This window comes from Aquabacterium sp. TM01, from assembly GCF_057808345.1.
In genome coordinates, this window is the sequence record NZ_AP046529.1 from 337,742 (window position 1) to 453,084 (window position 115,343).

General features: G+C 65.8%; 85 protein-coding genes and 1 pseudogene (2 of these 86 running past the window's edge). 48 read left to right on the forward strand and 38 right to left on the reverse strand.

What is annotated here, in order from left to right:
• Nucleotides 1-1,154: the 3' portion of a lytic transglycosylase domain-containing protein gene (locus AC3WW4_RS01725; RefSeq protein ID WP_488826669.1), read on the forward strand. Its footprint begins 1,114 nt before the window's first position; only the last 1,154 of its 2,268 coding nucleotides appear in the window; its start codon lies off the left edge, out of view; its stop codon occupies nucleotides 1,152-1,154.
• A gap of 310 nt (nucleotides 1,155-1,464) precedes the next feature.
• Here AC3WW4_RS01725 and AC3WW4_RS01730 read toward each other — a convergent pair.
• The 3 genes and pseudogenes from AC3WW4_RS01730 to AC3WW4_RS01740 all read right to left on the reverse strand — a co-directional run.
• Nucleotides 1,465-1,851: pseudogene (locus tag AC3WW4_RS01730) on the reverse strand (barstar family protein); the annotation flags it as partial.
• Nucleotides 1,852-1,947: 96 nt separating this feature from the next.
• Nucleotides 1,948-2,298 (reverse strand): guanyl-specific ribonuclease, encoded by a 351-nt coding sequence (locus AC3WW4_RS01735; protein WP_488829676.1) that lies wholly within the window; start codon nucleotides 2,296-2,298, stop codon nucleotides 1,948-1,950.
• 259 nt (nucleotides 2,299-2,557) lie between these two features.
• Complete coding sequence (locus tag AC3WW4_RS01740; RefSeq protein ID WP_488826670.1) at nucleotides 2,558-4,852, reverse strand: NADP-dependent malic enzyme; 2,295 nt, start codon at nucleotides 4,850-4,852, stop codon at nucleotides 2,558-2,560.
• A gap of 289 nt (nucleotides 4,853-5,141) precedes the next feature.
• Between AC3WW4_RS01740 and AC3WW4_RS01745 the strand changes: the two genes are divergently transcribed.
• The 5 genes from AC3WW4_RS01745 (at nucleotide 5,142) to AC3WW4_RS01765 (ending at nucleotide 10,746) form a co-directional block, all read left to right on the forward strand.
• Entirely contained in the window at nucleotides 5,142-7,352 is a 2,211-nt protein-coding gene (locus AC3WW4_RS01745; protein WP_488826671.1) for an autotransporter outer membrane beta-barrel domain-containing protein, read from the forward strand.
• 70 nt (nucleotides 7,353-7,422) lie between these two features.
• Nucleotides 7,423-8,553 (forward strand): hypothetical protein, encoded by a 1,131-nt coding sequence (locus tag AC3WW4_RS01750; RefSeq protein ID WP_488826672.1) that lies wholly within the window; start codon nucleotides 7,423-7,425, stop codon nucleotides 8,551-8,553.
• A gap of 52 nt (nucleotides 8,554-8,605) precedes the next feature.
• Nucleotides 8,606-9,610 (forward strand): thiamine-phosphate kinase, encoded by a 1,005-nt coding sequence (thiL, locus tag AC3WW4_RS01755; RefSeq protein WP_488829677.1) that lies wholly within the window; start codon nucleotides 8,606-8,608, stop codon nucleotides 9,608-9,610.
• A complete protein-coding gene (locus tag AC3WW4_RS01760; RefSeq protein WP_488826673.1) occupies nucleotides 9,607-10,182 on the forward strand; it encodes a phosphatidylglycerophosphatase A family protein in 576 nt (191 codons plus the stop codon). Before thiL ends, AC3WW4_RS01760 begins: the two co-directional genes overlap by 4 nt.
• Nucleotides 10,183-10,248: 66 nt before the next feature.
• The gene (locus AC3WW4_RS01765; protein ID WP_488826674.1) at nucleotides 10,249-10,746 is read left to right on the forward strand and encodes a CinA family protein; all 498 of its coding nucleotides are present in this window, start codon (nucleotides 10,249-10,251) and stop codon (nucleotides 10,744-10,746) included.
• A gap of 85 nt (nucleotides 10,747-10,831) precedes the next feature.
• On the opposite strand, the gene AC3WW4_RS01770 is transcribed toward AC3WW4_RS01765, so the two are convergent.
• A complete protein-coding gene (locus AC3WW4_RS01770; protein ID WP_488826675.1) occupies nucleotides 10,832-11,194 on the reverse strand; it encodes a phage holin family protein in 363 nt (120 codons plus the stop codon).
• 74 nt (nucleotides 11,195-11,268) lie between these two features.
• Between AC3WW4_RS01770 and AC3WW4_RS01775 the strand changes: the two genes are divergently transcribed.
• The gene (locus AC3WW4_RS01775) at nucleotides 11,269-11,589 is read left to right on the forward strand and encodes a hypothetical protein (RefSeq protein ID WP_488826676.1); all 321 of its coding nucleotides are present in this window, start codon (nucleotides 11,269-11,271) and stop codon (nucleotides 11,587-11,589) included.
• Between the two features lie 66 nt (nucleotides 11,590-11,655).
• Here AC3WW4_RS01775 and AC3WW4_RS01780 read toward each other — a convergent pair whose 3' ends face one another.
• Complete coding sequence (locus tag AC3WW4_RS01780) at nucleotides 11,656-12,900, reverse strand: MFS transporter (RefSeq protein ID WP_488826677.1); 1,245 nt, start codon at nucleotides 12,898-12,900, stop codon at nucleotides 11,656-11,658.
• Between the two features lie 89 nt (nucleotides 12,901-12,989).
• Nucleotides 12,990-13,205 (reverse strand): cold-shock protein, encoded by a 216-nt coding sequence (locus AC3WW4_RS01785; protein ID WP_488826678.1) that lies wholly within the window; start codon nucleotides 13,203-13,205, stop codon nucleotides 12,990-12,992.
• 490 nt (nucleotides 13,206-13,695) lie between these two features.
• Here AC3WW4_RS01785 and infA point away from each other — a divergent pair, with 490 nt between their 5' ends.
• A complete protein-coding gene (gene infA / locus AC3WW4_RS01790; protein WP_290731057.1) occupies nucleotides 13,696-13,950 on the forward strand; it encodes a translation initiation factor IF-1 in 255 nt (84 codons plus the stop codon).
• Between the two features lie 135 nt (nucleotides 13,951-14,085).
• Here the strand turns inward: infA and AC3WW4_RS01795 are convergent, their stop codons facing one another.
• Entirely contained in the window at nucleotides 14,086-14,703 is a 618-nt protein-coding gene (locus tag AC3WW4_RS01795) for a ParA family protein (protein ID WP_488826679.1), read from the reverse strand.
• A 97-nt stretch (nucleotides 14,704-14,800) separates the two neighbouring features.
• On the opposite strand from AC3WW4_RS01795, the gene AC3WW4_RS01800 reads away from it, so the two are divergent.
• Nucleotides 14,801-15,184, forward strand: a complete 384-nt coding sequence (locus AC3WW4_RS01800) for a thioredoxin family protein (RefSeq protein ID WP_488826680.1) — start codon at nucleotides 14,801-14,803, stop codon at nucleotides 15,182-15,184.
• 85 nt (nucleotides 15,185-15,269) lie between these two features.
• Here the strand turns inward: AC3WW4_RS01800 and AC3WW4_RS01805 are convergent, their stop codons facing one another.
• The 5 genes from AC3WW4_RS01805 to AC3WW4_RS01825 all read right to left on the reverse strand — a co-directional run bounded on the left by AC3WW4_RS01805 (nucleotide 15,270) and on the right by AC3WW4_RS01825 (nucleotide 23,835).
• Complete coding sequence (locus AC3WW4_RS01805; RefSeq protein ID WP_488826681.1) at nucleotides 15,270-16,616, reverse strand: condensation domain-containing protein; 1,347 nt, start codon at nucleotides 16,614-16,616, stop codon at nucleotides 15,270-15,272.
• A 154-nt stretch (nucleotides 16,617-16,770) separates the two neighbouring features.
• Nucleotides 16,771-17,865 carry a DNA polymerase III subunit delta gene (holA, locus tag AC3WW4_RS01810; RefSeq protein ID WP_488826682.1) on the reverse strand — a complete coding sequence of 365 codons (1,095 nt, stop codon included), beginning with the start codon at nucleotides 17,863-17,865 and terminating at the stop codon, nucleotides 16,771-16,773.
• A gap of 15 nt (nucleotides 17,866-17,880) precedes the next feature.
• Complete coding sequence (locus tag AC3WW4_RS01815) at nucleotides 17,881-18,501, reverse strand: LPS-assembly lipoprotein LptE (RefSeq protein WP_488826683.1); 621 nt, start codon at nucleotides 18,499-18,501, stop codon at nucleotides 17,881-17,883.
• A gap of 2 nt (nucleotides 18,502-18,503) precedes the next feature.
• Entirely contained in the window at nucleotides 18,504-21,221 is a 2,718-nt protein-coding gene (gene leuS, locus AC3WW4_RS01820) for a leucine--tRNA ligase (RefSeq protein WP_488826684.1), read from the reverse strand.
• Nucleotides 21,222-21,282: 61 nt separating this feature from the next.
• Nucleotides 21,283-23,835: an ankyrin repeat domain-containing protein gene (locus tag AC3WW4_RS01825; RefSeq protein ID WP_488826685.1), complete on the reverse strand. Its 2,553-nt coding sequence runs from the start codon at nucleotides 23,833-23,835 to the stop codon at nucleotides 21,283-21,285.
• A gap of 400 nt (nucleotides 23,836-24,235) precedes the next feature.
• Between AC3WW4_RS01825 and AC3WW4_RS01830 the strand changes: the two genes are divergently transcribed.
• Nucleotides 24,236-24,925, forward strand: coding sequence for a DUF502 domain-containing protein (locus AC3WW4_RS01830; protein WP_488826686.1), 690 nt, complete (start codon nucleotides 24,236-24,238; stop codon nucleotides 24,923-24,925).
• A 6-nt stretch (nucleotides 24,926-24,931) separates the two neighbouring features.
• Here AC3WW4_RS01830 and gstA read toward each other — a convergent pair whose 3' ends face one another.
• Both gstA and AC3WW4_RS01840 read right to left on the reverse strand, forming a co-directional pair.
• Nucleotides 24,932-25,537 carry a glutathione transferase GstA gene (gene gstA, locus AC3WW4_RS01835; RefSeq protein ID WP_488826687.1) on the reverse strand — a complete coding sequence of 202 codons (606 nt, stop codon included), beginning with the start codon at nucleotides 25,535-25,537 and terminating at the stop codon, nucleotides 24,932-24,934.
• A 123-nt stretch (nucleotides 25,538-25,660) separates the two neighbouring features.
• Nucleotides 25,661-25,963 carry a hypothetical protein gene (locus AC3WW4_RS01840; protein WP_488826688.1) on the reverse strand — a complete coding sequence of 101 codons (303 nt, stop codon included), beginning with the start codon at nucleotides 25,961-25,963 and terminating at the stop codon, nucleotides 25,661-25,663.
• Between the two features lie 186 nt (nucleotides 25,964-26,149).
• On the opposite strand from AC3WW4_RS01840, the gene AC3WW4_RS01845 reads away from it, so the two are divergent.
• Nucleotides 26,150-26,638, forward strand: a complete 489-nt coding sequence (locus AC3WW4_RS01845) for a LapA family protein (protein WP_488826689.1) — start codon at nucleotides 26,150-26,152, stop codon at nucleotides 26,636-26,638.
• 54 nt (nucleotides 26,639-26,692) lie between these two features.
• On the opposite strand, the gene AC3WW4_RS01850 is transcribed toward AC3WW4_RS01845, so the two are convergent.
• The 5 genes from AC3WW4_RS01850 to AC3WW4_RS01870 all read right to left on the reverse strand — a co-directional run bounded on the left by AC3WW4_RS01850 (nucleotide 26,693) and on the right by AC3WW4_RS01870 (nucleotide 32,642).
• Entirely contained in the window at nucleotides 26,693-28,795 is a 2,103-nt protein-coding gene (locus tag AC3WW4_RS01850) for a peptidase domain-containing ABC transporter (protein WP_488826690.1), read from the reverse strand.
• Nucleotides 28,796-28,832: 37 nt separating this feature from the next.
• On the reverse strand, nucleotides 28,833-30,083 hold the full coding sequence (locus tag AC3WW4_RS01855; RefSeq protein ID WP_488826691.1) for an HlyD family secretion protein: 1,251 nt from the start codon (nucleotides 30,081-30,083) through the stop codon (nucleotides 28,833-28,835).
• Nucleotides 30,080-31,516: a TolC family protein gene (locus AC3WW4_RS01860; protein WP_488826693.1), complete on the reverse strand. Its 1,437-nt coding sequence runs from the start codon at nucleotides 31,514-31,516 to the stop codon at nucleotides 30,080-30,082. Before AC3WW4_RS01860 ends, AC3WW4_RS01855 begins: the two co-directional genes overlap by 4 nt.
• A 157-nt stretch (nucleotides 31,517-31,673) precedes the next feature.
• Nucleotides 31,674-31,898, reverse strand: a complete 225-nt coding sequence (locus tag AC3WW4_RS01865; protein ID WP_488826694.1) for a hypothetical protein — start codon at nucleotides 31,896-31,898, stop codon at nucleotides 31,674-31,676.
• Nucleotides 31,899-32,102: 204 nt separating this feature from the next.
• Nucleotides 32,103-32,642: a MarR family winged helix-turn-helix transcriptional regulator gene (locus tag AC3WW4_RS01870; protein ID WP_488826695.1), complete on the reverse strand. Its 540-nt coding sequence runs from the start codon at nucleotides 32,640-32,642 to the stop codon at nucleotides 32,103-32,105.
• 135 nt (nucleotides 32,643-32,777) lie between these two features.
• Between AC3WW4_RS01870 and badH the strand changes: the two genes are divergently transcribed.
• From badH to AC3WW4_RS01960, 18 genes are all read left to right on the forward strand, one after another.
• Nucleotides 32,778-33,545, forward strand: a complete 768-nt coding sequence (badH, locus tag AC3WW4_RS01875; RefSeq protein ID WP_488826696.1) for a 2-hydroxycyclohexanecarboxyl-CoA dehydrogenase — start codon at nucleotides 32,778-32,780, stop codon at nucleotides 33,543-33,545.
• Nucleotides 33,546-33,588: 43 nt separating this feature from the next.
• Entirely contained in the window at nucleotides 33,589-34,377 is a 789-nt protein-coding gene (badI, locus tag AC3WW4_RS01880; protein WP_488826697.1) for a 2-ketocyclohexanecarboxyl-CoA hydrolase, read from the forward strand.
• A 37-nt stretch (nucleotides 34,378-34,414) separates the two neighbouring features.
• Entirely contained in the window at nucleotides 34,415-35,572 is a 1,158-nt protein-coding gene (gene aliB, locus AC3WW4_RS01885) for a cyclohexanecarboxyl-CoA dehydrogenase (RefSeq protein WP_488826698.1), read from the forward strand.
• Between the two features lie 65 nt (nucleotides 35,573-35,637).
• A complete protein-coding gene (gene aliA, locus AC3WW4_RS01890) occupies nucleotides 35,638-37,311 on the forward strand; it encodes a cyclohexanecarboxylate-CoA ligase (RefSeq protein WP_488826699.1) in 1,674 nt (557 codons plus the stop codon).
• 7 nt (nucleotides 37,312-37,318) lie between these two features.
• Entirely contained in the window at nucleotides 37,319-38,101 is a 783-nt protein-coding gene (locus AC3WW4_RS01895) for an enoyl-CoA hydratase (protein WP_488826700.1), read from the forward strand.
• An 18-nt stretch (nucleotides 38,102-38,119) separates the two neighbouring features.
• Nucleotides 38,120-39,313 (forward strand): acyl-CoA dehydrogenase, encoded by a 1,194-nt coding sequence (locus AC3WW4_RS01900; protein ID WP_488826701.1) that lies wholly within the window; start codon nucleotides 38,120-38,122, stop codon nucleotides 39,311-39,313.
• Nucleotides 39,314-39,339: 26 nt separating this feature from the next.
• Nucleotides 39,340-40,089, forward strand: a complete 750-nt coding sequence (locus AC3WW4_RS01905; protein ID WP_488826702.1) for an electron transfer flavoprotein subunit beta/FixA family protein — start codon at nucleotides 39,340-39,342, stop codon at nucleotides 40,087-40,089.
• Between the two features lie 23 nt (nucleotides 40,090-40,112).
• Nucleotides 40,113-41,045, forward strand: coding sequence for an electron transfer flavoprotein subunit alpha/FixB family protein (locus AC3WW4_RS01910; RefSeq protein ID WP_488826703.1), 933 nt, complete (start codon nucleotides 40,113-40,115; stop codon nucleotides 41,043-41,045).
• A gap of 108 nt (nucleotides 41,046-41,153) precedes the next feature.
• Nucleotides 41,154-42,005 (forward strand): branched-chain amino acid ABC transporter permease, encoded by an 852-nt coding sequence (locus AC3WW4_RS01915; RefSeq protein ID WP_488826704.1) that lies wholly within the window; start codon nucleotides 41,154-41,156, stop codon nucleotides 42,003-42,005.
• 23 nt (nucleotides 42,006-42,028) lie between these two features.
• Nucleotides 42,029-43,009, forward strand: a complete 981-nt coding sequence (locus AC3WW4_RS01920) for a branched-chain amino acid ABC transporter permease (protein WP_488826705.1) — start codon at nucleotides 42,029-42,031, stop codon at nucleotides 43,007-43,009.
• Nucleotides 43,010-43,027: 18 nt separating this feature from the next.
• Entirely contained in the window at nucleotides 43,028-43,747 is a 720-nt protein-coding gene (locus tag AC3WW4_RS01925) for an ABC transporter ATP-binding protein (RefSeq protein ID WP_488826706.1), read from the forward strand.
• Complete coding sequence (locus AC3WW4_RS01930; protein ID WP_488826707.1) at nucleotides 43,744-44,448, forward strand: ABC transporter ATP-binding protein; 705 nt, start codon at nucleotides 43,744-43,746, stop codon at nucleotides 44,446-44,448. Before AC3WW4_RS01925 ends, AC3WW4_RS01930 begins: the two co-directional genes overlap by 4 nt.
• A 72-nt stretch (nucleotides 44,449-44,520) precedes the next feature.
• On the forward strand, nucleotides 44,521-45,702 hold the full coding sequence (locus tag AC3WW4_RS01935) for an ABC transporter substrate-binding protein (protein ID WP_306566742.1): 1,182 nt from the start codon (nucleotides 44,521-44,523) through the stop codon (nucleotides 45,700-45,702).
• 610 nt (nucleotides 45,703-46,312) lie between these two features.
• Entirely contained in the window at nucleotides 46,313-47,836 is a 1,524-nt protein-coding gene (locus tag AC3WW4_RS01940) for a TolC family protein (RefSeq protein WP_488826708.1), read from the forward strand.
• Nucleotides 47,830-48,645 (forward strand): efflux RND transporter periplasmic adaptor subunit, encoded by an 816-nt coding sequence (locus tag AC3WW4_RS01945; RefSeq protein WP_488826709.1) that lies wholly within the window; start codon nucleotides 47,830-47,832, stop codon nucleotides 48,643-48,645. Before AC3WW4_RS01940 ends, AC3WW4_RS01945 begins: the two co-directional genes overlap by 7 nt.
• A 25-nt stretch (nucleotides 48,646-48,670) precedes the next feature.
• The gene (locus AC3WW4_RS01950; protein WP_488826710.1) at nucleotides 48,671-55,453 is read left to right on the forward strand and encodes an Ig-like domain-containing protein; all 6,783 of its coding nucleotides are present in this window, start codon (nucleotides 48,671-48,673) and stop codon (nucleotides 55,451-55,453) included.
• A complete protein-coding gene (locus AC3WW4_RS01955) occupies nucleotides 55,450-56,799 on the forward strand; it encodes an efflux RND transporter periplasmic adaptor subunit (RefSeq protein WP_488826711.1) in 1,350 nt (449 codons plus the stop codon). Before AC3WW4_RS01950 ends, AC3WW4_RS01955 begins: the two co-directional genes overlap by 4 nt.
• Nucleotides 56,799-58,910 (forward strand): secretion protein HylD, encoded by a 2,112-nt coding sequence (locus tag AC3WW4_RS01960; protein ID WP_488826712.1) that lies wholly within the window; start codon nucleotides 56,799-56,801, stop codon nucleotides 58,908-58,910. The genes AC3WW4_RS01955 and AC3WW4_RS01960 overlap by 1 nt, the downstream gene beginning before the upstream one ends.
• Nucleotides 58,911-58,956: 46 nt before the next feature.
• Here the strand turns inward: AC3WW4_RS01960 and glpK are convergent, their stop codons facing one another.
• Both glpK and AC3WW4_RS01970 read right to left on the reverse strand, forming a co-directional pair.
• On the reverse strand, nucleotides 58,957-60,483 hold the full coding sequence (glpK, locus tag AC3WW4_RS01965) for a glycerol kinase GlpK (protein WP_488826713.1): 1,527 nt from the start codon (nucleotides 60,481-60,483) through the stop codon (nucleotides 58,957-58,959).
• Between the two features lie 2 nt (nucleotides 60,484-60,485).
• Nucleotides 60,486-61,268: a DeoR/GlpR family DNA-binding transcription regulator gene (locus AC3WW4_RS01970; protein WP_488826714.1), complete on the reverse strand. Its 783-nt coding sequence runs from the start codon at nucleotides 61,266-61,268 to the stop codon at nucleotides 60,486-60,488.
• Nucleotides 61,269-61,452: 184 nt separating this feature from the next.
• On the opposite strand from AC3WW4_RS01970, the gene AC3WW4_RS01975 reads away from it, so the two are divergent.
• Both AC3WW4_RS01975 and glpD read left to right on the forward strand, forming a co-directional pair.
• Complete coding sequence (locus tag AC3WW4_RS01975) at nucleotides 61,453-62,640, forward strand: type IV pilus assembly protein FimV (protein WP_488826715.1); 1,188 nt, start codon at nucleotides 61,453-61,455, stop codon at nucleotides 62,638-62,640.
• Nucleotides 62,641-62,645: 5 nt separating this feature from the next.
• Nucleotides 62,646-64,259 (forward strand): glycerol-3-phosphate dehydrogenase, encoded by a 1,614-nt coding sequence (gene glpD / locus AC3WW4_RS01980; RefSeq protein ID WP_488826716.1) that lies wholly within the window; start codon nucleotides 62,646-62,648, stop codon nucleotides 64,257-64,259.
• A gap of 25 nt (nucleotides 64,260-64,284) precedes the next feature.
• Here glpD and AC3WW4_RS01985 read toward each other — a convergent pair whose 3' ends face one another.
• Nucleotides 64,285-65,247: a PaaI family thioesterase gene (locus AC3WW4_RS01985; RefSeq protein ID WP_488826717.1), complete on the reverse strand. Its 963-nt coding sequence runs from the start codon at nucleotides 65,245-65,247 to the stop codon at nucleotides 64,285-64,287.
• 124 nt (nucleotides 65,248-65,371) lie between these two features.
• Between AC3WW4_RS01985 and AC3WW4_RS01990 the strand changes: the two genes are divergently transcribed.
• Both AC3WW4_RS01990 and AC3WW4_RS01995 read left to right on the forward strand, forming a co-directional pair.
• Nucleotides 65,372-66,262 (forward strand): ChbG/HpnK family deacetylase, encoded by an 891-nt coding sequence (locus AC3WW4_RS01990; RefSeq protein ID WP_488826718.1) that lies wholly within the window; start codon nucleotides 65,372-65,374, stop codon nucleotides 66,260-66,262.
• Nucleotides 66,253-67,842, forward strand: coding sequence for an ArnT family glycosyltransferase (locus AC3WW4_RS01995; RefSeq protein WP_488826719.1), 1,590 nt, complete (start codon nucleotides 66,253-66,255; stop codon nucleotides 67,840-67,842). The genes AC3WW4_RS01990 and AC3WW4_RS01995 overlap by 10 nt, the downstream gene beginning before the upstream one ends.
• On the opposite strand, the gene AC3WW4_RS02000 is transcribed toward AC3WW4_RS01995, so the two are convergent.
• The 6 genes from AC3WW4_RS02000 to AC3WW4_RS02025 form a co-directional block, all read right to left on the reverse strand.
• Nucleotides 67,759-68,133 (reverse strand): GtrA family protein, encoded by a 375-nt coding sequence (locus AC3WW4_RS02000; RefSeq protein WP_488826720.1) that lies wholly within the window; start codon nucleotides 68,131-68,133, stop codon nucleotides 67,759-67,761. The genes AC3WW4_RS01995 and AC3WW4_RS02000 overlap by 84 nt on opposite strands.
• Nucleotides 68,130-69,107 (reverse strand): glycosyltransferase family 2 protein, encoded by a 978-nt coding sequence (locus AC3WW4_RS02005; protein WP_488826721.1) that lies wholly within the window; start codon nucleotides 69,105-69,107, stop codon nucleotides 68,130-68,132. Before AC3WW4_RS02005 ends, AC3WW4_RS02000 begins: the two co-directional genes overlap by 4 nt.
• Nucleotides 69,108-69,195: 88 nt before the next feature.
• Nucleotides 69,196-69,720 (reverse strand): PIN domain-containing protein, encoded by a 525-nt coding sequence (locus tag AC3WW4_RS02010; protein WP_488826722.1) that lies wholly within the window; start codon nucleotides 69,718-69,720, stop codon nucleotides 69,196-69,198.
• The gene (gene mnmA, locus AC3WW4_RS02015; protein ID WP_488826723.1) at nucleotides 69,717-70,850 is read right to left on the reverse strand and encodes a tRNA 2-thiouridine(34) synthase MnmA; all 1,134 of its coding nucleotides are present in this window, start codon (nucleotides 70,848-70,850) and stop codon (nucleotides 69,717-69,719) included. The genes AC3WW4_RS02010 and mnmA overlap by 4 nt, the downstream gene beginning before the upstream one ends.
• Before the next feature lie 18 nt (nucleotides 70,851-70,868).
• Complete coding sequence (locus AC3WW4_RS02020) at nucleotides 70,869-71,423, reverse strand: NUDIX hydrolase (RefSeq protein ID WP_488826724.1); 555 nt, start codon at nucleotides 71,421-71,423, stop codon at nucleotides 70,869-70,871.
• Between the two features lie 56 nt (nucleotides 71,424-71,479).
• Nucleotides 71,480-72,145: a TetR/AcrR family transcriptional regulator gene (locus tag AC3WW4_RS02025; protein ID WP_488826725.1), complete on the reverse strand. Its 666-nt coding sequence runs from the start codon at nucleotides 72,143-72,145 to the stop codon at nucleotides 71,480-71,482.
• Between the two features lie 325 nt (nucleotides 72,146-72,470).
• On the opposite strand from AC3WW4_RS02025, the gene AC3WW4_RS02030 reads away from it, so the two are divergent.
• The 9 genes from AC3WW4_RS02030 (at nucleotide 72,471) to AC3WW4_RS02070 (ending at nucleotide 91,647) form a co-directional block, all read left to right on the forward strand.
• The gene (locus tag AC3WW4_RS02030; protein ID WP_488826726.1) at nucleotides 72,471-74,612 is read left to right on the forward strand and encodes a sensor domain-containing protein; all 2,142 of its coding nucleotides are present in this window, start codon (nucleotides 72,471-72,473) and stop codon (nucleotides 74,610-74,612) included.
• On the forward strand, nucleotides 74,609-76,162 hold the full coding sequence (locus AC3WW4_RS02035; protein WP_488826727.1) for a methyl-accepting chemotaxis protein: 1,554 nt from the start codon (nucleotides 74,609-74,611) through the stop codon (nucleotides 76,160-76,162). Before AC3WW4_RS02030 ends, AC3WW4_RS02035 begins: the two co-directional genes overlap by 4 nt.
• Before the next feature lie 215 nt (nucleotides 76,163-76,377).
• Nucleotides 76,378-77,493 carry a Re/Si-specific NAD(P)(+) transhydrogenase subunit alpha gene (locus tag AC3WW4_RS02040; RefSeq protein WP_488826728.1) on the forward strand — a complete coding sequence of 372 codons (1,116 nt, stop codon included), beginning with the start codon at nucleotides 76,378-76,380 and terminating at the stop codon, nucleotides 77,491-77,493.
• A 35-nt stretch (nucleotides 77,494-77,528) separates the two neighbouring features.
• Complete coding sequence (gene panD, locus AC3WW4_RS02045) at nucleotides 77,529-77,894, forward strand: aspartate 1-decarboxylase (RefSeq protein WP_488826729.1); 366 nt, start codon at nucleotides 77,529-77,531, stop codon at nucleotides 77,892-77,894.
• 24 nt (nucleotides 77,895-77,918) lie between these two features.
• Nucleotides 77,919-78,224, forward strand: a complete 306-nt coding sequence (locus AC3WW4_RS02050) for an NAD(P) transhydrogenase subunit alpha part 2 (protein ID WP_488826730.1) — start codon at nucleotides 77,919-77,921, stop codon at nucleotides 78,222-78,224.
• A complete protein-coding gene (locus AC3WW4_RS02055) occupies nucleotides 78,225-79,682 on the forward strand; it encodes an NAD(P)(+) transhydrogenase (Re/Si-specific) subunit beta (RefSeq protein ID WP_488826731.1) in 1,458 nt (485 codons plus the stop codon). It begins immediately after the preceding gene.
• Nucleotides 79,683-80,016: 334 nt separating this feature from the next.
• On the forward strand, nucleotides 80,017-81,678 hold the full coding sequence (locus tag AC3WW4_RS02060) for a ShlB/FhaC/HecB family hemolysin secretion/activation protein (protein WP_488826732.1): 1,662 nt from the start codon (nucleotides 80,017-80,019) through the stop codon (nucleotides 81,676-81,678).
• A 39-nt stretch (nucleotides 81,679-81,717) separates the two neighbouring features.
• Nucleotides 81,718-90,951: a hemagglutinin repeat-containing protein gene (locus AC3WW4_RS02065; RefSeq protein ID WP_488826733.1), complete on the forward strand. Its 9,234-nt coding sequence runs from the start codon at nucleotides 81,718-81,720 to the stop codon at nucleotides 90,949-90,951.
• A gap of 192 nt (nucleotides 90,952-91,143) precedes the next feature.
• A complete protein-coding gene (locus tag AC3WW4_RS02070) occupies nucleotides 91,144-91,647 on the forward strand; it encodes a hypothetical protein (protein WP_488826734.1) in 504 nt (167 codons plus the stop codon).
• A 33-nt stretch (nucleotides 91,648-91,680) separates the two neighbouring features.
• Here AC3WW4_RS02070 and AC3WW4_RS02075 read toward each other — a convergent pair whose 3' ends face one another.
• The 7 genes from AC3WW4_RS02075 to AC3WW4_RS02105 form a co-directional block, all read right to left on the reverse strand.
• The gene (locus tag AC3WW4_RS02075) at nucleotides 91,681-92,796 is read right to left on the reverse strand and encodes a GGDEF domain-containing protein (RefSeq protein WP_488826735.1); all 1,116 of its coding nucleotides are present in this window, start codon (nucleotides 92,794-92,796) and stop codon (nucleotides 91,681-91,683) included.
• Nucleotides 92,793-93,941 carry a GGDEF domain-containing protein gene (locus AC3WW4_RS02080; protein ID WP_488826736.1) on the reverse strand — a complete coding sequence of 383 codons (1,149 nt, stop codon included), beginning with the start codon at nucleotides 93,939-93,941 and terminating at the stop codon, nucleotides 92,793-92,795. Before AC3WW4_RS02080 ends, AC3WW4_RS02075 begins: the two co-directional genes overlap by 4 nt.
• Nucleotides 93,942-94,027: 86 nt before the next feature.
• The gene (locus AC3WW4_RS02085; RefSeq protein ID WP_488826737.1) at nucleotides 94,028-94,927 is read right to left on the reverse strand and encodes a beta-keto acid cleavage family enzyme; all 900 of its coding nucleotides are present in this window, start codon (nucleotides 94,925-94,927) and stop codon (nucleotides 94,028-94,030) included.
• On the reverse strand, nucleotides 94,927-96,903 hold the full coding sequence (locus AC3WW4_RS02090; RefSeq protein WP_488826738.1) for an acetyl/propionyl/methylcrotonyl-CoA carboxylase subunit alpha: 1,977 nt from the start codon (nucleotides 96,901-96,903) through the stop codon (nucleotides 94,927-94,929). Before AC3WW4_RS02090 ends, AC3WW4_RS02085 begins: the two co-directional genes overlap by 1 nt.
• A 12-nt stretch (nucleotides 96,904-96,915) precedes the next feature.
• Nucleotides 96,916-97,755, reverse strand: a complete 840-nt coding sequence (locus AC3WW4_RS02095; protein ID WP_488826739.1) for an enoyl-CoA hydratase/isomerase family protein — start codon at nucleotides 97,753-97,755, stop codon at nucleotides 96,916-96,918.
• Nucleotides 97,756-97,810: 55 nt separating this feature from the next.
• Nucleotides 97,811-98,965: an acyl-CoA dehydrogenase family protein gene (locus AC3WW4_RS02100; protein ID WP_488826740.1), complete on the reverse strand. Its 1,155-nt coding sequence runs from the start codon at nucleotides 98,963-98,965 to the stop codon at nucleotides 97,811-97,813.
• 54 nt (nucleotides 98,966-99,019) lie between these two features.
• On the reverse strand, nucleotides 99,020-100,633 hold the full coding sequence (locus AC3WW4_RS02105) for an acyl-CoA carboxylase subunit beta (RefSeq protein ID WP_488826741.1): 1,614 nt from the start codon (nucleotides 100,631-100,633) through the stop codon (nucleotides 99,020-99,022).
• Between the two features lie 217 nt (nucleotides 100,634-100,850).
• Between AC3WW4_RS02105 and AC3WW4_RS02110 the strand changes: the two genes are divergently transcribed.
• Nucleotides 100,851-101,348, forward strand: coding sequence for a MerR family transcriptional regulator (locus tag AC3WW4_RS02110; RefSeq protein WP_488826742.1), 498 nt, complete (start codon nucleotides 100,851-100,853; stop codon nucleotides 101,346-101,348).
• 19 nt (nucleotides 101,349-101,367) lie between these two features.
• Here AC3WW4_RS02110 and AC3WW4_RS02115 read toward each other — a convergent pair whose 3' ends face one another.
• A complete protein-coding gene (locus AC3WW4_RS02115) occupies nucleotides 101,368-102,384 on the reverse strand; it encodes a GGDEF domain-containing protein (RefSeq protein WP_488826743.1) in 1,017 nt (338 codons plus the stop codon).
• An 84-nt stretch (nucleotides 102,385-102,468) separates the two neighbouring features.
• Entirely contained in the window at nucleotides 102,469-102,810 is a 342-nt protein-coding gene (locus AC3WW4_RS02120) for a zinc ribbon domain-containing protein YjdM (RefSeq protein ID WP_488826744.1), read from the reverse strand.
• 80 nt (nucleotides 102,811-102,890) lie between these two features.
• Here AC3WW4_RS02120 and AC3WW4_RS02125 point away from each other — a divergent pair, with 80 nt between their 5' ends.
• From AC3WW4_RS02125 to AC3WW4_RS02145, 5 genes are all read left to right on the forward strand, one after another.
• Complete coding sequence (locus AC3WW4_RS02125; protein WP_488826746.1) at nucleotides 102,891-104,165, forward strand: DEAD/DEAH box helicase; 1,275 nt, start codon at nucleotides 102,891-102,893, stop codon at nucleotides 104,163-104,165.
• Nucleotides 104,166-104,230: 65 nt separating this feature from the next.
• The gene (locus tag AC3WW4_RS02130) at nucleotides 104,231-106,066 is read left to right on the forward strand and encodes a sensor histidine kinase (protein WP_488826747.1); all 1,836 of its coding nucleotides are present in this window, start codon (nucleotides 104,231-104,233) and stop codon (nucleotides 106,064-106,066) included.
• Nucleotides 106,039-106,740, forward strand: coding sequence for a response regulator transcription factor (locus AC3WW4_RS02135; protein WP_488826748.1), 702 nt, complete (start codon nucleotides 106,039-106,041; stop codon nucleotides 106,738-106,740). Before AC3WW4_RS02130 ends, AC3WW4_RS02135 begins: the two co-directional genes overlap by 28 nt.
• 194 nt (nucleotides 106,741-106,934) lie before the next feature.
• Nucleotides 106,935-108,653 carry a ShlB/FhaC/HecB family hemolysin secretion/activation protein gene (locus AC3WW4_RS02140; protein ID WP_488826749.1) on the forward strand — a complete coding sequence of 573 codons (1,719 nt, stop codon included), beginning with the start codon at nucleotides 106,935-106,937 and terminating at the stop codon, nucleotides 108,651-108,653.
• Nucleotides 108,654-108,674: 21 nt separating this feature from the next.
• The gene (locus AC3WW4_RS02145) at nucleotides 108,675-114,851 is read left to right on the forward strand and encodes a YDG domain-containing protein (RefSeq protein WP_488826750.1); all 6,177 of its coding nucleotides are present in this window, start codon (nucleotides 108,675-108,677) and stop codon (nucleotides 114,849-114,851) included.
• Between the two features lie 54 nt (nucleotides 114,852-114,905).
• Here AC3WW4_RS02145 and AC3WW4_RS02150 read toward each other — a convergent pair whose 3' ends face one another.
• On the reverse strand, nucleotides 114,906-115,343 hold the 3' portion of the coding sequence (locus AC3WW4_RS02150; protein ID WP_488826751.1) for a VIT1/CCC1 transporter family protein. Its footprint extends 252 nt past the window's final position; the window shows 438 of its 690 coding nt (coding positions 253-690); the start codon falls outside the window, past its right edge; its stop codon occupies nucleotides 114,906-114,908.

The following is a 115,343-nucleotide window of genomic DNA, read 5'->3' on the forward strand; positions in this document are numbered from 1 at the left end:
GCATCGCGGCAGGGGCTGGCGAGCTCTCTCCCGGAGCGTCTGCCTGGTCGGACGAGACCTTGGGCTGGATGGTGCGCAGCGCCATCCGCGCCGCCACCGCGGGCGAGTCCTCACGCTGGGTCCTCGTCGAGCAAGCTGTGTCGGCCATGCCCCCCGAGCAGCGTCGCGACCCCGCCTGGTTGTACTGGCAGGCGCGGGCGTTGCAAGCCCGGGCCGTGTCATCGGCGCCGCAAGCGAGCGCCTTGCGTCAGCAGGCGCGTGAGTTGCTGATCCAGGTGGCCGACCCGCTGACCTTCTACGGCCAGCTGGCCGCCGAAGCGCTGCAGGGGCGGCCGCCGGCAGCGCCGCTGGCTCCGGCGCCACTCAGCGAGGCCGAGCTGGCGCGCGCCGAGGCGGAGCCGGGCATCGACCGTGCCTTGCGCCTGCTGGCGCTGGGTTGGCGCTCGGACGCCGTGCGGGAGTGGAACTTCACCCTGGCCCGCACCAAGCCGGGCGGCCTGAGCGACCGCGAGTTGCTGGCTGTGGCCGAGGTGGCCTGCCGCCGAGAAATCTGGGACCGCTGCATCAACACCAGCGAGCGCACCCGCCAGGTGGTGCACCTGGCTCAGCGCTACCCCACGCCCTTCCATGACGAGGTGCTGGCCGCCGCGGCCGAAGTGGGGTTGGACCCGGCCTACATGTACGGCCTGATCCGCCAGGAGTCCCGATTCATCGTCGCGGCCCGCTCGTCGGTGGGGGCCTCGGGCCTGATGCAGGTGATGCCGGCCACGGCCGCCTGGACAGCCCGCAAGCTCGACATCCCCTACAGCCCGGAGTTGCTCACCGAGCGCACGACCAACCTGCGCATCGGTGCGGGTTACCTCAAGCTGGTGCTGGACGATTTCCAGGGCACGCAGGCCATGGCCGCTGCTGCCTACAACGCCGGGCCCAGCCGGCCGCGCCGTTGGCGCGAGGGCAGCACGGTCGAGGCCGCGGCCTGGGCCGAGAACGTGCCGTTTGCCGAAACCCGCGACTACGTCAAGAAGGTGCTGGCCAACGCCACCGTCTACGCCCATGTGCTGAACGGGCAGCCGCTGTCCCTCAAGCGGCGCCTGGGCGAGACCATCGGCCCTCGGGTGGCCTCGGCGCCGGGAATGTCGCCAGATCTGCCCTGATCGGCCGCGTCGGCGGCTGAGCTGCCCAAAGCAAAGGGCCCCATCCGTGAGGAGGGGCCCTTTGTCATGAGAGCGTGCCGCTGGCGCGAGACCTGTTGGCCACCGTCTTGGCGGTGACCCGCTTACCCGTTCGTGATCAGGCCGCGCTCAACAGAGCGGCGGTGTCGAACACGCTGCTCATCGGCGGCAGGTTCATCACGATGGTCGGCGTGGCGTTCTTGGAGACCTTCACGGGCTTCACGTTGGGGTCGTTTTGCGCCACGTCGGCCTTGTCCCAGTTGCTGGCCGATTCCTTGCCGGAGACGGCCATGGAATAGAACACGCGGAAGGGGATCTTGCGCTCGCTCCAGAAGTCGGCGGCGTCACGGAAGGCGTCGAGCAGCTGTTCACGGGTTTCGCGATCGCAAGCCGTGTCGCCGGGGATGAGTTCGAGCACGACGACGAAGCCGGGCTGCGGGCCCGACTTGTGGACGAGGTCGGTCATGCAGTCGTACAGGGCGTCCAGGTTCTTGCCAAAGTGATCCGGGAACAGGAAGTCGCGAGCAATGATGTCCAGCACGTCCTGTTTGTCCTGAGCGGCGCTCAGGTTGGTGTACAGAAAGTGATGGCCAACCGCGTGGGCTGCCTGTTGCAGTTCTTCCGGGCGAAAGGCGCGGATGGCTTGAACGATGTTGGGTCGAACGGATTGCAACAACATGATCGCTTGGGGCCTTCAGCGCCAGGAGCAAGGCTCAAGGGGCCGGGAGGCAAAGTTGAGGGTCAAAGAAAAAAGAGCGGAGGGTGACCGGGTGGGTCAGTGCCGGGGGTCGATGCGTTGGAAGCTGTTGTAGTGATCCCCGGTATAGAAACAAGTTTCAGGTTGACGCATTTCTTTACCACCACAGACGATGCGCCGCGCGCCGCGGTCGCGTGCACCTGGGGTGGGCACGGTGTATTCACGGTAGTGGCCGCGCGGCTGGCGGGGCAGATGGCGTTCGCGGTTGCCGAACACCGCGCCGTCCTTGGCGTAGCGAAAGGGGCCGCCAGCCAGAATGCGTTGGTGTACAGCTTGCGCTTGAACCGGCAGGCTCGACAAGGGCACCACCGCTTCAACGGCGATCGCGTCGGTTGGGGCGGAGCGTCGCGCCTGGGCCTCCAGGGGCATCCAGTGGGCGGCGACACCCAGTACCAGTCCAGCCAGGAAAGCCGCAGACCGCGATGTCAGCCGGGCGGGGCCTGACAGCCGGGTCGTGAAGGGTTTTGCACTCAGCACAACAGCTCTACGTGAAAGACCCCATGCTATCGAAAACCCCCCAAAAGCTCAAGGCCCCGGGCCCCTGAAAAGCGGGCAACCGGGGCCTTTTGACGGGGGGTTGACAGCCTGTGCTATAAGCCCAAGCTGTTTTTCACGTCATGGCGCGGGCTCAGCGCGTGGCGTTGGCGTCGGCCACCGTCATGGCGGTCATGTTGACGATGCGGCGCACGGTGGCCGACGGCGTGAGGATGCACACCGGCTTGGCCGCACCCAGCAAGACCGGGCCCAACGCGATGTTGTTACCGGCTGCAACCTTGAGCAGGTTGTAGGCGATGTTGGCCGCGTCCACGTTCGGGCACACCAGCAGGTTGGCCTCCCCGCTCAGGGTGCTGCGTGGCATCAGCTTTTGGCGATAGTCCTCGTCCAGTGCCGTGTCGCCGTGCATCTCGCCGTCGATCTCCAGCCAGGGGGCCTGCTGCTGGATCAGCGCCAGGGCCTGGCGCATCTTCACCGCCGAGGGCTCGTTGCTCGAGCCGAAGTTCGAGTGCGACAGCAACGCCGCCTTCGGACGCTGGCCGAAACGCATCATCTCCTCGGCCGCCATCACCGTGATCTCGGCCAGTTGCTCGGCCGTGGGGTCGTAGTTGATGTGCGTGTCCAGGATGTTGACGGTGCGGCCCGGCAGGATCAGGCCGGTCATCGCCGCGTAGGTCTTGACGCCCTCGCGCTTGCCGATCACCTGGTCGATGTAGTACAGGTGCATGCTGGTCTGGCCCCAGGTGCCGCAGATCAGGCCATCGACCTCACCCTTGTGCAGCAGCATCGAGCTGATCAGCGTCAGGCGGCGGCGCATCTCGATCTTGGCCATCTGCGCGGTCACGCCCTTGCGCTCGGTCAGGCGGTGGTAGGTCTGCCAGTACTCGCGGTAGCGCGGGTCGTTCTCGACGCTGACGGCGTCGTAGTCCACGCCGGCCTTCATGCGCAGGCCGAACTGCTCAATGCGCTGGGCAATGATCTCGGGGCGCCCGACCAGGGTCGGTCGGGCAATGTTCTCGTCCACCACAATCTGGGCGGCGCGCAGCACGCCTTCGTTCTCGCCCTCGGCATAGGCAATGCGCTTGGCCTTGGCGCGCTTGGCCACGCTGAAGATCGGCTTCATGATGGTGCCCGAGGCGTAGACGAAGCTCTGCAGCTTTTCGCCATAGGCCACGAAGTCGGTCACCGGGCGCGAGGCCACGCCGGATTCCGCGGCAGCCTTGGCCACGGCCGGCGCGATCTTCATCATCAGGCGCGGATCGAAAGGCTTCGGAATCAGGTATTCCGGACCGAAGCTCAGCGACTCGCCCGAGTAGGCCGCCGCCACCACGTCGCTCTGCTCGGCGCGCGCCAGCTCGGCGATGGCCCGCACCGCGGCAATTTCCATCTCATCGGTGATGGTCGTCGCGCCCGAGTCCAGGGCGCCGCGGAAGATGTAGGGGAAGCACAGGACGTTGTTGACCTGGTTGGGGTAGTCCGAGCGCCCAGTGGCCATGATGGCGTCATCGCGCACGGCCTTCACGTCTTCGGGGGTGATTTCCGGATTCGGGTTGGCCAGGGCAAAGATGATCGGGTTGGGGGCCATCTTGGCCACCATGTCCTGCTTGAGCACGCCGCCAGCGGACAGGCCCAGGAAGATGTCGGCACCCTCGATCACCTCGGAGAGCTTGCGCAGATCGGTCTTCTGGGCGAAGAAGGCCTTGTCCTCGTCCATCAACTCGGTGCGGCCTTCGTAGACCACGCCTGCCAGGTCGGTGACCCAGATGTTTTCACGCGGGAAGCCCAGCTTGACCAGCAGGCCCAGGCAGGCCAGCGCAGCGGCGCCTGCGCCCGAGGCGACCAGTTTGACCTGTTTGATGTCCTTGCCGGCCACCTGCAGGCCATTGAGCATGGCGGCGCCCACGACGATGGCAGTGCCATGTTGGTCGTCGTGGAAGACCGGGATCTTCATGCGTTCGCGCAGCTTGCGCTCGATGTAGAAGCAGTCCGGCGCCTTGATGTCTTCGAGGTTGATACCGCCGAAGGTGGGCTCCAGCGAGGCGATGATCTCGACCAGCTTTTCCGGGTCCTTCTCGTCGATTTCGATGTCGAACACATCGATGTCGGAGAACTTCTTGAACAGGACGGCCTTGCCTTCCATCACCGGCTTGGCGGCCAGCGGACCGATGTCGCCCAGACCCAGCACGGCGGTGCCGTTGGTGATCACCGCGACCAGGTTGCCGCGTGAGGTGTACTTGAAGGCCGTCGCCGGGTTCTCGACGATTTCTTCGCAGGGCGCTGCGACGCCGGGCGAGTAGGCCAGCGCCAGGTCGCGCTGGTTGGTGAGTTGCTTGGTGGCGCTGATGGCGAGTTTGCCGGGGGTAGGGAACTCGTGGTACTCCAGCGCTGCCTTTTTGAGTTCAGCGCGTTTTTGCTCAGGGGTCGTCATGTTTTGGTTCACCTTGAAAGGCCGGCGGATGTGTCGGCAGTCTCACATTTTAGGAACATCCCGAGGATGTGGTGTGGAGCTGGGGTAGACAAGTGGCGGCTTATCAGAGGCGGAGGGCGCTGCACATCCCCCCTAAGAGGTGTCGAGTGCGTGAGAAGGTGCATGTAAACCTATGTAAAGGTGGGTGTATAAATTGAAACATTAGCTCGCACTGGGGGATTCGGACGATCCGTTTGAGCCTTGGCCGGGTATTCAGCGCCGAAGGGCGCCTTATTAGGGAGAGAAGTTGATGACAAGCATGAGCGTTTGGGCGCGCAGTCGCACCGCCCTGTCGATGGCGGCCTTGTTGGCCTTGGCCGCCTGTGGTGGTGGCGGTGGTGGTTCCAGCAGCAGTGGCGGCGGCGCGCCGTCCACGGTGTCTGTGGCGGGTGTGGCGTCCAAGGGCTTGCTGCGCAATGCGGTGGTGACGGCCTACGCGGTGATCAATGGCGCCAAGGGCGCTGCCCTGGGCAGCACCACGACCGATGCCAACGGTCGCTACACCCTGACGGGTCTGCTTTCTGGCGCTTTGGTGCTGCTGGAAGTGACGCCCAAAGCAGATGGTTCGACCACGATGCTCGATGAAGCAACGGATGTGGTCGTGACCCTGCCGGGTAACAGTGATTTCAAATTGCGCACGGCCGTCAAACTTGAAGGATCTGAAACCAGTGCGCAGATCACGCCTTTCACCCATATGGCGGTGGCGTTGGCCGAGCGCAATGGTGGTTTGATCCCTGACGTGGTGGCAGCGTCCAATAACACCGTGGCGACCTTTGCCGGCATGCCGATTCTGACCGCAGCGCCATCGTTTGTCCAAGATGGGGGCGAGACCGTGGCCGCTAATGCTGCTGCGGTGACGCTGGCGGCAGTGTCGGAGCTGGCCAAGTCTGGCGTGGGTTCGTGTACAGGCACTGGGGCCAATCCGACCCCTGCAGCGGTTTTGACCAGTGTGTCGTGCGTGACCGCCTATTTGGCGAGCCAAGGCACGTCGTCCCAGGGCGTGACCGATTCACTCAATACGGCATTGACGGCCGCCAAGGCGGATGCATCAACGACGGTCAACACTGCGGCGATTTTGCCTGTTGCGCTGGTCACCTACGTTGCGACGGGCACGCAAACGGCCATCCAGGAAGCCAAAGCCTTGATCAGCAGCGTACGTGCCACTGCAACAGCCCTGTCGAATCAAGGCGATGCCACCTCGCTGGCGAGTCGCATCAAGGCGATCGAAGACGCCAGCTATGGCGTTGCCGAGCCTTTGGACGGTGGGACGATGTCGGTGCTGACGGCCATCTCCGAAGCCATCACGGCTTACCAAGACGGAGCAACTGCTGCGTTTCCACTCAACGTTGGTGCGGGGTATGACAACGGCTACGGGCAACTGGCCTCTGGTTGTAAGTACTTCACCGACGCCACTTTTGCGACGCCTGCAGGGGGGCGCACGATCCACCTTGGCTGTCGCGTGCTTCAACGCGTGGGGTACGCCCAAATTTCCCAAGTTTGGCAGCCGTTCGCGGTTTATCACCGCATCGGCCTGACCGAGGGTGTGAACGGCCAATTCACCATCAAGTCGATCCTGGCACGCGCCCCGATCGTTGCCGCACCGGCAACCCCGCCCGAATACGGTACGGAAACCCCGTTGAGCGGCGCCAAGGTCTTGGCGGTCAATTCTGGGGCTGCGCTGTCGGTGACGGGTGACCTTGCCCCCGGCTATGAGTTCATCTATGGCGGCTCGGGTGACGAGGTCGTGGCCCTGGGAACACATCAGCAGGTGTCGATTGCGCTGAGCGAAACGACTGGCGCGACGTCTACGCTTTACAACCTCAATGGCGATGTCAGGGTTTACAACAACACCAACATTCAGTCGCGCATCAGCCTCGCCCAGGGCAGCTACATTGAGGAAGCGCTTGTTGTTGGGCCGACTCAGCCGATCAAGGTCAACCTGATTCTGGAGGCGCAGCTCGAGAGCGGCTACAAGATTGGCGGCACTTTGGTGTTGACGAATTTTGATCAGGCGACAGCCCGGCCAAAAAATGGCACGCTGACTGGCTACCTGACCGACATGGGGGGTATCGCCAAGCTGTTTGATGGCAACCTTACTCTCGTCATGCCGACCGTTACGGGTCTGGACTGGGATGCGACGCTGATTGGCTCTTTGGTGACCACCGGCACCAACACGCTGACGATCAACCTCACGGCCAAGCAATCGGCCACGGTCGCAGGTGATTTCACTGTGGCAGGGCGCTATACACAGGGAAGCAACACCTTCTTGGTGAACTTGGTGCGTAGCGATATGACACCAGCCAACGATCGTTTGTCCTTGGAAACCCCAAATGGGATTGGTTTCGTGGTCACTCCCACAGACACCTCGGTGGACGTCAAGAAGGGCGCAACGCTGCTGGGCGTCTACGACAGGGCTTCGAGTCGTCTGGTGTACAACGACCAGACGTATGAGCAGTTCTGATTCCGCTTGGATCTGAAACGCTTGCCCCCCTCACGGGGGGCTTTTTTTTGGCTTTTTCTTTCATCCCGTCATGGCGAGATTTCAAGTTGCTTTTCCAGTGCTGATGGCCTGCGCGTCGCTGTGGGGTGCTGCGGCGCTCGCGCAGGATGCATCCCCACTCGCAGGTTGGGGCGCCTATGCCGATGCCTCGGCGGAGGCCTGGTCCAACGGCACGCCCGTGCTGGATCTGGATGGCCGATGGGCCAAGGGCTATGAGCGACGCGAGGGTGAGCAACGCGCTTACGTGACTGCGCGTGCCGAGGCCGGTGTGCAGCTGCCTTGGGGACGACAAGCGGATGGGAGCGCCTGGCGTGTGGGCGCTGTGGCGCGCGTCGATGGCAGTGCCCGTCTGTCAGGCCAGGGTGCGCAAGCTTTGTATCACTATCAGAGCCACACCGACCCCGATGCGCCGGTGACCTTGGATGCCAGCTCCGACATCTTGTATTGGACCGGTCAAGGGGTGGCGGTTCATGCTCCCTTGATGGACTGGGGCGGTTTCAAGCTGGACGTCTCGTTCGACCAACTGGGCTTGCAGCGCCTGCGTTCCTTACGCAGTGCCGGGCAGGTGACTTACAACGCGAACGATACGTACAGCTACGCTGGCACCCTGCGAGACGATCACTCCAAGACCCATGCACTGTTCACGAAGCCGCCAAAGGCGGAGGGCGTGGGTCAGGCCTTGTCTGTCGGATTGGCGTGGGACAAGGCCGCTAACGATGCCGGGATGTCGCCCTGGGTACCCGATCGGGTGAGCCTGCGGGTTGATGACCTGTGGTCGCGCCTGCGATGGCATGGCATCAATGGCGATGACGCCGTCCTGCGCAGCGAGGTGGCCAATCTGGGTGACGCACGCATCACAGGGCGGTACACCCTTCGCACCCTGGTCGAGCGGATTCCTGTGTCCACCCAGGTGCGGGCGGAGTGGCTGCGGCCGGAAGGGCTGTGGTCCGTGAGGGTCAAGAACCGCGTCGGGCTTTGGCAAGGTTGGCTGGGGTGGCAGAGTCCCGGCGCGCTTGGCTGGCGTGTGGCCGTGGAGCCGTTCGCCGGTGCCTTGCAACTCGGGGTCGATTGGAAAGGGCTGAGTGCTTCCGTCGTGACCGACCGACTGGACAACGGTGCACACGCCCGTGGCGGGCAGTTGTCGTGGGCAGGGTCTTTCTGACCGCCTGAAGCCTGACGGCGGGGCTGTCTTCCCCGACAATGCACCCATGAGCCTGGGTGAATTTGATCTGATCGAAACCTTCTTCTGGCGCCGACCGGGCCAGGGCCCGCACCGCGCGGTGGTGGGCAATGGCGACGACTGCGCGGTGATCGCACCGGCGCCGGGGATGCAACTGGCCGTGTCCACCGACACGCTGGTCGAGGGGCGCCACTTTCTGTCCACGGTCAGCCCGGCCCGCCTGGGTCACAAGGCGCTGGCCGTCAACCTGTCCGATCTGGCCGCCTGTGGCGCCGCGCCGCTGGCCTTCACGCTGGCCCTGACCTTGCCCCGCGTGGACGAGGCCTGGTTGAAAGGTTTCGCCAAAGGCCTGCTGGACCTGGCCGACGAACACGACTGCGAGCTGATCGGTGGCGACACCACGGCCGGTCCCTTGGCCATCGGCATCACCGTGATGGGCGAGGTGCCCGCCGGTCAGGCCTTGCTGCGCAGTGGCGCCCAGGTGGGCGACGACCTGTGGGTGAGTGGCTTTCCGGGCGAGGCGCGTCTGGCGCTGGAGGCCTTTCGCGGCAGCCTGCATCCGGGTTTGGGCACCGACGCGTTCGAGGCCACCCGCCTAGCCATGGAGCGCCCCGATCCGCGCGTGGCGCTGGGCGTGGGCCTGCGCGGCCTGGCCACCTCGGCCATCGACGTGTCTGACGGGCTGTTGGGCGACCTGGGCCATGTGCTGCGGCGCAGCCGGGTGGGCGCTTCGCTGTGTCTGGATGACTTGCCCGTCAGCCCCTGGCTGGCCACGCGGTCGCCCGATGAACGGCTGAATTGCATCCTCGCCGGCGGCGACGACTACGAACTGCTCTTCACCGCCCCGCACGGGCAGCGTGAACGCGTGGCGCAACTGGGCGCCGAGCTGGGCCTGGTGCTCAGTCGCATGGGTCAGATCGACGCCGAGCCGGGCTTGCGCCTGTGGCGCGGTCCCCTTGAGGCTGGTGGCGACCGTGCCACGCGCCAGGCCGTGCCCAACCGCTGGAGCTCGTTCGACCACTTCAAGGGGGGCGCATGAGCATGAGCGAGGCACCGCGTCGGCCCACGGTGGGCATCTTGCTCAGCCGTCCGGCTCACTTCATCGCGCTGGGCGCCGGCAGCGGACTCAGCCCCATCGCGCCCGGTACGGTCGGCACGCTGTGGGCCTGGCTCAGCTTTGTCGCCCTGCAGATGGCACTGAGCGGCCTGCCGCACGCCGACCTGATCTGGGCCGTCATCCTGCTGATCGGCTGGCCGCTGGGTTGCTGGGCCTGCACGCGTACCGCGCAGCACTTGCGCATCAGCGATCCGGGTGCCATCGTGTGGGACGAGATCTGGGCCTTCTGGCTGATGCTGTGGCTGATCGGCCCGGTGGGCTGGCTGGGCCAGCTGGGGGCGTTCGTGGCCTTCCGGTTTTTCGATGCGGCCAAGCCCGGGCCGGTAGCCTGGGCCGATGCCTTGTTCAAGGCCGTGCCGGGCCAGCCCATTGGTTGGCGTCAGGGCCTGGGCATCATGTTCGACGACTTGGTGGCGGCCGCTTGCGCCTTGCTCGTGCTCGCCCTGGGCGTGGCGGTGCGAGACCGTGGGGTGTTGGCGACCCTGTTCGCGTGACGCGAGGTGGGTGTGCGGTGATGTGTGCTGTGGTGAGCGGCCGGTGGGCCTGGAAAGGATGCAGCGATGAGCGAGAGCTTGAACGTGTCGAGTGAGGTGCTGGCCCTGGCTGAGCGCCTGAAGGCCCACCACTGGCGACTGGCCACGGCCGAGTCCTGCACTGGTGGTCTGATCGCCGCGAGCTGTACTGCACTGAGCGGCTCCAGCGACTGGTTCGAGCGCGGCTTCGTGACCTACAGCAACGAGGCCAAGACCGAGATGCTGGGGGTGGACGCGGCCTTGATCGCCCAGCATGGCGCGGTCAGCGAGGCGGTGGCGCGGGCGATGGCCGAGGGGGCCTTGGCGCACTCGCGTGCCGACATTGCGGTGGCGGTGACCGGGGTGGCCGGTCCCACAGGGGGTTCGGCCGAGAAGCCGGTGGGCACGGTGTGGCTGGCCTGGGCGTTGCGCCGGGGCATCGTGCACACCGAGTTGCTGCACCTGCCGGGCGACCGCGCGGCGGTGCGTGCCGCGACCGTGGCGCATGCCCTGGCCGGGGTGCGCCTGCGGGCCACGCCCCTCTGAGCACGGCGCTGACGCGCCGTGCGGATGCCCCTGGGCCGGGTGGATGCCACGGTGACGGTGCCGCCAAGCCCCGAGGCGGCAAGCGTCAACCCAGCGGCGGACGCCCCAACATGCGCTGCAGTGCCGTGTCGATGACCAGGCCGAACAGACTGTAGAGGACGGAGCCCAGCAGGGCCTGCCAGAACCCGGTCACGTGAAAGCCGTCCAGCAGGCCGGAGGCCATCTGGAAGGTCAGCGCGTTGATCACGAACAGGAACAGGCCCAGCGTCAGCAGCGTGACGGGCAGGGTCAGCAGGATCAGCAGCGGGCGCACAAAGGCGTTGAGCAAGCCGATGACCAGGGCGGCCCACATGGCCGCGCCGAAGCTGTCGACCTGCACGCCCAGATCCCACTGCGTGAGCAGTACGAGGGCGCAGGCCAGCAGGAGCCAGCGAATCAGGAGTGTCATGTTGACAAGCATAGCCCAGCTGCCTGGACTATATTGAGGCGCGCCCATTTCGGCGCGGAGAAGGCGAGGGTGAGATGTCAGGGGAACAGGTTCTGGCCGTGCTGGTGGCGCTCGTGTGCGCCTTGATGTTGGGGCGTTTGCTTCTGCCGGTGTCGCGTCGTACCCATCTGGATCAGACTCTGCGGCGACAGTGGGTGCTCACTTCTGCTGCGATGAGGCGCCTGTTCCGAGGGCGGGCAGCGCGCCAGGCCGAAGCTGCACAGGCCGAGCAGGCCCGTCAGGCCACGGCGGCGGCGATTGAGCGAGCGCGACGCGCCAGCCGGGCGGCCGAGGTCGTGCGCGAGGGCAATGTCTACAAGCCTGAGGCGTTTCAAAAGCCTCGCAAGCCGCATTGAGTTTGGCGGTCACCCGTGCCCAGATGGGGCCGCCCTGGGTGGTGCGGTCCCGCCGAGCCGCTCGGCTCAGGCTCGTGCGGCGACGCGCTGACCCACGATGGCCGCGGAGGCCACGCCTAGGGCCAGCGTGAGTGCGGCGCCCGCGAACACGGCAGCGGGCATGCGGTGGTCCATCATCAGGCCAAAAGCCGGGGCGGCCAAGGCCAGGCCGGTGTCCAGGCCCGCGTAGACCGTGCCGTAGACGCGGCCCGTGGCGCCGGGCGGCGCGGCGCGCTTGATCAGCATGTCGCGCGAAGGGTTGGCCAGGCCCGTGCCGAAACCGGCCAGCACCACGCTGAGCGCCGCCAGCCAAGGCGGCAACTGCCCCGAGGCACTCAGCAGCAGCATGCACACCGACACCCCGATGGACACGCCGATGGTGCGCTCCAGCCGGGCCACGCGGTTGACCAGGAAGCCGCCGATGAACATGCCCACGGCACCGCACAGCATGTAGCCGGTCACGACGAAGGCTGTCGTGGTGTCTTTGAGACCGTACATCAGGTTGAGTGCGGGGCTGGCAAAGCTCTGGATGGCGCCCAGGGCGGCGGCGGTCCACAGGAAGAAGGAGAAACACAGCCACACGGCCGGCAGTTTCAGGAAGGCCAGCGCGTGCTCGGCCGAGCCGCTGGCCGCCTGCGCCTGCACTTGGGCGCGGTGGGTGGCATGGTGGTCGTCCAGGTCCGCACGGCGCCACAGCATCAGCGCCAGCACGCTCGCACCCAGCAAGGCGGCGCACAGCGCGGCGATGCGCCAGTTGCCCGTCAGCGTGGTCAGCCCGATCAGGAAGACCGGCGCCAGGCCCCAGCCCAGGTTGCCGCTGAGCCCGTGCGCCGAGAAAGCATGCCCCAGGCGCGGGGTGGACACGCGGCGGTTGAGGATGGTGAAGTTGGCCGGGTGCATGGGCGCGTTGCCCAACCCGGCCAGCGCGGCGGCCAGCATCAGGCCCGCGTAGCCCTGCGCGGTGGCGGTGGCCAGCGAGGCCGCCACGTAGCAGACCATCGCGCCGTACAGCACCGGGCGGGCGCCGTGGCGATCGACCACGAAACCGGCCAGGGCCTGTCCCACCCCGGAGATCACGAAGAACACCGTCAGCAGCAGGCCGAGCTCTGCATAGCTGAAGCCGAACTCCCGGATGAACACCGGGAACAGCGGCGGCAGCAGCATGTGGTGGAAGTGGGAGGTGCAGTGACCCAGGCCGATCAGGCCGATGGTGCGGATGTCCTGGCGGGCCGAATGGGGGGCGTGCTCAGGGGAGGTGGCAAAGGACGACATCCGGGGACTGTGCCACACGGACAAAACACGGACGAAAAAAAACGCGGCCGAAGCCGCGTTTGTCCGAGCGTGAAACTCAGCCGACTGGATTACAGCGGGCGGATGTTCGACGCTTGCAGGCCCTTCTGGCCTTGGGTGATGTCGAATTCAACGCGTTGGTTTTCTTGCAGGGTCTTGAAGCCCGAAGAACGGATTTCGCTGAAGTGGGCGAACAGGTCATTGCCGCCGTTGTCTTGAGCGATGAAGCCGAAGCCCTTGCCTTCGTTGAACCACTTGACGGTGCCGGTTTGGTTGGTGGTGGACATGGAATTTCCTTAATTAACAAGTGATGGATAAACGCCCACAGCCACATGCTGGGACGTTGCAGAGACACGCAAGAAGATCACTTGGGTGGAAATTCGAACCAACCTGCCGGGAGGCAGGGGACAAACAACAGACCTCAGTAACGACGGTCTTGGTATACCTACAAAGACGAAAGATACACGGTTTTGAGCGTCGTGTCTTTTTTATTTTCAAGGCCGCACAGAAACGTGGTGAGCAGGCCGCCGTGGCATCGTTCACACGTCTGATGGACAGGCGTGGTATTATGGTCAGTTGCCTATTCGGCTACAAGGTCTTGCCATGACAGGCCTTGCGCAGTGACTGCGATCGGATGGCAGAGCTTTCAACACCCAGGACGCAGCGCCCCAGAGCGCGACCGATCATGGTCTTTGTCCCGGGCAGGCGCCCCACCTGTGCCCCCTGTGTGTACGGGCGGCCGCCACATCACCGTCAAGACCTATTGGAGATCGGCCCATGGCCAAGGAAGAACTGATTGAAATGAACGGCGTCGTGAACGAAGTCCTGCCGGACTCGCGTTTCCGCGTCACGCTCGAAAACGGGCACCAGCTGATTGCCTACACCTCCGGCAAGATGAAGAAGCACCACATCCGCATCCTGGCGGGTGACAAGGTGTCGCTGGAGCTGTCGCCTTACGACCTGACCAAGGGTCGCATCACCTTCCGTCACATCGAGCGCACCGGCTACACGCCGCCTCCCCGCCGCCACTGATGTGCCTGACCGGGGTCGCGCGCCGCTGCCGACTCCGGATGCGAACCTGGTTCGCGCCCCGTTGACTGCCTTGAGATGGCCCGGATCCTCGTTGGAGGCGCCGGGCTTTGGTGCGTCCGTGTGGCTCGCGCCCGCTCAGCGGGCCAGCCAGTCGAGGATAGGGCGCCACTGCGCCAGATCCCTATCGACTTTGTGCGGCGGCACGTCCCACAGGCTCAGGCCGTGCGCGGCCAGATGGGTGTAGTTCTGCGTGTCGCGCAGCTGCGCCAGCCACGGGATGTCGAGTGAGCGCAGAAAGGTCTGCAGGTGCTCGGCCGCCTTGGTGTGGTCCTTGACGCGGTTGGCCACCACGCCCAGTTTCACCTTCTCGGAGCGCTTGTGCCGGTGCAGCTCGCTCAGGAAGTCCTGCGTGGCGTAGATGTCGAACACGCTGGCCTGCAGTGGCACGATGATGTGGTCGGCCAGCTTCATGACCGCTTGCAGGCGTTTGCCGTGCAGGCCCGCCGGGGTGTCGAGCACGACGTGGGTGGTGCCCTTCGGGGGGCGCACGATGTCGTCGCGGTCCAGGTCCCAGCTCTGGATGGCCGGCAGCGTGTCGGGGCGTAGCTGCAGCCACAGGCGCGATGACTGCTGGCGATCGATGTCGCCCAGCATGACGCTGTGCCCCTGGCGGGCGAAGTAGCCCGCGATGTTGCTCGACAGCGTGGACTTGCCGACGCCGCCCTTGGGGTTGGCCACCACGATCACCGGCATGGTTGGGGCTCCTGGGTCCGGGGTTGAAGGGGTTCGATTATGGCGGCGGATGCCCGTCAGAGTGTGACAGCGCCGGGTTTGAGACAATCGGGCCACCATGCTTGATTCGCCCTCCCTCGATATCGTCTGTCTGTGCGCCGACTGGTGCGGCACCTGCCGTGAGTACGCGCAGGTGTTCGAGGCCTTGCAGCAGGCGCTGCCGGCCCACCGTTACCGCTGGATCGACATCGAGGACGAGGCCGACGCGCTGGGTGACATCGACATCGAGACCTTTCCGACGCTGCTGGTGGCCCAGGCCGGGCGGGTGCTGTTTGCCGGCCCGGTGCTGCCGCGCCTGGGCGATGCGCAGCGCTTGGTCGAGGTGCAGACCGAGGTGGTGCAGCGCCAGGCCTGGCCTGCGCTCGGCAGTCTGGGCTTGCCGGCGGATCAGCAGGCGGCCTACACGCAACTGGCGCAGGCGTTGCACGCGGCGCGCGGCTGACGGCCATCCCCGCTGCGGCGGGAGGGGGCGGGCGCGCAAAGCCGGGGGGGCCGAGAGGGCGTGGGCGTTGTCGTCACGCGGAAGTTCAAGCGGGTGCGTTTGATGCCTGCACGCTGGCGAACTGCTGGTCGAGCCGGGTGAGAAAGTCCACCACGGCGTCGTCGTCCACCTCGTCGCACTGGCGGATGATGGTGAGGAACTGCCGGCCGTTGAGGCTGAGCACGCCCAGCAGCAGCGCGGTGCTGACGGTGGCCGGCCACAGCGCTTGCAAGCGCACGCCGGCGTCTTTCGGGTTGATGAATTCGGCGCTGCCCAGGTTGCTGAGGTGGCAGCTGAGCGCCGGCAGGGTGCCGCGCGCCTTGCTGGCCGCAATCAGCTGGCGGTAGCGTGTGCGCCCGATGAAGGGCAACCATTCGTAGAGCGTCAGGGGCAGGGCGTGGTCGCGCCGCTCGTAGCGGGCGAGGTGCTGCTGGATCTGGCGTTCGATGTCGGCGATCTGGGCGGCCAGGGTGGGCTGGTGGTGCGCCCTCACCGTGAAGGACGAGACGTAGTTGCCAAAGGTGGGGGCTTGGCCCTCGGGGTAGTAGCGGCGCAGGTCGACCGAGATGCGCAAGGCGGCCACGGCCTGGGCGTTGCCCGTGTGTGGCGCCAGGAAGGTGTTGGCGACCAGCGCCGTCATCAGCGTGTTCTGTGTGCTGTTGTGGGCGCGGGCGAACTGCTTCATGGCGTCGGCCGGGCAGGGCAGCTCGTGGTAACGGATGGCCGAGGTGGTGAAGCGCGGGCTGCGGTGCGCAGCCAGGGTGATGACCTGCTGGCCCCGGGCCGCGCGGGCATCGGCCCGGCTTTGGCGCCAGCCCCGCCTGATGGCAGCGGGCCATTGCCACAGGTGCGCGGGCGTGACGGCGGCGTGCATGGAGGGCGAGTCCAATGGGCTGGCGGCGATGGCCTGGCCGTTGAGGCGGCCCAGGATGGCGCACAGCAGCTGGACCATGGAGCGGCCGTCGCCCACGATGTGGTGCACCACGAAAAGCAGGCCGGGTTGGCTGGGGTGGGGCAGGAAGCGGGCGCGCCAGGGCAGGCCGCGCTCCAGCGACAGGGGCTCGTTCAGGCGGGCGCTGTGCCAGGCCTGCAGCGCATCGCGGTCGTCGAGGTTCACGCCGGGTTCGACGCGGTAGGCGTCGTCGAACAGCTGGTCCACCACGCGGTCGTCGGGCAGGATGCGCATGCGGTCCCGCCAGGGGCCGGGCTCGATCACGCTGCGCAGCCGGGGAAAGGCGGTGGTGAGTTCGCGCAAGGTCTGGCGCACCTGGGCTTCGTCGACGGGGCCGCTCAGGCGCAGCACATAGGGCTGGTTGATGGGGCCGAGGTGGCCCTCACCGGCCCAGTACAGGTGCTCGGATCGGTTCAGAGGGATCAGGTCGGGGGAGCGCACGGGACAGCAGGCTTCGCGAGGGACGGTGTGCCGACTGTAGGAGGGCGATGCGCGCTGCTGGCTGGGGGCTTACCAGTGAGGCGGCCCCCGATCTGCGGGGGACGGGTGGGCGATGCGAGGCCGGACGGTTGGCCCGGGCAGTGGCCTGTGAGGCTCAGCGGCGGGCGGGCGTTGGCGCTCGGCCCGCAGCCTGACCTTGGGCGGTCTGGGCCAGCTCCAGCGCCAGGCGGCGCAGGGCTTCCCAGCCGTCTTCCGGCCACTGGGGGTGGCGCAGGCCTTTGACGATGCCGTCGACCGTGCTCGCGTGGGCCACCAAGCGCGCCAGGGCGGCCGCGCGGGTCTGGGGCAGGATGCGCTCGAACAGGCGCTCGCGCGGGCCCCAGACGCGCTGCTCGCGCAGCACCATGGGCAGGGGCTTGCCGCCGTCCAGCGCGGTGCGGGCGCGGTAGAGCGCGAGGATGTCTTCGGCCAGGGCCCAGTGCACCAGCACGGCGGCCTCGCCTTCGGCCTGCAGGCCGTCGATCATGCGCAGGGTGCGCTCGATCTGGCCGGACAGCACGGCCTCGCTGAGCTTGAAGACATTGAAGCGGGCCACATCGACCACGGCCTCTTCGATCTGCTCAATGGTGAGCGTGCCGGGGGGGTGCAGCAGGCCGAGCTTGACGATTTCCTGGTGGGCGGCGAGCAGGTTGCCTTCGACCCGGTCGGCAAAGAAGGCCAGGGTGCGCTGGCCGGCTTCGCCGGGTTCGACCTGCTGGCCCTGGGCCGACAGGCGCTGGGCGATCCACAGCGGCAGCTGGGCGCGCTCGATCGGGTCGCAGCGCAGCGTCAGCCCCGCACCATCGAGTGCGGTGAACCAGGCGCTGTTGAGCTGGGTCTTGTCCAGACGGGGCAGGGTGACGAGGGTGAGCAGACCGTCGTTGCCCTGGGCGGCTTCGCAGTACTGCTGCAGGGCCTGCGAGCCCTCTTTGCCCGGTTTGCCCGAGGGGATGCGGATCTCGATGATCTGCTTGTCGCCGAACAGGGACATCTCGCTGGCCGCACCCAGCAGGCCCGACCAGTCGAAGTGCGCGCCGCTGACGGTGTGCACCTGGCGCTCGGTGAAGCCGGCGGCCCGGGCGGCAGCGCGCAGGGCGTCGCCCGCTTCCTGCGCCAGCAGCGGTTCGTCGCCGTAGAGGGTGTAGATGGGCTTGAGCGCACTGGCCCCCTTGCTCAGGTGGGCCGAGAGCTGGTCGAGGCGCAGTTGCATGGGGCGGGCCGGCGCTCAGCGCACCGGCTGGGACGCGGCGTGGCCGGCGGGCACCGGCGCCGAAGCCGCGGTGGTGGCTTGCGGGGCGCTGCTGAGCTGCTCGGGGCGGATGGCCGCGAGGCGGCGCAGCACCTGGTTGACGATGTCGGTCTGCATGCCCCGTTGCAGGGCGGCGGCCTCGTCTTGCTTGGCCAGCGCGTCGCGCTCGTTGTAGCTCAGGTCGCGCGCCAGGTCGACCGGGGTGGGGCCGAGCAGCTCGGAGCCATCCCCGCGCAGGATGCGAAAGCTCACGCCGGTGCGCACGCTCATGTTGCGCACCTGGCCGTAGGCGGTCTTGGTCACGACGACGAGGTCTCGGCTGTCGCGCAGGGCCTCAAACACGAGGTGGCTGGTGGGCACCTGGCTGGTGCCGGCCGCCTGGGTGGCCTGCAAGGTGGAGTCGACCACGTCGACGCCGCTGGCCTCCAGCGCCCGGGCCAGCTCGGTGGCCAGCGGGGAGGTGCTGGCAAAGCCGGTGAGCTGGATGGTGCGGAAAGCCATGAGCTTGGGGCCTCGGCGCAGCTGGAAGCCGCAGCCTCCGAGCGTGGCCAGGGCCAGCGTGGCGCTCAGGCCGGTGAGGAGGTGGCGGCGCTGCATGCTCACACCACCACGTTGACGAGGCGGCCGGGCACGACCACGACCTTCTTGGGCGCCTTGCCTTCGGAGAACTTGATGAACTCCGCATGGGCCAGGGCGGTGGCCTCGATGGCGGCCTTGTCGGCGCTGGGGCTGACCTTGATCGAGCCACGCAGCTTGCCGTTGACCTGCAGCATCAGCTCGATCTCGTCCTGCACCAGGGCACTGTCGTCCACCTTCGGCCAGGCCGCGTCGAGCAGGTCGCCCAGCTGGCTGACGTAGCCCAGCTCGGCCCACAACGTGTGGGCCAGGTGCGGCGTGGCGGGGTAGAGCGTGCGCAGCAGGATGCCGAAGCCTTCGATCAGGGCAATCTGGCCGTCGGCGCTGTCGGTGCCCTTGAAGCCTTCGAGCGCGTTGAGCAGCTTCATCGCGCCCGAGACCACGGTGTTGTACTGCATGCGCTGGTAGTCGTAGTCCACCTGCTTGAGCACGGTGTGCACTTCCAGGCGCAGCGCCTTGGCGTCCTTGCCGAAGGCCACGTCGGCCAGCGAGGCGGCGCCTTGCGTGAGCGCGGTGGTGTCGGCCTTGGGCAGGGCGCTCAGCTTCATGCCGAAGTTCCAGACGCGGCGCAGGAAGCGGAAGCTGCCTTCCACGGCGGCGTCGTTCCACTCCAGCGTCAGCTCGGGCGGTGCGGTGAACATGGTGTACAGGCGGGCGGTGTCGGCGCCGTACTTCTCGATCAGCTCTTGCGGGTCGATGCCGTTGTTCTTCGACTTGGACATGGTGCCCACGCCTTCGTAGTCGATGGCGGTGCCCACGGGCAGCTTGCCGTCGGCGCTGTCGGCTTCATGGATGAGGCGCGCGCCGATGACCTTGCCGGTCTCATCGAGCACATGCTCGACGTCGTGCGGCCAGAAGTAGTCCTTGCCGCCCTTGGCGGTGCGGCGCGAGTAGATGTGGTTGAGCACCATGCCCTGGGTGAGCAGCTTCTTGAAGGGCTCGTCGGCCTTGACCAGGCCCAGGTCGCGCATGACCTTGGTCCAAAAGCGCGCGTACAGCAGGTGCAGGATGGCGTGCTCGATGCCACCGATGTACTGGTCCATCGGCATCCAGTAGTCGGTGCGGCCGTCCACCATGGCGCCGTGGTTGTCGGCGCAGGTGTAGCGCAGGAAGTACCAGCTCGAGTCCACGAAGGTGTCCATCGTGTCGGTTTCGCGCTGGGCGGGTTTGCCGCACTTCGGGCAGCCCACATTCAGGAAGTCGGGGCGCGACTTGAGCGGGTTGCCGCTGCCGTCGGGCACCACGTCTTCGGGCAGGACCACGGGCAGGTCCTTCTCGGGCACGGGCACAGGGCCGCAGTCGGCGCAGTGGATGATGGGGATGGGTGTGCCCCAGTAGCGCTGGCGGCTGATGCCCCAGTCGCGCAGGCGCCAGGTGGTCTTCTTCTCACCCACGCCCTGGGCGATCAGCAGCTCGGCGACCTTGGCGACGGCGTCCTTGTGAGCCAGGCCGTCGAGCACGCCGGAGTTCACGCACACGCCTTGCTGCTTGTCGCCGTACCAGTCGGCCCAGGCGTCCAGGCTGAAGGTCTTGCCTTCGGCTTGGATCACCTGTTTGATCTCGATGCCGTACTTCTGGGCGAAGGCGAAGTCGCGCTCGTCGTGGGCGGGCACGCCCATCACGGCGCCGTCGCCATAGGACATCAGCACGTAGTTGCCGATCCAGACCTCGACCTGCGCACCGGTGAGCGGGTGGGTGACGAACAGGCCGGTGGGCTGGCCCTTCTTTTCTTGCGTGGCGAGTTCGGCTTCGGTGGTGCCACCGCTTTGGCATTCGGCAATGAAGGCCTGCAGTTCGGGCTTGAGCGCGGCGGCGTGGGCGGCCAGCGGGTGCTCCGGTGCCACGGCGCAGAAGGTCACGCCCATGATGGTGTCGGCGCGGGTGGTGAAGACCCACAGCTGACCGTTGTTGATCAGGCTGCCGTCTGCCGCCTTGATGCCGTGGCTGAACGCAAAGCGCACGCCCTCGGACTTGCCGATCCAGTTTTCCTGCATCAGGCGCACGCGCTCGGGCCAGCCGGACAGGTAGTTCTTGTCTTCGGGGTTGGCGACGGCGCCCAGCAGTTCGTCGGCGTAGTTCGTGATGTTCAGGTAGTAACCGGGGATCTCGCGCTTTTCGACCAGCGCGCCCGAGCGCCAGCCGCGGCCGTCGATCACCTGCTCGTTGGCCAGCACGGTCTGGTCGACCGGGTCCCAGTTGACGGTCTGGGTGCGGCGCTCACAGATGCCGGCTTCCAGCATCTTGATGAACAGCCACTGGTTCCACTTGTAGTACTCGGGCTGGCAGGTGGCGATTTCGCGCGACCAGTCGATCGCCAGGCCCATCGCCTTCATCTGCTTTTTCATGTAAGCGATGTTGTCGTAGGTCCAGGCGGCGGGCGGCACCTTGTTCTTCAGGGCGGCGTTTTCGGCGGGCAGGCCGAAGGCGTCCCAGCCCATGGGCATCAGCACGTTGTAGCCGTTCATGCGCAGGTAACGGGTCAACATGTCGTTGATCGTGTAGTTGCGCACGTGGCCCATGTGCAGCTTGCCCGAGGGGTAGGGCAGCATGGAGCAGGCGTAGAACGACTTCTTGTCCGGGTTTTCGGTGACGCGGTAGGCGTCGTTCGCTTCCCAGTGCTGTTGGGCACGGGCTTCGACGGCACGCGGGTCGTAGGTCTGGTTGTCGGTGGGTGCGCTCATGGGACGGCTGGGGTCGGGACAATCTGAGGATTATAGGAAGCCGGGGCCGCACCGCCTTGGCTTATTCATAGCGCTCGTAGCGGCCGCGGGGGCGGCCAGCGGAATCCACCAGGGCATCGTCCTCCAGTCTCAGACGCAAGTCGGGGACGGTTCCGTTCAGAACCGCGGTGTCGAGTTCAATCACAATCTTGTTGGGCAAGTGCCCTTGTGCGTCAGGGGTAAGCGGTAGCAGTGTCCAACGCAGGCCATGTTGATGGGCCACGCCCACGGCCACGCCTTCCAGTTGACCGATCGGGACAGACGTGTTCGCAAAGGTGCTCCAACCTTGCTCGTCTTTGGGGCTGAGCGCGCCGAAGAGGTTGGCTTGGCGCCCCGCGATCAAGACAGCCGGCCCCCGGAGGATGCGGCCATCCTTGAAGGCGCGTATTTGTACACCTGCGACTTCTGGCGCATAGGTAGCCTTGAGAACGCGAATGAGGGGCGCGGGTAAGGTGTCTTGGCTCTTCAGCACGATGTCTTCGCCGTCCACGTGCCAGTCACCCTCGATGAACTCGTCGATGGGACCATAGTTCGTGGCGCGTCCGTACCGTCCGTTGGCCTTCAGCGTCAGATCAGAGGCCATCTCACGCACGCCTGCCAGGCTGTAACGACCGGACACCCGCTTGGCGAGGGCATTCTCGGCCGCTGTGAGCTTGCGTGGATGTTGGGCGGGGCATCGGGTTGCGGGCAGATCGGCAAAGCCTGACAGTTCGCGCCAGCGAGCGGAACGCGCGCAGTCGAGGTGCCAGGCCAGGGTTTGCCCATCGGGCAGGCGGGTCTGGGCTGTCAAGCCGTGGGGCCGCAACTGCCTCAGGGCTTCTGGGTTGCGTTCGGCGATGGCGTGCTGGGCCAGCGTGCCCAGATCAGCTACTTGGGGCGGCTGGCCCGACAGGGCCAGTGACAGGGTATCCGGGCGGTGGCGTGAGATCAGCGCTTGCCACAATGTCGGTGGCAGCGTGCGTTGGGCTGGATCCACCTGCCATAGGCGCGCCAGCAGTGCTTGTGCGCGCTGGTGGCGTGTGCCCATGAGGGGACGGCTGTCGGTCGCCGACCAGGCGAGCAGCAAGCGGTGACTGAGCGGGCCCGCCTTGGCGCAAGCTCGTGTGGACAGGCCAAGGGCGAACAAGCGGTCTGCGAATTCGGGGCTCTCGCGGATCAGGCGATTGAGCTGCTCGAAGGTGGTCGGGCAACTTTGTGCGGGGGATTGGCCGCTCAACTCGGCCACGCGCTCGACGAGGTCGAGCCGGCCGGTCGCCATTGCTTCGGCGATGGCATCTTGTGGCCAGGGGGCGCCGCCTGTATGTAAAGCTTGCAGTGCCTCGATGTCACCGCTTGCGATGGCAGCCTGCATGTAGTGAGGTGACAGCGTGGCGCCTTGGACCCCGGCGTTCAGCAAGGCGTCGATGAGAGGGCGACGGCTCTCAGTGGCTCCCAGGGGTGTCTTGAAGGCGTTGTCCAACAGGTCATGAGCCTCGATGCGTAGGGCCTTGCGCGTCGCTTCAGAGGGATTGGCGAGCAGCAAGGGCAGGAGCTCGGCGGCTTCTTTGAGAGCCAGCCCCAAGGGGCTGTCACCATCACCTAGGCCGTTGAGGATGGTAGTGGTGGGCTCGCCTCCATGGGTCATCAGCAAGCGGATCATGGCCTGATCACGACGCTTCGTAGCGACGAGGAGGCCCTCGCCGATGGGCGCGCCCCAGTCCAGCAGTTGGCGGGCGAGAGGTACGTCGCCACGCTGCGCTGCGATGGCCAACACGGTGGTCTGATCTTGACTCTCATACTCGACCATGCCGTACGCTCCCAATCGGTTGCCTCCACGCAAGCCTCTTTGCAACCAGTTCATGTTCGGCTGCAGCAGACTGCGCGCCAGATCCGGGTGATCACCAAGAATCGCGGCCATGGCGGCGTCGAGGCGCACGTCGAACGGCGGGTGTGATTGAGGGGCGTAGCGTGGCAGATGCGCCATCAGCGTGCGCAGCGCTTTCGTGTCACCCAGGTACGCTGCGGTTGCGGTGGGCAGCACACCGTTTTCAACGTTCATCAGATCGTTGACCGATGGCTTGTGCTGCGCCAACAGGTGCTTGAGCCAGACATCCCCCGATGTCAGGGCGATGACGTCGGTCCAGTTGCGGATGTGGGGCTCAGGGCTGCCCGCGCTCCGCAACTGCGCGACGATCTGGGTGCGCTCATCACGGGTCAATACCTCCGGCAGACCATCCATGCGCATGAAAAATTCATGGTCGAGCAGAAAGTCTAGGGGCGTGCGGTTGAAACGTCTTTCGGCTTGTCGGGGATCAGCCTTGTTTTTCAGCAGCATCTCGACCATGGCGGGAGATCCATACACAATGGCCAGGTGCAAGGCCGGTTGTTGTGATTGGTAAGTGATGTCGTTCGGGCGAGCACCTTGCTTCAGAGCTGCTTTGAGCATGCTCAAGCGGGCGGGCACCGTCTGTCTGTGGGCGGTGAAGATGCGTTGGCGCTCTTCGGTCTGTTGCCAAAGTCGATTGGTATTCTTGGCTTTCAGCGTGGGGTCAGGGCGGATGATTGCCGTGAGAATGGGTTGATTCTGGACTGCCACGCTATCCAACTGACTGGCTCGAGGAAGCAGTTGCATGAAGGTTGCGACGTCGGCGCGCTGTGCCGCCTCGAAGAGGGCCCGCTGCTCCGGTGTCGGTGCCCGGTCATAGACTCGGTATGGAAGCACGCAATTGCAATCGGTGCTGGAGGACGTAGGCTGGGTCGTCACCTTGGTTGTATTCTCGGCTGACAGCACCGCTGTAGGCGAGACAAGGCCGCACATCAATGCAAACAGCCATGCTGACGCACGCCCGACCTGACGGCGGGTATCCCTGTGTGTTTTTTTCATGCTACTAAGACCGCCGGCGGGGCCAATTTGGATTCAGCGTGAGTGTGCCGTACGGTGAGGCCCGATGGGTGTGACTCCCCCATAATCAGGGCGCTCATGTCGAGCCTGTCCTATGCCGCGTCTTTCTACTTCACGCCACATCATTCGCACCTTCGTGACCGGGTTGCTGGCCGCCTTGCCTCTGTTTGTGACCGCCGCCGTGTTCATCTGGCTGGGGCGGCTGCTGTATGCCTGGCTGGGGCCGAGCAGCCTGGTGGGCAAGGTGTTCGTGAGCCTGGGCATCGGGCTGTCGGGCTCGGTGATGCTGGGCTATGTGCTGGGTGCCTTCATCATCGTGCTGGGGGTGTTCGCACTCGGGCTGCTGGTGGAGGCCGAGTTGCAGCGCGGTCTGGCGCGCCTGGTCAACGCGGTGGTGCGCCGTATCCCGCTGGTGCGCAATGTCTACGACCTGATCCGTCGCTTTGTGGACATGCTCAGCCAGGGCGAGGGCGAGGGCGATGGCCTCAAGACCATGAGCCCGGTCTGGTGTCGTTTTGGTGAGGGCGGTGGGGTGAAGGTGCTGGCCCTCCTGTCCGCGCCGGAGCCGGTCGAGATCGACGGGCAGCGTTACCTGGCGGTGCTGGTGCCCACGGCGCCGGTGCCGGTGGGCGGTGGCCTGCTGTATGTGCGCGAAGATTGGGTCACGCCTGCCGACGTGGGCATGGATGGACTCACCAGCATCTATGTGTCGATGGGCGTGACGTCCAGCCAGGTGCTGGGACGCGGTCAGGCCGGCCCGAAGGGCGTGGCGCCGACCGCGTGAGCAGGATCAGGCCAGGCCTTCGGCCTGCAGGGCGCGCAGCACGGCCGGACGGGCTGCGACGCGGGCCTGGAAAGCGGTCAGGTTGGGCCAGGCGCTCAGGTCGAGCTGGATGAACTTGGCCCAGCCGACCACGGTGAACAGGTAGGCGTCGGCCACGCTGAAGGCGCTGCCCATCAGGAAGTCCCGACCGGCGAGCTGGTCGTTGACATAGCTCAGGCGGCGCTGCAGGTTGGCGCGGGCCAGGTCTTTCATCTCGGTCGGGGCGGCCGGGTTGAAGAAGGGGCTGAAGTTCTTGTGGACTTCGGTGCCGATGAAGGCCAGCCAGCTTTGCAGCTGGTAGCGGGCCTTGCTGCCGTTGGCGGGCGCCAGCTGCAGCTCGGGGGCCTGGTCGGCCAGGTACTGCAGGATGGCCGGGCCTTCGGTGAGCAGGTCGCCGTCGTCCAGCAGCAGCGCGGGCACGTAGCCCTTGGGGTTGATGGCCCAGAAGTCGGCGCCACTGGCGGTGACCTTCTTGGCCAGGTCAACGGTTTCGGTGTCGTAGGGGCGGCCGATTTCTTCGAGGACGATGTGCGAGGCCAGCGAGCAGGCGCCGGGTTTCATGAACAGCTTCATCAGGGGGCTCCGTGGGCAGAGGGGTCACAAAGGGTTGGGGCATTGTGACCGAGCGGGCTTGCCCACAGATGGCGCTGGGAATTGGCTCTGGGGTGGGGCGCGGAGATGCCTGTCCGTGTGGCCTCACTCGTCGCTCAGGTGCGGAATCGTGCCTTCGGCCGGGTCGCCCGTGTCGGGGTCGACCCAGTCGGCGATGCCGATCTCGGCCGAGACCTCCTGGAGATCCCCTTCCGGGATGGGGGCGTCTTCGTCGGCGGCGTGCATGTCGGCCCAGGCGGCACGGGCGCTCTCGAAGGGACCGTTCTCGATGCGGCCGCCCTCGCTCAGCCAGTGATAGCCATCGGGGCGCAGCACGATGCGGGGATCGTTGACATCGAGGGCGTCGGCCTCGGCGAAGTCTTCGGTGGGCAAGCGGGGCATGGGCATCGTGCGACTCCGGTTCAATCTGCTGACGCAGTCATTGTGAGCCTGTGCGGCGTCGGCGTCGAGTCTTGTCAGACGGCCCGATGCGGTGTACGGCAGCGCGATGAAGGGGGCCAAGGGGCCTCAGCTCGGTGTAAGGTGCGGCAGGGGCGTGCCCCGTTTGACGAATTGAAAATGTGGGAGACCGCCATGCGAACCTTGTACCTGATGCTCTTGTTGCTCGCGGCCATGCTGGCGGCGGTCACCGTCTTGAACTGGGAGGCCTTTGTCAGCCCGACCGAGCTGTCCCTGGGCTTTGCCAGCGTGTCGCTGCCGCTGGGGCTGACGCTGCTGAGCCTGCTGGTGCTGCTCACCGTGATCTTCCTGGTACACGCGGTGTACCTGCAGGGCGCGGTGTTGCTGGACACCCGCCGTCACAGCAAGGAGCTGCAGGCCAACCGCGAGCTGGCCGACAAGGCCGAGGCCTCGCGTTTCACCGCCTTGCAGGCGTTCATCTCGACGGAGCTGACGCGCCAGGCGATGCGTCAGGACGAGGCGCATCAGGCGCTGCTGGCCCGTATCGCGGAGCTGGAGCAGGCATCGCAGACCTTCACCGAGCAGACCGGCAATTCGCTGGCGGCCAGCCTGGGCGAGCTGGAAGACCGGCTGGAGCGCGGTTTGCCCGGGCCGCGCCGTTGAGCGTGTGAGCCTGGGGGTGCCGGGCGAGCGGCGCGCCGATCGGGGCGCGTGGCCTCAGCCGGCACGCACCAGCTGACCGGCCTGCAGGCGCCAGATTTCGTCGCCCTCGCTCAGGCTGTGTTCGCGGTGCGTGATGATGAAGCGACCGCAGCCCAGGGCGTTGATGGCCTGCTGCACTTTGGCTTCGGTGTCGAAGTCGAGATGGCTGGTGTACTCGTCGAGCAGCAGGAAGCGGGGCTGTTTGTAGAGCGCCCGTGCCAGCAGCAGGCGCTGCTTTTGCCCGCCTGACAGGGTGGCGCCCATGCCGCCCACCAGGGTCTGGTAGCCCATGGGCATGCGTTCGATGTCGTCGTGCAGGCAGGCCAGCTTGGCCGCGGCGGCCACCTTCTCGTGGCTGGCCTCGTGGTCGTTCATGGCGATGTTGTCGTAGATCGAGCACGAGAACAGCTGGTCGTCCTGGAACACCGTGCCCAGCACCGAGCGGAAGGCTTCCGAGCCCAGGCGCTGGATGGGCACGCCGTTGAGCAGCACCTCGCCCGACTCCGGCACGACCTGGCCCGACAGAACCTTGAGCAGCGTCGATTTGCCGCAGCCCGAGGGCCCGACGATGGCGACGGCCTGGCCGGTGCGCAGCGTGAGGTCGAGGTTGTGCAGCACGGGCTCTTCCCCGGCGGCGTAGCGGAAGGTGACCTGGCGCATCTCCAGCGTCATCGGTGCATCGGTGGGCAGCGAGGCGGCGGCGTGGGCCGGCGACGACGCTTCGGGTTCGGTCAGCACGATGTCGGCCAGGCGCTCGCCTTGCAGCTTGAGCAGGCGCAGGTTGATGACGCGCTCCAGCAGTTCACTGGCACGTTGCAGGAACTGCCCCTTGTAGGCGAGGAAGGCCACCAGCATGCCGATGGTGAACTTTTCTTCGATGATGAGGGTGCCGGCCAGGTACAGCACCAGGCCGCCTTCGACCGCGCTGATGGTGCCGTTGATGAACTGGTAGAGGATGCCGATGCGCTCTTGCTTGACCTGGGCGTTGACCATCGAGGCCTGCTGGTTCATCCAGCCGCCCACGCGCCAGTTGGGGCGGGCAAAGAACTTGATGGCCGAGATGCCGCGCAGGCTCTCCAGCAAGAAGGTCTGGATGGTGGCGTCGCGCACGATCAGCTCTTCGGCCGCTTGCCGATAAGGCTGGAACACCGCAAAGCGCACCAGCGCCTGCAGCACGGCCACCGCCAGCACGATGCCCGCCAGCATGGGGCTGTACATGAACATCAGCCCCAGGGTGATCAGGCTGACCACCCCGTCAAGCACGGTCTCGATCAGGTTGGTGGTGATGGTGTCCTGGATGTGGCCCACCGAGGCGAAGCGCGACATCACGTCACCCGTGTGGCGCTTGTCGAAGTAGGACAGCGGCAGCTTGAGCAGGTAGCGAAAGACGTTGGTGCTCGACGAGATCTTCCACGACAGGCTGGCGCCCAGCACGATCCAGCCACGCAGCAGGCGCGTGCACAGGGCCATGAAGGCCAGCAGGAACATGGCGATGCACAGCACGGAAAGCAGTGGCGTGTCGCGGGTCACGACCACGTCGTCGATGACCCACTGGCTGAGCATGGGCATGAGGATGCTGAAGGTCTCCAGCACGAGGGACAGCACCGCCATCTGCCCGAAGGCGCGCCACAGGCCTTGCTGGCCGGCAAACAGCACGCGCAGATCGAACGGGGTCTTCTCGGTCTTTTTCTCGAAGCCCTGGGTGGGGGCCAGCTCCAGCGCCACGCCGGTGAAGTGGGGGCTGGCCTCCTTGAGGGTGAGGGTGCGCTCGCCCACCGCCGGGTCGAGCACGGTGATGCGCTTGGCATCGGCGCGCACCAGCACCACGAAGTGGTTCAGGTCCCAGTGCAGGATGCAGGGCACCTGCAGTTGCGGCAGCTCTTCGAGCTCCAGGCGCAGGGCGCGGTTGGCCAGGCCCATCTGGTCGGCGATCTGCATCAGGCGGCCCAGCGTGGCGCCGCGCGAGGACATCTCGAAGCGGCGACGCAGGGTCAGCAGGTCGGTGTCGTGGCCGTGGGCACTGGCGACCATGGCCAGGCAGGCCAGGCCGCATTCCGCCGCTTCGGATTGCAGGATCATCGGCACCCGACGGCGGGGCCACAGGGAAAGCAGGTTCATGCGGGTCTCGGATGAAGGGGCACGTCAGGGACCGCGCTCACAGCTTGCCGGTGAAGGCAAACAGCGGGTCGAGCATCCAGCGGATCAGGCTGCGGCGGTCGATCTCGATGTCGGCCGTCAGGGTGAGGCCGGGGCGCAGCGGGATCTGGGCGTCGTAGGCCTTCACGCTGGACGAGTCCAGGGTGACGCGCACCAGGAAGTAGGCGCGGCGGTCTTGCTTGTCCGGGTTGGCGGCCATCGGCACGTCGGTTTGCGAGACGCTGTGCACCACGCCGTGGTACTGGCCAAAGCGTTGGTAGGGGAAGGCGTCGTAGCTGACGCGCACGCGCTGGCCGGCCTGCACGAAGCCGATGGCCGTGCTGGGCACGTACAGCACCGCGGTCATCGGGGAGTGGTCGGGCACGATGGCGGCCAGGCTGGCGCCGGCGGGCACGCTTTGGCCGGGCGTCACCACCAGGCTTGTCACCGTGCCGTCGAAGGGGGCGGTGAGCACGGTCTGGCGGCTGCTCAGGCGCTGCACTTCTTCCTGTCGCAGGGTCAGCAGGTCCCGGTCCAGGGTGGCTTGGGTGACCGCGTGTTCGGCGCTCACCCGCGCCTGCTCCTCGCGCGCCAGGGCCACGTCGGCCAGGGCGGTGCTGCGCTGGCGTTCCAGGCTTTGCAGGCGGGCACTCTGGTCCAGCAGGGTCTGGTGCTGCTGCTCGTACTGCAACTCGGAGACGATGCGCTCGGCCAGCAGGGGTTTGAGCTGCTCCAGCAACTTGCGCGACGAGGCCACTTGCTGGCTTTGCAGGGCGAGCTCCTGGCTCACCGACTCGGCGTTGCGCTGGCCTTGGGCGATGCGCTGCTGCAGGGCGGCCAAGGTGGCCTGCTTGGCGAGCTGCTGCGCATCGGTTTGCGCTTGCACCTGCTGGCGCTGGCCTTGCAAATTGGTGCTCAGCAGGGCGTGGGTGCTGCCGGCTTCGGTTTGGCGGTCGTGGGTCAGGGCGATCAGGGCCTGCCCGGCTTTGACGCGCTGGCCGTCCTGGACCTGCACGCGCTGGATCAGACCGGCTTCCATAGGCACGATCTGGGCCACGCCATCGCGGGCCTGGATGGCGCCTTGCACGCGCTCCTTCTTGGTGTACGAGCCAAAGATCAGCAGCAGGATCACCCCCAGCGCCGTGGCCGCGAAGAAGGCGGTCAGGCGGGTGGCCCCCACGGGGCGGATGCGCAGTGCGGGGCCGGCGCTGTTGTCGGCGCGGGCGGCCAGGGCTTCCTGGCGAAAAAGGTCGTGAGCGGGTGAGCTCATGGTTGGGACTCCGTCAGGGCCTGGAGGTCGAGTTGGGCGCTCAGCGGGGCCACGTGCGTGGGGTCGAGCCGGTCGAGCAAGGCCAGGATGTCGATGTGGGCGCTCAGGGCGGTGATGCGGGCCGTCACGAGGCTCTGGCGTGCGCTGTAGATCTGTTGCTGGGCGTTGAGCAGGTCGAGGTTGGTGCGCAGGCCCGCCACGAAGGCCTTGTGGACGGCGGCGTGCGTCGCGGTGGCGGTGGCCTCCACGTCCTGTTGCGCGGCGATGACCGATTGCGCCTGGGTCAGGCGCTGGTAGGCATCGCGCAGGCTGGTGTGGACCTCGGCTTCGATCTGGTCGAGCTGGGCCTGCGCGCGCGTCAGCAAGGCGGTGGCCTCCTGCACACGCCCTTGCTGGTAGCCGCCACTGAACAGGGGCCAGTTGAGCTGCACGCCGACGGCCTGGGTGTTCACGTTCTGGCGCTCGGTGACGCCCTCGAAGCGCTGGGTTTGGCGGGTGCGGCTGGCCGAGGCCACGGCGTCGATGCTGGGCTGCCAGGCCTCGGCCTGACGCGCCGACTCGGTGGCGCGCGCGGCGGTGAGGCCGGCTTGCGCGTCGAGCCATTGCGGGTTGGTCTGCACGGCCTGGCCCAGGGCCTCGTGCAGCGGGGGCAGGTCGGTGGGCAGGGGCGCGGCGTGGGGGCTCAGGCCGGCGGCGGTGCGCACATCGGTCTGGCCGCTCAGGCGGGTCACCGTGAGGCGCTGGGTGGCCGCGCGCATGCTGAGTTCGCGGATGCTGGCGCGCAGCTGGTCGATGCGGGTGCGGGTTTCCAGCTGTTCGAGCACCGTGCCCAGGCCGGCTTGCAGGCGCCGGTCGTTGATGTGCAGCTGAGACTGCAGCAGGGCGAGCTGCGCCTCGGCCAGGCGGCGCTGTTCAGCGGCTTCGGCGGCGGCCAGGTAGGCCAGGCTCAGTTCGCGGGCCACCGTGGTGCGCTGAGCGCGGGCTTGCCAGCGCGATTGTTCGGTAACGGCCTCCTGGGCCTGGGCGCTGGCGCGCTCGGCGGCCCGCCACAGCGGCAAGGTGGAGCTCAGGGTGATGGCCGAGGCGGGGGTGCGGCTGTCGAGGCCGTTGTAGGTTTGCTGCTGGGTGGTGCCGCTGGCGCTGAGTTCCACGCGCGGCATCCAGGCCGTGGCCCAGGCCTGCTGTGCCTGCGCTTGCGCGGCCTGCACATTGGCATCGGCCACCCGGTTGGCGCCGGCATGCTGCTGGGCGGCCTGGAGCAGATCGGGCCAGGGGGTGGCGGACAGGGTCAGCAGGGCCGATGTGTCTGCGGTGGCACGCTCGGTGTGGGAGGGCGGGGCCGATGCACGCGCTGGACTGAGTGAGAAGGACCACTGGAGCGTGACAGCAGGGTCGGACTGGGCGAGCGCGATGCTCCCGCAGGTCAGGCTCATCCATCCCATCCACAAAGGACGCAGCACCCGCATTCGGTGCACCCACAACTGCAAAGGCGGCATGCTGCCCATGTTCCCACGCCAAATGACAAAAGGCCGCAAGTGCGGCCCGCAGACGCGCAGGCCGCTCGGGCCTGCCACATCAGGAGAAGCTGGCTCAGGCGGCCTTCTTGGTGCCGATCGAAGCGATCAGCTTGTTGATGGTGTTTTCGATCAGGGGCTTGATGTAAGGCGACAGGGCGGCGATCACGGCGGTGATCGTCTTGTCGGTGGACGACACGAACAGGCCGGTGGCAGGCTTGCCATTGATGGCGTCGATGACTTGACCGAAGGACAGGCCACCGTTGACAGCGGCGATTTCTTGTTGGTTCAGTGTACGCATGAAGATTCCGTGAAAGGTTGTTGTGAGTGGACTTCGCCACCCAACAAAGACCTTGGTGGCGTGACTTCACTTTACGGGTCTAACGGGCATCGTTATGCTGGGGTCAGCGCGGAACTTCCGCACGGAAAGGGAACATCTTGCGCGCCACCACCCCAGGTTTGCGGGGGGGCGTTCGCTCGGGTTTACGCGCGATGCCGCCGGTCGTCACACGTGATGTTCCGTGTCCATCGGCGTGTCACCTTCGTCCACCGAAGCGTGACCTTGCTCGGCATCGATCTGTTTCATGTTGTCCAGCAGTTTGAGCAGGTAGTGCACGGTGTGCGTGAGGTCGCTGTTCGAGAAACCGCCCAGCGCCTGCTCATAGAAGAGGCGGATCTTGGGGGCGGCCTGCTCCAGCCAGACCTGACGTCCTGAATCGGTCATGGTGACCAGGCGAGAGCGCCGATCGCGGCCATCGGGGTCGCTGCGCACATGACCGTCACGCTCCATGCGGCTGATGAGGCCCGACAGGTTCTGGCGACTGACCATCAGGAAGCGGGCGAGGTCGCCCATGCTGATGCCGTTTTGCGTGTCCGGGCGTGACAGCGCGCCCAACACGGCCCACTGCTGGGTGGTCAGGCCTTCGCTTTCCACGGCCTTGGTGCCCGTTTTATGCAACATGTTTGCGCATTGGTACAGGCGAAAGAAGAGGCGGTTGGCCTGCTCCATCCGACCCATGTCGCCGAGTTCATTAGGGAAAACCATAGATGTTCCGTTCAATTAGATGCTTGCAGAAAGATAGGCGCAAGACTAATATTAGTCAACACATTGACATATATGCCGCAGAACATTGACTGCACCTGCGCAGCATATCAACCCTCACTCTGGATGGAGACTCACATGGCAAACTTTGAAGGCAAGACCGTGATCGTGACCGGCGGCGGCGGCGGCATCGGCGGCGCAACGTCCAAGCGTTTTGCAGCGGACGGCGCCAAGGTGGCCGTGTTCGACATGAACGTCGAAGCCGCCCAGAAGGTGGTCGACGAGATCAAGGCCGCTGGCGGCGTGGCACAGGCTTTCAAGTGCAACATCACCGACCGCGCCGAAGTGGACGCAGCGGTCGCTGCTGCCGAAGCCGCCCTGGGCCCCATCGCCGTGCTGGTCAACAACGCCGGCTGGGACGTCTTCAAGCCCTTCACCAAGACCGTGCCCGCCGAGTGGGACAAGCTGATCGCCATCAACCTGACGGGCGCCCTGCACATGTTGCACGCCGTGCTGCCCGGCATGGCCGAGCGCAAGTATGGCCGCATCGTGAACATCGCTTCTGACGCGGCCCGTGGTGGTTCGTCCGGCGAGGCCGTTTACTCTGCTTGCAAGGGCGGTCTGGTGGCCCTGTCCAAGACCCTGGCGCGTGAACACGCTCGCCAAAGCATCACCGTCAACGTCGTGTGCCCCGGCCCGACCGACACCGCCTTGCTGGCGGGCGTGGCCGAAGGTGCCCGTGACCCGGCCAAGCTGATCGAAGCCTTCAAGAGCGCCATCCCCCTGGGTCGCCTGGGTCAGCCTGATGACCTGGCCAGCGCCATTGCCTTCTTCGGCAGCGACGACGCCTCCTTCATCACCGGTCAGGTGATCTCCGTCTCCGGCGGACTGACCATGCACGGCTAAGCCGTTCGGTCCCATCTACAACCCTATTCCAAGAGAGAACACCATGTCCGTTGAATTCGAAGACATCCTGTACGAGGTGCGTAACACCGTTGCATGGATCACCATCAACCGTCCTGACAAGATGAACTCGTTCCGTGGCCAGACCTGCGACGAGATCATCAAGGCCCTGAACAAGGCGGGCTACGACCGCAACGTCGGCGCCATCGTGCTGGCTGGTGCTGGCGACCGTGCTTTCTGCACCGGCGGCGACCAGTCTGCCCACAACGGCAACTACGACGGCCGCGGCACCATCGGTCTGCCGATGGAAGAGCTGCACACCGCCATCCGTGACGTGCCCAAGCCCGTGATCGCCCGCGTGCAAGGCTTCGCCATCGGCGGCGGCAACGTGCTGTGCACCATCTGTGACCTGACCATCGCGTCCGAGAAGGCCATCTTCGGCCAGGTCGGTCCCAAGATGGGTTCGGTCGATCCTGGATACGGCACCGCTTTCCTGGCCCGCGTGGTCGGCGAAAAGAAGGCCCGTGAAATCTGGTACCTGAACAAGCGTTACTCCGGCGCTGAAGCCGTGGCCATGGGCCTGGCCAACGTCTGCGTGCCGCACGAGCAGCTGGACGAAGAAGTGCAGAAATGGGGCGAAGAGATCGGTGAGCGCAGCCCGACGGCCATCGCCATCGCCAAGCGTTCCTTCAACGCTGACACCGCGCACCAGAGCGGCATCGCCGGCATGGGCATGTACGCCTTGAAGCTGTACTACGACACCGAAGAGTCGCGTGAAGGCGTCAATGCGCTCAAGGAAAAGCGCAAGCCTGAGTTCCGCAAGTACGCCAAGTAAGCGGACGCACGACAAGCACGTATCTGGAGACTGAGACATGAACCCGAATCCCTATATCGACGAAGACCTGCAGGCGCTGGCCGAGACGGCCCGCCGTTTTGCGACCGAGCGTGTGGCGCCAGGCTTCCTGGAGCGCGACAAGACCCGCGACCTCAATCGCGACCTGCTGCGTGAAATGGGCAGCCTCGGGTTCATCTGCCCTGAACTGCCCGAAGAATTCGGCGGGCTGGGCATGGGGTGTCTGGCTGCGGGCGTGATCCACGAAGAGATCGCCCGTGCCGACCTCAGCTTCTCCTACCTGAACCTGCTGGCTTCGCTGAACGGCCAGATCCTGTCCAAGTACGGCAACCCCGAGATCGTCGGCCCCTGGCTGAAGAAGCTCACTGCCGGCGAAGCCATCTGTTGTATCGCCCTGACCGAACCCCGTGGCGGTTCGGACGCGGCCAACCTGCGCCTGCGCATCGAGCGTGACGGCGACTTCTACGTCATCAACGGCGAGAAGACCTCCATCTCTGCCGCCGACCAGGCCGACATCGCGGTCGTGTTCGGTCGCACCGGCAAGGTGGAAGACGGCGCCCATGGCGTGACCGCTGTGATGGTGCCGATGGACACCCCCGGCATCACCACCAACCGCTTTGACTGTCATGGCCAGCGCGCCATCGGCCGGGGCTCGATCTTCTTCGAGAACGTGCGCGTGCCCGTCAGCCACCGCCTGGGCGAAGAGAACAAGGGTTTCGTGCAGGTCATGCACGGCTTCGACTTCTCGCGTTCGCTGATCGGTCTGCAGTGCCTGTCCGTGGCCCGCGTGGCGCTGGAAGAAACCTGGGAGTACATCACCCAGCGCGAAGCCTTCGGCAAGACGCTGTCGAACTACCAGGGTGTGACCCACCCGCTGGCCCAGTTCGACACCGAAGTCGAAGGTGCCCGCCTGCTGTGCCTGCAAGGCCTGTGGCTCAAGGACAAGGGTCTGCCTCACACCGCTGAAGCCGGCATGGCCAAGTGGTGGGGCCCCAAGCTGGCCTACGACGTGATCCACCAGTGCCTGCTGTGCTTCGGCCACGGCGGCTACGACCGCGGCCTGATGGAGCAGCGCCTGCGCGACGTGCTGGGCTTCCAGATCGGTGACGGTACCGCACAGATCATGAAGACCATCGTGGCCCGCGTGCGCGCCGGTCGCAAGAACGTGCCGGCGTAAATCGGATGGCGGCCGGACTGACAGTCCATCAGCCGCCTTGAGAAAAGAGATTGAGGAGACACCCCATGGAATTCGATGCAGTTTTGCTGGCGCCGCGCCGCGCCGCCGCCGTGACCCAAGGTTACTGGCTGGACCGCACCATCAACGACGAGCTGGATGCGGCCGTGGCTGCCTGCCCGGACAAGCTGGCGTTGACGGCGGTGCGCGTGGAGACCGGTGAGGTCACCCGCTTCACCTACGCCGAGATGGCGCGCCTGGTTGACCGCATCGCCGTGGGCCTCACCCGCCTGGGCGTGGGCAAGAACGACATCGTCGCCTTGCAGCTGCCCAATTGGTGGCAGTTCACGCTGACCTATCTGGCCTGTTCGCGCATCGGCGCTGTGCTCAATCCCATGATGCACATCTTCCGTGAGCGCGAGCTGACTTTCATGCTCAAGCACGGCGAGGCCAAGATCGTCATCGTCCCCAAGACCTTCCGCGGGTTTGACTTTGAAACCATGGTCAATGGCATCAAGCCCAGCCTGCCACACCTGCAACACGTGGTGGCGGTGGGTGCGGTGGACGCCAACGGCCAACCGGCTGCCAACAGCTTCGAAGCGCTGCTGACGATCCCTGAGTGGGAAAAGCAAGCCGATGCCCAGGACATCCTGACGCGTCACCGCCCGGGCCCGGACGACATCACCCAGTTGATCTACACCTCGGGCACCACCGGCGAGCCCAAGGGCGTGATGCACTCGGCCAACACGGTGTTTGCCAACATCGTGCCGTACGCCAAGCGCCTCAAGCTCGGTGCCGATGACACCATCCTGATGGCCTCGCCGATGGCGCACCAGACCGGCTTCATGTACGGCCTGATCATGCCCGTCATCCTGAAGTCGCACGTGGTGCTGCAGGACGTGTGGGACGCCAAGAAGGGCATCGAGCTGATCAATGCCGAGCAGGTGGTCTTCACCATGGCCTCCACGCCCTTCCTGACCGACCTGACCAACACGGTGCAGGCGGCCCACACCAGCGTGCCCTCGCTGAAGATCTTCCTGTGCGCCGGCGCCCCCATCCCCACCGCCCTGGTGGAGCAGGCCCGTGCTGTGCTGGGCGTCAAGATCGTCTCGGCCTGGGGCATGTCGGAAAACGGCGCCGTGACCACGACCCGCCTGGACGACCCCGATGAGCGCGCCTTCAACACCGATGGCTGCCCGTTGCCTGGCGTGGAAGTCAAGGTGGTGGACCTCGACGGCCACGATGTGCCGCACGGCACCGCCGGCAAGCTGCTGGTGCGTTCGTGCTCGAACTTTGGCGGCTACCTCAAGCGTCCGCACCTGAACGGCACCGACGAGCAGGGCTGGTTCGACACCGGTGACCTGGCCCGCCTGGACGAGCACGGCTACATCCGCATCACCGGTCGCAGCAAGGACGTGATCATCCGCGGCGGCGAGAACATCCCCGTCGTCGAGATCGAGAACCTGCTGTACCGCCATCCCGCCGTGGCCCTGGCCGCCATCGTGCCCTACCCCGATGAGCGCATGGGCGAGCGCGCCTGCGCCGTGGTGGTGACCAAGCCGGGTCAGTCGCTGAGCTTCGAAGACATGGTCGCCTATATGAAGGACCAGAAGATCGCGATGCAGTACATCCCCGAGAAGCTGCTGGTGCAGGAGTCCATGCCGTCCACGGCTTCCGGAAAGATCCAGAAATTCAAGCTGCGCGAGATGCTGGCCGAGATGACCCAGCAAGCACAGCAGTGAGACCCGCATGAGTGACGTTGAACAACCCATCCTGACCTCGACGCAAGGGCGCGTCGGGATCATCACCCTGAACCGTCCGGCGCAGATGAATGCGCTCAATGATGCGCTGATGAGCGCTCTGGGCGAGGCACTGCTGGCCTTCGACCGCGATGACAACATCGGCTCCATCGTGATCACCGGCAACGACAAGGCCTTCGCCGCCGGGGCCGACATCGCGGCCATGGCCGACTGGACCTACCAGGACGTGGTGCGCGACCAGTTCGTGACCCGCAACTGGGAAACCATTCGCCAGGTGCGCAAGCCCGTGATCGCTGCGGTGGCCGGCTTCGCGCTGGGCGGTGGCTGTGAACTGGCGCTGGCCTGCGACATCGTCATCGCGGCCGAGTCGGCCCGCTTTGGCCTGCCCGAAATCAAGCTGGCCATGCTGCCGGGCGCCGGTGGGACCCAGCGTCTGCCGCGCGCCATTGGCAAGGCCAAGGCCATGGACATGTGCCTGACGGCACGCCTGATCGACGCACAAGAGGCCGACCGCTTTGGCTTGGTCTCGCGCGTGGTCGCCAGCGACAAGCTGATGGACGAGGCCTTCGCCTTGGCCACCACCGTGGCCAGCTACTCCCTGCCGGCTCTGATGAGCATCAAGGCCTGTGTCAACCGCGCCTGGGAAAGCTCCCTGGCCGAAGGCATCGGCTTCGAGCGCCGCGAGATCTACGCGCGCTTTGCCACCGACGACGCCCGCGAAGGCATGCACGCCTTCCTGGCCAAACGCAAACCCGTGTTCCAGCACCGCTGAACTTTCAAGGATCCCACCATGTCTACTTCTACCAAAGCCTCCTTCCAATGGGATGACGCCCTGCTGCTGGAACAGCAACTGACCGACGACGAACGCGCCGTGCGCGACGCCGCGCGCGCCTATTGCCAGGACAAGCTGGCTCCGCGCGTGCTGGAAGCCTTCCGCAATGAAAAGACCGACCCGTCGATCTTCCGCGAGATGGGCGAGCTGGGCCTGCTGGGCGTGACCATCCCCACCGAGTACGGTGGTTCGGGCCTGAACTACGTGAGCTACGGCCTGGTGGCCCGCGAAGTCGAGCGCGTGGACTCGGGCTACCGCTCGATGATGAGCGTGCAGCACTCGCTGGTCATGGTGCCCATCAACGAATTCGGTACCGAAGCGACCAAGCGCAAGTACTTGCCCAAGCTGTGTACCGGTGAGTACATCGGCTGCTTTGGCCTGACCGAACCCAACCACGGCTCCGACCCTGGCAGCATGATCACCCGCGCCACCAAGGTGGACGGCGGCTACAAGATCAGCGGCTCCAAGATGTGGATCTCCAACTCGCCGATCGCCGACGTGTTCGTGGTCTGGGCGCAGTGCAACGAGAACGGCAAGGACGCCATTCGTGGCTTCGTGCTGGAAAAGGGCTGGAAGGGTCTGAGCGCCCCCGCCATCCACGGCAAGGTCGGCCTGCGTGCCTCCATCACCGGCGAGATCGTGATGGACGAGGTGTTCTGCCCCGAAGAAAACGCCTTCCCCGAGGTGCGTGGCTTGAAGGGCCCCTTCACCTGCCTGAACAGCGCCCGCTTCGGCATCTCCTGGGGTGCCCTGGGTGCCGCCGAAGACTGCTACGCCCGTGCCCGTCAGTACGTGATGGACCGCAAGCAGTTCGGCAAGCCTCTGGCTGCCAACCAGCTGATCCAGAAGAAGCTGGCCGACATGCTCACCGAGATCACGCTGGGCCTGCAAGGCAGCCTGGCCCTGGGTCGCCTCAAGGACGCTGGCAAGGCCCCGGTCGAAGTGACCTCGATCATGAAGCGCAACAACTGCGGCAAGTCTTTGGACATCGCCCGCATGGCGCGCGACATGATGGGCGGCAACGGCATCTCCGACGAGTTCGGTGTGGCCCGTCACCTGGTCAACCTCGAGGTGGTCAACACCTACGAAGGCACGCACGACATCCACGCCCTGATCCTGGGCCGTGCGATCACCGGCTCGGCCGCCTTCTGATTCCCCTCGCGCATCGGAGCAACAGCATGAAAGCACTCGTCGCCGTCAAGCGTGTGGTGGACTACAACGTGAAGGTTCGTGTCAAGGCCGACCAGAGCGGCGTGGACATCGCCAACGTCAAGATGAGCATGAACCCCTTCGACGAAATCGCCGTCGAAGAGGCCGTGCGCCTGAAAGAGCAAGGCATCGTCACCGAGGTGGTGGCCGTGTCTTGCGGTGTGGCACAGTGCCAGGAGGTGCTGCGCACCGCCCTGGCCATCGGCGCGGACCGCGCCATCCTGGTCGAGAGCGATGCCGAGCTGCAGCCCCTGGCCGTGGCCAAGCTGCTCAAGGCCGTTGTGGACAAGGAACAGCCTGGTTTGATCATCGTCGGCAAGCAAGCCATTGACGACGACAGCAACCAGACCGGCCAGATGCTGGCCGAGCTCGCCAACCTGCCGCAAGCCACCTTCGCCTCCAAGGTCGCCAAGGAAGGTGACAAGCTGCTGGTGACCCGTGAGGTGGACGGCGGCGCCGAAACGCTGGCCCTGTCGATCCCCGCCGTGGTGACAACCGACCTGCGCCTGAACGAGCCGCGCTACGTCACGCTGCCCAACATCATGAAGGCCAAGAAGAAGCCCTTGGACACCTTCAAACCGGCCGATCTGGGGGTGGACGTGAGCCCCCGCCTGAAGACGCTCAAGGTCAGTGAGCCGCCGGTGCGCTCGGCGGGCATCAAGGTGGCCGATGTGGCCACCCTGGTCGACAAGCTGAAGAACGAAGCCAAGGTCCTGTGAGACCAGCTCAAGAGGAGACACACATGACCGCACTCGTCATTGCCGAACACGACAACGCCTCGCTCAAGGGCGCGACCCTCAACACCGTCACCGCGGCCGCCGCTTGCGGTGGCGACGTTCACGTGCTGGTGGCCGGCCACAACGCCGGTGCCGCAGCGGCCGCCGCCGCTCAGATCGCCGGTGTCACCCAAGTGATCCACGCCGATGGCCCCAGCCTGGCCCAAGGCCTCGCCGAGAATGTGAAGGCTCAGGTCGTGAGCCTGGCCTCCGCCTACAGCCACATCCTGTTCCCCGCCACGGCGGGTGGCAAGAACGTGGCGCCGCGCGTGGCGGCCCGCCTGGACGTGGCCCAGATCAGTGACGTCACCAAGGTGATCTCCGCTGACACCTTCGAGCGCCCGATCTACGCGGGCAACGCCATCGCCACCGTGCAAAGCTTTGACGCCGTGAAGGTGCTGACCGTGCGCACCACCGGCTTTGACGCCGCCGCCGTCACCGGTGGCAGCGCCACCGTGACCACCGTGGACGCCGTGGCCGATTCGGGCCTGAGCACCTTCCAGGGCAGCGAGATCGCCAAGAACGACCGTCCCGAGCTGACCGCCGCCAAGATCATCGTCTCTGGTGGCCGTGCGCTGGGTTCGGCCGACAAGTTCAGCGAGGTGCTCACGCCCCTGGCCGACAAGCTCGGCGCAGCCCTGGGCGCCTCGCGCGCGGCGGTCGACGCGGGCTACGCCCCCAACGACTGGCAAGTGGGGCAGACCGGCAAGATCGTCGCGCCGCAGCTTTACATCGCGGCCGGCATCTCGGGCGCCATCCAGCACCTGGCCGGCATGAAGGATTCGAAGGTGATCGTCGCGATCAACAAGGATACGGAAGCGCCGATCTTCCAGGTGGCCGACTATGGCCTGGTGGCCGACCTCTTCACGGCCGTGCCGGAGCTGACGCAGTCTCTCTGATCCGCTCCCAGCGAGTCCGTCCGGGTGCCCAGACAGGGAACAAGCCTGGAGGGGCCCGCTTCATGTGTGGCGCAATGCCGCACCACCTCCTGACAGGAGACACTCTTTATGTTGACCATCAACCTGTTCAACGGGCTGGTCTATGGCGCCCTGCTCATCGTGATGAGCTCGGGCCTGGCCTTGATCTATGGCCTGCGACGCGTCGTGAACTTCGCGCACGGCGCGCTGTACATGCTCGGGGCCTACCTGGGCTACACCGTCGCTTTGCACAGCAACTTCTGGGTGGCGCTGGTGGCTGCACCGGCCATCATGGCCGTGGTGGGCGTGCTGCTCGACCGCTATGGCTTCCGCCTGCTGCAAGACCGCGAGCCGCTCAACGTGATGCTCGTCACCTTCGGCTTGCTGCTCATCCTGGAAGACCTCGTGGTCGCGATCTGGGGCAAGGGCAACTACTCCATCTTCACGCCCGAGCTGCTCAACTTCTCGGTGAACCTGTTCGGGCATGAACTGCCGGCCTACCGCATGGCCGTGTTGTTCACGGGCATCGCGGTGGCGGTGGGGCTGACGCTGTGGCTGCGCCTCTCGCGCATCGGCCTGTTCGTGCGCGCCGCTTCGACCGAGCCGGTCACCACCTCCATGCAAGGCGTCAACACCGACGTGCTGAGCGCCGGTGTGGTGGGCCTGGGCAGTGCCTTGGCCGGGCTGGCCGGCGTGGTCGCCGGTCCCTTCCTGTCGCTGTCGCCGCACATGAGCTCGGACGTGCTGATCGACTCCTTCGTGGTCGTCGTGATCGGGGGGCTGGGCTCGCTGGCCGGCGCCTTCATCGCCGCCATCCTGCTGGGGATGATGCAGGCCCTGGGCGCCGTCTACCTGCCCGGTGTCTCCGTCCTGCTGCCCTTCCTCTTCATGATCGCCGTGCTGATCTGGAAGCCTTCGGGCCTGATGGGCAGCCGCACCTGATCGACCTGGAGAACCACATGTACATGAGTATGTCTCGCGTCAGCGTCCTGTCGGTGCTGACCCTGATCCTGGGCGTGGGCATCATGACCTTCGTCACCTCCAGCTCGCTGCTGGCGATGTTCACGCAGGCGGTGGTGTATGCCATCTCGGCCTTGGGCGTGGGCTTCCTGCTGCGCCAGAACGGCTTGGTCAGTTTTGGCCACGCCCTGTTCTTCGGGGCGGCCGGCTACGGCATGGGCGTCATCCTGCAGCTGGAATGGATGTCGGCCGAAGTCGCCATCTTTGCGGTGCTCGGTGGCCTGGCGGTGATGGGCTTCCTGATGGGCCTGGTGATCGTGCGCGTGCCCGGCATTGCCTTCGGCATGCTGACCCTGGCCATTGGTCAGATGGCCTATCTGCTGGCCACCCGCGCCACCGGCATGACCGGCGGCACCGATGGCATGAGCGTGGCCTGGCCCAATGAGGTGTTCGGCTTTTCGCAGTCGGTGCTGCTCAAGCCCGCCGTGCTGTTCATGATCGCCTGGGTGCTGATGGTGGTCGTCACCTACATCCTGCTGTGGGTCATCCGCACGCGTTTCGGCGCCATCACCGAAGCCATCCGTGACAACGAGGAGCGCGCCCGCTTCATCGGCATCACCACCACGGTGCCCCGCGCCGCCATCTTCGCCATCTCCGGCGTGGTCACGGGCATCGCGGGCTTGCTGTCCTCGTTCAATACCGGCTTCGTCTCGCCCGAGAACCTGCATTGGAGCGTCTCGGCCATCACCTTGCTGATGGTGGTGGTGGGTGGCTTCAAGCGACCGGTCGGACCCATCGTGGGCGCCATCGTGTACTTCTTGTTCAAGGACCTGCTGGGTGAGTACGCCACACACAGCAATGCCATCTTCGGCGTGGCGCTGATCGCGGTCATCGTGTTCTCGCCCGACGGGATCACCGGTGCCATCGCGCGTGCCTTCAAGGGCAAGAAGCCCGCAGGTGCGGCCCATCAGCCCATCAGCCACTGAGTGCCACAGGAGACACCCATGAGCCAATATGTATTGCAGGCCCAGGATGTGGCCATCCACTACGGTGGCGTCAAGGCGCTGGACGGTGTGGACATGACCCTGGAGAAGGGGCAGATCCGCGGCCTGATCGGCCCCAACGGCGCGGGCAAGTCCACCGTGATCGACGCCATCACCGGTCGTCGTCCGCTGACCCGCGGCAAGGTGACCCTGATGGGTCAGGATGTGAGCCATCTGGGGGCGGTCGAGCGCCGCGCCCGCGGCCTGTCGCGCAGCTTTCAGCGCACCTCGATCTTCCACGGCATGACCGTGCGGGCCCAGGTGGAGCTGGCGTCTTACAAGATGGGCATGCAGAACTCGGCCGAGGATGCCGAGTCCGTGCTCAAGGAGCTGGACCTCGACCGTCTGGGCCACATCGTGGCCGAGGACCTGGGCTATGGCGAACAACGCCGACTGGACCTGGCGCTGGCCCTGGTGGGTCGGCCCCAGGTGCTGATGCTGGACGAGCCGATGGCCGGCCTGTCCGTCAAGGAGTCGCACGATCTGGCCAAGCACCTGCAGGCCTTGACCTCCAAGTGGGAGGTGTCGGTGCTGCTGGTCGAGCACGACATGGACGTGGTGTTTGGCATTTCCGATGTCATCACGGTGTTCGAGCTGGGCCGCGTGATCGCCCAGGGCGCCCCCGCCGAAGTCCGCGCCAACCCGCGCGTCCGTGAAGCCTACCTCGGGAGCACCGCATGACCGCTCTGTTGAACCTCCAAGGCGTCCAGTCCTACTACGGCTCGGCGCACATCCTCCACAGCCTGAGCCTGCATGTGAACGCGGGCGAGCGCGTGGGCCTGATCGGCCGCAACGGCGTGGGCAAGACCACCGTGGTCAACACCATCCTGGGCCTGGCCCAGATGAAGTCGGGCCACATCCACTTCGGCAGCAAGCAGATCACCAAGCCGCGCGCCTACATGGCCGCGCAGCACGGCATCGTCGTGGTGCCGCAGGGGCGCCGCATCATCGCCAACCTGACGGTGGAAGAGAACCTGCAACTGGGCGCTGCCACCGGCCGCAAGGGGCCCTGGACTGTGGCCGAGATCTACAAGCTCTTCCCCATCCTGCAAGAGCGGGCCCACACCTCGGGCACGGCGCTGTCTGGCGGTCAGCAGCAGATGGTGGCGGTGGGGCGCGCTTTGATGGCCAACCCCGATCTGATTCTGCTCGACGAGCCGACCGAAGGCCTGGCCCCGGTGATCGTCGACCAGTTGGCCGACATCTTCAACCAGGTTGCCGACCAGGGCACCGCCCTGCTGCTGATCGAGCAAAACATGAGCCTGGTGGCCCGTGTCGCGCACCGCTACCTGGCCATGGCCAAGGGCGCGGTCGTGGCCGAGGGCAAGGTGGTGAATTCGCGTGAAGGTCTCAAGGACCTGGAAGACCACGTGATGGTGTGAGTTTTTCTGAATGTGGTGAATCGGCGGCCGGACCGACTCCGGCATGACATTGTTTGATTCGAGGAGACCCTGATGAACAAGTACACGAAGATGACCCAGTTGCTGGCCGGTGTGGTGCTGGTCGCCAGCCTGCCGACCGCTGCCCTGGCGCAGGCCAAGGATCCCCTGAAGATTGCTTTGGTGTCGTCCAAGTCGGGCGGCTTCTCCACCATGGGGGCCGACGTCATCACCGGCATCAAGTTCGCGGTCGACGAGGCCAATGCCAAGGGTGGCGTGGACGGCCGCAAGATCGAGCTGGCCGAAGGCGACGACGAAAGCACGCCGGACGCCGGCCGCCGTGCCGCCGAGAAGCTGACCCGCGACGGCTACAAGTTCATCCTCGGCCCGATCACCTCGTCGATCTCACTGGCCATCAGCCAGAACCTGACCCGCTGGGATGCGGCCTTCATTGGCACGATTGCAAAGGCCGACAAGCTGACCGCCGACGCCTGCAACCCCCGCTTCATCCGCACCAACCACTCGGACGCCATGGACCTGGCGATGATCAACCAGTGGGTCAAGGGCATCAAGGGCAACAACTTCGCCATCATGGCCGCCGACTATGTGTGGGGCCAGGACTCGGCCAAGTCCTTTGAAGCCGCTGTGACGGCCCAGGGCAAGAAGGTCAGCCTCAAGCTGTTCGCTCCGCTGGGCACCAAGGACTACGCGCCCTACATCCAGCAGCTCAAGGCCGCGGGCGTGGACGCCATCTGGTTCGCCGACGTCTCGGGCGGTGTCAACTTCGTCAAGCAGGCCAATGACTTCGGTCTGAAGACCCCGCTGATCGGCCACGCGCTGGTGTCCAACTTCATCATCAACGCCACCGGCAAGCTGCTGGACGGCGTGCCCGGCAACGTGGGCTACACGCCTGACGTGAACTCGCCGGCTTCCAAGGCCTTTGCGGCCGCCTTCAAGGCCAAGAATGGTCGCCTGCCCACCGACACCGAAGGCCAGGCCTACAACGGTGCGCTGGTGCTGTTCCAGGGCGTGAAGCTGGCCAAGAGCGTCGAGCCGGAAGCGGTGACCAAGGCCCTGCGCGGTGCCACCGTGGACACGCTGTACGGCAAGGCCACCGTGCGTGCCGCCGACAACCAGATGGTGATCCCGAACTACGTGGCCCGTGTGAAGACCGCCGATGGCGTGCTGCGCCCGGTGATCGAGCAGACCTTCCCCGCATCGATCACGCCGGCCGCTTCGCCGCTGTGCAAGATGTGATCTTTCGGGTGCGTTGAACACGCACCCACCCGCCGGTGCGCCTGGGAGGGTGCACCGTGCATTCAGGTTTCAGAGCGCTTTGGGCAGCCTTCGGGCTGCTTTTTTTTTCTTGTGCCTGGTATTGCTGGCGCAACCGTCAGTATCGACCAAGGTGATCACGCAGCACAGCGGCCCCGATATTCACGACGCCATATCACTGAGCTTAATTACCCCGCCGGGTACCGCGTTGCGGCCCATTATCCCGTGCGAGAAGCAAGGCGCCCATGAATACGTCGACGTACTGCCTACTCAAATTACCCCAAGAGGTATATGAGGTGCGCTGCCCGAGATTGGGAGATGGGCCCCCTTGGCGACCATCCCTGCCCTGAAGCCAGGGTGACCCCTGGCGCATTCCCAGAATTTGGGACATCGGCCAACGATTATCCGAATTTCTGGGTGTCAATAATTCATATATTCCCTGCTGAAAATTCACAAAGGCAGGTGCGTCGTGAAGTCACCATGCAGCTTTGACGATATATTCTGCCAAGCTTTGACGATGTCATATTCGTCAAGAGTTTGAGTTCCCATTTGGGTGCGTGGCACCCGATGGGCGGGCTGATCTGAGCATTTCATGAACCGCATGCATTACTTCAAACTGCTGGCCACCTCGCTGGCTGTCATGACCTTGGCGGGCTGCGCCAACCTCAAGCCAGAGGCTTTGCAAGAAGCTGACATCGTTCAACAGGCCAAGGCCGTCAAAGCCCAGCAGGGCCAGGCGGTGGATCCCATCAACGGGCCCCTCACGCTTGAAGAGGCGATAGCGCGTGCGATCAAGTACAACGCCGAGCGACAGGTACGCGTCATGGAAGAAGCCATGGCCCACGGCACGCTGGACCTGGCCAACTTCGATCTGTTGCCCAAGCTCATGGCCAACGCTGGCTACCGCTCACGCGACTCGGACCTGCTGACCAACCTGCGTGCCGGCCCCAATTCGCCGATCACGCCGGGCACGACGCTCTCTAGCTCACGCTCGGCGCTCACGACCGACCTCAGCTTCACCTGGAGCCTGCTCGATTTTGGCCAGAGCTATTACGCCGCCAAACAAAGTAGCGACCGCGTGCTGATTGCAGGCGAGCGCCGCCGCAAGGCACTGCACAACCTGGTGCAGGACGTGCGCACCGCGTACTGGCGCGTCGTGGCCGCCGAGAAGCTGGGTCAATCGGTGCGCGACACCATGCAAGAGGCCGAAGCCGCACTCAGCGGGTCGGAAGCCGCCGCGTCGTCGGCCATGCGCTCGCCGCTGGAGCCGCTGCGCTACCAACGTCAGTTGCTGGAAAACCTGCGCATGCTCGAACTGGTCGAGCACGAACTGTCGTCGGCCCGGGTTGAGTTGGCCACATTGGCCGCCTTGCCCGTGGGCAGCACCTTCACCGTGGTGGAGCCCCAGGCCCAGATCCACACCCAATGGCTGGACATGAATCCGGCCGACATGGAGTTGCAGGCCCTGGTCAACAACCCGGACATGCGCGAGAGCCTCTACAACGTCCGCATCGCCCGTGACGAAGCCAAAAAGGTCATCGTCAAGATGTTCCCGGGCGTCTCCTTCAGCTACGGCACCAAGAGCACCGACGACGAGTACATCGTCAACCAGCGCTGGACCGAAGCGGGGGCCCAAATCTCGTTCAACCTGCTGGGCATCCTCAGTGCGCCCACTGCCAAGCGCCTGGCCGACATGGGTGTGTCGATGGCCGACCAGCGGCAGGTGGCCACACAGATGGCGGTCATCTCTCAGGTGCACATTGCACGCTTGAATTACGCCAACGCGGCCAAGCAGTACCAGCGCGCCGACAAGATCGCTCGCGTGGACGCCCGAATGGCCGAAGTGGTCGCGGCGCGCGCCAAGGCCGAGGCGCAGTCCCGTCAGGACAGCGTGGCCCAGCAGACCGCCAGCATCCTGTCTTCGCTGCGTCGCTATCAGGCGCTGTCCAACGCACAGGCCGCCGCCTCGCGCCTGCAAGCCACTTTGGGCCTGGAGCCACTGGTGAATGCGACGGAGAACAAGCCTCTGCCCGAGGTGGTGCAAGCGGTACAGCGAAGCCTCGAAACCTGGGAGAAGGCCGAGCTGCCCAAGCTGCCCGGAGGCCTGTCATGGTGACCGCTCTGCGAGCCGGTACGCGCTGGCGTGGCGCGGTGGCGGTCGTGGCCCTGTGCATGGGGGCACACGGCGCTGCCCACTCACAAGCCAAGCCGCCCGTGCCGGCCACGGTCCGCCCCCAGCCTGCTGCGGCCCCGACCGCTTTGCTGGACGCGCGTGAAGTGCGCGGCCAGCTCAGCCCGCGCCGCTACACCACACTGGCGGCCGAGATCCCGGCCAAGGTGCTCAAGGTCTATCCCAAAGAAGGCGGGGCCTTCAAGGCTGGCCAGACCCTGATCACGTTTGACTGCGCGATGCAGCAAAGCCAACTGGACCGGGCGCAAGCCGCCATCCAGGCGGCCAACATCACGCTGGAAGCCAATCAGGAAATGATCAAGCATGCGGCCATCGGCAAGGTGGAGCTGCAGGTCTCGCAAGCGGAAGCCCTGAAAGCCCAAGCCGAGGCCAAGGCCGCCCGAACGGTGGTGAGCAAGTGCAAGGTCATCGCCCCGTTCAGCGGCCGTGTGGCCGAGCAGAAGGTGCGCGAAGAGCAGTTTGTACAGACCGGCCAGGCCCTGCTCGACATCATCGACGACAGCGTGCTGGAGCTCGAGTTCATTGCGCCGTCCAGCTGGCTGCCCACGCTGCGTGGCAAGGGTGCCGTGCGCGTGCGGGTGGATGACACCGGCCAGACCTACAACGCCCGCGTGAGCCGCCTGGGCGCCCGGGTGGACCCCGTCAGCCAGTCCATCAAGGTGACGGCGGTGATCGACGGCCGCCCCGCCGAACTCATGGCCGGCATGAGTGGCCGCATCGCGTTGGCCCAGTGAAGTACCCGCAGGAAACGATTTCGACATGAACAAGCCCACCCGCCACTTCCTGAGCGATTCGCAGCTCGCCCAAGTCCGTCCCATGGCGCTGGAGCAGCGCTTCATGTTCGATGCGGCAGCGGTGTCCGCGGTGACGGATCCGCAGTACACGCCCGAAGCCACTCACACCGATGCGCCTGCGGTCGATGGGGGGCTGGCGAGCTTGGCCGAAGCGGCAGCGGTCGCTGCGCCGGATGGGGTCAAAACGGTGGAGCCGTCGGTGAACGGTGGCCGCAAAGAGGTGGTGTTCGTCGACACCCGTGTGACCGACTACCAGACGCTTCTGGCTGGCCTCGCTTCCTCAGCCGAGTTCGTGCTCATCGGTGCGGGCCAGGACGGCCTGCAGGCCATCGCCGACGCCCTCGCGGGGCGTACCGACATCGACGCCATTCACATCGTCGGACATGGCCTGCAGGGCCAGTTCACGCTGGGCGGCGTCACGTTCGACGCTGCCAGCCTCGACACCCATGCGCAGGTGCTGGCCATCATTGGCGCCAGCCTCAGCGAGTCGGGCGACATCCTGCTGTACGGCTGCGACATCGGCCAGGGTGCGGCTGGCCAGACCTTCATCGACCGGCTGGCGCAGTTGACGCAAGCCGACGTGGCCGCTTCGACGGATGCCACCGGATCCGCCGCCACCGGTGGCAACTGGACTCTCGAAACCTCGACCGGCGGCATCGAAGCCACCCTGCCGTTCTCGACCACGGCGCAGCAGCAGTTCGCAGGCCGCCTGTTCGCGGGGACCCTGAACTTTTCAGGCGCTGACGTGAGCCTCGGAACCGCGGTCAACGACGGCCAAGCCAACTCCTCCGACATCACCGGGGTCACGATCGAGATCTACAGCGCCTATGCTGGCGGCAACACCAGCAATGGGGCCGCGTGGGGCTACTACACCGACCTCTTCATCGACGGCGTGACCTCGGCCGATGAAGGTATCGCCTATGAGTCCGGGAATGGATCACCCTCCATCGTCATCCGCAGCCAGGACCAGGTGGGGTTCTCGTTCACCGGCATCAAGGTGGTGAACTACCTCGGCGCACACTCCAGCCTCCGGTTCGAGGGTTTCCGCGATGACCAGAGTACCGGCTGGGTGACCATCGCGATGGACGGCGACTACATCACCGACATCACGCAGTCCAACGGCCTCACCGCCTCCATCTTCCAGAACGTCGATGAGGTGCGCATCACCGATAGCGGCGGGCAGAACGTGTACGTGGCCATCGACAACATCGGCTTTGCCGATGCCGTGCCTACTGGTAGCAGCATCTCGGGTGCCACCTACAGCGCCAGCACCGGCGTGCTGTCCGTCACCGGCACGAGCATGGTCGCCGGCGACGTCATCGATGTGTCCAAATTGAGTATCACAGGCCAAGGCGGCAGTTACACGCTGACCTCCGCCAACGTCTCAGCCGTCAGCGCCACGGCTTTCTCGGTCACGCTCAACGCCGTAGACAAGCTGGCCATCAACGGCATCCTCAACAAGGACGGCACCAGCGCGGTGAATGCGATGACGTTCAATTTGTCTGCCGCGGCCAATTGGAATGCGACCGGCGCCTCCGGCGCGGACCTCGTGGGCAACGGCATCACTGTTTCCAACGTCATCGCGCCCACCATCACGTCGGCCAGCTATGACGTGACCACCCATGTGCTGACAGTGACCGGCGCCAATCTGGTCAAGACCCTTGGCGCCACCAACGACATCACCGCCAGCAAGCTCACCATCACTGGTGAAGGAGGCGCGACTTACACGCTGGCCACCACGGGCAATGTCGAGATCACTTCCGGCACCAGCTTTTCCATCACGCTGGCCGGTACAGACCGGGCAGCAGTGGAATCGCTGTTCAACAAGAACGGCTCGGCATCCACCAGTGGCACGAGCTACAACCTCGCTGCAGCCGATGACTGGAACAGCGTCATCACCGGCGGCAACATCGACGATGTGACCAATGCCATCACCGTCGCCAACGTCCCTGTACCGGTGATTACCTCGTCCACCTACGACGCAGCCACCGGCACGCTGACGGTAAACGGATCCGGCTTCACCCAAGTAAGTGGCGCCAGCAACGACATCATCGCCAGCAAGTTCACGGTCACTGGCCAGGCTGGCTTGACCTATACCCTGACCGATACGGCAAATGTCGAGATCACCAGCGGCACCAGCTTCACCCTCACGCTCAGCGCCACAGACCGCAATGCATTGCAGGGGGTGCTCAACCGCAACGGTACCAGTTCAACCGGGGGCACCACCTACAACCTGGCCGCTGCAGAGGATTGGTTGGCAGGCGCGGATGCTGCCGTGGTGATTGCTGATATGACGGGCAACGGTATTACCGTCAGCAATGCGAACAGTGCACCTGTAGCGAACAATGACAGTTACTCACTCAACGAAAACAGTTCGTTGACAGGGGGCTCGGTCCTCACCAACGATGCGGATGCCGACGGCAATACCCTCACTGCCTCGCTCGTCTCAGGCCCTGCCCACGGCAGCCTGACGCTCAACGCCAACGGCACATTCAGCTACACCCCGAGCGCCAACTACTACGGCACAGACTCCTTCACCTATCGTGCTCACGATGGATCGGCATACTCGAACGATGCCACCGTCACGCTCACGATCACCGCCGTGAACGATGCACCCGTGCTCACGACATCTGGCGGCAACAGCAGCTTCATCGAGAACGCTGGCGGCAGCGTGATCGACGCCAGCCTGACGCTGAGCGACGTCGACAACGCCACGCTGGCCGGCGCCCGCGTGGCCATCACCGGCAACTTCTCCAGCGGCCAGGACGTACTCGCCTTCGTCAATGACGGCAGCATGGGTAACATCAGCGCCAGCTACGACTCCGGCACCGGAGTTCTCACCCTCACCTCGGCGGGCGCCACCGCCACCCTGGCGCAATGGCAGGCAGCGCTGCGCAGCGTCACCTACAGCAATGGCTCGGACGCCCCCAGCACAGCCGCGCGCACCATCAGTTTCCGCGTCAACGATGGCACTGTCGACAGCGACGTCGCGACCAAAGTGCTCAACGTCACTGCCGTGAACGACGCACCGCAGATCACTGCACCGGCCACCCTGAGCGTGACCGAAGACCAGGCTAGCGTCCTCACCGGCATCAGTTTCAGCGACCCCGACGCAGCTGCCGGTGTCATCACCGCCTCCTTCTCGGTGCCCAGCGGCATGCTGGCCGCCACCAGTAGCGGGGCAGTGACCGTTCTGGGCTCGGGCAGCAGCAGCCTGACGATGACCGGCACCCTGGCCAACGTCAATGCCTTCATCGCCGGCAACAACCTGTCCTTCGCCACTGCGGCCAATGCCACCGCCAACGTGACGCTCACGATCGGCATCGACGACGGCGGCAATACCGGCAGCGGCGGCGCGCAGACCGACAGCCAGACCGTCACCCTGCAGGTCTCCGCGGTCAACGATGCGCCGCTGATCACCGCACCGCCGAGCATCGCCGTCAGCGAGGATGTCAGCAGCGCACTCACCAGCATCAGCTTCGCCGACCCGGATGCCGGTTCAAGTACCGTGACTGCGACCTTCTCAGTGCCGAGCGGCACCCTGAGTGCCACCAGTAGCGGCGCAGTGACCGTGTGGGGCACCAGCAGCGCACTGACCCTCAGCGGCAGCCTGGCCGACCTCAACGCCTTCATCGCCGCCGGCCAGCTCAGTTTCCAGACCGCCGCCAATGCCACCGCCAACGTGGTGCTCTCGATCAGCATCAACGACGGCGGCAACACCGGCAGCGGCGGCGCCCTGACCGACTCCACCACCCTGACCCTGGCAGTCACCGCGGTCAACGATGCCCCGGTCAACAGCCTGCCTGCCGCACAGTCGGTGGATCAGGATGCCAGCCTGGTCTTCAGCAGCGGCAACGGCAACCCGATCAGCATCTCGGATGTGGATGCCGGTGCCGGCATCCTTCAGGTCACGCTCACCGCGTCCAACGGCCTGCTCACCCTGAGCGGCACAGCCGGGCTGAGCTTTGCCAGCGGTGACGGCACGGCAGACGCCAGCATGACTTTCTCGGGCACGCAGGCCGCCATCAATGCCGCGCTGAACGGCATGGCGTTCTCTCCCACTGTGGGCTACCACGGTGCAGCAGCCCTGCATATCATCAGCAACGACCTGGGGCTTTCAGGAACGGGCGGAGCTCAGACCGACATCGATACCATCGCCATCACGGTCAAACAGAGCCCCCATGTGACCAGTATCAATCGCACGGGTGCCACAGCGTTGACCAATGGCAGCAGCGTGGCTTACACCGTGACGTTCAATGAAGCGGTCACGGGCGTGGATGCCAGCGACTTCACCTTGGTGACAACCGGTTCGGCATCCGGCTCGATCACCAGCGTCACGGGCAGTGGCGCCACCTATACCGTCACGGTTCAGTCCTTGTCTGGCGATGGCACGCTGCGCTTGGACCTGAACAGCACCGGCACCGGGATCCAGAACGCAGGCACACAGCCTGTGAGCAGCGGGTATACCAGCGGGCAGAGCTACACGCTGGACACGACGGCGCCCACAGCGCCAGCTGGCCTGGACATGACGGCGGCCTCTGATTCAGGCCTCAGCAGCACCGACAACATTACCAACATCGCCATGCCGACCATCACCGGTACGGCGGAGCCCGGCGGCACAGTGACCTTGTACGACACCGATGGCACGACCGTGTTGGGCGCGGCGACGGTCGATGGCTCGGGCAACTGGAGCATCACCTCCAGCGCGCTCGGTGCGGGGGGGCACACCTTGACCGCCAAGGTGACGGACGCGGCCGGCAATGTCAGCGTTGCCTCCAGCGCGCTCACCCTGACCATCGATACCACCGCACCTGCCACGCCGGTGGCACCGACCCTCAACCCGGCCAGCGACAGCGGCAACTCCAGCAGCGACAATCTGACCCGCGTGACCACGCCGACCTTCACCGGCACCGCCGAAAGCGGCAGCCTGGTCACGCTGTACGACACCGACGGCACCACCGTGCTCGGCACGGCAACGGCCACCGGCGGTGTGTGGAGCATCACCAGCAGCACGTTGGCCGAAGGCAGCCACAGCGTGACGGCCAAGGCGACGGATGCGGCCGGCAACATCAGCGTTGCCTCCAGCGCGCTCACCTTGACCATCGACACCATGGCGCCGGCCATCCCGGCGGCACCGACGCTCCACGCCGCTAGCGACAGCGGCAACTCCAGCAGCGACAATCTGACCCGCGTGACCACGCCGACCTTCACCGGCACCGCCGAAAGCGGCAGCCTGGTCACGCTGTACGACACCGACGGCACCACCGTGCTCGGCACGGCAACGGCCACCGGCGGTGTGTGGAGCATCACCAGCAGCACGTTGGCCGAAGGCAGCCACAGCGTGACGGTCAAGGCGACGGATGCGGCCGGCAACATCAGCGTTGCCTCCAGCGCGCTCACCTTGACCATCGACACCACGGCGCCGGCCATCCCGGCGGCACCGACGCTCCACGCCGCTAGCGACAGCGGCAACTCCAGCAGCGACAATCTGACCCGCGTGACCACGCCGACCTTCACCGGCACCGCCGAAAGCGGCAGCCTGGTCACGCTGTACGACACCGACGGCACCACCGTGCTGGGCACGGCAACGGCCATCGGCGGTGTGTGGAGCATCACCAGCAGCACGTTGGCCGAAGGCAGCCACAGCTTGACGGTCAAGGCGACGGATGCGGCCGGCAACACGAGCCCGGCCTCCACAGGATTGGTCGTCACCATCGACGTCACGGCACCGACGGCAATCGCCCTGAGCGCCAGCAGCGTGATGGATGTGGCCACGGGCACCAACACCACGGTGGCGTCCCTGTCGTCCCTGGACAGCCAGGCCGTCAGCTATGCCCTGGTGGCAGGCAACGGCACGAACGACGCCGACAACGCCCGCTTTGTGTTGGCCGGCGGGGTGCTGCAGAGCCGCGCACAGCTGGCGGCCGGGTCTTACAACATCCGCGTGAGTGCGGCCGATGCGGCCGGCAATGTCAGTTATCAGGACTTTGTCGTGACGGTCAATTCCCCACCGGTCCCGGTGCTCTCCTCGGAGGCGCCTGCAGGCTTGGCAGGGGGGGCGGCCCTCAGCCCTTCGGCGCAAACGCCGACGGCTACGGAGGGCGGTGAGGCTCAGGCACCCGGTTTGAGCTTCCTGTCCAGTGGCACGGTCCAGGCCATCCCGGGGTTTGCGGCGGACATGGCCGCGTTGAACGGTGCGTCACTTTGGGTGCCCGAGTCTGTGGCGACAACGTCGTCACCGGCCGCGGTGCGCTTGGGAATGGACGGCTCCGCCGGTTCGACAGGGGCGGGCCTGCGTGCCTTGGTGCCCACCCACGAGGTGGTGATCGAACGCGGCGAACAGCTCACCTTCACGTTGCCAGAAGGCAGCTTTGGGCACAGCGATGCGGCCGCCCTGGTGACTTTGTCTGCCCGTCTGGCCGATGGTCGCCCGCTGCCCGGTTACCTGCACTTCGATCCAGCCACGGGAACCTTCACATTTGACGAGGAGGTCGACGAGCGCGTCAAGCAGTTGAAGGTGGTCATCACGGCGGTGGATGACAAGGGGCAGACAGCCAGCATCACCGTGGTGATCAAGCTCAAGGACAAAGCGCGCCACGCTAGCGCGGTCGAGCAGCCGGTCAAGTTGGGTCGAATGGCGCTGTCCGAGCAGATCCGCCTGGCCGACAGGCCCGCAGGCACCCTGGCCGACTTGGCTGCGCTGAGCAAGGCGTTTGCCGCGAGCCACGCCGAGCGTGGGCGCGCATGAGCACGGAGACCCCGCCCGCCAATCCCTTGCTGTCGCTGGTAGGCCTGGGCCAGAAGGCCCGGCAGGCGGAGAGCCTGGACGAGTTGGGCTTTTTGCTGGTCAACGATTCCACTGCGCTCTCGGGATACCGGCAAGCCCTGCTGTGGTGGCAGGCTCAGGGTGTGAGCCATCTGTCGGGTGTGATCATGCCCGAGCGGCACAGTCCCTTCATGCAGTGGGCTGGCCGGCTGTGTGAACACCTGTCGGGCAAGCCCGATCTGGCGTTCCAGACGCTGTCTGTCCAGGACTTGCCTGAGGCCTTGCAAGAGGGTTGGGGGCGCTGGATGCCGGCCCAGGTCTGGTGGATGCCTTTGGGGCTGGGCCTGTCTGGCGGGCTGCTGGTGGCCGACGATGCGCTGGACACACACCGCCTGCCTTTGTGGCAGGAGTGGGTGGCGGTGTGGTCGCTGGCGGCCGACCGCCTGCGCAGGGTGGCGTCCCAATCGGTCATGGGCGCCGTGCGCCACTGGTTTCAGCAACAAAGGCCGCAGCGTGGCTGGCCCAGGTCGCGCAGCCTGTGGGCGCTGGTCTTGCTCTTGCTGGTGCTGCTGTGTCCCGTGCGCCTGACCGTGGTGGGGGAGGGGGAACTGGTGCCGCGCGAACCCTTGGTGGTGCGCGCGCCGCTGGACGGGGTGATTCACGAGTTCCATGTCTCGCCCAACCAGCTTGTCAAGGCGGGAGAGGCCTTGTTCAGCTACGACAACGAGGTGGTGCGCAGCCGCTTGATGGTGGCGCAGCAGAGTCTGGCCGCGGCTCAGGCCGAGTACCGCCAGACGGCGCAGGCCGCGCTCACGGACGCGCGGGCCAAGTTTCAGCTCGCCAGTCTGGTGGGCAAGGTGCAAGAGAGAGAGACCGAGCTTCGGTTTCTGACTGAGCAGGTCAACCGCACCACGGTGACCGCGCCACAAGCCGGCGTGGTGCTGTTCAATGACGTGTCCGAGTGGATCGGCAAGCCGGTGCAAACGGGCGAGCGCGTGGTGCGCATGGCCGACCCCGCCGATGTAGAGCTGGAAGTGTGGGTGAATCTGGCCGATGCCGTGCCCCTCAAGGCGGGCGATGAGGCCAAGTTGTTTCTGGCCGCCAGTCCGCTCGATACGCTGGACGCGAAGCTGCGCTGGTTGGGTTACGAGGCCCAAGCTCGCCCTGACGGCACCTTCGCCTATCGGATGCGGGCCAGCCTGACCGGTCCGTCGGCGTTCAGGGTGGGGGCCAAGGGTGTGGCGCGGGTGTCTGCGGGGCGGGTGCCGTTGGTCTACTGGCTGCTGCGCAAGCCCTTGGCCGTGATTCGCGGGCACTTGTTGATCTGATGAACCCGCAAGCTATGTTGCCGGAGCTGCGGCAAGAGTTGGAGCTGATCGAAGGCGGCGTCGGTGCCGGGGGCAGCCCCAGCTGGCTGATCCACGACCCCGTACGCAATCAGTATTTCAATCTGGACTGGGTGAGCTTTGAGCTGCTGCGCAGCTGGGGCCAGGTTTCCCCAGCTGCGTTGCTGGAACAGGTGCGTCAGCGCGGCCGTGTGCATGTGAGCGAGGCCGATCTGGATCATCTGGTCCAGTTTCTGAACCGGCATCAGCTGTTGCAGGTGGCCGCCGGGGCCGCAGGCCTGATGGCCCGCAGCCGGGCACAGATGGCGGGCTCCTGGTGGGCCTGGCTGCTGCACAACTACCTGTTTTTCAGGGTGCCCTTGATCAGGCCCGATGCCTTCTTGAACCAGACCCAGCGCTGGACAGGTTGGGTGTACTCACGTGGGTTTGCGTGGCTGACCCTGCTGGCTGGCGTGATGGGGCTGCTGGGTGTGATCCGTCAGTGGGAGGGGTTCACGCACACGCTGGTGGACTTCTTCAGCTGGCAGGGACTGTTGGCGTATGGGCTGACCTTGGCCTGCGTGAAAGTGCTGCATGAGTTTGGCCATGCCTACACCGCCAAGCGCTTTGGCAGCCAGGTGCCAACCATGGGGCTGGCATTTTTGGTGATGTGGCCGGTGCTCTACACCGACACGAACGATGTGTGGCGGCTCAAGGATCACCGCCAGCGGCTGGCGGTATCCAGTGCCGGGGTGCTGACCGAGTTGGGGGTGGCGCTGTGGGCCACGTTCCTGTGGGTGCTGGTGCCAGACGGCATGCTGCGCAGCATGCTGTTCCTGCTGTCGACCACCACCTGGGTGTCCACGGTGCTGATCAACGTGAGCCCGTTCATGCGCTTTGACGGCTATTTCATCTTGATGGACTGGCTGCAGTTCCCGAACCTGCATGGGCGATCGTTTGCGCTCGCCCGCTGGCACTTGCGCAAGGTGATGCTGGGGCTGCACGATCCGGTGCCCGAGTCGTTTGCGCCCCGGCAGCAGGCCTGCCTGATCGCGTTTGCGTGGGCGACCTGGCTGTACCGCTTGGTCCTGTTTTTGGGCATCGCGGTGCTTGTCTACCAGTTCTTCATCAAGCTGGTGGGCATCTTGCTGTTCGTGGTGGAAATCGTCTGGTTCGTGGCCAAGCCTTTGGCGGCTGAACTGGGCGTGTGGCGTGCGCGGTGGGGCGATGTGGTGCCCAAGCGGCGCACGTTGCTGCTGGGCGCGTTGGCCGGGGTGTTCATGCTGATGGGCGTGCTGCCCGTCCCGGGGCGCGTGGTGGCCTCCGCGGTGGTGGTGCCACAGCAGTTGCATGCGGTGTATGCGCCCAAGGGGGCGATGCTGCTGTCTGGTGGGCACGAGAGAGACCGTGCCCAAGACCATCCGCTCTTTGTGTTCGATGCGCCGCAACTCACGTCACAAAGCGAGGCCAATGAAGCGCGGCAAGCCTCAGCGCAATGGCAATCGGGTGTGGCCACGATGAACCCCGAGATGCTGGGTCAGTGGGCATCGCTCACGGCGCAAAGCGGGGTGACCACGGCCGAGGGAATGGTGATCCGCTCGGACCTGAGCAATTACCGAGTGACGGCCCCGTTTGAGGGGCAGTTGCATGTGATGGACCCGGATCTGAAGCCGGGCCAGTGGCTGCTCCACAGCGAAAAGCTGGGCGTGCTGGTGGGGCGCGGTGGCGTGCGGGTCGTGGCTTATGTGCGGGATGTGGATGTGCGGCGCCTGCAGGCCGGGCGCAGTGCTGTCTTCGTGCCGGACAGCGGGGTCGGGCCGACGCTCCGCCTGAAGGTCGACAAGATTCACTCCGACCGGGTGCGCACGCTGGCCGAGCCAGAACTGGCGTCCCACTTTGGTGGCAGTGTGATGGTGCGAGAACAGAAAGGCCAGTTCTTCCCGGAAGGGGCCTACTACCGCGTCGAGTTCATGCCACGCGATGAGCAGGATGCAGAGCACCTCAACACGTTCAAATGGCGGGGGCGTGTGTACGTCTCTTCCAGTGCCGAGCCGTTGTTGGCCCCGCTGCTGAGGACCGGATTGTCGGTCTTCATCCGGGAAGCGGGGTTCTGAGCCCGGGGTGGCATGAGCCGTTGACCACGGACCGCACCGGATGAGCTCAGCGCGTGCAGGCCTGGCGCACCGCATGCGCCCACTCGGCCATGCGGGCATCCGCCTCGTCGCGCGAGAGTTGCGGCTCGAAGGTGCGCTCGACGCGCCACTGCCGACCGATCACCTCGGTGTCGGCATAGACGCCGGTGCTCAGGCCCGCCAGGTAGGACGCGCCCAGCGCCGTGGTCTCCACGACCTGGGGGCGCACCACCGGGATGCCCAGCAGGTCGGCCTGGAACTGCATCAGCAGGTTGTTGACGCAGGCGCCGCCATCGACCCGCAGCTCATGCAGGGCGCAACAGCCCGAGGCCACGGCATCGCGGCTCATGGCCTGCAGCAGCGCCGCGCTCTGAAACGCGATCGACTCCAGTGCGGCCCGCGCAATGTGGGCCACGGTGCTGCCGCGCGTCAAGCCCACGATGGCGCCGCGTGCCTCGCCGTCCCAATAGGGCGCGCCCAGCCCGGTAAAGGCGGGCACGAACATCACGCCGCCGCTGTCGGGCACGCTCTCGGCCAGGCTCTGCGCCTCGCTGGCCGTGCGCATCACGCGCAGGCCGTCACGCAGCCACTGCACCACCGCGCCGCCGATGAACACGCTGCCCTCCAGCGCATACGCGCGTTGGCCGGGCAGCTGCGCGGCCACCGTGCTCAGCAGGCCGTTGGCCGAGGGCTGGGTCTGGGCGCCGGTGTGCATCAGCATGAAGCAGCCGGTGCCGTAGGTGTTTTTGGCCATGCCGGCCTGAAAGCCTGCCTGACCGAAGAGCGCCGCCTGCTGGTCGCCGGCGATGCCGCCAATGGGCAGGGCGCCGAGCCCGGCGAGGAAGTCGCCACTGCCCCAGATGCCAGGCTGCGCCTCGCCGTAGACATGGCTGGATGGGTGAACCTGCGGCAGCACCTCGCGCGGGATGTCCATCAGGCGCAGCAGCTCGTCGTCCCAGTCTTGCGTGTGGATGTTCAAGAGCATGGTGCGCGAGGCATTGCTCACATCGGTGGCGTGCACCGTGCCACCGGTCAGGTTCCACAGCAGCCAGCTGTCCACGGTGCCAAAGGCCAGCTCGCCACGTTGGGCAGCAGCCCGCGCCCCGTCAATGTGGTCAAGCAGCCATTGCAGCTTGCTGCCGGAAAAATACGGATCGATGACCAGTCCGGTCTTGGCGCGGATCGTGTCGGCCAGGCCCTGCTCGCGCCAGCGGGCACATTGGGCTTCGGTGCGGCGGTCTTGCCAGACGATGGCCGGGCCCACCGGCTGGCCCGTGTCGCGGCGCCACAGCACCGTGGTCTCACGCTGGTTGGTGATGCCCAGCGCGTAGACCTCGCTGAGGTCGCGCCCCTGGTTACGCAGCTGCGCCAGCGCGGCGTGGGCGGTGTCGCGCTGCGAGGTCCACAGTTCCATCGGGTCGTGCTCGACCCAGCCAGGGTGCGGGTAGTGCTGGCGGGTTTCGAGCTGGGCGCTGGCCAGGATGTGGCCGTGCTCGTCGAACACGATGCTGCGGGAGCTGGAGGTGCCCTGGTCCAGGGCGAGGATGAGGGCCATGGTCAGGAGGCGATGGTCAGGGCCACGCCCCATTCGTGCAGCAGCTGCGGGAAGGGGGCCGGGGGCAGGGCTTCGGTGAACACCCGCTTCATGTCCTGCAGGTGGCCCACCTTGGCCAGCGCGGGCTGGCTGAACTTGCTGACGTCGGCCACCAGCCAGGTCTCGCGGGCCTGGGCCACCATGGCCTGGGCCGCAGGCAGCTCGCGCAGGTCGCGGTCGCGCAAGGTGCCGTCCGGGTCGATGCCCAGGGCGGTCACGATGCAGATGTCCACCTTGAACTGCTGCAGGTAGGCCACGGTGCTGTCGCCTTCGAGCGCGCTGTCGCGCCCGCGCAGCATGCCGCCGGCCACGTGCACCTTGCAGTCAGGGTGCTCGCTGAGCAGGCCGGCCACGTGCAGGTTGTCGGTGATGACCTGCAGGCCGGATTTTTTCAGCAGCTCGCGGGCCACGGCCTCGACCGTGGTGCCCACGCCCATCATCAGGCTGCTGCCGTCGGGGATGGCGGCGGCCACCGACCGGGCGATGCGCGCCTTGGCATCGGCCTGCACGGCCTGTCGCTCTTTCCAGGCGGCCACGGTGGGCGCTTCACGCGGCAGGCTCACCCCGCCATGAAAGCGCAGCAGCAGCCCGGCATCGGCCAGACGCTGCACGTCGCGGCGCACGGTCTGCATCGTCACGTCCAGGCGCTGCGCGAGCCGCTCCACCGACACGGCCCCGCGCGCCCGCACCTCATCGAGCAGGGCCTGCTGCCGCGGGTTGGGGCTCCAGGGAGTGGCAGAGGGCATGGGGGATCTCCAAGGCGCGCCACAGGGCGCATGCAAGACGTCTCAACGAAGTGATTGCAACATAAAAGATGCCAAGCGCGCCAGTTGTCGTGCCGATGCGATCACCGGATTTGCGCGGCTGTTGCGGCCAACCCCTTCGTGCTAGAGTCAAAACACAAATCCTTACAGCAGGGTCCGACACAAGATGAAGCAGTGGAAACAGGTTTCCGCGGTAGCCGCTGCGGCCATGGCGTTGGCCTCGGGGGGGGCGCAGGCTCTGGGCCTGGGCGTGCCGAACAGCCGGGCCATTCTGGGCGAATCCTTGCGCATGAGCATTCCGCTGGAGCTGGAGGTGGGTGAGGACACCGACGATGGCTGTCCGCAAGCCGAGGTGTTTTACGGCGACAGCCGGCTCGACGCGGGCAAGGTGATCTTGGGCGTCTCGCCGCAGACGGGGCGCCACCGGGTGGTGACCGTGCGCGCCATCCAGCCCATCAACGAGCCCTTGATCGAGGTGAGCCTCACCTATGGCTGCGGCGCGCGCCTGTCGCGCAAGTTCACTGTGTTCGCCAGCCCGCCCGAGTTCGTGCCCACCGTGGTGCTGAGCCCGGCCACCACGTCGGTGGGGACCGAGGGCGACGGCGGGCGCGCACGCGCGGGCGATGCGGCGCTGTCGGTCACCACCGCGCCGCGGGCCGCCACCCGCCCTTCCGCTGTGGCGCGAGACTCGGAGGCGGCGCCCCGCGCGATACGGCCGGTGCCGGTGCGTCGCGTGTCGCCGGCTCCCGCCCCGCGCCCCAAAGCCCCTCCCGTCTTGCCTGCGCCGCCTGTGCGAGCGGCTGAACCGGTGCTGGAGCCGACTGCGGCGCCAGCGCCCGCTGCAGTGCCCGCCTCGGTCCCGGCTCCTGCGGCCAAGCCCGCGTCCGCGCCCGCGGCACCGGCCACCAAGGCCTCGTCCGTGGTGCTGCGTCCGCCGCAGCCCAAGCCGGCACCGGTGTCACGCCTGGTACTCGACCCGGTCACGCCGGTGATGGCGCCCTTGCCGGGCGCTGGGGTCAGCGGGGCCGCGTCCGGGGTGCAGCCCAATCTGGTCAGCTCCCAGGCCGGCTCGGACCTGGACCGCCTGCAGGCCCAGATGGCCCAGGACCGGCAGCGTCTGGACGAGATGGAAAAACTGGTCACCCAGTTGCGCCAGGAGGCCTTGCGGGCCCCGGGCGCCGCCTCCGGGGTGGGGCTGGAGCGGCCGATCGGGCTGATCGACGCGCGTCACCCGGTCTGGCTGGTGGGGGTCTCGGGCGTTGCGGCGCTCTCGCTGCTGTTCAGCGGCTACCTGTTCCTGCGCCTGCGCCGGCAGGAGCAAGCCCGTGCCTGGTGGACCGACGGCGGCCGTTGAACCCGATGAGCGACCGCGCATCGTCGCCCTTGCCCGAGGCCGACCATCACTGTGATGTGTTGGTCGTGGGCGGCGGCATCAACGGGGCGGGCATCGCCCGCGACCTGGCCGGCCGCGGCTGGCGCGTGCTGCTGTGCGAGCAAGATGATCTGGGCAGCCACACCTCCTCGGCGTCGACCAAGTTGATCCATGGCGGCCTGCGCTATCTGGAGCATGGTGAGTTCGGCCTGGTGCGCAAGGCCTTGATGGAGCGCGAACGCCTGCTGCGTTCGGCACCGCACATCATGCGCCCCTTGTCCTTCGTGTTGCCGCACGACCCGCGCACGCGCCCGGCCTGGCTGATTCGCCTGGGCCTGTGGCTCTACGACCACCTGGCGCCGCGCGACTTCCTCTCGGGCAGCGCGGCCGTGGACCTGAGCCAAAGCCCCTTGGGTCAGCCCCTGCACCGTCAGTGGCGTCAAGGCTTCGTCTACACCGATGGCTGGGTGGACGACGCCCGCCTGGTGCTGCTGTGCGCCCTGGATGCCTCCGAGCAGGGTGCCCACATCCTGCCGCGCACGCGCTGCGAAGCCCTGCAAGCCTATGGCGGCGGCTGGCGCGCCACCCTGGTGCGACGCGATGCCTTCACCGAACGAAGCACCCGCACCCTGACCGTGCAGGCCCGCGCCGTGGTCAACGCCGCCGGTCCTTGGGCCGAACAACTGCTGCGCCGGGGCATGGGGGTGGCGCCCGGCGCGTCCGGTGGCCGGCGAGGGGCCGCGCCGTCTCCCCACCTGCGCCTGGTCAAGGGCAGCCACATCGTCGTGCCCCGCCTGTTCGAGCACGACCACGCCTACCTGCTGCAAGGCGAAGACCGACGCATCGTGTTCGCCATCCCCTACGAGCGCGATTTCACCCTGGTGGGCACCACCGATGTGGACCACCCCGGCGACCCGGGCGACGTGCGCGTGAGCGATGAGGAGGTGCGCTACCTCTGTGCCGCCGTGGGCCGCTACCTGCGTCGCCCGGTCAGTCCTGACGACGTGGTGTGGCGCTTTGCCGGCGTGCGCCCGCTGCTGGACGATGCCCAAGGCGCCGCCGCTGCCGTCACGCGTGACTACCGCCTGGAGGCGCAGATGCTGCCGGCGCCCTGGCTGACCGTGTGGGGTGGCAAGCTCACCACCTTCCGCGTGCTGGCCGAGCAGGCGGCCGACCAGGTCGGCACCCTGCTGGGCGACCCGCGCGCCCACTGGACCACCGAGGCCTTCTTGCCCGGTGGCCTGCTGCAGTCAGGCAGCGACACGGCCCTGATCCCGGCGTCCCCGGTGGCGCAGATGACGGCCTTTCAGGCGCGCCTGCGCCAGCGTCACCCCTGGATGGACCTCGGGCTGGCGCGGCGTTGGAGCCGCGCCTACGGCAGCCGGGTCGACCTGATGCTCGATGGCGTGCGCAGCCGCGCCGACCTGGGCGCCGAGGTGGCCCCCGACCTGTACGAGGCCGAGCTGTTCTACCTGCGCCGCCACGAATGGGCGCAAACCGCCGACGATGTGCTGTGGCGCCGCAGCAAGCTGGGCCTGCGCTACAACCCGGCGCAGCGCCAGGCCGTGGCCGACTGGCTGGCCGCCCAGGTCCAGGGCTGAGATCCTGGAGGTACCGGCCGCGCGTTCACTCCTCTTCGCGCGGCATCAGGAAGTGGCCGCGGGCATTGGCCACCGGGCGCTGCGGGTCGTCCTGCCAGATCGACACCTGGGCCAGCGCCACGCGGTTGCCCTGGCGCACCGTCGTGCACTGCGCAAAGGTGTCCACCGGCTTGGCCGAGCGCAGGTAGGCGATCGCAAAGTCCACACTGCGCGGGGCATCCGGGATGCCGGGCACCGTGTCCATCAGGTGCAAGATCATGGCGGTCTCGCCAAAGCCCGCCAGCACGCCGCCGTGCAGGGCCGGCAGCATCGGGTTGCCGATCAGGTCGCGCTGGAAGGGCAGGCGGAACACCGGGCCGGCGTCCACCTGGGCCTGTTGGTGAATGCCCAGGAAATTCACATAGGGCGAGCGATCGCCCGTGCGCGCCGGGGTCTCAGGCGTCTCGGCCGGGGTGCTGCGGATGTGGTGGCTGGTGTCCAGGCTGGTGGGCGAGACCAGGTGCGAGGCGGCCTCGGCCGGCGTGGGCTGCTTGGGCGGCGGGGCCTTGCGGGTGCTGGCGGTGCCGCGCATGAAGGTGGCGTTCACCGTGGCCACCGGGTCGGGCTGCCCCAGCTGGAACAGCTCGCCGCGCACAAAGGCCACGCTGCGCGACAGGCGGTGGCAGGTGGCGCGGCAGGTCACGTTCACATTGGCCACGGGCGGGCGCAGGTAGTCCATGCGCAGGTCCAGCGTGGCAAAGGGCTCCATCTCTTCCATCGCGCTGCCAACGGCCAGGCCGCAGGCCGTGTCGGCCAGCACGCTCAGGCAGCCGGCGTGGATCAGGTTGCGCTTGGTGTCGCCCGTCCAGGTGGCGCGGGCGGGCAGCAGCAGGGTGACAAAGCCCTGGCCGATCTCGACCACCTGCATGCCCGAAAAGGCGGCGTACGGGATGCCCGAAATGAATGCCTGGGCCCAGTTGGTGCGGGAATCGCTGCTGAAAATACTCATGATGACTCATCCCATTGAAAACAGATCGAGGGCGTTCGCGCCCAGCGAGTGGTCCGGATTGTGTCTTGAAATGTCGAGGTCTGAAGGATCGGCTTACACTGACCGCGCTGTTGTGACGTGATGCATGCTGCGCCCCACCTCCCCACCCTTGCTGTCCGCCGCGTCCGTGGTCCTTGTGCACGCCGCCGGGGCGACACGCCCGGTGGTGTTGTGCGCAGATGACTTTGCGGAAAGTGCGCCCATTTCCGAGGGCATCGCCGAACTGGCTTCGGCCGGGCGTTTGAGTGCCACCAGTGCCATGACCCTCTCGCCACGTTGGCGGCAGGACGCCGCCTTGCTCCAGCCTCTGCGCTCGCGCATTGACGTCGGCTTGCACCTGGACTGGACCAGCCCGTTTGCCCTGCAGGCCGGTCACGGGCTGAGCTTGGGCCGCACCATGGCCCAGGCGGCCTGGGGCGGCTTTCGGGGCACCGACGTGCGTGACGTCATCGCGCGCCAGCTCGATGCCTTCGAGGACGTCTGGCATGCGCCTCCCGATCACATCGATGGTCATCAGCACATCCACCAGTTCGCGGGCATCCGCCAGGCCTTGCTCGACGCCATCGTGCGTCGCTATCCGCTGGCGCAGCGGCCCTACCTGCGGCTCAGCCGTGCGCCGCAAGGCCACGCCACGCCCAAATCCCGCATCATCGCCTTATGGGGCGCCCAGGCCCTGGCCCGCGAGGCGCGTCAGGCGGGCGTCCCCAGCGCACCGGCCCTGGCCGGGATCTACGATTTCCAGGCGGACGAGGCCACCTACGCTACCTACATGGACCAGTGGCTGAGGGCGGCCTCGGCCGGCCTGTTGTTGATGTGTCATCCAGCCAAGCTAGCCTTGCCCGGTGACCCGATTGGTCCGGCACGCGTTGTCGAGCAACGCTACCTGTCCAGCCCCTTCTTTCTTGATGCCTTGCAGGCTCATGGCATCGTCCTGAGCCGTGGCCGCCCCCTTTACGCCGATGCCCCATGCGCCTGATCCACGCCTTACGCTCACCGCAACGCCCCTGGCTGCTGCCCGCCTTGTTGTGGGTCTTGCTCGTCATCCTGGCCGCCATCCGGCCCCTGGGCCTGCCAGATGAAGGCCGCTATGCCGAAATCGGGCGCTGGATGGTGCAAAGCGGAGACTGGCTGACGCCTCGGCTCAACGGCTCGCCCTTCTTTCACAAGCCCCCTTATCTGTACTGGCTGGAGGCCAGCAGCATCTCGGTGTTCGGCGCACACGTGCTCAGTGCACGGCTGGCGCCGGTGTTGCACGCCGGCTTGATGATGGCCATGCTGTACGCCATGGTCCAGCGCATCGCCGACGTGACGCTGGCGCGCCGCGCGAGCCTGATGTTCGGGACCAGCCTGGCTTTCCTGGTGGGTGGGCAATACGTCAACCACGACATGGTGGTGGCCAGCTGGATCAGCACCACCATCTGGTGTTTCGCCTGGGCCATGAACGGCCGTGAGCGTCCCCACGTCGGCTGGGCCTGTGCCGGTTTCGCGACCGCGGGCCTGGGCCTCATGACCAAGGGGCTGATCGGTGTCGCCTTGCCGGGCCTGGTCTTGTTCATCTGGTTGATCTGGACCCGACAGTGGCGCCTGATCCTCACCCTGCCGTGGTTGCGTGGCCTGCTGTGCCTGGCCCTCGTCGTCGTCCCCTGGTTTGCGCTGGCTGAGCGCCAGCATCCCGGCATGCTGGACTACCTGTTCATTTCGCAGCAGTTCCAGCGCTTCACCGGTGCCACCACGTTCAACAACGTCCGCCCCTGGTGGTTCTATGGGGTTGGCTTGCTGGTCCTGATGTGCCCCTGGGCGTTTTTCGCCGTCTACCAGGCCCTCAAACCCGGCGCCACCCGAGCAGGCGATCCCGCCGGCACCCCCGTGCTGTCACGCAACTGGCTGCTGCTGTGCGCGACTTGGATCGTGGCGATCCTGCTCTTCTTCACCATCCCCAAGTCCAAGCTGATTGGCTACATCCTGCCCGTCATGCCGCCGCTGGCGGTGCTGTCGGCCGTCGGCTACGAGCGCCTGTGGGGCGGCAAGCGTTGGCAGGCGACGGCTTTCCGCACCATCGCTGTGGTGGCGGTCCTTGCCGCGGTGGCGGCGCACGTGGCTGGCACCCGCATGACCGAGCGCAAGAGTTCAGCGGATGTGGCCACCGCGCTGGCCTGTGCCTGGCGCACCGGCGACCAGGTCTATGTGGCCGGTGGCTATCCCTACGACCTGCCGTACTACGCGCAGCTGCCCACGCCGCTCATTCTGGTGCAGGACTGGGAGGCCAGCAAGCGCACTGCGGGCGACGATTGGCGGCGTGAAATCTTTGAAGGGCTGCGCTTTGACCCGCAGGCCGAGCGCTTCCTGCAGCCGCCAGCCGTGTTGACGCAGGCGGCCACGCAAGCCGGGCGCTGGCTGGTGCAACCCAGCGACGACCCCGCGCCGGCGGGCTGGCGCAAGCACTACCAGGGTCGTGCCTGGTCGCTGTGGGCCTCAGCGCCGGAACGCCCAGAAACGGCCGAGCACAAAGGTCTGCCCGGCTGCCACCAGCAGCGCCACGAACAGCGCCAACCCTGATGGCCACCCGGCCCCCCGCACCAGCAGGCTGAAAACCGCTTCGTTGCAGACAAAGCCCGCCAGGGCGGTGCCGGCAAACCGCAGCAAGCTGCTCACCAGGGGGGTGCGGGTGCCCTTGAAGGTGAAGCAGCGGTGTCCTACAAAGCTGACACCAAACGCCACGACAAAGCCGATGACGTTGGCAAGCTCGGGCATCAACGTCGGCCATGCGTGCGTCACCAGTCCAAACACGGTCAGGTGAGTCAGTGCCGCCCCCGCTCCTGTCAACAGGAACCAGCCCCCGGTGTTCATGTCCGTTGATCGGTGGTGCTGCGATCTGCTTTGTTCAGGCCCGCCCCCACGCGCTTGTGAACGAGGAAGAGCGGGCGCCCCTTGGACTCGTCATAGATGCGGCCGATGTACTCTGCGATGATCCCCATGCCCATCAGCTGGATGCCACTGAAGAACATCAGGCAGACGACAATCGTGGTGTAGCCGGGTACATTGGTGCCGTACATGAAGTGTTCCATGACTGTCCACACGCCGAACGCAAAGGCCGCCAGCGACAGAAACATGCCGATCACGCCCAGGGCGCGAAGGGGCTTGCTGGAAAAGGCCAACAAGCCCGTGATCGCCAAGGACATCGCGCCCTTGTAACCGAAGCGGGATTGACCTTCGATGCGACGCTGAGGCTCATAGTCGATGGCCGTGCTGGTGAAGCCCACCCAGGCGTACAGGCCCTTCATGAAGCGGTGCCGTTCAGGCAGACCATTGAGCGCATCGACCACCTGGCGCCCCATGAGTCGGAAGTCTCCGGCATTTTCTGGAATCTTGTGTCGCGTGCCTGAGTTGATGAGGCGATAAAAGCCCTTGGTCAGGAAGGACTGCAAGCCACTTTGGTCATCGCGGCTGGTGCGCACGCCGTAGACCACATCATTGCCCTGGCGCCAGAGGTCGAGCATGTTGGCCAGCAGCGCCACGGGGTGTTGGCCATCGGCGTCCATGATCGCCACCACTTCGCCTTGGGCTTCATGCAGCCCGGCCGTGATGGCCGCCTCCTTGCCGAAGTTGCGGCTCAGCGTGAGGCCGACCACCTCGGGATACTGGCGAGACAGCTCTCCGATGACCGCCTGGGTTTCATCTCGACTGCCGTCGTTCACCAGAATCAACTCGACCCCGTCGGACAAGGCTTTGAGCGCGGCCACCATCTCGGGCACGACCTGGGGAAGATTCCTGGACTCGTTGTAGGCAGGGACAACGAGCGAGATGGAGGGAACAGGACGCATTTGGCAGGCCAGTAATAATCCAGAACCAGAGGCACCAGCGAAGCGGCTCAGCTTGCTCACCCCCACCCAAGCTAGCTACGGCGTGATCCTATCCGGATTTCGCAATCCGTCCCGTGTCCTTATCGTCGTTTTCTGCGACCTGCGCAGGCGGTCGCGGCGCAAGCACGAGCTCGGAGGGCCACTCCGTCAGGCGCAGCACCTGCACGCCTTTGAGCCGAAGCGAGCGCTTGTTGAGCTTGAGCAGCGCTGCATCCTTGCTGAACAGCCAGCGTGCGCCCAACTGCATCGCCAGGTCGATGAAGACCTGGTCGTCCGGGTCCTTGCAGCGCAGGCCGCACGGCGGCGGCTCGTCCACGAAGGTGGCGTGCTGGAACACGGTCAACGTCAACATCGGGTCGGGCTGCCAGGGCTTGAGGTAGCTGCGCGGCCAGACCTGATGCCACTCCTTTTCCATCGACGGGCAGGCCAGCCAGCGCATCCGTCCCGCCAGGATCGCCTCGGCGATGGGGTGAGCGGCCGGGTCCTTGAACACCCGCCAGTCCAGCAAGGCGTTGGTGTCGAGGATGACGATGGGGACGTCGCTCGCGGGCGTCGTCGGCGAGGCCTCGCTCATTCGGCGCGCGCGATCACGCCGCCGCCCAGGCAGACCTCGCCCTGGTACAGCACGGCCGACTGGCCCGGCGTGACCGCCCACTGGGCATCGGGGAAGCGCAAGGCGATTTCGCTGGCACTGGCCGCCGTCACCTCGCAGGGCGCATCGGCCTGGCGGTAGCGGGTCTTGGCGCCCACACCCGCCTGTGCGACCGCTGGTCCGCGGCCATCGACCCAGCTCAGGTCGTCGGCCACCAGGGTGTGCTGCAGCAGCCAGGGGTGGTCGTGGCCCTGCACCACATACAGGGTGTTGGTGGCCATGTCCTTGCGGGCCACAAACCAAGGGTCGTGCTCACCGCCGCCGCGGGGGCTGCCCTTTTCCTTCACGCCGCCAATGCCGATGCCCTTGCGCTGGCCCAGGGTGTAAAAGCTCAGGCCCACGTGTTCGCCCAGCTTGCGGCCCCGGTCATCCTTGATCGGGCCGGGCTCGTTCGACAGGTAGCGATTGAGGAACTCGCGAAACGGGCGCTCACCGATGAAGCAGATCCCGGTCGAGTCCTTCTTCTTTGCATTGGGCAGCTGGATCTCGTCGGCAATGCGGCGCACCTCGGTCTTGGGCAGCTCGCCCACCGGGAACATGGTCTTGCTTAACTGCGCCTGGTTCAGTCGGTGCAGGAAGTAGCTCTGGTCCTTGAGCGGGTCCAGGCCCTTGAGCAGCTCGTAGCGCTGTCCACCTTCGTAGGTCGCATCGGCCACCGAACGCACCCGGGCATAGTGGCCCGTGGCGATCCTCTCGGCGCCCAGGCGCATCGCGTGGTCCAGAAAGGCCTTGAACTTGATCTCGGCGTTGCACAGGACATCGGGGTTGGGCGTGCGCCCGGCCTGGTACTCGCGCAGGAACTCGGCGAACACGCGGTCCTTGTAGTCGGCCGCGAAGTTCACGTGCTCGATCTCGATGCCGATCACATCGGCCACCGAGGCGGCATCGAGGAAGTCCTGACGGCTGGAGCAGAACTCGCTGTCGTCGTCATCTTCCCAGTTCTTCATGAAGATGCCGATGACCTCGTGGCCCTGCTGCTTGAGCAGCCAGGCGCTGACGGCCGAGTCCACGCCGCCGCTCAGGCCCACGACGATGCGTTGCCTCTGTTGCATGTCAGATCAGAAAAAAGCTCAGGAGGCCCGATGGTACGACGGTGCCGAAAACACCGACTCGTGCACGGTCAGGATCTCCAGCGGGTAACGCTGGCCCGCCAGGTAGCTTTCCAGGCATTCCAGCAGCAGCGGGCTGCGGTGGCGCTCGGGGCAGGCGCGGATCTCGTCGGGCGTCATCCACACCGTGCGCACGATGCCTTCATCGAGCTGCAGCGCCGGGTCGGCCTCGCTCACCGAGCCACAGAAAGCCATCCTCAGGTAGGTGATGTCCTCGCCCGTGCGGGTGCGACGAAAGCGCGACATGTACACGCCCAGGAAACCTTCCGGGGTGAAGGTGCAGGCGGTTTCTTCCCGGGTTTCACGGATCACGCCCTCGATGGGCGACTCACCCGGGTCGAGGTGGCCCGCCGGGTTGTTGAGCAGCAGGCCGTCGGAGGTCGCTTCCTCGACCAGCAAAAAGCGGCCGTCACGCTCGATGAGCGCCGCCACGGTGACGTTGGGTTTCCAGCGCACCTTGGGAGCGGGCGTGAGGTCGGCCGGCAAACTGGCCTTCAACAGATCGGCGGTGTTCATGAGCCGAGCATTATCCGCCAATTCATTCTGAGGAGTTTGACGTTTCTGTGACGCAATCAGAACTCGGCGCCTTGTTGCCACCGTGCCAGGGTATGTTTCAGGTCGGTTTGGACCCAGTCACGCAGACGGGCCAGTTGCGTGGCATCGGGGTGGCGCATGCCGATGACGCTGTGCAGGAAGCCGAACAGGCGGTAAATCAGCAAGGTGCGGATGCGGGTGCAGGTTGTGTCCAGGTTATCGACGGTCGGGGCGTTTGCACGCAACAGCGCGTGCAGGTCGCGGTACATCTGCTGGGTGCCGGGCAAATCCTGCAACTGCTGGCGCAGGTGCACCATGTCCACATTCGGGTTTTCACCCAGGAAAATGAACCGAAAGTAATCCGTGTGCGTTAGCCAGTAGTCCAGCATGGCGTGAAAGTACGTCCGCAAGCGTTCGTCTGGCGGGGCGGCTTCGCTCTGGCGCTGGCACGCCTGCGCCACCTCGCCGATGATCTCGTCCCAGATGACGATCAGCAGGGCGTCCTTGCAGTCGAAATACCAGTAAAACGCCATCGGCGTGACGCCAGCCTCGGCCGTGATGCGCCGGATCGTGACGGCGGCATACCCCTCGCTCAGGAAAATCCGGCGTGCGATGTCCACCAGTTCCTCGCGAAACTGTTCTCGGGCGGCGATGGTGATGCGTCGTTTGGGCGAAGACGGCGGGGAAGCTTGATCGGACAGCATGGATCGCAGAAGGAAAAGCGACCGACCAGGGGGGTCATTCGCCGAACGAGGTCGGGCGCATCTTAGTGCTGAGGTCGCCGCGCTCCAAATCCGGGGCGCAATATCCCGAAGGGATGCGGGTTATTACAGTTCTCCCGTCATGGGGGATTCGGCTATATCCGAAAAACTCACCCATTGCAATAAGGCATATGCCGGTCTTTCGGGTCAGCAAACTGTCAACTTGTACGCGTACAGTACGCGATAGATTGTGTTCCGATAACGGTTCCGAGCGAGTCAAGTGCGACGTGCCCGCGGCGGTGCTCCAAACAAATATTGGGTGTTCAGGGTGGACAGACTGTGGCCGGCCATCGCTGCCGAAATGAATGAGGGGGTGCTCGACGAGCTCCAGCGTTATCGGCTGGTTGTCGAGCATGCCAGCAACATGGTCGTGATCACCGACTCGTTGCGCCGCATCGAGTATGTCAACGCGGCCTACACGCGGGTGACCGGGTGGACCCTCGACGAGGTGCGGGGCCTCAAACCTGGCCGTCTGCTGCATGGACCACTCACCGATGTGGCCTGTGCGCGCGAGATCTCGCGCGCGCTCTCTCGCGAGGAGACCATCGACGGGGTCGAACTCGTCAACTACCGCAAGGGCGGTGAGCCGTACTGGGTGAGTCTGCACATTCGCCCAGTGCGCAACGAGCATGGCCGGCTGACCCATTTCGTCGCCATCCAGACCGACATCACCGAGCGCCGCCGGGCGCGCGACGCCCTGGAGGCCAGCGAGCGCCGCCTCGCCGAAGCGCAGCGCCTGGCGCGCATGGCCAGCTTCGAATGCAATTTCGACACCGACGAGATGCTCTGGACGCCCGGCGCCGAACAGGTCATCGGCCTGCCCGAGGCCTTGCTGCCCCGTACCTTCCGCGGCCATGTCAGCCTGCTGCACGCCGACGACCGCACGGCGCTCGACGACGCTTACTGGAGCCTGGTCTCCGAGCAGCGCCCCTACGAAATCGAGTACCGCTTGCTGACCGGCGAGGGGCGGGTGCGCTGGATCCGCGAGCGGGGCTACTACCTGCCGGCCGAAGGCGCCTTGCCCAGTCGCCTGTGTGGCCTGGTGTTCGACATCTCGGCCACCAAGGAAGCGCACGACCGCATCCAGTATCTCGCCTGGCATGACACCCTGACCGGGCTGGCCAACCGCGAGCAATTGCAGGACGTGTTGCTCCAGCGCCTGGCGATGGCCCGCGAGGCCGGCCAGCAACTGGCCCTGCTGTTCGTGGACCTGGACCGCTTCAAGACCATCAACGACTCGCTCGGTCACCATGTGGGCGACGAGCTGCTGCAGACCTGCGCTCAGCGCCTGCGTGACGCCGTGCGCAGCAGCGATGTGGTGGGGCGCCTGGGCGGCGACGAGTTCGTGGTGGTGCTCGGCGGCATCGACTCGATAGACACCGTCGCGCGCATCGCCGCCAAGCTGCTGGAGCGCATCGCCACGCCCATGCTGATCCAGGGGCGCGAGCTGCATGTCACGGCCAGCCTGGGCATCAGCGTCTATCCCAAGGACGGGGCCACCGCCTCCGAGCTGATGCGACACGCCGACGCCGCGATGTACCAGGCCAAGGCCCGGGGGCGCAACACGCACTGCTTCTTCAGCGAGGCGCTCAATGCCCGCCTGAGCGAGCGTTTCGAGATTGAAAGCCAGCTGCGTCTGGCCCTGGTGCGCCGCGAGCTGAGCCTGCATTTCCAGCCGCAGTTCCAGTCTGACGGCGCCCGCCTGATCGGCTTTGAGGCCCTGCTGCGCTGGCGCACCGCCGAGGGCCGCTGGATCCCGCCCGACCAGTTCATCCCGGTGGCCGAGGAGTCTGGCCTGATCCAGCCCATCGGCGACTGGGTGCTCGAAGAGGCGTGCAGCCACTGGCAGCAGTGGCGGGCGCAGTACGGGGCCGACATACGCGTGGCCGTCAATCTCTCGGCCATCCAGCTGCGCGACCGCGGCCTGCTGGCGCGCATCCGCCAGCTCACCGAGCGCTTCGACATGCCCCCCGGCGCCCTGGAGCTGGAGTTGACCGAAGCGGTGGCCATGCACGACCCCGGCGCCAGCATCGAGCTGATGAAGCAGCTGCGCGAGCTGCAGGTCTCGCTGGCGGTCGATGACTTCGGCACTGGCTACTCCTCGCTGGCCTATCTCAAGACCTTGCCCATTCAGCGCATCAAGCTCGACCGTTCCTTCGTCAAGGACATGGAGCACAACGCCGATGACCAGGCCATCTGCAAGGCGGCCATCCAGATGGCGCACTCGCTGGGTCTGGAAGTGGTGGCCGAAGGCGTCGAGACCGAAGCGCAACGCCTTTTCCTGGTCCACCACCGCTGTGACTTGATGCAGGGCTACCACCTGGGGCGGCCCATGCCGGCACAGGACGTTCTGCAACTGCTGGCTCTGCCCCCGTCCTTCTGCCCGAACACCGCCACGCTGTCTGTATGAGAACCAACCTGCCCGTCACCCAAACCGAGTACGTGCTGCCGGACGGCGTCACGCTGATGTCCACCACGGACCTGGACAGTCGCCTGACCTACGCCAACGCGGCTTTCATCGAGGTCAGCGGCTTTGAGCCCGAAGAGCTGCTGGGGGCCTTTCACAACGTCGTGCGCCACCCCGACATGCCGCCCGAAGCCTTTGCCGACATGTGGGCCACCTTGAAGGCCGGGCTGTCGTGGTCCGGCTTGGTGAAAAACCGCCGCAAGAACGGCGACCACTACTGGGTGCGTGCCAACGCCACCCCGGTGCGCGAAGGCGAGCGTGTCGTTGGCTACATGTCGGTGCGCACCAAGCCGCCGCGCGAGGAGGTGGCCGCCACCGAACTCCTGTACGCCCGCTTCCGCCGCGGCGAGATGACCGGCTGGCGCTTCCACCGTGGCCTGATTGTGCGCAGCGGCTGGCAGGCCTGGCGTTCGCTGCCCCAGGTGCTGCCGGTGAACTGGCGCATCCGCTCGGCCTGTGCGCTCATGACGGTGCCGGCCATCGCCTGCGCCCTGTATGTGGTGGAAGCTCCGGCGGCCTGTGCCGCCATGGTGGCGGCCACCCTGGGCTCGGCCGTGCTGGCCAGCGCCTGGCTGGAATACCAGATCGCGCGCCCCATCCGCATCATCATGACGCAGGCCCTGGCGGTCGCATCGGGCCAGCCCAACAAGAACCACCGGCCCGATCGCATCGATGAGCTCGCCATGCTGTTGCGCGCCGTGAACCAGGCGGGGCTGAACCTGCGCTCCCTGGTCGATGACGTGAACGTGCAGGTGCAAGGCCTGCAGCACGCCGCCAGCGAGATCGCCGACGGTAACCACGACCTGAGCAGCCGCACCGAAGAGGCGGCCGCCAGCCTGGAGCAGACCGCTGCTGCCATGGACGAGCTGAGCGCGACGGTGCAGAACAATGCCGACTCGGCCCGTCAGGCGGCCGAGCGCACGGGCGCGGTCAGCGCCCTGGCCGAGTCCGGCGGGAAAGTTGTCTCGCAGGTGGTGAGTACCATGGGCGACATCTCGCGCAGCTCCAGCAAGATCGCCGACATCATCGGCGTCATCGACTCGATTGCCTTCCAGACCAACATCCTGGCGCTCAACGCCGCAGTGGAAGCCGCGCGGGCTGGCGAGCAGGGTCGTGGCTTTGCGGTGGTCGCCGGAGAGGTGCGGGCCCTGGCGCAGCGCAGCGCAGGCGCGGCCCGCGAGATCAAGACCCTGATCCAGGACAGCGTGGGGCGCATCGAAGCCGGGGCCAGCCTCACCGAAGGCGCCGGCCAGACCATGGCCCAGCTCGTCGCCCAGGTGCAGCAGGTCAACACGTTGGTGGGCGAGATTCACTCGGCGTCCAATGACCAGTCGGCCGGCATCGGCCAGATGAACCAGGCGGTGACGCAGCTCGATCAGATGACGCAGCAAAACGCCGCCCTCGTCGAGCAGTCGGCCAACGCCGCCGCCCAACTGCACCAGCGCACCGGCCGCCTGGCCGAGGCGATCTACGCCTTCCGTCGCACGGGCTAATCTGGGCCGGGCAGGGGCTCCAATCCGAGTTAACCCTTAAACTCGGGTGTGACATCCGCACACACGCACCCTGTTGGTGCGTGGCCTGACTCCGCGCAAACCCGATCCTGTCAGCAACATTGTGTATGCTGGCGGGTTCCATGTGTCATGCGGCGACGGCTCCTGCGGGCCGGCGTCCTGTCATTTGTTCCTCATCTGTCCACTAGGAGATCCGTATGCTCATTGGCATACCCATGGAGACCACCGCCGGCGAAAGCCGCGTGGCCGTGACCCCGGAGACCGTCAAGAAGCTCAAGGCCCAGGGCCACACGCTTCGGGTGCAGTCCGGAGCCGGCGTGGCCGCCAGCGTGACCGACGAGGCCTATGTGGCCGCCGGCGCCGAGATCACCGATGCGGCCGGCGCTTTGGGCGCCGAGATGGTGTTGAAAGTGCGCTCGCCCAATGCCGACGAACGCGCCCTGATGAAGCCCGGCGCCGTGCTGGTGGGCATGCTCAACCCGTTCGACAAGGACGCTCTGCAGGCGCTGACCGACAGCCAGTTGACCGCCTTTGCGCTGGAAGCCGCGCCCCGCACCACCCGTGCGCAGAGCATGGACGTGCTGTCTTCGCAGGCCAACCTGGCGGGCTACAAGGCCGTCATGATCGCCGCCGACAAGTACCAGCGCATCTTCCCCATGCTGATGACCGCTGCCGGTACCGTCAAGGCCGCCCGCGTGGTGATCCTGGGCGTGGGCGTGGCCGGCTTGCAGGCCATTGCCACGGCCAAGCGCCTGGGCGCGGTCATCGAAGCGTCAGACGTGCGGCCTTCGGTGAAGGAGCAGGTCGAGTCGCTGGGTGCCAAGTTCATCGACGTGCCGTATGAGACGGCCGAAGAAAAGGAAGCCGCTGAAGGCGTGGGCGGTTACGCCCGCCCGATGCCGCAATCCTGGCTGGACCGCCAGAAGCTGGAGGTCGCCAAGCGCGTGGCCGCCGCCGACATCGTCATCACCACCGCCCTGATCCCCGGTCGCGCCGCGCCGGTGTTGGTGACCGAGGACATGGTCAAGGCCATGAAGCCCGGCTCGGTCATCGTCGACCTGGCCGCGGCCCAAGGTGGCAACTGCCCGCTGACCGAAGCCAACCGCACCGTGGTCAAGCACGGTGTGACCCTGGTGGGTGAAACCAATTTGCCTGCGCTGGTGGCGGCTGACGCCTCCGCGCTGTATGCCCGCAACGTGATCGACTTTTTGAAATTGGTCATCAACAAGGACGGCCAGTTCCATGTCGATCTGGAAGACGACATTGTCAAGGCCTGCCTGATGTGTCGTGATGGCCAGTTGCTGCGTGCCTGAGCACGCGGTTTTTGAGCCCCTGAGGAGTACATACCATGCAACGCAACATGCTGCGTGCCAAGCTGCACCGCGCCACCGTCACCGAAGCCATCCTGGACTACGAAGGGTCCTGCGGCATCGATGAGGACCTGATGGACGCGGCCGACATGAAAGAGTTCGAGTACATCGAGCTCTACAACGTCAACAACGGCGAGCGTTTTGCCACCTACATCATCAAGGCGCCCCGTGGCACCGGCACGATCTCGCTCAACGGCGCGGCCGCCCGTCGCGCCCATGTCGGCGACCTGCTCATCATCTGCACCTATGCGCCGATGAACGAAGAAGAAGTGGCCAGCCACAAGCCCAAGGTCGTGCTGCTCGACGAGCGCAACGGCATCAAAGAAATCCGCAAGTTCACCTGACCCCCCTCAACCCAGGAGGCCGAGATGGAAGTTTCCCACGTCGTCATCAACCTGAGCATCTTCGTGCTGGCCATTTATGTCGGCTATCACGTTGTCTGGACGGTGACCCCTGCACTGCACACCCCCCTGATGGCCGTGACCAACGCGGTCTCGGCCATCGTCATCGTGGGCGCCATGCTGGCGGCGGCGCTGACCGTGACCCCCTTGGGCAAGTCCATGGGGGTGCTCGCTGTGGCCCTGGCGGCCGTCAACGTGTTTGGCGGCTTCCTCGTCACACGGCGGATGCTGGAGATGTTCAAGAAGAAGGACAAGAAGGCGGGAGCGAAGTAAATGAGCATGAACCTGATTGCACTGCTGTACCTCTTCGCCTCGGTCTGCTTCATTCAGGCCCTCAAGGGCCTGAGCCATCCGACGACCTCCATCCGCGGCAACCTGTTTGGCATGATCGGCATGACCATCGCCGTGCTGACCACCGTGGGCCTGATCCACGGCCAGGCGCAGAAGTTGGACGTCAGCTTCACCAACGGTCTGGCCTGGGTGCTGGGCGCGCTGGTCGTGGGTGGCGGCGCCGGCACCATCATGGCCAAGCGTGTCGAGATGACCAAGATGCCCGAGCTGGTGGCCTTCATGCACAGCATGATCGGCCTGGCCGCGGTGTTCATCGCCATCGCCGTGGTGGCCGAGCCCTATGCCTTCCAGATCGTGGCCAAGCCGGTCGACGGCTCCCTGGCGCCCATCCCCGTGGGCAACCTGCTGGAGCTGGCGCTGGGTGCGGCCATTGGCGCCATCACCTTCTCCGGTTCGGTCATTGCCTTTGGCAAGCTGAGCGGCAAGTACAAGTTCCGCCTGTTCCAGGGCGCACCGGTGAGCTTCAAGGGTCAGCACATGCTGAACCTGGCGCTGGGGCTGCTGGCCATCGCGCTGATCGGGGTCTTCATGGCCACGCAGCGCATGGACGTCTTCCTGGCACTGGTGGCACTGAGCTTCATCCTGGGCGTGCTGATCATCATCCCCATTGGCGGCGCCGACATGCCTGTCGTGGTCTCGATGCTCAACAGCTACTCGGGTTGGGCGGCCGCCGGCATCGGCTTCTCGCTGAACAACTCCATGCTGATCATCGCCGGTTCGCTGGTGGGCTCGTCGGGCGCGATCCTGAGCTACATCATGTGCAAGGCCATGAACCGCTCGTTCTTCAACGTGATCCTGGGTGGCTTCGGCGGTGACGCTGCTGCGGCCACGGGCGGTGGCGCGGCCCAACCGCAGCGCCCCGTCAAAAGCGGCTCGGCTGACGACGCGGCCTTCGTGCTGGGCAATGCCGAAACCGTGGTCATCGTGCCCGGCTACGGTCTGGCCGTGGCGCGTGCGCAGCACGCCGTCAAGGAGCTGGCCGCCAAGCTCACCGAGAAGGGCATCACGGTCAAGTACGCGATTCACCCGGTGGCCGGTCGCATGCCCGGTCACATGAACGTGCTGCTGGCCGAAGCCGAAGTGCCGTATGACCAGGTCTTCGAGATGGAAGACATCAACGGCGAGTTCGGTCAGGCCGACGTGGCCATCATCCTGGGCGCCAACGACGTGGTGAACCCGGCGGCGCACGTCAAGGGCAGCGCGATCTACGGCATGCCCATTCTGGAAGCCTACAAGGCCAAGACCGTGATCGTGAACAAGCGTTCGATGGCTTCGGGTTACGCCGGCCTGGACAACGAGCTGTTCTACATGGACAAGACCATGATGGTGTTCGGCGACGCCAAGAAGGTGGTCGAGGACATGGTCAAGGCGATCGAGTAAGCGCCTTCCTCTGCTGCTTTACCTCTCCCCCGAGGCCGGTCATTGACCGGCCTTTTTTTGTGTCGATGGTGTCGTTTCAGCCGCTGTCCGAAAACGCTGAACCATGGCGTAAACCATGACGTGGCGATGCAACGTGATGAATGCATTTTGGCAAATAAGTCCGCCGAACTGGCTTGCTTCGCATCAATTCTGCATGAATGAACGTTCTAATAATTGATCAAAGTTGTCGCGTTGTACCGAAGGAGTGGTCTTGGTATCTCATTTGCTGCGCCGTTTGGCGGCCGGGTTGTGTTCCTCGTTTGCATTGACCCTTGCAGTTCAGGCGGCAGAGGCCGTGCCCACGCCTCAGCAACAAGATGCCATCCAGCGGCAGCAGGATCTCTTCTTGCAGCAAGAGCGCTTGCGTCGTGAGGACTTGCTGAAACGCCAGGATCCCAGCCGTCAGATGCCGGGGCAGATCACGGTCACCCCCGTGCCGCAACCAGCGCCAGACGCCAGACCCAGCCAGTGTTTCGACATCCAGCAAATCCAGTTGCAGGGTGCGGTGCATTTGGCATTGCCGGACCGAGAGCGCCTTCTCAAGCCATTTCTGGGCAACTGTCTGGGCTTGGCCGACATCCGCGAGTTGATGCGACTGCTGACCAATCACTACGTGGAACAGGGCTATGTGACCACGCGCATCTACATCCCTCAGCAAGACATGAGCAAGGGCTCGTTGAGCTTGTTGGTGGTGGAGGGCACTGTGGGCCAGATCAAGCTCGATGGCGAGGGGACCCGCATCAATCCTGGTGTGGCATTCCCAGGTCTGGCGGGTGAAGTGCTCAACATCCGTGACATTGAGCAGGGCTTGGACCAAATCAATCGCCTGGGCTCCAACAATGCCACGATGACCTTGATGCCGGGGGACGATCCGGGTATCACGAACATTCTGGTGTCCAACCAGCCCAGAGCGCCCTGGTATGCCGGCCTGACCTGGGACAACTACGGCAGCCCTTCCACAGGCGACAAGCGCGTCACCTTGAATGTGGGTCTGGATGCGCCGCTGGGACTGCAAGAGGCCTGGTTTGCCAGTTTTTCGCGCAACACCGATGCGTTCCGCGACCGTCGACTGAGCGAGTCGGCCATGCTGAGCTTGAACGTGCCTTATGGCTACTGGAACTTCAACGGCACGGCCAGCCGCAGCCAGTACGTCAGCCAGGTGAAGACGGCCGCGCAAACCTTTGTGAGCAGCGGCAACACCAACACCTACAGCCTGGGCGTGCAGCGTGTGTTGCAGCGTGGACAGACCAACAAGACCACGCTCAACACCAGCCTCAATCACAAAATCTCGAAGAACTTCATCGAAGGCAGCTTGCTGGAAACCGGCAGCCCGCGTTTGACGGACCTTTCCTTGAGCCTGACCTCGGTGTTCATGGCCCTGAATGGCTCCTGGACCACGGATGTGGGTGTGGCGCAAGGGGTGAAGTGGTTCGGCGTGGAGAGCTTGCCGGGCGCCGGGACGGGGACGGTGCCCACGCCCAGGGGCACACGCTACTTCGCGTCGGCCTCGTATGGAACGGGCTGGCGCGTGGGCGAGCGCGCGATCAACTGGAGCAGCAGTCTGCAGGCCCAGTACAGCAACCATTACCTGTACGGCTCCGAGCAGATGTCGGTCGGCGGCTTGTTCACGGTGCGCGGCTTTGACGGCACGTCCTTGTCGGGTGACCGGGGTATGTACTGGCGCAATGAGTTCAGCACCGTCCTGAATGCCCCCGCGCTGGAGCGTGCCGTGGGACGTCTGCAAGCCTATGTGGCCGCGGACGTGGGACGCATCGTGGGCCGTGAAGGGCAACGCGACGGCAATCTGGGGGGGATCGCCCTGGGCTTGCGTGCGGGCGGAGGCGCCATGACCTTGGATGTGGCCGTGGCGACGCCCGTTCACACCTCCCGATGGGTCCGTCAACTCTACGACGTTGACAAGCCTGCCTTGTATCTGAAAGTTGGGTTCGCCCTGTGAGTGCCGAGTGCCCCGCGTTGATCTCGATGGAGTGAAGTCATGTCAGTCTCGATGAAAACCACCACCGCTCGCGTTGCACTGGGCACCGTTCTGATGGGCGCCGTGCCCATGGCGCCGCTGATTCCAACCGCCATTGCGCAGGCGATTGCCCAGGTCATCGCGGATCCCAATGCGGCCGCCGCCAACCGGCCGACGATACACGAGTCGCTCAACAAGACGCCGGTGCAGAACATCGTGGCACCGAATGCTTCGGGCCTGTCGCACAACAAGCTGCAAGAGTTCAACGTTGACCAGCGCAACCTGATCATCAACAACTCGCGCGTCAACGCCATTTCGAATCTGGGTGGCGCGGTGGTTGCGAACCCCAATTTGGCCAATGGTGAGGCGCGCATCATCCTCAACGAGGTGACGGGCGGCAACCGTTCGATCTTGCAGGGTAACCAGGAACTGTTGGGTGGCCGTGCGGCCTACATCCTGGCCAACCCGAATGGGATCACCAGCGCCGGGTGCGGGTTCCTGAATTTCCCCCGGGTGACCATGACCACGGGTGTGCCCGTGATCAACGGTGATGTGTTGAATGGGTTCAGGGTCAATGGTGGAGACATCAGCATTGGCGGAGCGGGCTTGAACGCCGAGGGCATCGATGCGTTTGACATCCTCACGCGCTCTGTGACGTTTGCTGGGCAGTTGAACACGCGTGCACTCAACGTGGTCGCGGGTCGCAATGACGTGGATTACGACACCTTGGCCGCGACAGCCTTGACCGACGCGCCGGCCACACCGGCGCCGTCCTGGGCCATTGACTCCAGTGCTTTGGGTGGCATGTATGCGGGCCGCATCGCCTTGGTGAGCACCGAGGCGGGGGTGGGCGTGCGCCTGCAAGGTGGGGCTGCGGCCACGGTGGACGATGTGACGCTCACGTCGGCCGGCCAGATCCAGATCAAGAGCAATGTGTCGGCCGAGCGGGACGTGAAGCTGGTGTCGACCCAAGCACCGAGCGTGGCCGGTGCCGAGGTGCTGGTCGACGGTGCCACGATGTACGCCAAGCGTGACGCGATCTTGTCGGGGGGCGATGTGGTGCTCACCGGCGGGCGTGTGGGATCGGGGCAGGCTTTGTCCATCACCGGCGCATCGTTGACCGACATCGGCGGCTTGCGTGATGCGGGCAGTACCCTGACGGTGAGCGTGTCGGGGGCCATGGACCTGCTGAATACCGCCCTGCGCAGCACGGGCCATGCCACCATCACGGCAGGCAGTCTGAGCGTGGATGCGGCGAGCAACGACGGCGGGGCCAAGGGATTGCGTTCCGGTGGCGCTTTGACGGTGAACGTGAGCGGCACGGTGGACAACGCCGGCCTGATCGCCGGCGATGGTGGTCTCACGTTGACGACGGCCCAATTGGACAACGCCAGCACGGGCTTGATCCGTGCGGGTGACACGGCGCCAGCGAATGCCACCGTGACGGTGACGGGTGCCATCACGCAATTGGGTACCGTGTCGTCGACCGGCAATATGACAGCGACGGCGACCAGCCTGACCAACTCCGGTACCGTCCAGGCGGGCGGCGCGATGTCCTTGAATGTCGGCACCGTCAACAACACCGCCACCGCGCTGCAGGATGCCTACATCACCTCGGTGGGCAACCTCACCATTGGTCAGAACAACAAACTCTACAACACGGCGAGCACGGCCAAGCGGGCCATCATTGCTTCGACTGCCGGTGCCTTGGGGATCAACTCCACAAGCGGCACACAATCGACACAAGAAGTGCGCAACCAGGGCGGCTTGCTGTTTGGCAAGACGGGGATGACCGTGGCCGTGTCACGCCAGCTCCTCAATGAGGTGGCGAATGGCAGACGGGGCAGCATCTATGCGGACACTGGGACCATGACCTTGGGCGGCGTGAACCAAGCTGCCATCGACGCCGCCGGCACGGCGATCACGGTGAAGAACCTGGACTCGGACATCGAGAACCGGCTCGGCTCCATCAACATCCTGGCGGACGTGTTCGAGAACTCGGCGGCGGCCTACACGCCGGCCAAGACCACCACCACCTCCACCCGCACATGGGGCACCTTTGACTATGACGGCACGCTCGATGGCTCGGGTGACTTGATCGGCGTTGAAGGAGACTGCGGCACCTATGACGATCACTTCAACGGTGGTGTCGTGGGCAAGCGCTGTACGCAATCCGTCACGGTCACTCAGGAGGTGCTCACGAACGGCACCACCATGCGCAGCAAGTTGCTGGCGGGCGGGAGCATTGACATCTACGTGGGGAACTTAGCGCTGAACTACATCAGTGCGATTTCAGCCGGCGGCAACATCAAGATCCATGGTGCGGCGGGCGCCACCTTCGAGAACCGTGCTGTGACCTTGAAGCACAGCGAACAGGCTCAGGTTTGGCGCTATGACAATGGCGGGCATACAACAAACCCGGCTGGCGATTGCTACAGCAGTGGCACTTATGACCGATGCTGGTTCGAAAGTGGTGACTTCTGGCCGAACAAGAAAAAGAAGTTCACGGACATCAGCCTGGCCTCGGCGCCGACCTTGTACACCATCGGTGTGGGCTCCACGGTGGAGGCGGGTGGCACGGTCACCATCAGCGTGTCGGAGCTCGTGAACGTCAACAACGGCACGAAGAAGGCACTGGCACCGCCTTCTACCTCACCCAGCACCCAGACCGCCAGTGGTCCGACCGCGGCGCCACTGGCCGCCATCGGTAGCTTGACGCAAAGTCCGTTCTTCGTGCCGAGCGTCAACCCGAATGCCCTGTTCCTGTTTGAGACGGACCCCAAGCTGATGAGCCTGGAAGGGCTCTATGGTTCGGACCTGTTCTTGAAGTCGTTGAATCTGGATCCCACCGACTACCTGCGTGTGGGCGATGCCTATTACGAGCAGCAACTGATTCGCCAGCAACTGCTGGATCAAGCTGGGCAGCGCTTCATTCTGGAAGGCCTGACCAGCGAGAACGACCAATACAAGAAGTTGCTGCAAAACGGTGTCGCAGCCGGTCTAGAACTGAAGCTGCGCGTGGGGGTGTCGTTGACACCCGAGCAGATCGCCAGCCTGGACAAGGACATCGTGTGGATGGTCGAGACCGTCGTCCAAGGCAGGAAGGTCCTGGTGCCCCAGTTGTATCTGGCCGACACGACCCGCGCCTCCCTGGCCAATGGTGCCAAGATCGTGGGTGCCAACATCGACATCCAGACGACCGGTGACATGACCAACAGCGGTGCGATCGTGGCGCGCAACGCGCTCAACATCGACGCGGGCGGCACGGTCACCAACCGACTGGGTGACATCTCAGGCGGCAATGTGGCGATCACCGCCGTCGGTGACGTGCTGAACCAGAGTGGCACCATCCGTGGCACGGACGTGTCCGTGACGTCCACCACCGGGTCGGTGATCAATGAGACCTTGACGCAAGATGTGACCGTTTACGGGGCTGTGGGCAGTGGCACCAACACGGTGATGGGGGCGACGGCTGGCATTTCGGCGACCAACACGCTCAACATCGATGCGGCCAAAGACATCATCTCGCGGGGCGCAGAACTCAACGCGGGGCAAGATGCCAATTTGGTGGCAGGTGGGGACATCAAACTCACCGCCATTGAGCAAAAGAACTATTCGGCTTCGCGCACTTACACAGAAGCCAATGGGTACACCACCATTGAAGAACACACCGAGCAAACCACCAAACAGGTGGGCTCAACCCTGAACGTGGGCGGCAACCTCACGGCCAAGGCCGGCAATGACATTCGCCTGGAGGCCAGCACCGCCAATGTGGCCGGCAATGCCGATTTGGACGCAGGCCGTGACATTGTGATCACCGCACTGGGTGAAACCAGCCATACGACTCACAACACCAGCACCAAGAGCTGGAACACCTCTTCAAGTGAAGTCACGACGATCGACCAGACCAAGGGCAAGGCGGCAGGTTTGAATGTGGGCGGCAACCTGGGCGTGAAGTCGGGCGGCAACACCCAGATCATTGGCTCGGACGTGACCGTCGGCGGAGACCTGAATGTCAAGGGCATCGGCGGTAAGTTCGACGTCAAAACCTTCGAGGAAACCACCAACATTGTCACCGTCGTCAAGCAAAAGGCCATCTTGGGCGGCAAGGTGAAAGCCGACGCGGGCGACAACGCATCGCAGAGCAGCGTCGGTGGCTCGGGCACCTTGGTGTCCAGCCGCACAGAGACGACCAAGATCGATGCGCTGACCAACCGCGGCAGCAGCCTGTCGGTGGGGGGCAATTTGAACGCGGGCCCGGGCGCGATCAAGGGCGATGCCTTGATCAAGGGTTCGGACCTGGCAGTGGGCGGCGACATGAACTTGCACGCCGGTGGCCACGTGAAGTTTGAAGCGGCGGCCGACAAGGTGCACATCGAGCAAACGGTCAAGTCCAATTCCTTGACCTTGAGCGCCAGTGGTTCGGCGGGGGGCGCGCAGGTGAGCCTGGGCTACCAGCGTGACGAGTCTCAAAGCACCGCGGACCAATCGACCGCACGGGTGTCGACGGTGACCGTGGGCGGCAATGTGAACATCAATGCCGGCAAGGACTTCACCGACGAGGGCACGATTGTGCAAGCCGGCGGCGACATTGCGGTGGAGGCCGAGAAGATCCACGTCAAGGCGGCACAGAACACATACTCTGAATCCGGCAGCACCTTGAGTGTCTCCGTGTCACTGGGTGTGAAGGCCGAAACCGGGCTGGATGGCATCGTGGCTGCGGCCGTGGGCGCCGACAACAACGGCAAGTTCGATGGCGCCGCTGCCAGCGAGGCACTCAATGGCTTGAGCGTGCCCGATGCGGGTAGCGTGAAGGCCGAGCTGAGTGTGTCGGTGGACAAGACCAACAGCAACTCGCACGGCAACACCGCACAGGCGTCGTCGTTCAGCAGCGGCGGCAACACCAGCTTCAAGGCGCGTTCTGGCGATGCCACGTTCGAAGGCACCGATGTCACCGCCGGTGGCGGTATTTCAGTGACGGCCGACAAGGGCAGCGTCAAGATCCTGGCAGCCGAGAGCAGCACCTACAGCGAGACCAACAAGACCAGTGTGTCCGTCACCGTGGGAGTGAGCGGAGATGGCACGATTTCGGGCGAGGGTGAAGGCAGCAGCAGCAAGAAGGTCTCCAGCACGACCAGCCAGAAGGCCGGTACCTTCAAGGCCGGCACGGGCAACATCGACATCACGGCCCAAAACAATGTCGAACTGGTCGGCACCAACTTTGAAGCCGAGCAAGGCGGCGTGGGCATCGAGGCCAAGACGGGCACGATCGACTTCAAGGCGGCACGCGACACCACCTACGACCACTCCTCTGAGAAGTCGGCCAGCGCGAGCGTGTCCGCCAACGTCGGCGGCAAGGAAGGCAGCGTGGGCGGGGGCTACAGCGAGTCCAGCACCACGTCAGAGACTTCCACCGGCACAGCGGGCAGCATCAACGCCAAGAACGTGACCCTCAAGTCCAAGGGCAACATGACCTTGGAAGGCACCAACATCGCGGCCACCGAGTCGGCGAGCCTGGAGAGCACGGACGGCAAGGTGGACATCCAGGCGGTGAAGAACACCGACGTCACAACCACCAAGGGCTTCAGCATGGAGTTCGGTGTGGACGCGAGTGCCACAGGTGGCGGCGTGTCGGGTGGCGGCAGCCGCACCGACGAGTTCGAATCCAACACCACCCGCACGGCAGGCAGCGTGTCGGCCGCCAACCTGACGATCAAGGCGGGCAATGGCATCAGCCTGGAGGGTACGAAGGTCACGGCCACCGACAGTGCCAACATCGATGCGGGGGCGGGGAAGCTGGAGTTGAAGGCCGCGACCAACGAGTCGGTGAAGAAGGTCAACAACACCAGCGCGTCTGTGGGCTTGTCGGCTGACAAGAAGGAGCAGTCAGGGCAGGCCAGCGTGAAGGCCAGCCACGAGTTTGAAGACACGCAAAAGACCACGCATGACAACGTCACCCTCAACCTGGGCAAGAACGCGACCGTGAAGGCGGCGGGTGGGGTGAGTGTGGCCGGTACCGAGGCCGGGATCGCCCAACTGACCACGGCCTTGGCCGGTGCCGGGGTGCAGGACATCAGCACCATCACCTTGGTGGACGTCGACCGCTCCGAAAAGCGCAGTGGTGGCGCGAGCGTGGGCATCATCGTGCCCGACAAGAAGGTGCGCAAGGAAGTGGTCGACACCGCCAAGCAGGCGCGTGACAGCCGCGTGGGCACGGCTGTGAGCAACAAGGCCGATTCGGCCACCACCGCCATTGCCAATGCGGCCAGCAAAGCCAAGACGGGGGTGCGCAACACGCTGGGTGATGCGGGCAACGCCATTCGCAATGTTGGCAAAGACCAGGCAACCGCTCAGGCTAACAACACCGCCCATGAGGCCAACAACAAGCAGCGCAATGAAGCCACGCTGACCAAGACCACGCAGCGTGACACCGATTCGGCGAACCGCCAGTACGACAACACGCAGGCCCTGGCCACGCGTCAGCAAACGCAGAAGGTTGCGGCGATCGACGGCACCCAGGCTCGACTGGATCAAAATGCCCTCAAGGCACGCGATGCCGCCGATCAAAAGGCCCAAGCGGCCCATGATGCGGCTTTGGCCAAGTTGGGCCCGACGCCCAATCAGGCCGATGTGACGCGCCTGGACGCAGACCTGGCCACGGCCAAGGGCAACAATCAAACCTCGTACGAGGGCAAGTTGCAGAGCAATGCAGCAGAGGCCACGGCGAAGCGCGATGCCTTGATCGACCGGGAAAAGACCCGACGGATCGAAGCCGAGCAAAAGTTGGCGGATCGCTTGGTCGCGGTCTCCGAAGCCAAAGCAGCGCCTTCTTTGGCGACGACGGATGCGGCCTTGAAGGCCCAACAAGAGGCCACGTTGAAGAGCGATCAGGGTGCGGTGCGGGCGCAGGCCGCAGAGCGCAAGGCACTTGCCAATGCCAACGCAGCCAAAGCCAAAGCCGATGCCACCGCCTTGAGTGACAAGCAAAGGGCCTTGGCGCTGGCTACGACCGATGCGCAACGCACTGATGTGGAGACCGCCTACAAGAACAAGCTGGCCCAGAACCAGAAGGACCATGACGCAGCAGGTGTCGATGCCACGAGTGAGCGCCTGAAGACCACGGCTGCCGCGAACCGAGAAGCGGCGATGCTGAAAGTTGATACTTCAGCGGCCAAGCAAGTCGATGACAAGATCGCGGCAGCAGCGACGGCAAAGCGCGAAAAGGCCGAAGAGCGGACCCGTGCTGAAGATGCCTTCCAAGCATTGGATAGCGACCCCAACGCTAGCCAAGATGACAAGGATGCAGCAGAGCAAGCGCGTGATGCTGCCAGAACTGCGGCCACTGATGCTGAACAGCGCCTCAATGCCTTGACGAACAGCAAGGACCAAGATGTCAACGACCTGAAAACCGCGATGCGTGCGGAACTGACGGCTCAGGCTGCCGGTACCGAGCGTCTGCTGATGGCCCGCGCTGACGCAGAAAAGAGAGTGATTGCGCAAACCCGCGAGCAAGAGAAGCAACGTGAGACTGCAGCGGATACCGCACGTCAGGCCGAAAACGCCATCCTTCAGAACAGCGCGCTCTCTGAGCGGGAACGTGCCGAGCAGTTGGAGGCACACCGTCTGGCAACCGCTGAAGCACGCGCCACAGCTCTAATCAACGACGCCCGAACTGGCACGTTAAGGGACTTGGAAGCTGACCGCGACAGCAAGGCGAAAGCGGCTGAACGGGCTGCCATCGATCCGACCTTGTCGGAAGCGGACAAAGTGCGGGCTCTGGCCGCGATCGACACCAAGTACGACAACTTGGCAAGTGAGCGCGAAACGCAGCGTGTCAGCGCCGCCGAGGCCGAGAAAACCAAGGCACGCGATCGCATCCTGGCCGAACGCCAAGCCAACCAAACCTTGGCGCAGGCCAAGGATGCGGCCAAGACGGCACAGCAGGCGGCTGATCGGACCATCAACGACCAACTCGCCGTTGATCAGGCCGAGGTGAACCGCAGCACGACGCTGTCGCAAGCCGCGAAAGATGCGAGGCTGCGCGAGCTGACGCAGGCCGCCGACCTGAAGAAGGCGCCGAGCAAGGCGGTGCACGACCAGGCCGTGGCAGATGCAGAGAAAGCGCAGCGTCAGACCTTGGCCGACGATGCGCGCAGGTCTGCGGAGACCACCGCGAACCAGAAAATGCAAGACGACCTGGCGGAATGGCAGACACAACACCCGCGAGCCACGGCAGCAGAAACCACAGCAGAGCAAAACCGCTTGGAGGCCGTGGCCCAGAAGACCGTTGATGAAGCCGAAGCGCGCAAGCTCGCGGCCACGAAGGAACTGGAAGCCGACCATCAGCAGAAGACCGCTGCGATCGACAAAGCCAGGAAGGATGCTGCCGTCCAGGCCGACCCCAACTTGATGCCCAAACAGCGTGAAGCTGCTTTGGAGAAGCACGCCGAGGAAGAGCAAGAGAAGCTGGCCGCCGCGAAGCAGTTGCGTGACGAAGCCACGACTGCCCGTGCGCCATGGCTCACCGCCGATGAGAAAGCAGCCCTCGCCAAGGGCAAGCTCGATGCCAGCGCCGCTGCCGCCAAGGCGGCCAAGCAGCTCAGCCTGGCTCAGCGCGCCAAGAAGGCCGGGGTGCGCGGTCAACGTTGGCTGCAGGCCTTGACCTCGGTCGGGGCCACTCGCAATCCAGAGGAAACGCCAGAGGAGGAGGCGGAGGCCGCGCCAACCGTGACCAGCTTGCTGCCCTTGGCACAACAGTTCCAGGCGCGTGATCAAGTCGTGGCCCTGCAGGCCTTGCGAGACCCCGAAGTTCAGCAAGGTGCGGCGGCGGCCAAAGCCGTCAAGGCCATCCGCGCCGAGGCCCGGGATGCGCTGCTCAAGGACATCACCACCGATTACAAGGATGGCAACCCCTTGGGTGTGATGACCGTGGCCGATCAGACGCAGTTCCTGAAGGACCAGGGCTTGTTGGGTGAAGGTGAGAAGCTGGCGCCCGCGCAAGTGATGGCGCGCTTCCAGGCCGCCCTCGATGCCCAAGTGGCCCAGATTCAACCCGATCTGGATCAGAAGACGGCCATCCTGGATGCCTTGGGCCTGCTGCCGACCAAGGAGGAAGAGCGCGACAAGGTGAACATCGACGAGGACTACCAAAAGATGCTGCAGAAGGCGCAAAACGCACTCAAGCGCGTGGTGGTCGATGAGATGAAGTTGCCCGCCTCGCGTGCACAGCAGTCGGGTGCCACGCTGATGCCGTGATCGCTCCCGTCTTCCTGGTCAGGCGCTGAGCCCAGCATGTGTCGGTGCGTGGCACATTCAGGGCCCATTTGTACGCAGGGCTAACGATAGCCCACGCCTGAACGCTGTCGCCTAATATGCCTGTCTGCACCCCCCAGCCGCGCGCTGGGGCCAGTTCATGCCGACGTGAATGCAGCCAACAACGGAGGGGCGATGGGAGCGTGTTTCACCAAGACCGACCTGGGGCGACAGGAGTTGCGGGGGCGGTCTTTGCCGCTGTCGCGCACGGCGCGCAATCTGCTGTTTGTCATCGATGCGGCCCGGCCCGCCGCCGAGTGGCTCGGGATGGTGCAGGGCGCCACGCCCGACGACCTGCAGACCTTGCGGGACGCCGGGCTCATCGCCCTGCAAGCCGGCTTGGTCGTTTCACCTGGCGAGGCGCCGGCCCCTGCGGTTGCGTCAGCGCCTGCCGCGCTGTCCCAGAATGTGACCCCTGAAGGCACCCTCAGCTACCGCCAGCTGTACGAGGAACTCAACGCCCAGATCAAGAAGCACCTGGGCCTGATCAAGGGCTACCAGTTTTCTCTCGAGCTTGAGAAGGCCAGCTCCCTGACCGAGCTGCGCGACGTGGCCATGCGCCTGGTGGACGAGGTGCAGCGCGTCAAGGGCCAGGGCGTGGCCCAATCGACCCAGATGGTGTTGGGCCTGGCCGGCTGAGCGTGCGCGCGGGTCTCCCGGGTCGGTGATCGCTCAGTCCGCCTGCATGCAGCGGTTGCGCCCCGCGTGCTTGGCCGCGTACAGCGCGCGGTCGGCCCGTTGCAGCAGCACGTCCACGTCTTCGGGGGCGCGCCACAGGGCATAGCCTGCCGAGAAGCTGATGCGCAGCGCCGGCTCGGTCTCGGACACGACGGTGGTGCGCAGGCGGGCCTGCAGCCGCTCCAGGGCCTGCAGGGCTTTGCCGGCCTCGTGCGTGTCCGGCAAGATGATGAGGAACTCTTCGCCGCCCCAGCGGGCGATCAGGTCGGTCTCGCGCAGCACCTCGCGTGCCGCCTGGGCAAACGCCACCAGCACCTCGTCGCCCACTTGGTGGCCGTGCCGGTCGTTGATCTGCTTGAAGTGGTCCAGGTCCATCAGCACCACCCCGAAGGTGCGGCCGCTGAGCAGGGCGCGCTGGTGCTCCTGGTCCAGTCGCTCTTGCCCGTAGAGCCGGCTGAGCAGTCCGGTGAGGGCGTCGTGGCGGGTGACGCGCTCCAGCGCCAATTGCGCGGCGGCCAGCTCGCGCCGCTCGGTGACCACGCGCTCGCGCAAGAGCGCAAACTTGCGGGATTGCAGGGTGATCAGGCCCATGATGAACGCCGCGGCCAGCAGCTTGACGGTCTGGGCGGTCGGCCGGAACTCGGGCAAGGGTGCCACGTAGCCCACCGCGAGCATGACCATCAGCATGCCGATGAGGATCATGCCGGTGCGCAGGGCGGCTTGGGGCGACAGGCTCATGAAGCCGAACACCAGGGCCAGGCCCATGGTCTGCAGCAAGGCGGCCCGGCCTGTGGGCACGGTGGCGTAGGCCACGACCGCGATCAGGCAGCCCCAGAGGATCTGAACGGACATCAGGCCCGGGTCGGCGAAGCGCTGGGTCCAGCCGCTGCGCACCAGCGGGTAAAACACCAGAATGCCCGGCACCATGAGCACGCTGAAGAGCAGACCGAGGTCGGCGCTGATGCGCTGCTGCGGGATGGCGAAGGTGACCATCACCAGGAACCACACCAAGTAGATGAGGCTGCCCAGCAGGCTCATCAAGGTGCGGTCGCGCATGCGGGGTTCGTTGCCCAGCAGGCGATCGGGCCAGGAGGTGGCAGCGGTGCTCATGTGCGGTCGGCCAGCACTGTGCGCGCACGGCCCTGGGCTTTGGCTTTGTACAGGGCGCGATCGGCCCGCTCCAGATCGCGGTGCAGGGGCACGCGACCGCCGGGCTCGCACAAGCCGGCCGAGAAGCTCACGGTCAGACCCTCACCGAAGGCCGCCCAGTCGTGCTGGCGCACCTGCAGCAGCAGGGTCTCGAGGCGCTGCTGAGCGGTCGGCAGGCCCGTTTCGGGCATCAGCAGCAGGAACTCTTCGCCGCCCCAGCGGGCCAGCCGGTCGGTGGCAGGCAAGCTGGCAAGGGCCACCTCGGCAAAGCCCTTGAGAACGGCATCGCCCACCGCATGCCCGTGCTGGTCGTTGATCTGCTTGAAGTGGTCCAGATCGAGGATGGCCAGGCAGAAGGCCTGCTCGGTGCGGCGCAGGCGGCGCACCTCTTCGTCCAGCAGGGTCTGCATGTGGTGGCGGTTGAACAGGCCGGTCAGCGCGTCGTGGGCCGAGGCGCGTTCCAGATTGGCCACCGTGCGCGCCAGTGTGGCCCGCTGCGCCAGCATCTCGTTGCGCATGCGGTAGCTCTTGAGGGAGACCTGGTACATCACTGGCATCACGATGGCGCCGGTGCCCAGGCTGATCCATTCGGAGATCAGGTCGATGTGGGTGTTGTGCAGCTGGTCATGCAGCAGCGTGGCGACGACCATCAGCGCGATCGACCCCAGGGAGGCGAGCAGCAGCTGTCGGGTGGTGAGCCGGTGGATGTCGAACAGCATCAGCAGGCACAGCCAGAGCAGGGCCAGGCCGCGTGCGGCATCGATCAGGGTGTAGGACAGCACCACCGCCCCACAGCCGAACAGCACCTGCGGAAAGATCAGGGCGGGGTCGCGCCAGCTCGCCGTCAGGCCACTGCGCAGCAGGGCCCAGAACAGCAGCAGCCCCCCGATGCACCACGTCGCCAGCGCGTGGGCGCCCCACACCGGCACGGCGTGCAAGGCCGCGCCCGAATAAGCTGCCAGGATGCCGATGCAGTAGGGAAGCACGGTGACCAGCAGGCGCTCAAGCCCCTGCCGTGGGCCGCCCTGTCCCCCTGGCGCCGACGAGGGCGCCCAAGACGGTGAGGTCTTGCTCGGGGTGGAGGGGAGAAGGGGGGTGGACACCATGAACCGGACAAGTGCGACTGTGCCCGCCGATGATGCCAGTTCCTGGTGCGTGCGGCGGGTGCCGACACCCGTTCTGGGGTATGTCCTCAGGCTGTGGCGGGCGAAGCCGTGACGCCGTGCACATGGCTGGGGTTCAGGCCCAACAGGGCGCGGGCCTCGGCGGGGTTGGCCACTTCGCGACCGGCATTGCGCGCGCACTGCGCCAGGGCTTCGATCAGCTGGCCGTTCCCGGTGGTGCGGGTGCCGCCGGGCAGGTAGAAGGTGTCCTCCACACCGGTGCGCAGCATGCCGCCGAGGTCGGCGGTGGCCTGGTGCACGGGCCAGATCTCTTCACGGCCGATCAGGGTGGTCTGCCAGATCGTGTTGGGCTCGCGGTACTTGACCAGCAGCTTGAGCAGGTCAGCGTCCACCGGCATGCCCGAGGCCACGCCCATCACGAAGTTGTATTCGAGGTGGTCGGTCATGCCGGCCTTCTTGAACATGCCCACCGAGCGCACGATGCCCACGTCGAAGCATTCGAACTCGGCGCGCGTGCCCGTCTCCGCCATCACGTCGAGCATGGCCTTGACCTTGTCGACCTGGTTGTCGAACAGCATCGGGGGCCAGGCCCACTGACCGTTGTCCTTGATCTTGAGGTAGTTGAGGCTGCCGGCATTGCAGGCGGCGATCTCGGGGCGCACGGCGCGGATGCAGGCCACGGGGCCGGAGATGTCGGTGCCGACCACGCCGGTGGTCAGGTTGATGATGACGTCCGGGCAGGCCTCGCGGATGGCCGTGTCGATCTCGGCGGCCACGGCGGGGTCCCAGCTCGGGAAGCGGCCCATGCCGGGCGTCTGCTGGCGCAGGTGCACGTGCATGATGGACGCACCGGCATCGTAGGCCTCGCGGGCGGCGGCGGCCATTTCCTTGGCCGTGACGGGCACGGGATGTTGGGTGGGGTCGGTCAGCACGCCGGTGAGCGCGCAGGTGAGAATGGCCTTGTCCATCAGTTGTCCTTCGTGAGTTCGATGTCGATCAGCAGGGCCTTGGCCTGCACCTGTTCGCCCGGTACGGCATACACAGCCTTGACCACGCCCGGGGCTTGCGCAGACAGCCACATTTCCATCTTCATGGCCTCGATGCTCAGCAGGGGCTGACCTTCGACGACCGCGTCACCGGCCTTGACCAGCACCTGGGCGACCGTGCCGGCCACCTGGGAGAGGCCACGGCTGGGATCCTGACCCGCGCCCTGGTTGGGCCAGGCCGAGACCTCGGTGAACACGTGGGTGGCCGCTTCGACCACGAGGTGCAGCTCGTCGCCACACCACACGGCACGGACGCGCTTTTGCACGCCCTCCAGTTCATAACGGCACCAGCCGGTGGCCGCGTCGTGCGACAGCACGCGCAGTGGGGTGGCGGGTGCCGTGGGCGTGGGGTGGACCAGGTAGGTGTGACCCGTGCCGTGCTGCACACGCAGGGCACGCTTGTCGGCGCCGCAGGCCAGCGGGATGTCGTAGGCCAGGACGCTGGCAGCGCGCAGACCGGTCACGTGGCCTTCGCGGTGCACGGCATGCAGCGCGGCGGCCAGCAGCCAGATGGCGTCCGGGGCCACAGGACGCTGCAGCAGCGGCTCACCATCGGTTTGCCACTGGTCGATCAGCGTGGTGGTCATGGTGCCGGCACGGAAGCGCGGGTGGTCCACCAGGTCACGCAGGAAGCGGGCGTTGTGGTTGAGGCCCAGCAGCGGCGCGTCGTCCAGCGTGGCGATCAGGCGGCGGATCGCGTCGTCGCGGTCGCGGCCGTGCACGATGAGCTTGGCCACCATCGGGTCGTAGTGCGGGCTGACCTCACCGCCTTCGCGGATGCCGTCGTCAATGCGCACGCCGTCGAACAGGGCCTGCTCGGGGCGCCACCAGGCGATGCGTCCGGTCTGCGGGGCAAAGCCGGCATACGGGTCTTCGGTGTACAGGCGCGCTTCGATGGCGTGGCCGCTCAGCGTGATCTGCTCTTGCGTGAGGGGCAGGGGCTGGCCCGAGGCCACGCGCAGTTGCCACTCCACCAGGTCCAGGCCCGAAATCATCTCGGTGACCGGGTGCTCCACCTGCAGGCGGGTGTTCATCTCCAGGAAGTAGTAGTTCAGGTCCTGGTCGACGATGTATTCGATGGTCCCGGCGCCACAGTAGTTGATCGCCTTGGCGGCCAGGACGGCGTCGCGGCCCATGGCCTCGCGCATCGCGGGGCTCACCACGGGAGACGGGGACTCTTCAATGACCTTCTGGCGGCGGCGCTGGGCCGTGCAGTCGCGCTCGCCGATGTAGACGGCGTTGCCGTGGCTGTCGGCGAAGACCTGGATCTCGATGTGGCGGCCGTCGAGGATCAGGCGCTCAAGCATCAGCGTGCCGTCGCCGAAGGCGCTTTGCGCTTCACGGCGGGCGCTGACGATGGCCTGGGCCAGCTCGTCGTCCTGGTGGACCAGGCGCATGCCGCGCCCGCCGCCACCGCTGACGGCCTTGACCAGCAGCGGGTAGCCCAGGCGTTTGCCTTCGGCAATCAAGACCTCGTCGTTCTGGTCGGCACCCAGGTAGCCAGGCGCGGTGGGTACGCCCGCCTTGATCATCTCCTGCTTGGCGCCAGCCTTGTCACCCATCACGCGGATGGCCTCGGGCGAGGGGCCGATGAAGATGACGCCCGCATCGCGGCAGGCCTGGGCGAAGCCGGCGTTCTCGGACAGGAAGCCGTAGCCGGGGTGGATGGCATTGGCGCCGGTCTGGCGGCAGGCGGCCAGCAGCACCTCGCCCTTGAGGTAGGACTCGGCGGCCGGGGCCGGGCCGATGCAGACAGCCTCGTCAGCCAGGCTGACGTGCGGCGCCTGGGCATCGGCCTCGCTGTACACGGCCACCGTGCGGTAGCCCAGCTTGCGGGCGGTGCGGATGACGCGGCAGGCGATTTCGCCGCGGTTGGCGATCAGGATTTTGTGGATCATGGACTTCGAACCTCAGGCCGCGGTGGGGACCCAATTGGGGGTGCGTTTTTGCATGAAGGCGCCGGTGCCCTCCTGGCCTTCGTCACTGAGCACGGCGCGGGCAAACAGCGCCGCGGCATCGTCGATCAGGTACTCGGCCGAGGTGTGGCGCGCTCGGGTCAGCAGCTGCTTGGTGTGGGCGATGGCCTTGGGGCCGCAGCTCAGGATGCGCGCGAGTGTGCGCTGCAAGGCCGCGTCCAGGCTGGCCTCGTCGGCATGCACCTCGTGCACCAGGCGGATCGTCAGGGCTTCCTGCGCATCGACCTTGGCGCCGGTCACCGCCAGGCGCTTGGCCTCGGCGTAACCCAGGCGTTCGACCAGGAAGGGGGCGATCTGCGCGGGCACGATGCCCAGCGAGGTTTCCGGCAGGCGGAAGCTCACGTTGTCGCGCGCCAGGCTCACGTCGGAGACGCAGGCCAGGCCGAAGCCGCCGCCCATCACGGTGCCTTCCAGCACGGTGACGATGGGCAGGCTGGAGTGGGCGTAGGCCAGGCACAGGCGCCCGAACGCGGCGTTGACCGCTTCGATCGGGTTGCGCTCGGTGACGGCTTCGCCGGCGCTCAGTTGCGCCTGCTGCTGCGCCAGCTTCATGCGGGCCTGGGCCATGTCGCCGATGTCGCCGCCGGCACAGAAATGGCCGCCCGCGCCCCGGACCACCACCACACGCACGGCGGGGTTGGCTTCGGCATGCTCCAGGGCCGTCAGCAGCTCCTGCACCATGGTCATGGACATGGCGTTGCGCACCTCGGGGCGGTTCAGGGTGAGGGTGCAAACGCCCCGGTCCAACTGGACCTGAAGGGTGGTGAGGCTCATGAGGTGACCTTGTGATGCGTCGATCGGATGGGGCGGGGCATGGGCGGTGGCGGGCTCAGCGCGCCTTCTTGGGCAGCGTGCCTTCGAGTTTGGCGATGATGCCCAGCATGATTTCGTCGGCACCACCGCCGATCGAGACCAGGCGGCCGTCGCGGTAGGCGCGCGCCAGCGGGTTGTCCCAGGTGAAGCCCATGCCGCCCCAGTACTGCAGGCAGCTGTCGGTCACTTCGCGGGTCAGGCGGCCGCACTTGAGCTTGGCCATCGAGGCCAGGCGGGTCACGTCCTTGCCGGCCACATAGTCTTCGACCGCGCGGTAGGTCAGCGAGCGCAGCAGCTCGACCTCGGTACGCAGTTCGGCCAGACGGAAGTGCACGACCTGGTTGTGGATCAGCGGGGTGCCAAAGGTGCTGCGCTCCTTGCAGTAGTCGATGGTCAGGTCGATCAGGCGGTCCATCATCAGCAGCGAGTTGGCGGCGCCGTACAGACGCTCTTCCTGGAACTGCAGCATCTGCATCATGAAGCCCGTGCCTTCGACGCCGATCAGGTTGCGCTTGGGCACACGCACGTTGTCGAAGAACAGCTGCGCGGTGTCGGACGAGCGCATGCCCAGCTTGTCGATCTTCTGGCGCTCGATGCCCTTGGCGTCCATCGGCACGATGATCAGGGACTTGTTCTCGTGGACCTTGCCTTCCGAGGTGTTGGCCAGCAGGCAGCACCAGTCGGCCTGCATGCCGTTGGTGATCCACATCTTGGAGCCGTTGATGACGTAGTCGTCGCCATCGGACTTGGCCGTGGTCTTCAACGCGGCCACGTCCGAGCCGCCGCCCACCTCGCTCACCGCGATGCAGCCGACCATGTCACCGGCAATGGCCGGCGCCAGGAACTCCTTCTTCAGCGCGTCGGAGCCGAAGCGGTGCAGGGCCGGGGTGCACATGTCGGTCTGCACGCCGATGGACAGGGGCACGCCGCCACAGTTGGCCACGCCCAGGGCTTCGGAGGCCACCATCGAGTAGGAGAAGTCCAGGCCCATGCCACCGTAGGCGGTGTCGTACTTGATGCCCAGCAGGCCCAGGTCGCCGAGCTTCTTGAACAGCTCGTGCGCGGGGAAATGGCCGGCCTTCTCCCATTCTTCCGAATAGGGGTTGATCTCGTTTTCGACGAAGCGTTTGACGGTGTCGCTGAGGGCGAGGTGTTCGGCGGTGAATTGCATGGCGGGGTCCTTGTGGCAGCGGGCGGGCTGGAGGGAGAGGGGGCGGTGGGTGTCTTACAGACGGGCCACACCGAAGGTGTTGGGACGCAGCTGGCGCTGTTCGGCCTCTTCGGCCATGTCCAGGCACATCGAGAGCACGCGGCGGGTGTCGCGCGGGTCGATCACGCCGTCGTCCCACAGGCGGGCGGTGCCGAACAGCACGCTGGCTTCGGCGTCCAGGCGCTTGCGGATCTCGCCGGACATGCCTTCGAGCATCGCGTCGTTGACGGGCATGCCGGCGCGTTCCATCTTGCCGCGCGTGACCAGCTCCATCACCTTGGCGGCCTGGGCGCCGCCCATCACCGCGGTGCGCGCTGAAGGCCAGCTGAAGATGAAGCGCGGATCGAAGCCGCGGCCGCACATGCCGTAGTTGCCGGCGCCAAACGAGCCGTTGAGCACCACGGTGAATTTGGGCACGCGGGCGTTGGCCACGGCCTGGATCATCTTGGAGCCGTGCTTGATGGCGCCGGTATGCTCGGCCGTCTTGCCCACCATGAAGCCGGTGGTGTTTTGCAAGAAGACCAGCGGGGTGCCGGACTGGTCGCACAGCTGGATGAACTGCGCCGCCTTGGTCGAGCCGCTCGGCTGGATCGGGCCGTTGTTGCCCAGGATGCCGACCAGGTGGCCGTTGATGCGGGCATGGCCGCACAGGGTTTCGTGGCCGTACTCGGCCTTGAATTCGAGGAAGTCGGAGCCATCGACGATGCGGGCGATGACCTCGCGGGTGTCGAAGGGCTCGCGGTCGTCGGCCGAGATGCAGCCCAGCAGTTCCTGCTCGTCGTACAGCGGCGCGACCACATCGGCGCGCGGCGCGGTGGCGGCATCCCACTTCAGTTTGTCGACCAGATCACGGGTGAGGGCGATGGCGTGGGCATCGTTGTCGGTCAGGTACTCGCCCAGGCCGGTCACACTGGCGTGCATTTCGGCACCGCCCAGTTCCTCGTCGGTGGCGTCTTCGCCGATGGCGGCCTTGACCAGCGGCGGGCCGGCCAGGTAGATGCTGGAGCGACCCTTGACCAGCACGACGTAGTCGGACAGACCGGGCAAATAGGCGCCACCCGCGGTGGAAGAGCCGTGGACGACGGCGATCTGCGGGATGCCCATGGCCGACAGGCGGGCCTGGTTGGCAAAGCTGCGTCCGCCTTCGACGAAGATTTCGGCCTGGTACATCAGGTTGGCGCCGCCGCTCTCGACCAGGCAGATCAGGGGCAGCTTGTTCTCGCGGGCAATCTCTTGCGCACGCAGGCCCTTCTTGAGACCCATGGGCGAGATGGTGCCGCCCTTGAGCGCCGAGTCGCTGGCGGTGACCAGGCAGCGCTTGCCGGCCACGATGCCGACGCCGATGATGGTGCCGCCGCCGAGGACGGACTTCTTGCCGTCGTCGTCGTGCATGCCCAGGCCGGCCAGGGTGCTGAATTCGAGGAACGGTGAGCCGCGGTCGAGCAGGCGGGCCACGCGTTCACGGGGCAGCAGTTGCCCGCGCTTGTCGAACTTGGCACGTTTGTCGGCGGAGCCGTCGCGCACCTGGGTTTCCAGGGCGCGGACCTGTTCCAGGCGTTCCGTCATGCGCTCGACGTTGGCTTGGTAAGAGGGGGACTTGGTGTTGAGGGCAGTTCGCAGGGCAGGCATCTTGGGACCAGTCTGGAGAGGACAGGTCCACTGTAGAGTTGCTTGACGTTAACGTCAATCAAATGCTCACTAGGTAAACTACCTAGCCTTGCGCTACGGACGCGTCGCTACCCTTGTGTTGCCCCGCAGTTCCGCCTCGGAACGGGCGGGATGCGTCCCGGCCCGTTAACATGGCGTCCGGAAAACGAAGTGGGGTGTTCTTGTTGTGGTGGGTTCTGTGAAAGCCAAAGCTGAAAATGCATCGCCGTCCGAGCTCGCTCAGCGCGAGGCGGGCCTGCCACCGTCGTGGGCGTTTGACGATGAGGACGACACCAGCGCCGATGCCCTGATGGGCATTGCCGAGGTGTGCGAGCTCTACAAGGTTTCGCCCCGGGCGCTGCGCTTTTACGAGACCAAGGGCCTGCTGGCGCCGCGGCGCATCAACGGCACGCGGGTCTACAACAAGATCGACCGTGCGCGCCTGACGCGCATCCTGCGGGCCAAGTCGCTGGGCACGCCGCTGGCCGATATCAAGCACTATCTGGACATGTACGGCCAGCGGGGTGAGGGCCGCATCCAGCAGCTGAGCTATGTGATCGAAAAGACCGATGCCGCCATTGCCGACCTGGAAGCCAAGCGCGCCCAGATTGATGCGGCGCTGGCCGAATTGCGGGTGATCAATGCCCGCAGCCGCCAGACCCTGGCTGACAAGAAGCACGACGACGGCACGCCCTGACGTGCGGCCTTCGATGCGCTCAGTGCGTCACCGCAAACATCTGCCAGCGCCGGGCGTTGCGCGCCCGGGCTTCGCCCAGCGCTGAGGCCGCTTCGGCCTGCAGTTGGTGCAAGGACTCGGTGGCATCCGAGTAAGCGGCCATGCCCACCGACATGCCCACGCCCACCTCGTCGCCACTGGGCAGCACCAGCGGGGCGGCCACCGCCTGGGTGACGCGCCGCGCCAAGCCTTCGGCGGCCTCGTGCCCCCCATGGCGCATCAGCACCCCGAAACGCTCCGGCCCCAGGCGAGCCAGCACATCGCCCAGGCGCACCTGCTGGACCAGCCGCTGCGCCGTCTCGCGCAAGGCGGTGTCGGCGGCGTCCGCGCCGAAGCCCTCGCGGATGACGCCGAGCCCGTCGAGCTCCAGCTTCAGCAAAGTGAAGGGCTCGCCGGTGCGCATGGCGTGGGCCAGCTCCACTTCGAGGATCGCCTGAAAGTGTGCGGCAGGGCGCAGGCCGGTGAGGGCATCCACCTCGGCCAGCTGCGCCAACTCGCGCAGGCGCCGTCCGGCTTGCAAGGTGCGTGAGGCGATCAGGGCCAGGTCCTGCAGGGTCTGGCGCTGCGCGGCCGTCCACATTGGCCAGGCCTGGGTGTCGAGCAAGACCAGGGTGCCCAGGGCCAGGCCCTGCTCATCGCACAAGGCGGCGCCGGCATACAGGCGCAGGCCGGCTTCGCCTTGCACCAGCGGGTGGGTGGCAAAGCGCGGGTCGGCGCGCAGGTCCTCGATGACCCAGGGTGCCTGAGGGGCCACCAGCACCGGGTTGCACAGGGACTCGTGGCGTGACAGCTCCGACACATCCACCCCCACGCGGGCCACAAAGACCTGGTGGTCGGCGTGCATCAGGCTGATCACGGCGGCGGGCACCCCGAAAGCCTGGGCCGCCACGCGCGCCAAGGCATCCAGTGCCGGGTCGGGGGTGTCGGCGGCGTACGCCAGCGCGGCCACGGCCTGCAGGCGTTGCGCTTCGTTGTCTGGGACGGGGTAGCTCGGCATGGGGGCCTCCGGGGCGGCGTCAGCGGTGTTCCCAAGGTTATCGGCGCTGGGCGCTGCAACCAAAGCCCCGAATTCGGGTGGGCCTCAGGCCTTCTTCAGGAACTCGGACTTGAGCGACATGTTGCCGATGCCGTCGATCTTGCAGTCCACGTCGTGGTCGCCGCCCACCAGGCGGATGCTCTTGACCTTGGTGCCCTTCTTGAGCACCAGCGAGGAGCCCTTGACCTTGAGGTCCTTGATCAGGATGACCGCGTCGCCATCGGCCAGCGGGGTGCCGTGTGCGTCGGTGATGACCGCGTCGGCTTCGCCTTCTTCGGCCTGCGCGGCCATCGGCCATTCATGGGCGCAGTCCGGGCAGACGTAGTTGTCACCGTCCTGGTAGGTGTTCTCCATGGCGCAAACGGGGCAGGCGGGGATGGTGGACATGGTGAATTCCTCTCTCAAAGCGGTGCAAAACCCCAATTGTCGCAGGGGCATGCCAGGGTGCTCGCCTTTACACTGCCGCCATGCCCTTTGCTTCCCTTGGTTTGACCTCTCCCCTGGCGCGCGTTGCCGCCGACCAGGGCTTCGTGCACCCCACGCCCATCCAGACGGCCGCCATCCCGGCCATCCTCCAGGGGCGGGACGTGCTCGGTCTGGCCCAGACCGGCTCGGGCAAGACCGCGGCCTTCGTGCTGCCGCTGCTGCAGCAGGTGCTGGGCACACGTCGCAGCACGCCGCGCCGCCTGCTGGTGCTGATCCTGGTGCCCACGCGCGAGCTGGCCGATCAGGTCGGCGGCGTGACCCGCGAGCTGGCCGACGGCCTGGGGGCGCCCGTCAAGATCGTCACCGCCTTCGGTGGGGTCTCGATCAACCCGCAGATGATGGCCTTGCGTGGCGGGGCCGACATCGTCGTGGCCACACCGGGGCGCTTGCTCGACCTGGTCCAGCACAACGCGCTGCACCTGGGCGACGTGGCCGCCCTGGTGCTCGACGAGGCCGACCGCCTGCTCGACCTGGGCTTTGCCGCCGAACTGGCCGAGATCCTGGCCCTGCTGCCCCCGCAGCGCCAGAGCCTGTTTTTCTCGGCCACCTTTGCCGACGAGGTGCAGGCACTGGCCTCGACCTTGCTGCACGAGCCCGTGCGCATCGAGGTGCCGGCCGAGCCGGAAACCCGCCCCGACATCACTCAGCGCGCCATCGAGGTCGACCCGCCCAAGCGCGCGCAGCTGCTCAAGCACCTGATCCAGACCAGCGACTGGGGCCCCGAGGCGCGCGTGCTGGTGTTTGCCGCCACCAAGTACGCCACCGAACTGGTGGCGCACAAGCTGCACCGCGCCGGCATCCACGCGGCCGCCTTCCATGGTGACCTGAGCCAGGGCGCACGCCGCGACGTGCTGAACGCCTTCCGGGCCAGCGAGCTGCAGGTGGTGGTGGCCACCGATGTGGCCGCACGCGGCATCGACATCGCCCAGTTGCCTGTGGTGGTCAACTTTGACCTGCCGCGCTCGCCCGATGACTACATCCACCGCATCGGCCGCACGGGCCGGGCGGGTGCCAGCGGCCTGGCGATCAGCTTCATCAGCCCCGACACCGAGGCGCACTTTCGCCTGATCGAAAAGCGCCAGGGCCTGCGGGTGCCGCGCGAGCAGATCGCTGGGTTCGAGCCGGTGCCGGGCGAGGCGGGCGAGCTGGACGAGGACGGCCTGCCGGCGGCCCCCCAGGGGCTGGACCCGAACGGTGGCGTCAAGGGCAAGCGCAAGAGCAAAAAGGACAAGCTGAGAGAGGCTGCATGTCGGTGAGGCTGGCTTACCTCTGTGTCAAACGGAGGTGGACAGGGTGGTGGTGGATCGCGGCCTGGCTGGGGATGTTCTGGCCCGGTGTGGCTCTCGCCCAGGATCGCATCGTCGAGCGCATGTGGCAAATGGATCCGAGCGGTCAGCTGACCGTGGAGGGGGTGCAGTCCGGCCGCTGGCAAGCCGCACCCGACATCTTGTCCCTGGGGTACCGACCCGATACCCTGTGGGTGCGCTTGAAAGTCCGTGTGACGCAGTCTGGGGAGACGCTGGTGCTGCGCATTCGCCCCAGTTATCTCGACCACATCCGTTTGTATCTGCCAGATCCGCAACACCCGGGGCGATGGCATACGCGCGACACCGGCGACACCCTCTCGTTCGCGACGCGGGAGCATGCTTCCGCTGCGCTGGCGTTCACGTGGCAACCTCCCCAGGCGGGCGATCACATCCTGTTCTTGCGTGTGAACACCAGCAGCAGCCTGATGTTCCATGTGCAGGCCCTTGATCGACGGGACGCCCATTTTCTTGACATCAAGTTGGACACGGTGCTGATCTTTCACCTCAGCATCATGCTGTGCATGGCGCTGTTGGCCTGGTTGGATTACACCCTGAGCCGTCATGTGGTCAACCTGTGGTTCATGGCTGCGCAGGTCAATGCGGTCGTCCTTGCGCTGTCCTTGCAAGGCTATATGGCGGTGCTGTTGCCGGAGGCGTGGTCTGCGGCCGGGCATGTGTTCACCAGCGTCAGTGTGTGTCTGTCGACCATGCTGTCCCTGGGGTTTTATCGCTCGGCGTTGATGGACAACCAGCCGTCGGTGGCATCACGGTATGCCGTGACCCTGACCATGCTGCTGTTCCCCGTTCAAATGCTGTTGATGGAGCTGGGTGAGACCCGTTGGGCGGTACAGAGCAATGCCCTGGTCGCTTTGCTGTTGACGTTGCCACTGTTGGTCTGGATGGTGGTCAGTTCGCGTCGCGATGGTTTGCTCACGCGACGGGCCTGGTGGTGGGCTTGTGGCGTTCAGGCCATCCTGACGGGGTATGCCATGCTGCCCTTGCTGGGGTTGCGTGGCGCGGCCCACGGCAACCTGCTGGCATCCCTGTACTTTGGGTTGAGCAGTGCCCTGCTGATGCTGGTGGTCTTGGTGACGCGATCGCGGCACGACCGCGCTGCGGCACGCGAGAGCCGGCTCAGGCTGTTGTTGCTGACCCAGCGTTTGACCCTGGAGCAACAACAGCGCGCGGACCAGCAGCAATTTTTGGACATGTTGGGCCATGAGCTCAAGACGCCGCTGATGACCATTCGCCTGGCCAGCCATGCCTTGCGTCGATGGCACGCACCGTCTGACGATGACAAAGTGCTGCAACGCATTGCGCGGATTGATGCCTCGGTCGAAGCCATGAACCAGGTGTTGGAGCGGGTCCTGGAGGCCAACCTGCTGGATGACAGCAGCCTGCCGCTCAATGTGCAGAGCGTCGCCGTCGGCGCCTTGCTCGAGGCCGTGCACGATGCCATGGCCGAGCCCGATCGCTTGCGCCGCCAAGGCGATCTGCTGCTGCAAGTGCAGACCGATCCGGACCTGTTGCGGGTGATTGTGGGCAACTTGCTGGACAACGCCTGCAAGTACTCGCCCACTGGGAGCCCGGTCAGCGTCGCTGTGCAGTCCGATGCCCGCAGCTGGTGTCTGACCGTTCGAAACCAAGTGGGGCCGACCGGGGCCCCGGATCCGGATCGGGTCTTTCGCAAGTACCACCGCGCCGAGGAAGCCAAGGGCCTGCCGGGCGCCGGTCTGGGGTTGTGGCTGGGGCACAATCTGGCGCAGCATCTGGGTGGTTCACTGGGTGTGAGAACCGTCAATGAACACGTGGAGTTCAGCTTGTGTCTGCCCCTGACCGCGTTCCCCTGACACACAGCCTGCATGTGCTGGTGGTGGAGGATCACGCGCCTTTGCTGGACGAGCTGGTGGACCATCTGCAAGCCCTTGGGCATCAGGTGACGGGTTTGGACTCTCCTCTGGAGATCGATCGGCTGATCCTGCAGACGCCGATTGATCTCATGGTGCTCGATCTCAATCTGCCTTTCGAGGACGGGCTGTCCGTGGCCAGACGCATGCGCGCTGCCCGACCGGACATCGGCATCATTGCCTTGTCAGGACGCATCCGGGGCGAACAGCGGGTGGAGGCCTACGCCGATGGTGTGGACATTTTCCTGGCCAAGCCCGCCTTGCCCGATGAACTGGCGGCGGCCATCCAGAGCCTGGCGCGGCGCTTGCGTCGCAGTCACCAGGATGTCTGGCGTTTGCAGCCGGAGCGCAACCAGTTGCTCAGCCCTTCAGGGCAATGTCTTCCTTTGACCGGTGGTGAGGTTTGCCTGCTGCGCACCATGGCGATGGCGCCCGACCGCGTGCTCGACTCGGCGGACATCGAGAGCCTGGACATCCGCAGCAAGCGTGGCCTGGAGTCTTCGATCAGTCGCCTGCGTGTCAAGCTTAGCCCTTTGACGCAAGGCGAGCCGTGCATCAAGGTGCTCTGGGGGCGCGGTTATCAGCTGCTGTTGAAGGTGGCCATCGAATCGGCGTGAACGGCGATGTGATGTGAAACGCACAGTGGCGGTGTCGCCCTAAGTGGCGTACTTGGTCTTGCGAGACTTTGCGAGATTTGCGCGATAGGCGCTGTCTATATTGCGGCCATCCCCGACTGTGATGGACCCGTATCCCGATGTCTTGCCGCATTCCGAGTCGTCTCTTGACACGGCGCCTGCCACTTGCTTGTCTGTTGCTGGCCGCTTTTGCCCCCCTGGCTCACGCCAACCCTTCCGTGCCCGATGCCGGACAGTTGCTCAACCAGCAGCAGCGTGCCGGCTCGTCGCCGATGGTGCCCCCCAAGGACAGCGCTCCGGCGGTGACGACACCGGCCGACGTTGCGCCGGCCAGTGGGGCTTCCTCCCAGGACTTGCGTGCCCGGATCCTCCTGGTCCGATTCTCGGGGGCGGCCAACCTGGTGCCGGAAGCCGAACTGCAGGCTGTGGTCCAGCCGGACCTCGGTCGTGAGCTGACGCATGCCCAGTTGCAGCAACTGGCGCAGCGTGTCACGCAATACCTGCGTGATCGTGGCTACGTGGTGGCACGGGCATATCTGCCGCGCCAGGACCTCACCGATGGCCTGCTGACCATCGAGGTGCTCGACGGTCGTTTGCAGTCCAGCGGTGAGCGCATCGTCCTGCAAGCCGACACCCGCATCGATCCGTCCCGGCTGAAGGCGGTGGCGGAGACGGCATTGCCCCGCGGTGAGGCCTTGCGTCAGGCAGACCTGGAACGCGCGGTGCTGCTGATGAATGACGTTCCCGGGGTGAGTGCCCGTGCCGTGATCGAGCGCGGCGATGAGCCTGGCACGAGCCGTCTTGCGGTTTCAGCGACCCAGGCACCGTTGCAGCAGGTGACGGTGATCGGAGACAACTTCGGCAGTCGCAGCACCGGTGTGCCCCGCGTGACCAGCCAGTTGCGTCTGCTGGATACGACAGGCCGCGGCGATGCGCTCATGTTTTCCGTGACGCTCAGCGAGAACACCCAGGCCTTGGCGGCCAGCTACAGCACGCCTTTGCAGCCCAATGGCCTGCAGGCCAGCGTGTCAGCCACCCATCTGATTTACGAAGTGGGCGGCGCCTTGGCCCCCCTGGAGCTGGAGGGCAGTGCCACCACGGCTGCGGTGGGCGTGAGCTATCCCATCGTCCGCACGCGTGACCGCAATCTGTACGCTCAAGCTCTGCTGGAGTACAAGGCGCTGAAAGATGACGCCTTGAGAACCAACATCCGCGAGCGGCGTTTGAACAATCTCACCGTGGCGGTGTCGGGCAATGCCGCTGACACGCTGCTGGGCGGCGGGTTGACCACGGGGAGTCTCAACGTCACGGTGGGGGACGTCAGCCTCAACGGGAACCCGGCGAACAAGCTGGCCGATGCCAACAGCGCTGAAACGCAGGGTGGCTTCACCAAGCTGGCCTTCAACCTCAACCGCTTCCAGAACCTGGGCATCAGCGAAGACTGGATAGCCTTCCTGGGCCTGTCAGGTCAGTGGAGTGGCGACAACCTGGATTCTGCCGAGAAGTTCATCCTGGGTGGACCCAATGGTGTGCGGGCCTATCCCGTTGGCGAGGCGGTGGGTGACCGGGGCCTGCTGGCCACACTGGAGTTGCGTCGCAAGGTGGCGATGCCCTGGGTGGACCAGGCGCAGCTGCTGTTCTTCGTTGATGCGGGGCGTGTGGAGCTCAACGCCCAACCCTGGCCAGGTGCCGTGCCGACGGCGACCGGGCGCAATGGCTACAACCTCAAGGGCTGGGGGGTGGGCTTGAACGTGGCCAAGGACAAATGGGCGGTGCAAAGCGCGGTGGCTGCTCGCATTGGCAGCAACCCGGGCCGCGCCACCGATGGCAGCGATGCCGATGGTCGCGAGAGCGATGTACGCGCCTGGCTGCAAGCCACGCGCCGTTTTGACTGAGTCACCCTTGCGAGCCTGGACATGAAAACCGCTTCCCTGAACCACGTCTATCGCCTCGTCTGGAACGAGATCACCCAATCATTTATAGCCGTGTGCGAACACACCCGTGCCCGGGGCAAGCGCAGCCGTGCCGGCCAACTGGCGGCCGTGGCGATCGTGCTCGCCGGGGGGCTGCAAGGTGCCCATGCACAGCAGGCGCCACCGGTCAATGTCTTGCCTGGCCAGGGCCAGATCGCTGCGGGGCAAGGTCAGATCCAGCAGGGCCTGAACCAGACCACCATCCAGCAGCGCAGCAGCCGCCTGATCATCAACTGGGACAGCTTCAATGTGGGCGCGGACGCCCGTGTGCAGTTCTTGCAGCCGGGTCACGACAGCATCGCCTTGAACCGCGTCACCGGAGGAACGGCGTCGAGCATCTTTGGTCAGATGGCGGCCAATGGCCAGGTCTGGCTGCTCAACCCTGCGGGCATCGTGTTCGGCCAGGGGGCCAGCGTCGATGTGGGCGGGCTGGTGGCTTCGTCATTGGCTCTGAGTGACGCCGACTTCCTGTCAGGTCGCTATGCCTTCCAAGGGCGCTCGGGTGGGGCGGTGGTGAACCAGGGGCGCCTCACGTCTCAAGGGGGCTATATCGCCTTGTTGGGGCCTCAAGTGAGCAACACCGGCACCCTTCAAGCGCAGCAAGGTCATGTGGCCTTGGCGGCCGGGGAGGCCGTCACCCTGAGCCTGGGCGGCGACGATCTGCTGGGCGTGCGCGTGGACCGCGCCGCCGTGCACGCCTTGGTTCAAAACCATGGACACCTCCAGGCGGATGGTGGGGTGGTCACCCTGACCGCCCGCGGCGCGAATGCGCTGATGAGCGAGGTCATCAACACCAGCGGCGTCATCGAGGCGCGAGGCTTGAGCGCTCAGGGCGGCCGCATTGTGCTCGATGGTGGCAATGAAGCCGGGACTGTGGTCGTACGTGGCACGCTGGATGCCTCGGCGGGGCAAGGTCAAGGAGGCGAGATCAGCATCACCGGGCAGCACATCCGTTTGCAAGGCCAGGCCTCTCTGGATGCTTCCGGGCGTGATGGTGGCGGCCGCATCCATGTGGGCGGCGGCTACCAGGGCAAGGATGGGCGCTTTGCGAATGCCACGTCCTTGCAGGTGGACGAGGGCGTGCGCGTGAATGCCCGCGCACAGCAAAGCGGTGACGGCGGCCGCGTGATCTTCTGGTCCGATGACCGCACCAGCTTTGCCGGGCAGATCGACATCCGTGGCGGCGATGTGGCGGGCAACGGTGGCCTGGCCGAGGTGTCCGGCAAGCAGCGCCTGGTGTACCAAGGGCGCACGAATGCGCTGGCCCAGCACGGCCAGACGGGGGATCTGTTGCTGGACCCGGCCACGATTTCCATCCAGGTGGGCAGCGCCACCGGCAACATCGGTGGCGACACTGTGACGGTGGCAGACCTGGAGGCACAGAACGCCAACGTGCTGTTGCAGGCCACGGGCAATGTCACCTTTGGTGACCTGTCGCTCAATGGCGGTGATGGCAAGTTGAGCATGGCCAACAACGTCAGCCTGCGGGTGGAGGCGGGAACCAGTGGCAGCGGCAGCATCAGTTTTGCCAACCCAGCCAACACCGTTGAGGTGTTTGGGACAGGCAGCATCATGATGGTGGCAGGCTCGACGGGGACAGGCTACCTGACCAATATTGGGAATCTGATTGCCCATGGGGCCGGTAGCAATCCGGGGACTTTGCCGACCCACACGGTGACCTCGGTGGGCAGCGGCACGCCGGGCGCAGGATCGGTCACCCTGTTTGCCGCCGATGGCTTGACGATCGCCGGGGCGATCACCACCAATGGAGGCTACGTCCGCTTGTGGGGCGATTCGGACAATGCTAGCGGGGGCGGTCTGACCTTGTCCTCGCCGATCACCACCAACGGCGGCAATCTGTACGTGTCGACCGGCACCAGTGCTGTCAATCTCAACAGCAACATGACGCTGGGCACCGGTCGCATCGTCTTCAAGGCGGATGGTAGCTACACGTCCGGCACCAAAGTGCTGGGCGGCACCTTGTCAGCCAGCGGCGATGTGGACATCGACACGGCCTTCCAGATGAACGCGGGCGCCAGCATCCTCACCGATGGCGTGATCCGCTTGTCGTCGACAGTCGACCTGAACACTGGGACCGGGGTGTTGACGCTGCGCGGCTCGGCCATTGACTTCACGGGCGCCATCTTGAATAACCTGAGCACGGCCTCCATGCGTCTGGAGCCGGCCGATGCCAGCGTCAACATGGTGCTGGGCGATGCCAATGGCTTTGCCTCGGCATCGACCTTGGCCAAACTTCCGGGGATCCGCAACCTGACCATCGGGCGCGAAGACGGTACGGGCACCATCAGTGTGCCGGCCGGAGGGTTCGCATTCAATGCCAACGGCACACTGGAGTTGGTCAATCGCACCGTCAACATCGGTGCTGTCGGTGACTCGACGGCCACGCTGACCAACACCAACGGCAACGTCACGATCACGAGTGACAATATCAACATCGTGCAGGCCGTTACCGCCAACGGTGGAAACGGCAAGGTGACCTTGCGCCAGCAAACCGCGGCCAATGAGCTGCGCCTGGGCAGTGGCTTGAGCAACAGCTCTGTGGGGAAGATCAACGCAGCGACCCTGGCGGTGGGGCGCGCCGATGGTGGCAATCTGGTGTTTGACAGCGACATCAGTACCACGGCCACCTCCGTGCACCTGCTCAGCGGCAACCGGGTCGAAGGGGTCAACGGTGGCGTATCAGCCAGCAATCTGGCGGTGACCGCTGGGGGCGGCGCCACCATCAGTGACAGCGCGTTCAACTTCACCACCCTGGCCGCCAGCCTGGGGGGCAGCTCTGACAGCAGCATCACCAGCAGCATTGCCGACTGGGGGCTGGGCACGGTGGACGGCGTGAGCGGTCTGGTTCGTCAGGCCGGTGCCACCGGCGCCGCGACCCTGACGGCGAGCAACACGCTCTCATTGAACGCCCCCATCAATTTCAACAACACCGCCACCACCTTGAACCTGCGGGCCACGACGCTCAACGCCAGCAGTGCCACAGTGAGCAACCAGACCCAGGCCACGGTCACCATGGACCGTGTGGGCCTGGGTGCGCTGACCGTTGGCGGCACAGCAGGCGCCATTCAGCAGGCATCGCTGGCACGCTTCAACAACGTCAGCAATCTGATTATCGGCAACACAAGCCGAGACCTGTCGGTGGTGGGGTCGGTCAGCGTGGGTGTGGGAAACCGGGTGACCCTGCAGGGCCAGACGGTCAATGGCATCAGTGGCGGCAATACCTTGATCGCCACGACGGGCTCGATGAAAGTGGAGGCGGCCCAGGGTGGGCTGAGTCTGGATGCGGCTGTCGGTGCGACGGCCGGCACCCTGATCCTGACCGACGGCGATGGTTCGGGCATCGGCGGTAGCGGCATCTTGACCGCCAACCAACTGGCTGTGCGCACGGCCGGGGTGGCCGACCTCGATGGCAGCACGCACCAGGTTGCTACGCTCGCAGCTGATGTTGGCAGCTTGACGTTCCGCAATGGTCGTGCCTTGACCGTAGGGAGTGTCGATGGCCTTGTAGGTGTGACCGCCGCCGGCACGGTGGATGTGCGCACCAGTGGTGCCACGAGCGATCTCACCCTGGCTCAGCGTGTCTCGGTCGGCAATGCTGGCAACGCCGCAGTGGGCATCTTGTTGGCCAGCAGCCGCAACTTCATCAACAACGTGGGCAGCAATGCCTTGCAGTTGGCCAACGGGGGTTGGCGCGTGTACTCCACGTCGCCGCTGGCGGACACGCGGGGTGGACTGATTTCGGACTTCAAGCAATACAACGCCACAACGGCCAGCACCGTGCTGGGCAGCGGCAACGGCTTCCTGTACAGCGTGGCACCCAGCTTGACGGCCGGCCTGACCGGTGTCACCAGCAAGATCTACGATGCCACCACAGCGGCCGGCCTGCTCGCGGGGAACTTCACGCTCAGCGGGGCCATTGACGGTGATGCCGTGGGGCTGAACCTGGCGGGCATGAGCGCGAGCTACAACAACAAGAACGTCGGGACAGCCAAGACCGTCACGGCGGATGGCCTGGCTTTGGCGGGCGCCAGCCAGGGCGGGGCTGCTGTGTATGGCTACCAGCTGGCCAGCACCAGCACCAGCGGTGCGATTGGGTCCATCACGCAACGCAGCATTGCGGTGAGCGATTTGGCTGCAGCCAGCAAGGTGTACGACGGCAACACCACAGCCAGCCTGGGTCTGGGCAACGCGATCGTTTCAGGTGACGCGGTGTCGTTGGCAGGAACAGGGCTGTTTGACACCAAGAACGTGGGCACGGGCAAAAACGTTACGGTCAGTGGCTTGAGCCTGTCGGGGGCCGATGCCAGCAACTACCAGTTGGCGACGACGTCGGGCAGCCTCAGTGCCAACATCACGCCCAAGACATTGACGGTGGGTGGCGCCACGGTGTCGAACAAGGTGTACGACGGCGGCACGGTGGCCACAGTGAGCGCGGTGGCCCTGACCGGTGTGGTCAGCGGAGACAGCGTAGGCACCAGTGCGACCGGGGCGTTCGACACCAAGAACGCGGGCATGGGCAAGACCGTGACCGTCAGCGGCGTGAGCCTGACGGGCGGCGATGCAGGCAACTACACGGTGTCGAGCACGACAACGAGTGGCTCGGCCAGCATCACGCCGAAGAGTCTGACGGTGGGCACGGCCACGGTGTCGGACAAGGTGTACGACGGCGGCACGGTGGCCACCGTGAGCGCGGTGGCCTTGAGCGGCGTGGTCAGCGGTGACAGCGTGGGCACCAGTGCGACCGGGGCGTTCGATACCAAGAACGTGGGTACAGGCAAGAGCGTGACCGTCAACGGCGTGAGCCTGACGGGCGGCGATGCGGGCAACTACACGGTGTCGAGCACGACGACGAGCGGCACGGCCAGCATCACGCCGAAAAATCTGACGGTGGGCACGGCCACGGTGTCGGACAAGGTGTACGACGGTGGCACGGTGGCAACCGTGAGCGCGGTGGCGCTGACTGGTGTGGTCAGCGGTGACAGCGTGGGCACCAGCGCCACCGGGGCGTTCGACACCAAGAACGCGGGCACGGGCAAGACCGTGACCGTCAGTGGCGTGAGTCTGACGGGCGGCGATGCGGGCAACTACACGGTGTCGAGCACAACGACGAGCGGCACGGCCAGCATCACGCCGAAGAGCCTGACGGTGGGCGGCACTGCCGTGGCCGACAAGACGTACGATGGGGCCTTGCCGGCCCAGGTCATCGGCATTTCATTGGCGGGTGTCGTCAGTGGCGACAACGTCGCGGCCACGGGCAGCGGGCTGTTCAGCGACCTGAATGTGGGCAAGGACAAGCTGGTGCTGGTGAGCAGCATCGCGCTCAATGGTGCGGATGCCGGCAATTACCAACTGGTCGCCACCACCACCGAGGGTCGAGCCGACATCAATCCGGCACCGAGCACCCCGGGGGTCACCGCGCTGCTCATCACCGACGGCGGTGGCAATGGAACTGCCACTGGCACACAGTATGTCAGCGGCAACACCGGTGGCGCGGACAGTGGGTTCTCATCTACCCAGACGCAAGCTGTGCCGGTCAGCCTCAGCGTGCCGTACGCCACGCTCCTTGGTGGCAGTGCGGTCTCCGCGAACGCGGGGGCGGTCGATGCCGCTGCGGTGCTGGACATGGGTTCCTTGTTGAGCCATCAGGGTACGGCCAGCTTGCTCCTGGTTGGGCAGGGAAGTCAGTCAGCCGTCACGACCGTGGTGCCGCTCTACCGCGCGGACGCCGATCGTGGCAATGCCTTGCAGACGCTGGGCCAGTATGTTGTGACCGATGCGGGCGATCGGGTGGCGCTGGCGCCGACTGTCAGGGGCTCGTCGCAACTGCCGGGCATGACACAGACGGTGACGCGGTCGACGCAGTCGAACATGCCGCTTGGCAATGGTCAGAGTGCGGTGATCCGTGTGTCTTTGCTGGCAGATGGCACGCTGGTCCTTGCCCTGCCCGTTGATGTCGTCGGAATCTCTGCAGAAACCGTGTCGGTTTACGGGTTGGCGCTGGCCAAGCTGGACCTGGGCGTTTCCTTGCGCCAGGTGAGGGCGGTGGTTTTGACGCCGGACGCATCCACCCAGGCGGAGGAGAAAAAGGCGAAAATTTGAGCACCAGTCGTTCAGCTGGATGCATGATTTTCGCACTCAAGGACAAGCCCGGCCTCAGGCCGCGACCCCGAACAAAGCCCCCACCCCGGCCGTCAAGGCCATGGCCAGGGCACCCCAGAAGGTCACCCGCCAGGCGGCTTTCCCCATCGGCGCTCCGCCGGCGCGGCCGGACAGCGCGCCCAACAGGGCCAGGAACAGCAGCGAGCTGCCCGCCACCGCCCACAGGATGGCCGACGCCGGTGCCAGCAGCACCACCAGCAGCGGCAGGACCGCGCCCACCGCAAACGTGGCGGCCGAGGCCAGGGCGGCTTGCACCGGGCGCGCCGCCAGGGTGTCGGAGATGCCCAGCTCGTCCCGCGCGTGCGCGCCCAAGGCGTCGTGGCGCATCAACTGGGTGGCCACCTGGGCGGCCAGGGCGGGCTCCAGGCCGCGTTTGACGTAAATGCTCGTCAGCTCGGCTTGTTCGTGGTTGGGGTCACTGGCCAGCTCCTC

Excerpts from the sequence above, each read along its gene's own strand:
- AC3WW4_RS01850 (WP_488826690.1), bottom strand. The coding sequence starts at position 28,795 with ATGAACCTGCTTTCCCTGTGGCCCCGCCGTCGGGTGCCGATGATCCTG.
- AC3WW4_RS02000 (WP_488826720.1), bottom strand. The coding sequence starts at position 68,133 with ATGAACACCGGGGGCTGGTTCCTGTTGACAGGAGCGGGGGCGGCACTG.
- AC3WW4_RS01950 (WP_488826710.1), top strand. The coding sequence starts at position 48,671 with ATGAACAAGCCCACCCGCCACTTCCTGAGCGATTCGCAGCTCGCCCAA.
- AC3WW4_RS01920 (WP_488826705.1), top strand. The coding sequence starts at position 42,029 with ATGAGTATGTCTCGCGTCAGCGTCCTGTCGGTGCTGACCCTGATCCTG.
- AC3WW4_RS01955 (WP_488826711.1), top strand. The coding sequence starts at position 55,450 with ATGAGCACGGAGACCCCGCCCGCCAATCCCTTGCTGTCGCTGGTAGGC.
- AC3WW4_RS02005 (WP_488826721.1), bottom strand. The coding sequence starts at position 69,107 with ATGCGTCCTGTTCCCTCCATCTCGCTCGTTGTCCCTGCCTACAACGAG.
- AC3WW4_RS01745 (WP_488826671.1), top strand. The coding sequence starts at position 5,142 with ATGACAAGCATGAGCGTTTGGGCGCGCAGTCGCACCGCCCTGTCGATG.
- badH (WP_488826696.1), top strand. The coding sequence starts at position 32,778 with ATGGCAAACTTTGAAGGCAAGACCGTGATCGTGACCGGCGGCGGCGGC.
- badI (WP_488826697.1), top strand. The coding sequence starts at position 33,589 with ATGTCCGTTGAATTCGAAGACATCCTGTACGAGGTGCGTAACACCGTT.
- AC3WW4_RS01740 (WP_488826670.1), bottom strand. The coding sequence starts at position 4,852 with ATGACGACCCCTGAGCAAAAACGCGCTGAACTCAAAAAGGCAGCGCTG.
- AC3WW4_RS01975 (WP_488826715.1), top strand. The coding sequence starts at position 61,453 with ATGAAGCAGTGGAAACAGGTTTCCGCGGTAGCCGCTGCGGCCATGGCG.
- AC3WW4_RS02095 (WP_488826739.1), bottom strand. The coding sequence starts at position 97,755 with ATGAGCCTCACCACCCTTCAGGTCCAGTTGGACCGGGGCGTTTGCACC.
- AC3WW4_RS01940 (WP_488826708.1), top strand. The coding sequence starts at position 46,313 with ATGAACCGCATGCATTACTTCAAACTGCTGGCCACCTCGCTGGCTGTC.
- AC3WW4_RS02010 (WP_488826722.1), bottom strand. The coding sequence starts at position 69,720 with ATGAGCGAGGCCTCGCCGACGACGCCCGCGAGCGACGTCCCCATCGTC.
- AC3WW4_RS01900 (WP_488826701.1), top strand. The coding sequence starts at position 38,120 with ATGTCTACTTCTACCAAAGCCTCCTTCCAATGGGATGACGCCCTGCTG.
- AC3WW4_RS02040 (WP_488826728.1), top strand. The coding sequence starts at position 76,378 with ATGCTCATTGGCATACCCATGGAGACCACCGCCGGCGAAAGCCGCGTG.
- AC3WW4_RS02105 (WP_488826741.1), bottom strand. The coding sequence starts at position 100,633 with ATGCCTGCCCTGCGAACTGCCCTCAACACCAAGTCCCCCTCTTACCAA.
- AC3WW4_RS01830 (WP_488826686.1), top strand. The coding sequence starts at position 24,236 with ATGCCGCGTCTTTCTACTTCACGCCACATCATTCGCACCTTCGTGACC.
- AC3WW4_RS01970 (WP_488826714.1), bottom strand. The coding sequence starts at position 61,268 with ATGCCCTCTGCCACTCCCTGGAGCCCCAACCCGCGGCAGCAGGCCCTG.
- AC3WW4_RS02055 (WP_488826731.1), top strand. The coding sequence starts at position 78,225 with ATGAGCATGAACCTGATTGCACTGCTGTACCTCTTCGCCTCGGTCTGC.
- AC3WW4_RS02035 (WP_488826727.1), top strand. The coding sequence starts at position 74,609 with ATGAGAACCAACCTGCCCGTCACCCAAACCGAGTACGTGCTGCCGGAC.
- gstA (WP_488826687.1), bottom strand. The coding sequence starts at position 25,537 with ATGAAGCTGTTCATGAAACCCGGCGCCTGCTCGCTGGCCTCGCACATC.
- AC3WW4_RS01960 (WP_488826712.1), top strand. The coding sequence starts at position 56,799 with ATGAACCCGCAAGCTATGTTGCCGGAGCTGCGGCAAGAGTTGGAGCTG.
- AC3WW4_RS01845 (WP_488826689.1), top strand. The coding sequence starts at position 26,150 with ATGCGAACCTTGTACCTGATGCTCTTGTTGCTCGCGGCCATGCTGGCG.
- AC3WW4_RS01985 (WP_488826717.1), bottom strand. The coding sequence starts at position 65,247 with ATGAGTATTTTCAGCAGCGATTCCCGCACCAACTGGGCCCAGGCATTC.
- leuS (WP_488826684.1), bottom strand. The coding sequence starts at position 21,221 with ATGAGCGCACCCACCGACAACCAGACCTACGACCCGCGTGCCGTCGAA.
- AC3WW4_RS02115 (WP_488826743.1), bottom strand. The coding sequence starts at position 102,384 with ATGCCGAGCTACCCCGTCCCAGACAACGAAGCGCAACGCCTGCAGGCC.
- AC3WW4_RS01910 (WP_488826703.1), top strand. The coding sequence starts at position 40,113 with ATGACCGCACTCGTCATTGCCGAACACGACAACGCCTCGCTCAAGGGC.
- AC3WW4_RS01995 (WP_488826719.1), top strand. The coding sequence starts at position 66,253 with ATGCGCCTGATCCACGCCTTACGCTCACCGCAACGCCCCTGGCTGCTG.
- AC3WW4_RS02085 (WP_488826737.1), bottom strand. The coding sequence starts at position 94,927 with ATGGACAAGGCCATTCTCACCTGCGCGCTCACCGGCGTGCTGACCGAC.
- AC3WW4_RS01990 (WP_488826718.1), top strand. The coding sequence starts at position 65,372 with ATGCTGCGCCCCACCTCCCCACCCTTGCTGTCCGCCGCGTCCGTGGTC.
- AC3WW4_RS02070 (WP_488826734.1), top strand. The coding sequence starts at position 91,144 with ATGGGAGCGTGTTTCACCAAGACCGACCTGGGGCGACAGGAGTTGCGG.
- AC3WW4_RS01860 (WP_488826693.1), bottom strand. The coding sequence starts at position 31,516 with ATGAGCCTGACCTGCGGGAGCATCGCGCTCGCCCAGTCCGACCCTGCT.
- aliB (WP_488826698.1), top strand. The coding sequence starts at position 34,415 with ATGAACCCGAATCCCTATATCGACGAAGACCTGCAGGCGCTGGCCGAG.
- AC3WW4_RS01915 (WP_488826704.1), top strand. The coding sequence starts at position 41,154 with ATGTTGACCATCAACCTGTTCAACGGGCTGGTCTATGGCGCCCTGCTC.
- AC3WW4_RS01785 (WP_488826678.1), bottom strand. The coding sequence starts at position 13,205 with ATGTCCACCACCAACCAAACCGGCACCGTCAAGTGGTTCAACGAAGGC.
- AC3WW4_RS02025 (WP_488826725.1), bottom strand. The coding sequence starts at position 72,145 with ATGCTGTCCGATCAAGCTTCCCCGCCGTCTTCGCCCAAACGACGCATC.
- AC3WW4_RS01870 (WP_488826695.1), bottom strand. The coding sequence starts at position 32,642 with ATGGTTTTCCCTAATGAACTCGGCGACATGGGTCGGATGGAGCAGGCC.
- AC3WW4_RS01770 (WP_488826675.1), bottom strand. The coding sequence starts at position 11,194 with ATGACACTCCTGATTCGCTGGCTCCTGCTGGCCTGCGCCCTCGTACTG.
- AC3WW4_RS01945 (WP_488826709.1), top strand. The coding sequence starts at position 47,830 with ATGGTGACCGCTCTGCGAGCCGGTACGCGCTGGCGTGGCGCGGTGGCG.
- AC3WW4_RS02020 (WP_488826724.1), bottom strand. The coding sequence starts at position 71,423 with ATGAACACCGCCGATCTGTTGAAGGCCAGTTTGCCGGCCGACCTCACG.
- AC3WW4_RS01780 (WP_488826677.1), bottom strand. The coding sequence starts at position 12,900 with ATGTCGTCCTTTGCCACCTCCCCTGAGCACGCCCCCCATTCGGCCCGC.
- mnmA (WP_488826723.1), bottom strand. The coding sequence starts at position 70,850 with ATGCAACAGAGGCAACGCATCGTCGTGGGCCTGAGCGGCGGCGTGGAC.
- AC3WW4_RS02065 (WP_488826733.1), top strand. The coding sequence starts at position 81,718 with ATGTCAGTCTCGATGAAAACCACCACCGCTCGCGTTGCACTGGGCACC.
- AC3WW4_RS01925 (WP_488826706.1), top strand. The coding sequence starts at position 43,028 with ATGAGCCAATATGTATTGCAGGCCCAGGATGTGGCCATCCACTACGGT.
- AC3WW4_RS01930 (WP_488826707.1), top strand. The coding sequence starts at position 43,744 with ATGACCGCTCTGTTGAACCTCCAAGGCGTCCAGTCCTACTACGGCTCG.
- AC3WW4_RS02145 (WP_488826750.1), top strand. The coding sequence starts at position 108,675 with ATGAAAACCGCTTCCCTGAACCACGTCTATCGCCTCGTCTGGAACGAG.
- AC3WW4_RS02130 (WP_488826747.1), top strand. The coding sequence starts at position 104,231 with ATGTTCTGGCCCGGTGTGGCTCTCGCCCAGGATCGCATCGTCGAGCGC.
- AC3WW4_RS01935 (WP_306566742.1), top strand. The coding sequence starts at position 44,521 with ATGAACAAGTACACGAAGATGACCCAGTTGCTGGCCGGTGTGGTGCTG.
- AC3WW4_RS01795 (WP_488826679.1), bottom strand. The coding sequence starts at position 14,703 with ATGCCGGTGATCGTGGTGGCCAACCCCAAGGGCGGCGTCGGCAAGTCC.
- AC3WW4_RS02090 (WP_488826738.1), bottom strand. The coding sequence starts at position 96,903 with ATGATCCACAAAATCCTGATCGCCAACCGCGGCGAAATCGCCTGCCGC.
- AC3WW4_RS02125 (WP_488826746.1), top strand. The coding sequence starts at position 102,891 with ATGCCCTTTGCTTCCCTTGGTTTGACCTCTCCCCTGGCGCGCGTTGCC.
- AC3WW4_RS02080 (WP_488826736.1), bottom strand. The coding sequence starts at position 93,941 with ATGGTGTCCACCCCCCTTCTCCCCTCCACCCCGAGCAAGACCTCACCG.
- aliA (WP_488826699.1), top strand. The coding sequence starts at position 35,638 with ATGGAATTCGATGCAGTTTTGCTGGCGCCGCGCCGCGCCGCCGCCGTG.
- AC3WW4_RS01905 (WP_488826702.1), top strand. The coding sequence starts at position 39,340 with ATGAAAGCACTCGTCGCCGTCAAGCGTGTGGTGGACTACAACGTGAAG.
- panD (WP_488826729.1), top strand. The coding sequence starts at position 77,529 with ATGCAACGCAACATGCTGCGTGCCAAGCTGCACCGCGCCACCGTCACC.
- AC3WW4_RS01775 (WP_488826676.1), top strand. The coding sequence starts at position 11,269 with ATGTCAGGGGAACAGGTTCTGGCCGTGCTGGTGGCGCTCGTGTGCGCC.
- AC3WW4_RS01865 (WP_488826694.1), bottom strand. The coding sequence starts at position 31,898 with ATGCGTACACTGAACCAACAAGAAATCGCCGCTGTCAACGGTGGCCTG.
- infA (WP_290731057.1), top strand. The coding sequence starts at position 13,696 with ATGGCCAAGGAAGAACTGATTGAAATGAACGGCGTCGTGAACGAAGTC.
- glpD (WP_488826716.1), top strand. The coding sequence starts at position 62,646 with ATGAGCGACCGCGCATCGTCGCCCTTGCCCGAGGCCGACCATCACTGT.
- AC3WW4_RS01840 (WP_488826688.1), bottom strand. The coding sequence starts at position 25,963 with ATGCCCATGCCCCGCTTGCCCACCGAAGACTTCGCCGAGGCCGACGCC.
- AC3WW4_RS02100 (WP_488826740.1), bottom strand. The coding sequence starts at position 98,965 with ATGCAATTCACCGCCGAACACCTCGCCCTCAGCGACACCGTCAAACGC.
- AC3WW4_RS01760 (WP_488826673.1), top strand. The coding sequence starts at position 9,607 with ATGAGCATGAGCGAGGCACCGCGTCGGCCCACGGTGGGCATCTTGCTC.
- holA (WP_488826682.1), bottom strand. The coding sequence starts at position 17,865 with ATGCAACTGCGCCTCGACCAGCTCTCGGCCCACCTGAGCAAGGGGGCC.
- AC3WW4_RS01735 (WP_488829676.1), bottom strand. The coding sequence starts at position 2,298 with ATGCCCCTGGAGGCCCAGGCGCGACGCTCCGCCCCAACCGACGCGATC.
- AC3WW4_RS01765 (WP_488826674.1), top strand. The coding sequence starts at position 10,249 with ATGAGCGAGAGCTTGAACGTGTCGAGTGAGGTGCTGGCCCTGGCTGAG.
- AC3WW4_RS01855 (WP_488826691.1), bottom strand. The coding sequence starts at position 30,083 with ATGAGCTCACCCGCTCACGACCTTTTTCGCCAGGAAGCCCTGGCCGCC.
- AC3WW4_RS01895 (WP_488826700.1), top strand. The coding sequence starts at position 37,319 with ATGAGTGACGTTGAACAACCCATCCTGACCTCGACGCAAGGGCGCGTC.
- AC3WW4_RS01750 (WP_488826672.1), top strand. The coding sequence starts at position 7,423 with ATGGCGAGATTTCAAGTTGCTTTTCCAGTGCTGATGGCCTGCGCGTCG.
- AC3WW4_RS01800 (WP_488826680.1), top strand. The coding sequence starts at position 14,801 with ATGCTTGATTCGCCCTCCCTCGATATCGTCTGTCTGTGCGCCGACTGG.
- AC3WW4_RS02075 (WP_488826735.1), bottom strand. The coding sequence starts at position 92,796 with ATGAGCACCGCTGCCACCTCCTGGCCCGATCGCCTGCTGGGCAACGAA.
- glpK (WP_488826713.1), bottom strand. The coding sequence starts at position 60,483 with ATGGCCCTCATCCTCGCCCTGGACCAGGGCACCTCCAGCTCCCGCAGC.
- AC3WW4_RS02050 (WP_488826730.1), top strand. The coding sequence starts at position 77,919 with ATGGAAGTTTCCCACGTCGTCATCAACCTGAGCATCTTCGTGCTGGCC.
- AC3WW4_RS01815 (WP_488826683.1), bottom strand. The coding sequence starts at position 18,501 with ATGCAGCGCCGCCACCTCCTCACCGGCCTGAGCGCCACGCTGGCCCTG.
- AC3WW4_RS02120 (WP_488826744.1), bottom strand. The coding sequence starts at position 102,810 with ATGTCCACCATCCCCGCCTGCCCCGTTTGCGCCATGGAGAACACCTAC.